Annotated in this window: 98 protein-coding genes, 1 pseudogene and 1 riboswitch (2 of these 100 only partly in view); of the genes and pseudogenes, 64 read left to right on the top strand and 35 right to left on the bottom strand. The window is 66.7% G+C overall.

All coding sequences use genetic code 11. The features are described from left to right. The 6 genes from C4S70_RS04795 to C4S70_RS04770 all read right to left on the bottom strand — a co-directional run. Window positions 1–67, bottom strand: partial view of a DUF983 domain-containing protein gene (locus tag C4S70_RS04795; RefSeq protein ID WP_104006949.1) — the 5' end (the start) only. The gene continues 335 nt to the left of window position 1, outside the view; the window shows 67 of its 402 coding nt (coding positions 1–67); the start codon lies at window positions 65–67; its stop codon lies off the left edge, out of view. A gap of 181 nt (window positions 68–248) precedes the next feature. After that, window positions 249–557: a DUF4387 family protein gene (locus tag C4S70_RS04790; RefSeq protein ID WP_104006948.1), complete on the bottom strand. Its 309-nt coding sequence runs from the start codon at window positions 555–557 to the stop codon at window positions 249–251. Next, a complete protein-coding gene (locus C4S70_RS04785; RefSeq protein ID WP_104006947.1) occupies window positions 550–1,872 on the bottom strand; it encodes an acyclic terpene utilization AtuA family protein in 1,323 nt (440 codons plus the stop codon). Before C4S70_RS04785 ends, C4S70_RS04790 begins: the two co-directional genes overlap by 8 nt. A 1-nt stretch (window position 1,873) precedes the next feature. Continuing rightward, on the bottom strand, window positions 1,874–3,379 hold the full coding sequence (locus C4S70_RS04780; protein ID WP_104006946.1) for a tripartite tricarboxylate transporter permease: 1,506 nt from the start codon (window positions 3,377–3,379) through the stop codon (window positions 1,874–1,876). Between the two features lie 9 nt (window positions 3,380–3,388). Next, on the bottom strand, window positions 3,389–3,829 hold the full coding sequence (locus C4S70_RS04775; protein WP_104006945.1) for a tripartite tricarboxylate transporter TctB family protein: 441 nt from the start codon (window positions 3,827–3,829) through the stop codon (window positions 3,389–3,391). After that, window positions 3,829–4,791 (bottom strand): Bug family tripartite tricarboxylate transporter substrate binding protein, encoded by a 963-nt coding sequence (locus C4S70_RS04770; RefSeq protein ID WP_104006944.1) that lies wholly within the window; start codon window positions 4,789–4,791, stop codon window positions 3,829–3,831. The genes C4S70_RS04775 and C4S70_RS04770 overlap by 1 nt, the downstream gene beginning before the upstream one ends. Before the next feature lie 122 nt (window positions 4,792–4,913). Between C4S70_RS04770 and C4S70_RS04765 the strand changes: the two are divergent. The 9 genes and pseudogenes from C4S70_RS04765 to C4S70_RS04725 all read left to right on the top strand — a co-directional run bounded on the left by C4S70_RS04765 (window position 4,914) and on the right by C4S70_RS04725 (window position 13,448). Next, window positions 4,914–5,584: pseudogene (locus C4S70_RS04765) on the top strand (response regulator transcription factor). Further along, on the top strand, window positions 5,581–6,864 hold the full coding sequence (locus tag C4S70_RS04760; RefSeq protein WP_327314846.1) for a sensor histidine kinase: 1,284 nt from the start codon (window positions 5,581–5,583) through the stop codon (window positions 6,862–6,864). Before C4S70_RS04765 ends, C4S70_RS04760 begins: the two are co-directional and overlap by 4 nt. A gap of 50 nt (window positions 6,865–6,914) precedes the next feature. Continuing rightward, a complete protein-coding gene (locus C4S70_RS04755; RefSeq protein ID WP_104006943.1) occupies window positions 6,915–7,949 on the top strand; it encodes an ABC transporter substrate-binding protein in 1,035 nt (344 codons plus the stop codon). A gap of 75 nt (window positions 7,950–8,024) precedes the next feature. After that, window positions 8,025–8,474, top strand: a complete 450-nt coding sequence (locus C4S70_RS04750) for a c-type cytochrome (protein WP_104006942.1) — start codon at window positions 8,025–8,027, stop codon at window positions 8,472–8,474. A 15-nt stretch (window positions 8,475–8,489) separates the two neighbouring features. Next, entirely contained in the window at window positions 8,490–9,857 is a 1,368-nt protein-coding gene (locus C4S70_RS04745; RefSeq protein ID WP_104006941.1) for a cbb3-type cytochrome c oxidase subunit I, read from the top strand. Window positions 9,858–9,862: 5 nt separating this feature from the next. Further along, a complete protein-coding gene (locus C4S70_RS04740; protein WP_380218674.1) occupies window positions 9,863–10,669 on the top strand; it encodes a CbbQ/NirQ/NorQ/GpvN family protein in 807 nt (268 codons plus the stop codon). Window positions 10,670–10,678: 9 nt separating this feature from the next. Next, entirely contained in the window at window positions 10,679–12,619 is a 1,941-nt protein-coding gene (locus C4S70_RS04735; RefSeq protein WP_104006939.1) for a nitric oxide reductase activation protein NorD, read from the top strand. Next, the gene (locus C4S70_RS04730; RefSeq protein WP_104006938.1) at window positions 12,616–13,173 is read left to right on the top strand and encodes a cytochrome c oxidase subunit 3; all 558 of its coding nucleotides are present in this window, start codon (window positions 12,616–12,618) and stop codon (window positions 13,171–13,173) included. The genes C4S70_RS04735 and C4S70_RS04730 overlap by 4 nt, the downstream gene beginning before the upstream one ends. 11 nt (window positions 13,174–13,184) lie before the next feature. Continuing rightward, window positions 13,185–13,448, top strand: a complete 264-nt coding sequence (locus C4S70_RS04725) for a cytochrome C oxidase subunit IV family protein (RefSeq protein WP_104006937.1) — start codon at window positions 13,185–13,187, stop codon at window positions 13,446–13,448. Between the two features lie 13 nt (window positions 13,449–13,461). On the opposite strand, the gene C4S70_RS04720 is transcribed toward C4S70_RS04725, so the two are convergent. Together C4S70_RS04720 and C4S70_RS04715 are read right to left on the bottom strand one after the other, a co-directional pair. After that, window positions 13,462–14,034 (bottom strand): DUF4202 domain-containing protein, encoded by a 573-nt coding sequence (locus tag C4S70_RS04720; RefSeq protein ID WP_104006936.1) that lies wholly within the window; start codon window positions 14,032–14,034, stop codon window positions 13,462–13,464. Continuing rightward, window positions 14,031–14,735 (bottom strand): Crp/Fnr family transcriptional regulator, encoded by a 705-nt coding sequence (locus C4S70_RS04715; protein ID WP_104006935.1) that lies wholly within the window; start codon window positions 14,733–14,735, stop codon window positions 14,031–14,033. Before C4S70_RS04715 ends, C4S70_RS04720 begins: the two co-directional genes overlap by 4 nt. Window positions 14,736–14,906: 171 nt before the next feature. Between C4S70_RS04715 and hemA the strand changes: the two genes are divergently transcribed. The 6 genes from hemA to C4S70_RS04685 all read left to right on the top strand — a co-directional run bounded on the left by hemA (window position 14,907) and on the right by C4S70_RS04685 (window position 22,713). Continuing rightward, window positions 14,907–16,130: a 5-aminolevulinate synthase gene (gene hemA, locus C4S70_RS04710; protein ID WP_104006934.1), complete on the top strand. Its 1,224-nt coding sequence runs from the start codon at window positions 14,907–14,909 to the stop codon at window positions 16,128–16,130. A gap of 9 nt (window positions 16,131–16,139) precedes the next feature. Beyond that, window positions 16,140–17,030 carry an FAD:protein FMN transferase gene (locus C4S70_RS04705; protein WP_104006933.1) on the top strand — a complete coding sequence of 297 codons (891 nt, stop codon included), beginning with the start codon at window positions 16,140–16,142 and terminating at the stop codon, window positions 17,028–17,030. A 124-nt stretch (window positions 17,031–17,154) separates the two neighbouring features. Further along, the gene (locus tag C4S70_RS04700) at window positions 17,155–18,978 is read left to right on the top strand and encodes an FAD-dependent oxidoreductase (RefSeq protein WP_104006932.1); all 1,824 of its coding nucleotides are present in this window, start codon (window positions 17,155–17,157) and stop codon (window positions 18,976–18,978) included. Further along, the gene (locus C4S70_RS04695; protein ID WP_160114843.1) at window positions 18,978–20,012 is read left to right on the top strand and encodes an NAD(P)/FAD-dependent oxidoreductase; all 1,035 of its coding nucleotides are present in this window, start codon (window positions 18,978–18,980) and stop codon (window positions 20,010–20,012) included. The genes C4S70_RS04700 and C4S70_RS04695 overlap by 1 nt, the downstream gene beginning before the upstream one ends. 13 nt (window positions 20,013–20,025) lie before the next feature. Further along, window positions 20,026–21,828, top strand: coding sequence for a 2-oxoacid:acceptor oxidoreductase subunit alpha (locus C4S70_RS04690; protein ID WP_160114842.1), 1,803 nt, complete (start codon window positions 20,026–20,028; stop codon window positions 21,826–21,828). 3 nt (window positions 21,829–21,831) lie between these two features. Then, window positions 21,832–22,713 (top strand): 2-oxoacid:ferredoxin oxidoreductase subunit beta, encoded by an 882-nt coding sequence (locus C4S70_RS04685; RefSeq protein ID WP_104006929.1) that lies wholly within the window; start codon window positions 21,832–21,834, stop codon window positions 22,711–22,713. A 116-nt stretch (window positions 22,714–22,829) separates the two neighbouring features. Here C4S70_RS04685 and C4S70_RS04680 read toward each other — a convergent pair whose 3' ends face one another. The 5 genes from C4S70_RS04680 to C4S70_RS04660 all read right to left on the bottom strand — a co-directional run bounded on the left by C4S70_RS04680 (window position 22,830) and on the right by C4S70_RS04660 (window position 26,162). Continuing rightward, entirely contained in the window at window positions 22,830–23,255 is a 426-nt protein-coding gene (locus C4S70_RS04680) for a globin domain-containing protein (RefSeq protein WP_160114841.1), read from the bottom strand. A 113-nt stretch (window positions 23,256–23,368) separates the two neighbouring features. Then, window positions 23,369–24,814, bottom strand: a complete 1,446-nt coding sequence (gene cysG, locus C4S70_RS04675) for a siroheme synthase CysG (protein ID WP_104006927.1) — start codon at window positions 24,812–24,814, stop codon at window positions 23,369–23,371. A gap of 11 nt (window positions 24,815–24,825) precedes the next feature. After that, window positions 24,826–25,050 carry a DUF6967 family protein gene (locus C4S70_RS04670; RefSeq protein WP_104006926.1) on the bottom strand — a complete coding sequence of 75 codons (225 nt, stop codon included), beginning with the start codon at window positions 25,048–25,050 and terminating at the stop codon, window positions 24,826–24,828. Then, the gene (locus tag C4S70_RS04665) at window positions 25,043–25,240 is read right to left on the bottom strand and encodes a sulfur relay protein DsrC (RefSeq protein ID WP_104006925.1); all 198 of its coding nucleotides are present in this window, start codon (window positions 25,238–25,240) and stop codon (window positions 25,043–25,045) included. Before C4S70_RS04665 ends, C4S70_RS04670 begins: the two co-directional genes overlap by 8 nt. A gap of 1 nt (window position 25,241) precedes the next feature. After that, window positions 25,242–26,162 (bottom strand): TauD/TfdA family dioxygenase, encoded by a 921-nt coding sequence (locus tag C4S70_RS04660; RefSeq protein WP_104006924.1) that lies wholly within the window; start codon window positions 26,160–26,162, stop codon window positions 25,242–25,244. A gap of 252 nt (window positions 26,163–26,414) precedes the next feature. Between C4S70_RS04660 and dsrA the strand changes: the two genes are divergently transcribed. The 13 genes from dsrA to C4S70_RS04595 all read left to right on the top strand — a co-directional run bounded on the left by dsrA (window position 26,415) and on the right by C4S70_RS04595 (window position 38,637). Continuing rightward, a complete protein-coding gene (gene dsrA / locus C4S70_RS04655) occupies window positions 26,415–27,716 on the top strand; it encodes a dissimilatory-type sulfite reductase subunit alpha (protein ID WP_104006923.1) in 1,302 nt (433 codons plus the stop codon). A gap of 73 nt (window positions 27,717–27,789) precedes the next feature. Next, a complete protein-coding gene (gene dsrB / locus C4S70_RS04650; RefSeq protein WP_104006922.1) occupies window positions 27,790–28,872 on the top strand; it encodes a dissimilatory-type sulfite reductase subunit beta in 1,083 nt (360 codons plus the stop codon). A 12-nt stretch (window positions 28,873–28,884) separates the two neighbouring features. Beyond that, window positions 28,885–29,277, top strand: a complete 393-nt coding sequence (tusD, locus tag C4S70_RS04645; protein WP_104006921.1) for a sulfurtransferase complex subunit TusD — start codon at window positions 28,885–28,887, stop codon at window positions 29,275–29,277. Between the two features lie 10 nt (window positions 29,278–29,287). Further along, a complete protein-coding gene (tusC, locus tag C4S70_RS04640; protein WP_104006920.1) occupies window positions 29,288–29,695 on the top strand; it encodes a sulfurtransferase complex subunit TusC in 408 nt (135 codons plus the stop codon). Between the two features lie 10 nt (window positions 29,696–29,705). Next, window positions 29,706–30,014 carry a sulfurtransferase complex subunit TusB gene (gene tusB / locus C4S70_RS04635; RefSeq protein ID WP_104006919.1) on the top strand — a complete coding sequence of 103 codons (309 nt, stop codon included), beginning with the start codon at window positions 29,706–29,708 and terminating at the stop codon, window positions 30,012–30,014. Between the two features lie 34 nt (window positions 30,015–30,048). Continuing rightward, on the top strand, window positions 30,049–30,381 hold the full coding sequence (locus C4S70_RS04630; RefSeq protein WP_104006918.1) for a TusE/DsrC/DsvC family sulfur relay protein: 333 nt from the start codon (window positions 30,049–30,051) through the stop codon (window positions 30,379–30,381). Between the two features lie 88 nt (window positions 30,382–30,469). Next, window positions 30,470–31,192 (top strand): respiratory nitrate reductase subunit gamma, encoded by a 723-nt coding sequence (locus C4S70_RS04625; RefSeq protein ID WP_200822723.1) that lies wholly within the window; start codon window positions 30,470–30,472, stop codon window positions 31,190–31,192. A gap of 3 nt (window positions 31,193–31,195) precedes the next feature. After that, entirely contained in the window at window positions 31,196–32,725 is a 1,530-nt protein-coding gene (dsrK, locus tag C4S70_RS04620; protein ID WP_104006917.1) for a sulfate reduction electron transfer complex DsrMKJOP subunit DsrK, read from the top strand. Between the two features lie 24 nt (window positions 32,726–32,749). Next, complete coding sequence (locus tag C4S70_RS04615) at window positions 32,750–34,699, top strand: NAD(P)-binding protein (RefSeq protein ID WP_104006916.1); 1,950 nt, start codon at window positions 32,750–32,752, stop codon at window positions 34,697–34,699. A 2-nt stretch (window positions 34,700–34,701) separates the two neighbouring features. Further along, window positions 34,702–35,169: a hypothetical protein gene (locus C4S70_RS04610; RefSeq protein WP_104006915.1), complete on the top strand. Its 468-nt coding sequence runs from the start codon at window positions 34,702–34,704 to the stop codon at window positions 35,167–35,169. Then, complete coding sequence (gene dsrO, locus C4S70_RS04605) at window positions 35,166–35,924, top strand: sulfate reduction electron transfer complex DsrMKJOP subunit DsrO (RefSeq protein WP_104006914.1); 759 nt, start codon at window positions 35,166–35,168, stop codon at window positions 35,922–35,924. The genes C4S70_RS04610 and dsrO overlap by 4 nt, the downstream gene beginning before the upstream one ends. A 13-nt stretch (window positions 35,925–35,937) precedes the next feature. Then, window positions 35,938–37,146 carry an NrfD/PsrC family molybdoenzyme membrane anchor subunit gene (gene nrfD / locus C4S70_RS04600; protein WP_104006913.1) on the top strand — a complete coding sequence of 403 codons (1,209 nt, stop codon included), beginning with the start codon at window positions 35,938–35,940 and terminating at the stop codon, window positions 37,144–37,146. Between the two features lie 114 nt (window positions 37,147–37,260). Beyond that, entirely contained in the window at window positions 37,261–38,637 is a 1,377-nt protein-coding gene (locus tag C4S70_RS04595) for a cobyrinate a,c-diamide synthase (RefSeq protein WP_104006912.1), read from the top strand. Window positions 38,638–38,695: 58 nt separating this feature from the next. On the opposite strand, the gene C4S70_RS04590 is transcribed toward C4S70_RS04595, so the two are convergent. Both C4S70_RS04590 and dsrE2 read right to left on the bottom strand, forming a co-directional pair. Further along, on the bottom strand, window positions 38,696–38,920 hold the full coding sequence (locus C4S70_RS04590) for a sulfurtransferase TusA family protein (RefSeq protein ID WP_104006911.1): 225 nt from the start codon (window positions 38,918–38,920) through the stop codon (window positions 38,696–38,698). A 33-nt stretch (window positions 38,921–38,953) separates the two neighbouring features. Beyond that, entirely contained in the window at window positions 38,954–39,457 is a 504-nt protein-coding gene (gene dsrE2 / locus C4S70_RS04585) for a sulfur carrier protein DsrE2 (RefSeq protein ID WP_104006910.1), read from the bottom strand. A gap of 273 nt (window positions 39,458–39,730) precedes the next feature. Here dsrE2 and C4S70_RS04580 point away from each other — a divergent pair, with 273 nt between their 5' ends. Further along, window positions 39,731–40,819 (top strand): YeeE/YedE family protein, encoded by a 1,089-nt coding sequence (locus C4S70_RS04580; RefSeq protein ID WP_104006909.1) that lies wholly within the window; start codon window positions 39,731–39,733, stop codon window positions 40,817–40,819. A gap of 101 nt (window positions 40,820–40,920) precedes the next feature. Here the strand turns inward: C4S70_RS04580 and C4S70_RS04575 are convergent, their stop codons facing one another. Beyond that, window positions 40,921–42,021 (bottom strand): Mrp/NBP35 family ATP-binding protein, encoded by a 1,101-nt coding sequence (locus C4S70_RS04575; RefSeq protein ID WP_104006908.1) that lies wholly within the window; start codon window positions 42,019–42,021, stop codon window positions 40,921–40,923. Window positions 42,022–42,344: 323 nt separating this feature from the next. Here C4S70_RS04575 and C4S70_RS04570 point away from each other — a divergent pair, with 323 nt between their 5' ends. The 9 genes from C4S70_RS04570 (at window position 42,345) to C4S70_RS04530 (ending at window position 53,189) form a co-directional block, all read left to right on the top strand. After that, window positions 42,345–44,033, top strand: a complete 1,689-nt coding sequence (locus C4S70_RS04570) for an NAD(P)H-dependent oxidoreductase subunit E (protein ID WP_104006994.1) — start codon at window positions 42,345–42,347, stop codon at window positions 44,031–44,033. After that, window positions 44,033–46,810, top strand: coding sequence for a formate dehydrogenase subunit alpha (fdhF, locus tag C4S70_RS04565; RefSeq protein ID WP_104006907.1), 2,778 nt, complete (start codon window positions 44,033–44,035; stop codon window positions 46,808–46,810). Before C4S70_RS04570 ends, fdhF begins: the two co-directional genes overlap by 1 nt. Window positions 46,811–46,998: 188 nt before the next feature. Continuing rightward, a complete protein-coding gene (locus C4S70_RS04560; RefSeq protein WP_104006906.1) occupies window positions 46,999–47,787 on the top strand; it encodes a cyclase family protein in 789 nt (262 codons plus the stop codon). A gap of 3 nt (window positions 47,788–47,790) precedes the next feature. Next, on the top strand, window positions 47,791–48,720 hold the full coding sequence (locus tag C4S70_RS04555) for a fumarylacetoacetate hydrolase family protein (protein ID WP_104006905.1): 930 nt from the start codon (window positions 47,791–47,793) through the stop codon (window positions 48,718–48,720). Window positions 48,721–48,766: 46 nt separating this feature from the next. Beyond that, window positions 48,767–49,474 carry a tRNA (guanine(46)-N(7))-methyltransferase TrmB gene (gene trmB / locus C4S70_RS04550; RefSeq protein ID WP_104006904.1) on the top strand — a complete coding sequence of 236 codons (708 nt, stop codon included), beginning with the start codon at window positions 48,767–48,769 and terminating at the stop codon, window positions 49,472–49,474. Between the two features lie 223 nt (window positions 49,475–49,697). Then, window positions 49,698–51,050 carry a 3-phosphoshikimate 1-carboxyvinyltransferase gene (gene aroA / locus C4S70_RS04545; RefSeq protein WP_104006903.1) on the top strand — a complete coding sequence of 451 codons (1,353 nt, stop codon included), beginning with the start codon at window positions 49,698–49,700 and terminating at the stop codon, window positions 51,048–51,050. Window positions 51,051–51,109: 59 nt separating this feature from the next. Then, complete coding sequence (locus tag C4S70_RS04540; protein WP_104006902.1) at window positions 51,110–51,562, top strand: hypothetical protein; 453 nt, start codon at window positions 51,110–51,112, stop codon at window positions 51,560–51,562. After that, the gene (cmk, locus tag C4S70_RS04535) at window positions 51,562–52,194 is read left to right on the top strand and encodes a (d)CMP kinase (protein WP_104006993.1); all 633 of its coding nucleotides are present in this window, start codon (window positions 51,562–51,564) and stop codon (window positions 52,192–52,194) included. Before C4S70_RS04540 ends, cmk begins: the two co-directional genes overlap by 1 nt. Continuing rightward, complete coding sequence (locus C4S70_RS04530; protein ID WP_104006901.1) at window positions 52,191–53,189, top strand: aldo/keto reductase; 999 nt, start codon at window positions 52,191–52,193, stop codon at window positions 53,187–53,189. The genes cmk and C4S70_RS04530 overlap by 4 nt, the downstream gene beginning before the upstream one ends. 226 nt (window positions 53,190–53,415) lie before the next feature. Here the strand turns inward: C4S70_RS04530 and C4S70_RS04525 are convergent, their stop codons facing one another. Beyond that, window positions 53,416–54,480, bottom strand: coding sequence for a response regulator (locus C4S70_RS04525; RefSeq protein ID WP_160114840.1), 1,065 nt, complete (start codon window positions 54,478–54,480; stop codon window positions 53,416–53,418). Between the two features lie 412 nt (window positions 54,481–54,892). Continuing rightward, a complete protein-coding gene (locus tag C4S70_RS04520; protein ID WP_104006899.1) occupies window positions 54,893–56,125 on the bottom strand; it encodes a LysR family transcriptional regulator in 1,233 nt (410 codons plus the stop codon). 140 nt (window positions 56,126–56,265) lie between these two features. On the opposite strand from C4S70_RS04520, the gene C4S70_RS04515 reads away from it, so the two are divergent. The 6 genes from C4S70_RS04515 to C4S70_RS04490 all read left to right on the top strand — a co-directional run bounded on the left by C4S70_RS04515 (window position 56,266) and on the right by C4S70_RS04490 (window position 63,932). Then, the gene (locus C4S70_RS04515) at window positions 56,266–57,003 is read left to right on the top strand and encodes a PIG-L deacetylase family protein (protein WP_104006898.1); all 738 of its coding nucleotides are present in this window, start codon (window positions 56,266–56,268) and stop codon (window positions 57,001–57,003) included. Then, window positions 57,000–57,695: a 4-carboxy-4-hydroxy-2-oxoadipate aldolase/oxaloacetate decarboxylase gene (locus C4S70_RS04510; RefSeq protein WP_104006897.1), complete on the top strand. Its 696-nt coding sequence runs from the start codon at window positions 57,000–57,002 to the stop codon at window positions 57,693–57,695. Before C4S70_RS04515 ends, C4S70_RS04510 begins: the two co-directional genes overlap by 4 nt. Before the next feature lie 126 nt (window positions 57,696–57,821). Beyond that, window positions 57,822–58,856, top strand: coding sequence for a 4-oxalomesaconate tautomerase (locus C4S70_RS04505; RefSeq protein WP_200822722.1), 1,035 nt, complete (start codon window positions 57,822–57,824; stop codon window positions 58,854–58,856). A 156-nt stretch (window positions 58,857–59,012) separates the two neighbouring features. Then, a complete protein-coding gene (locus C4S70_RS04500) occupies window positions 59,013–60,098 on the top strand; it encodes a TRAP transporter substrate-binding protein (RefSeq protein ID WP_104006896.1) in 1,086 nt (361 codons plus the stop codon). 170 nt (window positions 60,099–60,268) lie between these two features. Continuing rightward, window positions 60,269–61,267, top strand: coding sequence for a TRAP transporter small permease subunit (locus tag C4S70_RS04495; protein WP_104006992.1), 999 nt, complete (start codon window positions 60,269–60,271; stop codon window positions 61,265–61,267). Window positions 61,268–61,277: 10 nt separating this feature from the next. Beyond that, entirely contained in the window at window positions 61,278–63,932 is a 2,655-nt protein-coding gene (locus C4S70_RS04490; RefSeq protein WP_104006895.1) for a TRAP transporter large permease subunit, read from the top strand. A 224-nt stretch (window positions 63,933–64,156) separates the two neighbouring features. On the opposite strand, the gene C4S70_RS04485 is transcribed toward C4S70_RS04490, so the two are convergent. The 4 genes from C4S70_RS04485 to C4S70_RS04470 are packed head-to-tail and all read right to left on the bottom strand — an operon-like array spanning window position 64,157 to window position 69,935. Beyond that, the gene (locus C4S70_RS04485) at window positions 64,157–65,395 is read right to left on the bottom strand and encodes an efflux RND transporter periplasmic adaptor subunit (RefSeq protein ID WP_104006894.1); all 1,239 of its coding nucleotides are present in this window, start codon (window positions 65,393–65,395) and stop codon (window positions 64,157–64,159) included. 5 nt (window positions 65,396–65,400) lie between these two features. After that, window positions 65,401–67,764, bottom strand: a complete 2,364-nt coding sequence (locus tag C4S70_RS04480; RefSeq protein WP_104006893.1) for an ABC transporter permease — start codon at window positions 67,762–67,764, stop codon at window positions 65,401–65,403. Between the two features lie 7 nt (window positions 67,765–67,771). Next, window positions 67,772–68,476, bottom strand: coding sequence for an ABC transporter ATP-binding protein (locus tag C4S70_RS04475; RefSeq protein ID WP_104006892.1), 705 nt, complete (start codon window positions 68,474–68,476; stop codon window positions 67,772–67,774). Between the two features lies 1 nt (window position 68,477). Beyond that, window positions 68,478–69,935, bottom strand: a complete 1,458-nt coding sequence (locus C4S70_RS04470) for an amidase (protein ID WP_104006991.1) — start codon at window positions 69,933–69,935, stop codon at window positions 68,478–68,480. A gap of 120 nt (window positions 69,936–70,055) precedes the next feature. Between C4S70_RS04470 and C4S70_RS04465 the strand changes: the two genes are divergently transcribed. The 5 genes from C4S70_RS04465 to C4S70_RS04445 all read left to right on the top strand — a co-directional run bounded on the left by C4S70_RS04465 (window position 70,056) and on the right by C4S70_RS04445 (window position 75,286). Further along, entirely contained in the window at window positions 70,056–70,571 is a 516-nt protein-coding gene (locus C4S70_RS04465) for a thioesterase family protein (RefSeq protein WP_104006990.1), read from the top strand. A gap of 84 nt (window positions 70,572–70,655) precedes the next feature. Then, window positions 70,656–71,702 carry a hypothetical protein gene (locus C4S70_RS04460; RefSeq protein WP_235003706.1) on the top strand — a complete coding sequence of 349 codons (1,047 nt, stop codon included), beginning with the start codon at window positions 70,656–70,658 and terminating at the stop codon, window positions 71,700–71,702. Window positions 71,703–72,224: 522 nt separating this feature from the next. After that, on the top strand, window positions 72,225–73,001 hold the full coding sequence (locus C4S70_RS04455; RefSeq protein ID WP_104006891.1) for a sugar transferase: 777 nt from the start codon (window positions 72,225–72,227) through the stop codon (window positions 72,999–73,001). Window positions 73,002–73,104: 103 nt separating this feature from the next. Further along, entirely contained in the window at window positions 73,105–73,986 is an 882-nt protein-coding gene (locus C4S70_RS04450) for a CpsD/CapB family tyrosine-protein kinase (RefSeq protein WP_104006890.1), read from the top strand. 49 nt (window positions 73,987–74,035) lie between these two features. Continuing rightward, window positions 74,036–75,286 carry a GumC domain-containing protein gene (locus tag C4S70_RS04445; RefSeq protein WP_104006889.1) on the top strand — a complete coding sequence of 417 codons (1,251 nt, stop codon included), beginning with the start codon at window positions 74,036–74,038 and terminating at the stop codon, window positions 75,284–75,286. Between the two features lie 15 nt (window positions 75,287–75,301). Here C4S70_RS04445 and C4S70_RS04440 read toward each other — a convergent pair whose 3' ends face one another. Beyond that, the gene (locus C4S70_RS04440) at window positions 75,302–76,666 is read right to left on the bottom strand and encodes an oligosaccharide flippase family protein (RefSeq protein WP_104006888.1); all 1,365 of its coding nucleotides are present in this window, start codon (window positions 76,664–76,666) and stop codon (window positions 75,302–75,304) included. Window positions 76,667–76,853: 187 nt separating this feature from the next. Between C4S70_RS04440 and C4S70_RS04435 the strand changes: the two genes are divergently transcribed. After that, a complete protein-coding gene (locus C4S70_RS04435; protein WP_104006887.1) occupies window positions 76,854–78,059 on the top strand; it encodes a glycosyltransferase in 1,206 nt (401 codons plus the stop codon). A gap of 3 nt (window positions 78,060–78,062) precedes the next feature. On the opposite strand, the gene C4S70_RS04430 is transcribed toward C4S70_RS04435, so the two are convergent. From C4S70_RS04430 to C4S70_RS19005, 5 genes are read right to left on the bottom strand one after another with little or no spacing between them, the layout of a single operon-like run. Beyond that, complete coding sequence (locus tag C4S70_RS04430; protein WP_104006886.1) at window positions 78,063–79,208, bottom strand: ABC transporter permease; 1,146 nt, start codon at window positions 79,206–79,208, stop codon at window positions 78,063–78,065. Then, window positions 79,205–80,143: an ABC transporter ATP-binding protein gene (locus C4S70_RS04425; RefSeq protein WP_104006885.1), complete on the bottom strand. Its 939-nt coding sequence runs from the start codon at window positions 80,141–80,143 to the stop codon at window positions 79,205–79,207. The genes C4S70_RS04430 and C4S70_RS04425 overlap by 4 nt, the downstream gene beginning before the upstream one ends. Beyond that, the gene (locus C4S70_RS19015) at window positions 80,140–80,454 is read right to left on the bottom strand and encodes an HlyD family efflux transporter periplasmic adaptor subunit (RefSeq protein WP_235003711.1); all 315 of its coding nucleotides are present in this window, start codon (window positions 80,452–80,454) and stop codon (window positions 80,140–80,142) included. Before C4S70_RS19015 ends, C4S70_RS04425 begins: the two co-directional genes overlap by 4 nt. Before the next feature lie 47 nt (window positions 80,455–80,501). Further along, window positions 80,502–80,747, bottom strand: a complete 246-nt coding sequence (locus C4S70_RS19010) for a hypothetical protein (protein WP_235003705.1) — start codon at window positions 80,745–80,747, stop codon at window positions 80,502–80,504. A gap of 45 nt (window positions 80,748–80,792) precedes the next feature. Continuing rightward, entirely contained in the window at window positions 80,793–81,074 is a 282-nt protein-coding gene (locus C4S70_RS19005; RefSeq protein ID WP_235003703.1) for an efflux RND transporter periplasmic adaptor subunit, read from the bottom strand. A 172-nt stretch (window positions 81,075–81,246) separates the two neighbouring features. Between C4S70_RS19005 and C4S70_RS04415 the strand changes: the two genes are divergently transcribed. After that, on the top strand, window positions 81,247–82,224 hold the full coding sequence (locus tag C4S70_RS04415) for a glycosyltransferase family 2 protein (protein WP_104006884.1): 978 nt from the start codon (window positions 81,247–81,249) through the stop codon (window positions 82,222–82,224). 154 nt (window positions 82,225–82,378) lie between these two features. Here C4S70_RS04415 and C4S70_RS04410 read toward each other — a convergent pair whose 3' ends face one another. Continuing rightward, the gene (locus C4S70_RS04410; RefSeq protein ID WP_104006883.1) at window positions 82,379–83,128 is read right to left on the bottom strand and encodes a WecB/TagA/CpsF family glycosyltransferase; all 750 of its coding nucleotides are present in this window, start codon (window positions 83,126–83,128) and stop codon (window positions 82,379–82,381) included. Window positions 83,129–83,369: 241 nt separating this feature from the next. Here C4S70_RS04410 and C4S70_RS04405 point away from each other — a divergent pair, with 241 nt between their 5' ends. The 7 genes from C4S70_RS04405 to C4S70_RS04380 all read left to right on the top strand — a co-directional run bounded on the left by C4S70_RS04405 (window position 83,370) and on the right by C4S70_RS04380 (window position 100,478). Further along, window positions 83,370–84,794 (top strand): hypothetical protein, encoded by a 1,425-nt coding sequence (locus C4S70_RS04405; RefSeq protein ID WP_104006882.1) that lies wholly within the window; start codon window positions 83,370–83,372, stop codon window positions 84,792–84,794. 215 nt (window positions 84,795–85,009) lie between these two features. Continuing rightward, window positions 85,010–91,486, top strand: a complete 6,477-nt coding sequence (locus tag C4S70_RS04400) for a type I polyketide synthase (protein ID WP_104006881.1) — start codon at window positions 85,010–85,012, stop codon at window positions 91,484–91,486. Window positions 91,487–91,491: 5 nt separating this feature from the next. Beyond that, window positions 91,492–92,502 carry a glycosyltransferase family 2 protein gene (locus C4S70_RS04395; RefSeq protein WP_104006880.1) on the top strand — a complete coding sequence of 337 codons (1,011 nt, stop codon included), beginning with the start codon at window positions 91,492–91,494 and terminating at the stop codon, window positions 92,500–92,502. Next, window positions 92,499–97,103: a MupA/Atu3671 family FMN-dependent luciferase-like monooxygenase gene (locus tag C4S70_RS04390; protein ID WP_104006879.1), complete on the top strand. Its 4,605-nt coding sequence runs from the start codon at window positions 92,499–92,501 to the stop codon at window positions 97,101–97,103. Before C4S70_RS04395 ends, C4S70_RS04390 begins: the two co-directional genes overlap by 4 nt. After that, window positions 97,100–97,807 carry a 4'-phosphopantetheinyl transferase family protein gene (locus C4S70_RS04385; protein WP_104006878.1) on the top strand — a complete coding sequence of 236 codons (708 nt, stop codon included), beginning with the start codon at window positions 97,100–97,102 and terminating at the stop codon, window positions 97,805–97,807. Before C4S70_RS04390 ends, C4S70_RS04385 begins: the two co-directional genes overlap by 4 nt. A gap of 11 nt (window positions 97,808–97,818) precedes the next feature. After that, window positions 97,819–98,787, top strand: a complete 969-nt coding sequence (locus C4S70_RS19000; RefSeq protein WP_235003701.1) for a hypothetical protein — start codon at window positions 97,819–97,821, stop codon at window positions 98,785–98,787. 8 nt (window positions 98,788–98,795) lie between these two features. After that, window positions 98,796–100,478, top strand: a complete 1,683-nt coding sequence (locus C4S70_RS04380) for a hypothetical protein (RefSeq protein ID WP_235003699.1) — start codon at window positions 98,796–98,798, stop codon at window positions 100,476–100,478. 112 nt (window positions 100,479–100,590) lie between these two features. Here the strand turns inward: C4S70_RS04380 and C4S70_RS04375 are convergent, their stop codons facing one another. Beyond that, window positions 100,591–101,517, bottom strand: a complete 927-nt coding sequence (locus C4S70_RS04375; protein ID WP_104006877.1) for a LysR family transcriptional regulator — start codon at window positions 101,515–101,517, stop codon at window positions 100,591–100,593. A gap of 100 nt (window positions 101,518–101,617) precedes the next feature. Here C4S70_RS04375 and C4S70_RS04370 point away from each other — a divergent pair, with 100 nt between their 5' ends. The 3 genes from C4S70_RS04370 to C4S70_RS04360 all read left to right on the top strand — a co-directional run bounded on the left by C4S70_RS04370 (window position 101,618) and on the right by C4S70_RS04360 (window position 108,229). Beyond that, window positions 101,618–102,847: a urate hydroxylase PuuD gene (locus tag C4S70_RS04370; protein ID WP_104006876.1), complete on the top strand. Its 1,230-nt coding sequence runs from the start codon at window positions 101,618–101,620 to the stop codon at window positions 102,845–102,847. Window positions 102,848–103,022: 175 nt separating this feature from the next. Continuing rightward, a complete protein-coding gene (locus C4S70_RS04365) occupies window positions 103,023–104,807 on the top strand; it encodes an autotransporter assembly complex protein TamA (protein ID WP_235003697.1) in 1,785 nt (594 codons plus the stop codon). After that, complete coding sequence (locus C4S70_RS04360; protein ID WP_104006874.1) at window positions 104,807–108,229, top strand: translocation/assembly module TamB domain-containing protein; 3,423 nt, start codon at window positions 104,807–104,809, stop codon at window positions 108,227–108,229. The genes C4S70_RS04365 and C4S70_RS04360 overlap by 1 nt, the downstream gene beginning before the upstream one ends. Before the next feature lie 3 nt (window positions 108,230–108,232). On the opposite strand, the gene C4S70_RS04355 is transcribed toward C4S70_RS04360, so the two are convergent. After that, complete coding sequence (locus tag C4S70_RS04355) at window positions 108,233–109,030, bottom strand: DODA-type extradiol aromatic ring-opening family dioxygenase (protein ID WP_104006873.1); 798 nt, start codon at window positions 109,028–109,030, stop codon at window positions 108,233–108,235. Window positions 109,031–109,122: 92 nt separating this feature from the next. After that, window positions 109,123–109,476: a hydroxyisourate hydrolase gene (gene uraH, locus C4S70_RS04350; protein ID WP_104006988.1), complete on the bottom strand. Its 354-nt coding sequence runs from the start codon at window positions 109,474–109,476 to the stop codon at window positions 109,123–109,125. Between the two features lie 143 nt (window positions 109,477–109,619). Between uraH and puuE the strand changes: the two genes are divergently transcribed. After that, window positions 109,620–111,029: an allantoinase PuuE gene (gene puuE / locus C4S70_RS04345; protein WP_104006987.1), complete on the top strand. Its 1,410-nt coding sequence runs from the start codon at window positions 109,620–109,622 to the stop codon at window positions 111,027–111,029. A gap of 106 nt (window positions 111,030–111,135) precedes the next feature. Then, window positions 111,136–111,621 (top strand): ureidoglycolate lyase, encoded by a 486-nt coding sequence (locus C4S70_RS04340; RefSeq protein WP_104006872.1) that lies wholly within the window; start codon window positions 111,136–111,138, stop codon window positions 111,619–111,621. A gap of 1 nt (window position 111,622) precedes the next feature. Here the strand turns inward: C4S70_RS04340 and C4S70_RS04335 are convergent, their stop codons facing one another. From C4S70_RS04335 to C4S70_RS04325, 3 genes are all read right to left on the bottom strand, one after another. Continuing rightward, window positions 111,623–112,603: a type I glyceraldehyde-3-phosphate dehydrogenase gene (locus C4S70_RS04335; RefSeq protein WP_104006871.1), complete on the bottom strand. Its 981-nt coding sequence runs from the start codon at window positions 112,601–112,603 to the stop codon at window positions 111,623–111,625. A 53-nt stretch (window positions 112,604–112,656) separates the two neighbouring features. Then, window positions 112,657–112,983, bottom strand: a complete 327-nt coding sequence (locus C4S70_RS04330) for a hypothetical protein (RefSeq protein WP_104006870.1) — start codon at window positions 112,981–112,983, stop codon at window positions 112,657–112,659. Between the two features lie 76 nt (window positions 112,984–113,059). Further along, window positions 113,060–113,893: a bifunctional allantoicase/(S)-ureidoglycine aminohydrolase gene (locus tag C4S70_RS04325; RefSeq protein ID WP_104006869.1), complete on the bottom strand. Its 834-nt coding sequence runs from the start codon at window positions 113,891–113,893 to the stop codon at window positions 113,060–113,062. A 153-nt stretch (window positions 113,894–114,046) separates the two neighbouring features. After that, window positions 114,047–114,134, top strand: a riboswitch (glycine riboswitch). 157 nt (window positions 114,135–114,291) lie between these two features. On the opposite strand from C4S70_RS04325, the gene gcvT reads away from it, so the two are divergent. Next, on the top strand, window positions 114,292–115,343 hold the 5' portion of the coding sequence (gene gcvT, locus C4S70_RS04320) for a glycine cleavage system aminomethyltransferase GcvT (RefSeq protein ID WP_104006986.1). 70 nt of this gene lie beyond the right edge of the window; the window shows 1,052 of its 1,122 coding nt (coding positions 1–1,052); it begins with the start codon at window positions 114,292–114,294; the stop codon falls past the right edge of the window.

Genomic DNA, 115,343 nt, shown 5'->3' with positions numbered 1-115,343 from the left:
GGAACACCGAGGTCCACAAGGGGCGTTCGGGCGGCAGGGCGGCGGTGGTCTGAGCGTGGTCGGTCATGGAGCAGATTCCGGAAATGTCGGGCAATCCCGATAGGGCCTTCGCCAAAGTTGGGAAAAGCCGGGGCGCGCTGGTAAAGAAGGGTGAAATTTGCGCATTTCTACCCGTCGTGCAAGGGGGCGGCGACAATTTTCCCGGCCTGGGCAACGGATGGCCCAACGCCCTGCGCGCCGGGCCGGCGCTATGCGTCCTCGATTTCCAGTTCTGCGACGAGATTGGCGAAGGACGCCCCGTGCATGTCGCGGTCGCGGATCGAACCCTGCACCTGAGGCCGCGGCAGGCTGAACTTGATGACCGAGAGCTCCGCGATGTCGAAACGTTTCAGCGCGGCGGGCGCGCATCCCAGCGCCCGTGCCACGCGGTCGTCGCCCAGCGCCCCGCGCAGCCGGTCGAAGGCCTCCGCGCTGCCGCAGAAAATGTCGATGGTCAGCCAGAACGGCCCGGCGTTCTTGGACCGGACCTTGGCCGCGATCTCGGATACCCTAGCCAATGTCGAAAACCTCCAGCCGGAAGGCCTGCATCGGGTCGTCCAGTTCCATGACGTGATGCAGGCAGAATTCGTGGATCCGGCCTCGGTGCATCTCGGCCGGCGAGAAGGGAAAGGCAAAGGTGGGCAGTTCCTCCTGTTCGGTCAGCGGGTGGTGCAGAAGGTAGGGGTTGAGCATCCGCGCCGCCTCGCGCGCCAGCGCCTCGGTCGGTGCGGTGGCGATGGCCAGCACGCCGATCTCGCAAGGCGCCGTACGGGCGGTTTCCAGCGCGCCCAGCGTGGCGTTCAGGCCGATCAGCCGAAGTTCGATCGTGAAATCGTCGCGGCCCAGCCGGGCGCGGGCCTTGGCGGTGCAGCGCCGGGCAAGGTCGTCGGCCCATTGCGCGGCATTCGCCACATAGCGCGGGTCGCGCAGCAGCGCGAGCGTGACGCTCTGATGGCCGGCGACGCGGGCGCCTTCGAGCTTGACCGTGTAGCGATCCGACGGCACCCAGCGCGAGCCGGTCACCCGCACCCGCCGGTCGTCGAGCGCGGCATAACGCGCGCCGGTCACGTCGAGATGCCCGCCCGGTTCATGCAGAATGAACGGGTCCGAATTTTCATAGAGCATGTGGGCCGAGACGGTATGCGGCGTCGCCCGCGCCGTCTCGGCCATCGGGGTGACGGTGAACCCTTCGCCGTCAAAGTCGATCTGGATCACGCCCGTCTGCGGATTGGTGGTGCACAGCGCGCCGCATTCGCCGATCTTGGCCCCGTGCCAGGCCGCGCCCGCGTGACAGCCGCGCATCAGCGGCAGGGCCGAGATGATCGCGGTATCCGTGGTGCGCCCGCAGATGACGATGTCGGCGCCGGTAGCGAGCGCGGCGCCCACCTGTTCGGCCCCGGCCAGCGCCACGATGTTGGTGCAGGCGCGGATCAGGTCTGGTGTGATCGGGCGTTCGGGCGGCAGGGGCCGGATGCGGTCGGCCTCCAGTGCCGTGGCCACCGACTCGGCGCTCTGGCCCGATTTCAGCACCGCGAGCTTCAGCTGCTCGCCGGTTTCGGCGGCGATTTCACGGGTGATCTCCACCATCCAGTCCACCGCCGCGTCCGCTCCGCAGGTGCCGGCCGTGCCGATCACCAGCGGCACGCCCGCCCGGGCACGCGCCGCCATCAGCGCGCGCCATTCCGCCTTGGTCGAAGAGCGCGCGTATTTCGACGTACCGGTGCCCAGATAGTGCGGGCCGGAATCGGTGGACCCGCCGTCGATGGCGATCAGGTCGGGGCGGGCCGCGACCCCGGCGGTCAGCGCCCCGGAGGGAATGAGGATGCGCACCATGTCAGTCGGTGATCCTTTGCGGCCGTTTCAGGACATTGCGCAGGAACATCGGCGCGATGAATCCCACGATTGCGACGGCCCACAGCGCAATGGCAATGGGCGACGAGAACAGGTAGGTCCAGTCGCCGTCCGACAGAACCATCGCCCGGCGCAGGCTGTTCTCCATGTGCCCGCCCAGCAGGATTCCAAGGATGATCGGCACCGTCGGCACGTCGAGCTTGCGTAGCACGAAGCCGAGCACGCCGAAGCCGATCATCAGGAGCAGGTCGAAATAGGAGCTCGACAGCGAATAGATCCCGACGAAGGACACCATCGTCACCCCCGGCAACAGCACCCCCGGCGGCACCGACAGGATCCGCACGAAGATCCGCACCATCGGCACGTTCATCAGCAACAGCACGACATTGGCGATCAGAAGCGAGGCGATGAGGCCCCAGACGACTTCGGGCCGGTCGGAAAAGAGCGTCGGCCCCGGCGTGATGTTGAGCGTCATCAGGAGCGCCAGCAGAACCGCCGTGGTGCCCGATCCCGGCACGCCCAGCGTCAGCATCGGCACCAGCGCGCCCCCGGCGGCGGCGTTGTTGCCGGCCTCGGGCGCGGCCACGCCGCGCGGCGCGCCGGTGCCGAAACCGGCGTTTTCACCGGCGATGGACTTTTCCGACATGTAGGACAGGAACGACCCCAGCGAGGCGCCGGCGCCGGGCAACACGCCCGCGACAAAGCCGACTGCCGATGATCGCAGCATGGTCCAGCCGGACTCGACGATGTCGCGCACCGGGATGGTGACCTTTTCCAGCTTGACCCCGATCGAACTGCCCTTGCCGTGGCTTTCGATGAAGAAAAAGACTTCCGCCACCGCGAACAGCCCGACGATGGCGACCAGAAAATCGACGCCGTCGTAGAGGTGCAGGTTGCCGCCCGTCAGCCGGGGCAGACCGGAATTGTTGTCCACCCCGATCATGGCGATGCCCAGCCCGATGCAGGATGCCAGCGCCGCCTTGGCCTGGTTGTTCGACGCGATCCCGCCCAGCGTGGCAAAGGCCAGCAGGTAGAGCGCGAAATATTCGGCCGGGCCGAACAGAAAGGCGACCCGCGCCAGCAGCGGCGCCAGCCGCATCAGCCCGATCGTGGCCAGGAAGGCCCCGACAAAGGAAGCCACCCCCGACAGCACCAGCGCATCGCCCGCGCGGCCCTGTTTCGCCATCGGGTAGCCGTCCAGCGTGGTCATCAGCGCGGGCTCGTCGCCGGGGATGTTGAGCAGGATCGAACTGATCCGCCCGCCATACATGGCGCCGTAGTAGACGGATGTCATCAGCACCAGCGAGGAGGTCGCGTCCAGCCCCAGAGAAAAGGCGAGCGGAATCAGGATTGCAACGCCGTTCGACGGCCCCAGACCGGGCAGCGCGCCGATGATCGTGCCGATGAAGCACCCGATCACGGCCAGCATCAGGGTAAAGGGCGACAGTGCCACCCCGAAACCCATGGCAAGGTTGGAAAGAAGGTCCATGAGAGATCTCTATCCGGTGAAAGAGGCGGGAAGGGCGACCAGCCCCAGCCCTAGTATGAACTTGAAGATCGCGAACAGGCCCGCGGACAGCCGGATCCCGGTCAGCGCCGCGGGCAGGAGCCGGGGGCGGATCTGGTAGCTCAGCACGCCCGAGGCGATCGCCGTCGGGAGCAGGAATCCGAAGGGGCCGAGCGCATAGGCATAGCCCACCAGCACCGCCACCGCGAAGGCCAGCGCCCCAAGTGTGCGCAGCGACGGCCATTCGGGGTCGTCGTCTGGGCGCAGGATGATGACCAGCGCGCAGAGCGCGGCGACGCATCCCACGAGAATGGGAAAGGTGCGCGGCCCGACCGGGTCGGCCATGAAGCTGGCCTGGATCTGCGTGGCGCTCGCGCCATAGGCGAGCGCCACCATCAACGCGACCAGTCCGAAGATCCGGTCGGACAGCATCACTGGATGACCCCGATGTCCTTGGACATTTGCCGGATCTCGGCAACGAGCTTGTCCACATAGGCCTGGAAGTCGTCACCGACCATGGTGAAGGGGGCCAGCCCGTTGTCGGCCATCGCCTTTTTCCATTCGGCGCTTTCGGCGACGGCGCGCAGCCGATCGGCCCATTTGTGGAAATCGTCGTCTGAAATGCCGCGCGGGACGTAAAGGCCGCGCCAGTTGCCGGCGACCACGTCATAGCCCTGTTCCCGGGCCGTCGGAATGTCTTCGAAGCCCGGCACGCGCTCTTCGGTCAGAACGGCCAGCGCGCGCACGTCGCCGGATTTCAGAAAGCCCACGATCCCGGACAGATCGCCGGTCATGGCCGTGGTAAAACCGCCAACGGTCTGCGTTACCGCATCGGCGCCGCCGTCAACCCCGATATACTTGATCTTGGTGATGTCCTTCAGCCCGGCGCCCTTGAGGATCATCAGCGGCTTGAGGTGGTCGAACCCGCCCACCGCCGAACCGCCCGCGAAAGAGACCGAAGACGGATCGGCCAGCGCCGCGTCCACCAGATCCTTGAGCGACTTGTAGGGGCTGTCCGCGGCCACGGCGATCACGCCGGGGTCGATGCCGATCGCGCCGACGAAACGCACGTCCGACGCCTTGCGCCCGGCATAGGCGTTCTGCGCCAGCCGCGTCGTGGTGGCCGACGAGGCCGCGACGATCAGGTCGGGGTCGTCGTTGCGTTCGGTCACGACATGGTTGAAGGCCAGCCCGCCGCCGGCGCCCGGCATGTTGGTGACCTGCACCGGCTTGTCCACCTGTTTGATGTCGTACAGGATCTTGCCGATCTGCCGGCAGGTGAAATCCCAGCCACCGCCGGGGTTGGCCGGCGCGATGCATTCGGTCGCCGAGACGGCGGTTGCGGCGACGCTCAGCACGGCGCCGGTCAGGGCCGCGCGGACGAGATGTTTCATGGTATGTCCTCCCATCTGAGCCGTTTGACATGGCAGGTCGCCCTGCCCATGCTGGGGATCAGAGGCCCGGAACCTGACAACAACCTGTCATCACCGTCGCATGGGAGCGGAAAGTTCGCCGGATGCGGTTTCTTCTTGTCGAAGACAACGACAACCCGAAACTGTCGCAGGCCATTGCCGACCGATTGCGGCTGGACGGGCACGCGGTGGATCACGCGGGCACGCTGGCCGAGGCCGCCGATTGCGTGGCGGTGGCGGAATACGACCTGATCCTGCTGGACATCATGCTGCCCGACGGTGACGGGCGGCGGTTTCTGGAACGCCACCGGGGGGCGAAAACGACACGCCGGTGATCGTGCTGACGGCGCGGTCCGAGGTGTCGGACCGGGTCGGTTCGCTGGACCTCGGCGCCGACGGCTACATCACCAAGCCGTTTGACTTTGCCGAACTCGAGGCCCGCTGCCGCGCGGTGCTGCGCCGGCGCGGCGGAGCGGCGGGGAACGAACGCGCCTTTGGCGGCGCGGTGCTGGATCCGCTCAGGGCCGAACTGCGGTTCGGGGCGCGCGCCGTGGCGCTGCGCAACCGCGAACTGCGCCTGCTGGAGGTATTCTTTGCCGCGCCCGACCGGGTGCTGTCCAAGGCGCATCTGATGGACCGGCTGTTTTCCTTTTCCGACGAGGTGTCGGAAAACGCGATCGAGGTCCATGTCGCGCGCCTGCGCAAGCGGCTCGAAGGCGCGCCGGTGCGGATCGAGACGGTGCGCGGGCTGGGCTATCGGCTGGTTGCCGCATGAAGCCGCGCGGCTCGATCCGGCGGCGTCTGGTGCTGCAACTGGTGGGCGTGGAGGCGATCCTGTCGGTGGCGCTGTTCGTGGTGGTGCGCGCGGTGGCGCAGCGAGCGGCCGAAGGCACGCAGGACGACATCCTGGCAGCCTCGGCCACGTCGATCGCGGACAGCCTGCGCACCGAAGGCGGGCAGATTCGGCTGGAGCTTCCCTATTCGGCATTGTCGATGCTGGGCACCCTGCACGAAGACCGCGTGTTCTACCGGGTGGAAGCACAGGGCGGGATCCTGACCGGCTATGCGGATCTGCGCCCCGCGCGGGCGCAGGCGGGCAGGCCGGGCTTTTCCACCTACGACTATCGCGGCGAAGACGTGCGCGCGGTGACCGTGCTGCGCAGCCTCGGGGCGGGGACGCAACAAGAGGTCGCCGTCACCGTGGCCCAGACCCGGCAAGGGCTGGAGGCGATTTCGCGCAAGATCACCGCCACGGCCACGGCGGTCGGGGCGGGGTTCTTCCTGCTGGCCACGGCGCTGAGCCTTCTGGCGGCCAACCACGCGCTGGCTCCGATCGCGCGGCGGACCGAGGCGGTAACGCGGCGCGGTCCGTCCGACCTGCGGCCGTTGAGCGTGGCGCCTCCGGCGGAACTGTGGCCGCTGGCGCGGGCGCTGAACGGCTTCATGGCGCGGCTGCGCGGGTCGCTGGCGCGAACCGAGGATTTCATCGCCGAGGCCGCCCATCGCGTGCGCACGCCGCTGGCCACGGTGCGGGCGCAGGCCGAACTGGTGCACCGTCGGCTGAACGACCCCGACAAGCGCCGGGCCGTGCGCGAGATGATCCGGGCCATCGACGAGACGTCGCGCTCGGCCGGGCAGATGCTGGATCACGCGATGGTCGGTTTCCGGTCGGAGAACATGGAACGCCGCCCGGTGGATCTGCGCGACCTGGTGCGCGAAACCTGCAACCGGCTGGCCCCCACAGCGGACCTGCGCGAGATCGTGCTGCGGCAGGATCTGCCCGACGCCCCGGTCACGGTCGAGGGCGACCCGATCCTGTTGCAGGCGGCTTTCCTGAACATCCTCGACAACGCGGTGAAATACGGCCCCCATGACAGCGCCGTCACGGTCAGCGTGACGGACGGCGCGCAGGTGGCGATCACGGTGCGCGATCGGGGTCCAGGCTTTGGCGGCGCCGATCTCAAGGCGCTGACCGGACGCTATGTGCGCGGCGAGAGCACCGCCCATGTGGTGGGATCGGGGCTGGGGCTGACCATCGCGCAGGCGGTGGCCTAGGCGCATGGCGGGCGGCTGGCGATTGCGGACAACGGCAAGGGAGGGGGCGCATGCGTATCGTTGTATCTGCCGCGCGGCTGATGCTGGCGCTGATGGCGGTGGCGCAGGCGGCATTGGCATTCGAGATCGAGGATCACGCGGTGTTTCCGGCCAGTCCGGAGCGGTCGGTGCTGCGCATCATCTCCACCGCCGATCTGGACGTGTTCCGGCCGATTCTTCTGGCCTTTCAGGCGGAAAATCCAGGCGTCACCCTGGATTACACGATCACCGGCACGTCGCAGCTGATGGCGGCTTTGCACGAGGAGGGCGCTTCGTTCGACTTGGCGATTTCCTCGGCGATGGATTTGCAGACCAAACTGGCCAATGACGGCTTTGCCCAGGCCCATGCCTCGCCGGCGGCGGAAACGCTGCCGGATTGGGCGGCCTGGCGGAATGAGGTCTTCGGCTTTACGCAAGAGCCCGCCGTGATCATCGTGTCGCGGGCGTTCTTCGGCGACGACGACGTGCCGCAGAACCGCGAAGAACTGATTCGCCCGTTGCGCGGCAATCCGGACCGGTTCCGGGGGAAGATCGGCACCTATGACGTGCGCCCCTTGGGGTTCGGATATCTCGTCGCCACGCAGGACAGCCGCCGCAGCGAGGCGTTCTGGCGGCTGATGGAGGTGATGGGCAGCCTCGAGGCGCGGCTTTACTGTTGTTCGGGCGAGATGATCCGCGATGTCGCGAAGGGCCGGCTTGCGCTGGCCTACAACGTGCTCGGCAGCTATGCGGCGGCCGAGCTGCGGCGCGTCGGCGGGTTCGAAATCGTCGAGCCGACCGACTTTGTCAACGTGATGCTGCGCAGCGCCCTGATCCCGAAATCGGCGGCCAATCCGGGGGATGCGCGCCGGATGGTGGATTTTCTTCTGACCCTGGCGGCCGCTTCGGGTCTGCCGGCGATCGACCCCGACGCGCTGCGCGCCAACAGCGCCCTGCACCCGATCCGGTTCGGTCCGGGTCTGCTGGTGTTTCTGGACCGGATGACCCGTGACAGTTTCCTGAACAGCTGGGAAAGCTCGCTGTTTCAGGTCCGCGGCCTGCCTTAACCAAAGTCAAGGCTTCTCCTGGCGGCGCGGGTCATAACCGCTGCACCCAAAACACGCCGCGCAAAGGAGAGCGCAATGCGCGAAGTCATGACCAAAAGCATGGCCCGCAATATTTTCTATGGCGGGTCATTGTTCTTCATCATCATCTTTCTGGGCTTGTCGGCCCATTCGGTGGGCTACATCACCTCGCAGCCCACCCATCAGACTCTTGACGCCAGCGTCGTCGCCGGCAAACGGGTGTGGGAGGAAAACGCCTGCATCAATTGCCACACGATCATGGGCGAAGGGGCCTACTACGCGCCCGAAGTCGCCAACGTGATGAAACGCTGGGGCGTCGATGACGATCCCGAGGCCGCCTTCGAGGCGCTCAAGGGCTGGATCGAAAGCCAGCCCACGGGGATCGAGGGCCGCCGGCAGATGCCGCGGTTCGACCTGACCGACGAACAGATCCGCGACCTGGCGAACTTCCTGCTGTGGACCGGCACGGTCGACACGCAGAACTGGCCGCCGAACGACGCGGGCTAAGAGGGGGCATCCGCCATGAAATACGAAACACAGAAAATCGCCCTGGCCTATTTCGCCGTCGCCATGGCGCTGTTCGCGATCCAAGTGTCGGCGGGGCTGCTGGCGGGCTGGGTCTATGTCTCGCCCAACACGTTGTCAGAACTGCTGCCCTTCAACATCATCCGGATGCTGCACTCGAACTCGCTGGTGGTATGGCTGATCACCGGGTTCATGGGCGCGGCCTATTTCCTCATTCCCGAGGAATCCGAACGCGAGATCCACTCGCCGACGCTGGCCTATCTGCAATTGCTGATCCTCGTGGTCGGCACGCTGGGCGCGGTCGTGACCTATGTGTTCGACCTGTTCCACGGCCACTGGCTGCTGGGGATGGAGGGACGCGAGTTCATCGAACAGCCCGTCTGGGTCAAGGTCGGCATCGTCGTCGCCGCGCTGATCTTTCTCTACAACGTCACGATGACGGTGCTGGCCGGCAAGAAGACGGCGATCACCAACATCCTGCTTCTGGGCCTCTGGGGGCTGGCGCTGCTGTTCCTGTTCAGCTTCTACAACCCCGGCAACCTCAGCCTCGACAAGCAGTTCTGGTGGTACATCGTCCACCTCTGGGTCGAAGGCGTGTGGGAGCTGATCATGGCCTCGATCCTGGCCTACCTGATGCTCAAGCTCACGGGTGTTGACCGCGAAGTGGTCGAGAAATGGCTCTATGTCATCGTCGCCCTGGCGCTGTTCTCGGGGATCCTCGGCACCGGCCACCACTACTACTGGATCGGCACGCCGGGCTACTGGCAATGGATCGGCTCGATCTTCTCCAGCCTCGAGGTGGTGCCGTTCTTCGCCATGATGGCCTTTGCCTTCGTCATGGTCTGGAAGGGCCGACGGGACCACCCGAACAAGGCCGCTCTGCTGTGGTCGCTGGGCTGTGCGACGCTGGCCTTCTTCGGCGCGGGGGTCTGGGGCTTTCTGCACACGCTGCACGGGGTGAACTACTATACCCACGGCACGCAGATCACCGCAGCACATGGGCACCTGGCCTTCTACGGCGCCTATGTGTCGCTGAACCTGGCGATCTTCACCTACGCGATGCCGATCCTGCTGAACCGCGATCCCTACAACCAGGTGCTGAACATGGGGTCGTTCTGGCTGATGTCGGGCGGCGTGGTCTTCATGACCTTTGCCCTGACCTTTGCCGGCACCGTGCAGACCCATCTGCAGCGCGTTCTGGGTGAAAACTTCATGGACGTGCAGGATCAGCTGGCCATCTTCTACTGGATGCGCTTCGGGGCGGGCATCGCCGTGGTGCTGGGTGCGTTGCTCTTCATCTACGCGGTCGCCGTGCCGCGCAAGGAGATCATCGAACCCGGCGCGGCCGAGACTCCGGCGGAGTGATGGACATGGATGGATCAACCACCTTCGGGGGGGCGGCAACCGCCCCCTTCTACCTGCCGCAGGCGGATGAATGCGAGGTGTTCGCCGCCGCGCATGAAAACGACCTGCCGGTGCTGCTCAAGGGACCGACGGGCTGCGGCAAGACCCGATTCGTGGCGCACATGGCGCAACGGCTGGGGCGCAAGCTCTACACCGTGGCCTGCCATGACGACCTGGCCGCCGCCGACCTGATCGGGCGCTATCTGCTGAAGGGCGGCGAAACCGTCTGGGTCGATGGCCCCCTGACGCGCGCGGTGCGCGAAGGCGCGATCTGCTATCTCGATGAGGTGGTCGAGGCGCGCAAGGACGTGACCGTGGTGTTGCACCCGCTGACCGACGACCGGCGCATCCTGCCGATCGACCGCACCGGAGAGGAACTGGAAGCCGCGCCCGGCTTCATGCTGGTGGCCTCCTACAACCCGGGCTACCAGAACATCCTCAAGACGCTCAAACCCTCGACCCGGCAACGGTTCATCTCGATCGAGTTCGATTTTCCGCATCCCGACCTTGAGACGGAAGTGGTCGCGCAGGAAAGCGGCCTGCCGCTGGAACGCTGCAAGCCGCTGATCCGGCTGGCGAACAAGCTGCGCGCGCTGAAAGGGCAGGACCTGGAGGAAGGCGTCTCGACCCGGCTGGTGGTCTATGCGGCCACGCTGATCGCGCAAGGCATGAATACCGACCGCGCCATCCGCGCGGCGATGATCGAACCGCTGACGGATGACGAGGACGTCAAACGCGGGCTCCTCGATCTGGTCACGGCTGTCTTTGGGTGAGGCCAGCCAATGGACCGGATCGAATTTGAGCCATGGGAACCCGAAGAAACCGTCGGGAAACTGTGGCACAAATTTGCCAGCCGCCTGGATGCGCCTGAGGCGCATGAAGGAGCCGCGGTCGATCTTTCCGAGATCGGCGGGCGGCTGGCCGTTCTTTTCCGGGGACTGGGCGGGGCGTCGTCGGTGGAGCTGCGCCCGGTTTCCCCCGAAATCTCCCGCCACCGGCTGAGCTGGCGCCGGCGTCTGGGCGCCGAGGCCGAGGCCGTGCCGCGCGCCAGTTTCGACGGCGAGGTGCTGCGCCTGCCCGACCGGCTGGCGGTGTTCCCGTCGCGCGAGGCGAACGGCGCGCTCTATGTCTGGCTGGCGGCCTGTGCAGCGCATGCGTCCGACAGGGTGGATCAGGACGATCCGTTGCGCGCCGATCTCGCTGCGCTGGCCGCGTCGCGGGCGATGGTCGCGGCCACGCTGGAGGATGCCCCGGGCCTGCGCCCTCTCTACGAAGGACTCTGCGCCGCGCTGTTGCACCAGCGCCGGGTGCCCGACCTGCCGCGCGATGAGGCCGCCGTCGAGGCCGTGATCCGAAACATGCTGGGCGACCCCGCCCCTCTGTCCGATCGCGCCGCCGCGTTTCAGGCCGCCTGCGCGGGCGACCCGCTGGACCCCGCGATCACCGCGCCGCGCAAGTATCGCCCGTTCCGCCCCGTCCCGCTATGGCCCGAGCTGCGCCCGGTCGAGTTCAGCGAGGCGGGCGAAGTCGAAACACGCGAAATCGAAGGCACCCCCGAGGAAGCCGGCGAAAAGACCCACCGCGCCCGCCGCCGCAAATCCGATCAGGCCGAGCGCCGCGACAGTCTCATCCTGCACAAGTTCGAGGCGATCCTGAGCTGGGCCGAGTTCCTCAACCTCAATCGCCGGGTCGATGACGACGATCCCGACAACGCCAAGAAGGCCGCCGACGACCAGGAGGAAATCGGGCTGGGCCAGATATCCAAGGCGCCGCCGACGCGGCTGAAGCTGCATCTCGACCTCGCCCCCGAGGACGTGGACCGCGAACGCCTGTCGGGCCGGATCACCTATCCCGAATGGGACACGCGCACCGGCGCCTATCTGCCCGACCACGTCTGCGTCCTGACCAGCGATGTGGAGGCCAAGCCCGAGCAGGAGGCCTATGCCCACGACCCCGCCGCGTCGCGCCGCATCCGCGCCGTGCGCCGCCAGTTCGAGGCGCTGCGCCCCGGTCGCGTGACGACGCGCGGCCATCTCGACGGCGACGATCTGGATATCGAGGCCGCCGTGCGCGCCGAAGTGGACCGTCTGGCCAGCGGCGAGGGCAGTGAACGGATCTGGTTGCGATCCCGGCCCGAGGCCCGCGATCTCGCCGTGTCGATCCTGCTGGACGTGTCGCGCAGCACCGAAAGCGCGGTGTCGGGCCGCGCCGTGATCGACATCGAGCGCGAGGCGCTGGACGCGCTGGCCTGGGGGCTGGACGCCTGCGGCGACGATTTCGCGATCCACGCCTTTTCCTCGCTGAAACGGCACCGGGTCCATGTCCAGCGCTGCAAGGGATTTGACGAGCCCATGGGCCCGGAGGTCGAACGCCGCATCGGCGGGCTGCGCCCCGGTTTCTACACGCGCCTTGGCGCGGCGATCCGGCATGTGTCGGCCGAGCTGTCGCAACAGGCCCGCAAGCGGCGGCTGCTCCTGGTCATTACCGACGGCAAGCCCAATGATCTGGACCATTACGAAGGCCGCCACGGGATCGAGGACACCGCCATGGCCGTGCGCGAGGCGCGACGGGCGGGACATTCGGTATTCGGCATCACCGTGGACGCCAAGGGCAAGGCGTGGTTTTCGCGCATGTTCGGGCAGGGCGGGTTCGCCGTGATCCCGGACCCGGAAAAGCTGATCTTCGCCCTGCCGCAGATCTACCGGCAACTGGTGGGCGCATGAGCGACGCGGCCTCGGGTTCCGCCCTTGACGACCTGCCCGGCGAACTGCTGATGTGGGTGCTGATCGTGTCGGAACTGCTGGTGTTCGGCGCGGGGCTGGTGGCCTTCATGGCCGTGCGCCTGACCGATCCGGCGGGCTTTGCAGCGGCGCAGGATCACCTGTTCCGCGCGGGCGCGGCGCTCAACACGATGGTGCTGGTCTCCAGCGGGTTTCTGGCCGCGCAGGCGCTGCGATGGCGCGAGGCCGGGGCGCGCGGTGCGGCGCGATGGGCGCTGGTCGCGGCGGCGGCGCTGGGAGTGGTGTTCCTGATCATCAAGGGCGCGGAATACGCCGCCAAATCCGCCGATGGGATCGGCTGGGACACTCATGCCTTTTTCACCTTCTACTATTTGTTGACCGGATTTCACGCTGCGCATGTGGTGGCGGGCGTGGTCCTGCTGATGCTGGTGGCGTGGCGCGATGCGGTGGCCAACATTCAGGCCGTGGCCATGTTCTGGCACATGGTCGATCTGGTATGGGTGCTGCTCTACCCGGTGATCTATCTGCTGGCCTGAAGGAGACAACGATGCCCGCGCTGTCCAACCGCCTGATCGCCGCCTGGGCCTGGCTGGCCGGGCTCGGCGGCTTGGCCGCGCTGATCGCCGCCGGCGTGGGGCAGGGCGTGCCGCGCCGGGCGGCGGGGGCGGCGATCCTCGTGCTGGCGGTGCTCAAGGCGCGGGTGATCCTCGCGCGCTACCTCGATCTCGATCGCGCGCGCGCCTGGCTGTCGGGGTTCGGTTGGGCGGTGACGCTTTGGGCGGCGCTGGTGCTGGGGCTCTATCTCGTCTGAAGAACGATCCGGTTCAGACCCGGAAGGCGGCGGCCAGATCCTCGGGCAGGTCGAAATCCTCCAGCACCTTCGCGCGGGCCATCTCCGACATCTTGCGCGCGGTCTTTGCGACAATGTCGCGGATCTTCTCGGCGTCATACTTGCCGCCGTATTTCTCGACGAAGCCGCCGAAATAGTGTTTCACGAAGACATAGCTCGCCACGTCTTCCAGCGCCTGCACCAGCGGGTCGCGCTTGACCCCTTCCTTGCGCAGCATCTTGCTCACCTGGGCGATTTCGTCCGGGCCATAGCCGGCCTCGGCCATGATCTCGCCCACCCGCCGGGCGTGGTGGGCGGCCAGATCGCGGCGCCATTTGTGGTAGCCGGCCTTGCCTTCGGGATAATCGGACCGCGGCAGGATCCAGCGTTCGATATGCTGGCCACGCACCGCGATGCGCAGCAGGTCATCGGCATCGGGATAGAGATGGTCCAGCGCCGCGCTCATCCGCTGGCCATAAAGCAGCGCCTCGGGCTGTCCCTCGTCTTGGCGCGGATCCTTGGCATTGGCCGCGTCGATTGCGGCGATCACGGTGTCAAGCTTGCTCATCCCTTGCTCCATGCATTTGCTGGGTCTTCCTCGGCATAGTCGCGCAGTCGCTCGATGTCGGCAATCTGCGCGTGGTTCTTTCGGATCGTGACACCGGCCGGTTTCAGCCGGGAAAAGGCGCGGCTGAGGCTTTCGGGCTTCATGCCAAGCCGCCCGGCGATCAGCGCCTTGTCATAGGGCAGATCCACGGTGCAGCCGCCGCTGTCCTGCGAACACAGCGACAGCAGGAATTCGGCCACCCGCTGCGCCCCGGTCTGGGCCTTGATCTGCTGGAGCTGTTCGACCAGTCCGTGCAGATGGGTAAAGGTCGCGGCCAGGATCGACACGCAGACGTCGGGATCTTCGTGCATCATCTCGACCAGCACCGAGGCCGGCACCACCATCAGCTCGCTGGCGGTCACTGCCTCGGCCGAGACTGGATAGGGGCCGTTCTTGAGCGCCACCGCCTCGCCGAAGCTTTCGCCCCGGGCAAAGACGCCCACGATCGCCTCGGCCCCGTTGGGCGAGACGCGGTAGAGCTTGACCCAGCCGTCGAGCACCACATGCACGCCTTCGGCCGGTTCGTCCTGCAGAAAGATCGTCTCGCCCCGCTCGTAATGGCGAAAGATCGCTCGTTCCAGCAGCGGTTCCACATGCTGATCCGGCAGGGACCGTATGAACAGCGACGTCCGTGCGATATCCTTGTGCTTTTCGTGCGCCACGCGCCCCGTGTCCCGTCGTTGCGTTTCTTTTGTCCCGGCGCCACCTTAGCCGGATCGGCGCGCGCGTGCATCCCGAAATGCGCCCGCCGACGCCACGGCCTTGACTAATGTCATGGATCGCCCCGCAAAGGGGCGGCAGTCTGGCGCAAACCGAAGCGCACGGAGACCGCCATGAATTACCAGGACTTCTTCCGTCAGAGCCTCGACCGTCTGCGCGACGAAGGCAATTACCGCGTGTTCGTCGATCTCGAGCGCCGCTGCGGGTCGTTCCCCGACGCGACGCAGCATGATGGGGCGGCAACGCGCGACGTGACGGTGTGGTGCTCCAACGACTATCTGGGCATGGGACAGCACCCCAAGGTTCTGGCGGCGATGCACGCGGCGCTGGATCGCGCGGGCGCGGGCGCGGGCGGTACGCGCAACATCTCGGGCACCACCCACGACCATGTTCTGCTGGAACGCGAACTGGCCGACCTGCACGGGAAAGAGGCGGCGCTGCTCTTTACCTCCGGTTATGTGTCGAACTGGGCGGCGCTGGGCACGCTGGCGTCGAAGATCCCCGGCTGCATCGTCTTTTCCGACAGTCTCAACCATGCTTCGATGATCGAAGGCATCCGCCACTCACGGGCCCAGAAGGTGATCTGGGCACACAATGACGTCGCCGATCTCGAAGCGAAGCTCGCCGCCGCTCCGGCCAACGCGCCCAAGCTGATCGCCTTTGAAAGCGTCTATTCGATGGACGGGGACATCGCGCCGATCAGGGAGATCTGCGATCTCGCCGATCGTTACAACGCGATGACCTATCTGGACGAGGTGCATGCGGTGGGGCTCTACGGTCCGCGCGGCGGCGGGATCGCCGAACGCGAGGGGCTGATGGATCGCCTGACCGTGATCGAGGGCACGCTGGGCAAGGCCTTCGGCGTGGTGGGCGGCTATATCGCGGCCTCGGCCGAGCTGGTGGACTTCGTGCGCAGTTTTGCCAGCGGCTTCATCTTCACCACGGCGCTGCCGCCGCATGTGGCGGCCGGGGCGGCGGCCTCGGTGCGGCATCTCAAGGAGTCGTCGGTAGAGCGCGACCTGCAGAAGGCGCGCGTGGCCGAACTGCGCGCGCGGCTGGATGCCGAGGGCATCCCGCATCTGGACAACCCGAGCCATATCATTCCGGTGATGGTGGGCGATCCGGTCAAATGCAAGTTCATCTCGGACACGCTGCTGGAAGAGTTCGGCATCTACATCCAGCCGATCAACTATCCTACCGTGCCCAAGGGGACCGAGCGGCTGCGCATCACGCCCTCGCCGGTGCACAGCCGGGCGGACATGGATCGGCTGGTGGAGGCGCTCAGCACGCTGTGGAGCCGTTGCCTGATGGCCCGGCGGCCGGCGGCGGCGCAATAGAGCGCGGACATGGGCGCGGTCTTGACCCGCCGGCGGTTCCTTGCGATCAGCGCCTGCGCGGTGGCCGTGCCGGCGCGGGCCGGCGAAGTGGCGCGCTGGCGGGGGCGGGCTCTGGGGGCATCGACGTCGATGATCCTGACCGGGCTGACGCCGGCGCAGGCCGCGCCGGTCTTTGCCGCGGTGGAGCGCGAGCTGGACCGGCTGGAGGCGATTTTCAGCCTGTTTCGGGAAGGCTCGGAAATCGCGCGGCTGAACCGGGTGGGGCGGCTGCGGTTCCCTTCGGCCGAGATGGTCGCGGCGCTGGACTTGTCGGGCCGGCTCCACCGCGCCACAGGCGGCGCGTTCGATCCCACGGTGCAGCCGCTGTGGCAGGCGCTGGCCGAGGGGCGCGGGCCGCGCGGCGCAGCGGTCGGGTGGCGGCATGTCCGGCGCGATCGGGAGGAGATCCGCTTTGCCCGGCCCGGCATGGCGATCACGCTGAACGGGCTGGCGCAGGGGATCGTCACCGACCGGCTCGCGGCGCTGCTGCGCGGGCGCGGGCTCACTGATCTTCTCATTGACATGGGCGAAATCGTCGCCTTGGGCCGGCGACCGGATGGCGCCCCCTGGCGGGCCGGGATCGCGGCGGCGGACGGGCGGGTGCTGAAGACGGTCCGTCTGGCCGACCGGGCGGTGGCGACCTCGGCGCCCCTGGGCACCGTGATCGGAGGGCGGGGGCACATCATCGACCCGCGTGCGCCGGGGCGGCCGGCCGTTCACGCCACGGCCGCGGTCAGCGCGCCGCAGGCGGCGGTGGCCGACGGGCTTTCCACGGCGTTCTGCCTGCTGGATGCCCCCGCCGCGCGCGCGGTCGTGGCCGCGTTCCCCGGCGCGCGGATCGAGGCGCTCGAAACCGCCTGATGCCCCGCCGCCGGTTCCGGGACTTCGGGCCACACTGCGACAACCTTGGCCGCAAAGCCACTGGACGCAAAGCTGATTGTTATCTTACGGTCATTTTGCAGGAGTTCGAAGAAAGGCATTCATCATGGGCCGGAATGACTCCATCGCGTCGCCCGTCGAACCGGTGACCGGCGACGCCAACACGGAAGGGAATGGACGCGTCGTCTACTCCCAGGATCCCCGCGATTTCGGATGGATGAAGGAAAACGTCCCCTGCCAGGCGGCCTGCCCGGCGGGAACGGACATTCCATCCTACATCCTGGCGATCCTGCAGGGGCGATACGGCGATTCCTACGAAATCAACCGCGAGGTCAACGTCCTGCCCGGCGTGCTGGGGCGGATCTGTTCGCGGCCCTGCGAAAACGACTGCCGCCACGGCTGGCCCGGCAATGGCGAACCGGTCAGCATCTGCCACCTGAAACGGTCGGCGGCGGACCTGAAACGTCGCGGCCACCGGCTGAACGAAAGCCTCTATGGGCCGTCTGGCAAGAAGGTGGCGATCGTCGGCGCCGGCCCGGCGGGCGTGGCGGCGGCGCATGACCTGTCGCTGATGGGGCACGATGTCACCATCTTCGACCGTGAAACCGAACCGGGCGGCATGCTGGCCTACGGCATCCCCGAGTTCCGCCTGCCGCGCGAGATCCTGCGCGAGGAGATCCACAACGCCCTGCGGCTGGGGGTGGAGCTGCGCACCGGTGTCGCCATCGGCAATGGCGAGGGCGAGCTGCCGCTGTCGAAGCTGCGTGAGGAGTTCGACGCGGTGCTGCTGGCCACGGGCTGCATGGCGGCAACCGAGATCCCGCTGCGCGACGACCCGCTGGGCGCGGCGGTGGCGCGGTTCGAAAACGTGGAATACGGGTTCGACTTTCTTCTGGACATGCACCGGGGCGTGCCCAAGACGGTGGGCCGCCGCGTCGCCGTGCTGGGCGCGGGCTTCACCGCGCTGGACTGCGCCCGCGTGGCGCGGCGGCTGGGCGGGCAGGAGGTCACCATCCACCTGCGCACGACCGAGGAATACATCCCCGTCACCAAGGACGAAATCCAGGAGGCCAAGGCCGAGGGGATCCGGTTCATGGGCCTGCGCACGCCGGTCGCCTTCAAGGGCGAAGGCGGGCGGATGACGGCGGTGGAATTCGTCCAGAACCGGCTGGGCGGATGGCGCGACAACGGCCGGCGCAAGGCGATCCCGATCGAGGGATCCGAGTTCGACTTCGAATGCGACACGGTGCTGATCGCGATCGGCCAGCGCACCGCGCATGAATTTCTCGATACCGATCTGGAGCTGGACCGGTGGAAGAACGCCGCCGTGGACGATCGCGGCATGACCTCGCAGGTCGGCGTGTTCGCGGCGGGCGACTACGTCAAGGGCGCCTCGACCGTGATCGAGGCGGTCGGGCAGGGACGCGAGGTGGCGCGCAGCATCGACACCTGGCTGATGGGCAAGCCGCGCCGCGTTCCGGCGGTCCGGATCGAAAAGGTCGAGGCGCCGCTGCGCAAACGCGCCTGGGACTTCATCCCGCGCACCCACATGCCGACCGAAGACATCGAAGAACGCGTCGCCCATCTGACCGAAGAGGTCGAGCGCGGCTATGACGACGCGCTGGCCCATGAAGAGGCCAAGCGCTGCTATCTGTGCAACCTGCAATACAAGATCGACATCGACAACTGCATCTATTGCCGGGCCTGCATCGAGGTCGCGCCCAAGAACTGCATCAAGCTCGTCGAGGGGGTCGAGATCCGCGAGGACGGCACCTATGGCAAGCTGCTGGAAACGTCCGAGTGGGACCATGTCGGCGCGATCTGGATCGACAATGTGGAATGTATCCGCTGCGGCGCCTGCTACGAGGTCTGCCCGACCAAGTGCATCTCGATCACCCGCAACACGCTGTGCATGCTGGAGGTGGACTGATGGCCGAGCCGCATCATCACGTGATCATCGGCAGCGGCTCGGCGGGCTTCGGTGCCGCCAAGACGCTGCGCGAAGGCGATCCCGACTGCCGGATTACCATGTTCACCATGGACGCGATTCCTTTTTATCACCGCTATCGCCTGCCCGAGGTCTTTCGCGGCCGCACCGACTGGCGCGATCTCCTGGCCAAGCCGCCGTCCTTCTACGAGGAAAACGGCATCACCCTGCGCCGTCGCTGCCGGGTGGTGGACGTGGACGGGTCGGCGCATGTGGTCAGCCTGGCGCATCAGGAAACGGTGCCCTTCGACAGCCTTCTGGTGGCCGCGGGCGGGCGGGCCTACCTGCCGGAAAACCTCTCCGGTCACGCGCATCTGATCCACGGTTTCGGGTCGTTCGAGGCGGCGATGCGTGTCTACAACGACCTGCCCAGGGGCGGCCGCGTCGTCATGATCGGCGGCGACATGATCGGGCTGGATCTGCTGCTGACGCTTCTGGACACGGGCTACCGGGTGACGCTGATCGTCAATGCCCAGACCTTCTGGCCGCATGAACTGACCGCCGAGCAGCGCGCGCCGCTGCTGGAGGCGCTGCGGGGCAAGGGCGTGGATGTCATCGAGAACGCCCGCGCCGTGGGCATTTCGCCGCAGAATGGCGGGGCGCCGGCGCGCAGGGTGGCGCTGGATGACGGCAGGGAGATCGAGGGCGACGTGGTGATGGCCTTCTGCGGGCTGGCCACGTCGGTCGAATTCATGCTGCGGGCCGAGGTGGACATCGAACGCGGCCTTCTGGTCAGCCCCGAGTTGCAGACCACCAACGATGCGATCTGGGCCGCCGGCGACATCTGCCAGATCTGGCACGATGGCGAAAAGGCCTACAAGTTCTACCACGGCTGGAAGAACGTCCGCGTCATGGGCCAGCTCGCCGCGCGCAACATTCTGGGCGCGCACGAGCCGTTCGACGTCGATGTGGAGGACCGGATCTGGGTCGATGAGGATGGCGAGATCCAGTCCACCTTCTGGACCCGCAAGCCATGAGGAGGGCCGCGCGATGAACAAGTCCGGCACCGATATCCAGTTCGCGATCTGCGGTTCGGCCGGGGACGGTACGATCGCCTCGGGCGACATAATGAAGCGGGCGGCGGCGGCGATGGGGTTCCATGTCATCGCCTTTGACGTCTATCCGCCCGAGATCCGGGGCTTCGGCAAGTGCATCTCGCGCATCCGCATCTCCAGCGAGCAGGCCTATTCGCTGAAGGAACAATCGGACGTCTTCGTGTCGCTCAATGACGGGCACGCGATCCCGCATGTGGGCGAGGTGCGCGACTATGGAGCGGTGATCTATGACGACCACCTGATCGCGCCGGTGGCCGAGGGCGGGCATATCAGCGCCCATATCAGGCCCGCGCAGATCCCCTATGGGCTGCCGATCCGGCAGATTTCCGAACAGGCCACCAATGCCGCCCGCAGCCGCAACATCGTGGTGCTGGGCTATGTCGCAGGACTCCTGGACCTGCCGGCCGAGGCGTTCCGCAAGGTGATCGCCCAGAAATTCGCGTCCAAGCCGGCGGTCGTGACCGAAAGCAACATCCGCGCCTTTGACGCGGGGCTGGAGGCCGGCCGCGGCGTGTTCCGCTATGACGACGTCGCGGTGGGCGCGGCACCCACGGCCGCCGACGGCGAGGCGGTGATGATGACCGGCAACGGCGCCATCGTGCGCGGGTTTCTCGAAGGCGGAATCCAGAGCTATTTCGGCTATCCGATCACGCCGGCCACCAGCATCATGGAGCGGCTGGCGGTGGAACTGCCCAAGGCCGGCGGCAGGTTCCTGCAGACCGAGGACGAGATCGCCGCCATTTCCGCCACGATCGGAGCGGGGTTTGCGGGGTCGCGGGCGGCTACGGCGACCTCCGGCCCCGGCCTTGCCCTGATGACCGAGATGATGGGGCTGGGCGTGATGGCCGAGGTGCCGGCGGTGGTGGTGTGCAGCCAGCGCGGCGGCCCGTCCACAGGTCTGCCGACCAAGACCGAACAGTCCGACCTGAACCTTGCGGTGCATGGCGGATCGGGGGATGCGCCGCGTATCGTGATCGCGCCGACCAATGTCGAGGGCTGCTATCGCTGCGCCGGCATGGCCTTCGAGATCGCCGAGAAATACCAGGTTCCGGTGGTGCTGCTGATCGACCTCTACCTGTCGAACCGGTATGAGACCGTGTTCCCGTCGGACAAGAACGTCTTTGCCCCGAAACCGCGCGAAGTGCCGAAGGTGAAGGAGGGCGAGGACTACAAGCGGTTCGTCCTGACCGAGGACGGCATCTCGCCCCGCGCGCTGCCGGGGGATGCGGGGATGATGTATACGGCGACGGGGCTGGAGCACAACGAGCTGGGCAAACCCAGCGACGTTCTGCACATGGAGATGAACGCCAAGCGGCACCACAAGCTGAAATCGGCGGTGAACTATCCCGGCCTGACCACGTCGAAGCGGTTCGGCGACATGGGCAAGGTGGATGTGGGCATTCTTGGCTGGGGTTCGACCTTTGGCGAGATTCTGGAAACCATGTTCGAGGCCCAGGCCGAGGGGATCAGCTGTTCGGCGATGAAGGTGGTGATGCTGTCGCCGCTGCCCGAGGGCGAGCTGCGCGCCTTCTTTGACGACTGCAAGGTCGTGCTGGTGCCCGAGCTGAACTATCAGGGCCAGTTCGCCAATCTGGTTTCCGGCGCGATCGGGCGGCCGGTGGTGCGGCTGAACCGGACCATCGCCACGCCGATGCCGGTGGCCGAGATCCTGTCCGAGGTGCGCCGGCTGGCGGCGGAAGTGAATGAACCGGTGGCGGCGGCCGCCGGGGGAGTGTGAGCCATGAACGAACGCGTGCAACCGGTCTATCTCGAGGACAAGCTGGAAGAGATCCGCGAGGACGGGCACCTGAAATACCGGTCGAAGTCGCTGCCGACCTGGTGTCCGGGCTGCGGCTATTTCAGCATGGCGGATGCGCTGACCGTGGCGCTGAACCGGCTGGGGCTGGACAACAAGGACGTGGTGGTGGTTTCCGGAATCGGCTGCGCCTCGCGCTTTCCGTTTTTCGTGAACACCTACGGGTTCCACACGCTGCACGGTCGGGTGCTGCCGGTGGCCACGGGCGTGAAGATCGGCAATGACGCGCTGACGGTGATCGCGGTGGGGGGCGACGGGGACGCCTTTGCCATCGGCGCGGGGCATCTGCCGCACGCGGCCCGGCGCAACGTGGACATGACCTATCTGGTGTTCGACAACGGCATTTACGGGCTGACCAAGGGGCAGACCTCGCCGACTTCGGCGCTGGGGTTCAAGACGTCATCGACGCCCTACCAGAACGGGGACATGCCGGTGAACCCGCTGTTGATGCTGCTGAGCTATGAGGCGACCTGGGTCGGGCAGGCCTATGCGGGACGACCGCATCATCTGGCGGACATGATCACGCAGGCGATCGAGCACAAGGGGTTTTCCTTCCTGCGGATCCTGTCGCCCTGCGTGACCTTCGACAAGACGAACAACACCTATGTGAATCTCGGCATGAAGGTGCGGGATTTGCCCGAGGGCCATGACCGCTCGGACCGGCTGGCGGCGATGGCGCGGGCGATGGAAGAGGATCATCCGGCGCTGGGCGTCTATTTCGAGGAGCAGCGCCAGACGCTGGGCGAGGTGATGCAGGACGCCATCGACAAGGCGCAGGGCATGAACCTGGCGCCGAAGGGGGTCTAGCGAAAGGGTTTCGGATCGGCTGCGCCGATCCGACCGATGCGGGGGCTCTGCCCCCGCGCCCCCGGAGTATTTGCAGCAAGATGAAGCGGGCGAGGGCACGCCTTGGTTTGCGCGTGTCAGTCTATCTTGCCGGCTTCGATCATCGCGTCGGCGATTTCGCGATATGCCTTGCGCCATGCGGCCTCCATCTCGGGCGTGAAATCGGGGCCGAGCAGTTCCTTGAACGTGTCGATCAGCGCCTCGCCCATGGTTTCGAAGTGCTGGGCGTGGACGCCGAGCGCCCCGTGGGTGCGGGCCAGCGGTTCCAGAACCTCCTGCGCTCCGCCGAGTTGGCGCAGGGCGGTGACGATGGTGCGCAGGGTGCGCATGAAGCGCATCCCCTGGCCGGCGATGTCTTCGCGAAAGAGCGCGCGCAGGTTCGGGTCGCGTTCGAACAGTTTTTCGTAAAACAGCGTTGGCTGGGCGAAAAGCTCTTCGGAACGGGCCATGGTGAAGGCCTGTTCGATGAGGGCGAGTTCCTGGTTTGAAAGAGTGATTGGCATGCCGGTCGGTCTCTCCTCTCCCATCCGCCGCGCGTGGCGGCGACTGTGCGTGGGCATGATAACCGGGAAAGCGCTGCCGCATCTTGAGCAGAGTCAAACTGCGGCAACGGGTCTCAGGCGGTAATGTCCGGAGTGGTCTCGGCCGCCAGCCCCATTGCATGCGCGGTGCGGTCGAGATTCGTCCAGGCGAGTTTCTCGCGCAGGGCCACGACCGAGCCGATGATGATCATGCAGGGGCTTTTCATTCCGGCTTCGGCCACCTCGCCGGCGATGTCCGACAGCGGCGCGGTGACGACGCGCTGATCGGGCCGAGTGCCGTTCTGGATCACCGCCACCGGCGTGGTCATGTCCACGCCGCGATCTGCAAAGCCCTTGACGAGAACGGGCAGATTGCTCAGCCCCATGTAGATCGCCACGGTCTGTTTCGGGCGGATCAGGACGTCCCAGTCCAGATCCAGAACGCCATCCTTTCCATGCGCTGTCACGAACAGGCAGGATTGGGCATGGTCGCGATGGGTCAGCGGGATGCCGGCATAGGTGCCTGCCCCCGAGGCTGCCGTGATCCCCGGCACCACCTGGAAGGCGATGCCGGACGCGGCCAGTTCCTCGATTTCCTCGCCGCCGCGGCCGAAGATGTAGGGGTCGCCCCCCTTGAGGCGCAGCACGCGCCTGCCCTCGCGCGCCAGCCGCACCATCAGTTTGGAGATGTCCTCCTGCTGCATGGTGTGCTCTTTCGAGAGCTTGCCGACATAGATGCGTTCGGCGTCGCGGCGCACCAGCGACATGATCTCGTCCCCCACCAGGCGGTCGTAGAGCACCACGTCGGCGCGCTGCATCAGGCGCAGCGCGCGGAAGGTGAGCAGGTCGGGATCGCCGGGGCCGGCGCCGACCAAGTAGACCTCGCCCACCGGGCGGGCACGGCCCGAGGCCGTGGCCTCGAGATCGTCCTCGATCTGCGCCCTGGCGCGATCGACCGCGCCCGACAGGAAGAAGTCGCCCGCGGGGCCGTCGATCAGCCGTTCCCAGAAATGCCGGCGTTCGCGGCCCGACGCTATCGTCCGGGCGATGTCGGCGCGAAAGCCGCTGGCGAACTCGGCCAGCCGGCCGAAGGCGGCGGGCAGGGTGGCCTCGATCCGGGCGCGCAGGATGCGGGCGATCACCGGCGCGGTGCCCCCCGTCGAGATCGCCACCACGATCGGCGAACGGTCCACGATCGACGGCGTAATGAAGTCGCACAGGTCGGGCCGGTCGGCGATGTTGCAGGGGATGTTGCGGGCGCGGCACCATTCGGAAAGGCGCGTGTCGCGGGCGTCGTCCTCGGAGGCGCCCCAGGCCACGGCGCAGTCGTCCATGTCGGTTTCGTCCGGCACGCGGTGGTGGATCACCAGCCCGTCGCGGTTCTGCAGGGCAAGAACCTCGTCGCCCGGATGCGGGTCGAACAGCACGACCTGCGCGCCGCAGTCCAGCGCCCGTTCGGCCCGGCGCGCGGCCACGGTGGTTCCGCCGTCAACGACCACCCTGCGGTCGCGAATGTTCAGAAATATCGGCAGGTAATCCATGTTGGTTCCTTCTATTGAACCGTGTCGGTCGCCGCCCCGTCCGCAGCCGTGGCGAGAATCGCGGACAGTTGCCGGGCCGTGTCGGGGTCCAGGTCAACCTGCGTTATGCGCTTGCCTTCCATCAGCACCAGCCGCACCATGCGCAATCCGCTTGGATAGGAGACTTCGCGGATGCGGGCGCGGCGGCGAAAGGGAAGCTCAAGCTCGGCGATCTCCTTCAGCGTTTCTTCAGCCATAGCTGGTCCCCCGTGTAAAGGCGGCTTCGAGGATCCATTCCCATTTGCGCGGCGTGTCGCGATAGTCGGGCTTGATGTCGAATTCGATGAACATCTCGCCGGCCTCGCCTGCTTCGGCCACGAGCCGTTCGAGTTCGTCGAAACTCTTTACTTCCGGGTGGGCGATGATCAGATCGCTCAGTTTCGCCATTTCAGCCTCCTCCGATTCGGTTGTGGAACCGGACCCGGTAGAGCAGGCGCGATTGAGCCGCGTCCGGCGCCCTGTCGAATCCGGTCCTGTCGTGCAGGACATTGTTGTTCAGGATCCCTTGTCCCGCGTCCAGCCGCAGCGTGCAGGTCAACGGGTCGCCTCGGACGAGGTGGTCGCGCAGCCAGGCCTCGGCGGCGCGGGTGGTGGGATCGTCGCGCCATTCGATGCTGCGGGTGCGTGCGGTATAGCGCATCTGCAGCCGCCCGGTCCCGGGGTCGGGGTAGAACACCGGCCCGACCGAGGCTGGGCGCAGCCTGCCGTTCGGTTCACGGTTTTCGGGGATGGTCATCGCCTGCGGATGCATCAGGGCGCGCAGGTAATCGGGATGGGCATCGCGCAGGCGGATATAGAGGATTTCGGGATCGAGGATGCGGTTTTCACCGCCCGATCCGGCCGCCCGGACGCAATGCAGGACAAAGGCCGAGATCCGTTCGCCCGGTGCGTTGTAATAGCCGTCCGTGTGCCATTTCAGCGGCTTGGTGGAATAGGGGATGTAGCCGCGCTTGCCCTCTTCCTCGGACGGTTGCAGCGCGACGATGCCTTGATCTCCGGCCGAGCGGTGGGCCTCGGCGATGCGCAGGCCGAACGCTTCGGCGAATCGGCGCAGGGCGGGCGCGACCTGCTCGGGATCGTCGGGGCGGCGGGCGACGTAATGGGCGAAATTGACGGAATCGCAACGCCGGATCAGTTCGCCGCGCTCGGATTCGGTCGGCGCGGCAAGGTCGCGGACCTCGACGGGATCGAGCCCTTGGGCGGTCTCGGCGGCAGCCAGCCGAGCTTCGCGCCAGCGCCGGTAGGGTTGATCCGTCTCCAGATCAGTCCATTCAAATTCGTGGATTTTTTCGGCTGGCTTCGGAATCATGCTTGTTCATCCGTGGTTCGAACTTAACCGCCCCATAACAGAAAATTGCTGAACATTTCCGGCGCGGCGTCGGTTTTGGTTGATTATTACATTCGATTATCACAATGTATAGATATCAGCGATTGGGAGGTCGCGGGCAACATGGGGGCGGACGCGGGGAAGGCGTCCCAGCCGCCGGGAGGACGGCAAGCCTGCAACTTTCGAACCGTGACGGGCCGGCGACGGCGAGGAGATGGAAAAGGGAGACGCGCGATGAAGGACGGCGATCCAAGGGACGACAACAAGACCACGGGCGAAGGCGTGCATCCAACGCCGCTGCTGGACGAGCTCGAGGACGGCCCCTGGCCCAGCTTCGTGACCGGCCTCAAGCGGCTGCGCGACGAGGGCGCGCCCAACAATCGCAAGATGATGAACGACCTTCTGGGCCAGCTGAACCATTCCTATGAAAAGCGGCTTGGCTTCTGGAAGGGCGGCACCGTGTCGGTCTATGGCTATGGCGGCGGGGTGATCCCGCGCTTTTCCGAGGTGGCCGACAAGTTCCCCGAATCGAAGGAGTTCCACACCCTGCGGGTGATGCCGCCGGCGGGCTATCACTACACCACCGACGTGCTGCGCAAGATGTGCGACATCTGGGAACGTCACGGCTCGGGTCTGATCGCGTTCCACGGCCAGTCGGGCGACATCATGTTTCAGGGCACCGACACGGAGGGCGTGCAGAAGGCGTTCGACGAGCTCAACGAACTGGGCTTCGACCTGGGCGGCGCGGGGCCTGCGCTGCGCACCGCGATGAGCTGCGTGGGCCACGCGCGCTGCGAACAGTCCTGCTATGACGAGGTGCGGGCCCATCGCACCATCATCAACACGTTGCTGGACGAAATGCATCGCCCGTCGCTGCCCTACAAGTTCAAGTTCAAGTTCTCGGGCTGCGCCAACGACTGCGTGAACGCCATCCACCGCGCCGATTTCGCGGTGATCGGCACCTGGCGCGACGACATCAAGATCGACCAGGAAAAGGTCAAGGAGCATATCGCCACGGTGGGGCGCAAATACACCATCGACACCGTGGTCAACATGTGCCCGACTCGGGCGATTTCGCTGCATGACGACGACACGCTGGAGATCGACAACAAGTCCTGCGTGCGCTGCATGCACTGCATCAACGTGATGACCAAGGCACTGAGCCCCGGCGACGACCGCGGCGTGTCGATCCTGATCGGGGGCAAGCGGGCGCTGAAGATCGGCGACCTGATGGGGATCAACGTCATCCCCTTCATGAAGCTCGAGACCGACGAGGACTTCGAGAAGCTGACCGAATTCGCCGAGAACGTGGTCGAGTTCTTCGCCGACAACGCGCTGGAGCATGAACGCATCGGCGAAACCATCGACCGGATCGGCCTGCCGGCCTTTCTTGAGGCGATGGAGATCGACCCCGATCCGAACATGGTCAACCACCCGCGCACCTCGTGTTTCGTGCGCACCGACGACTTCGACGAGGAGGCGGCGAAGTGGTTCGAGCGCAAGGCCCGCGAGGCGGGGCTGCGGGTCGCCGAGTGATCGCCAGCAGCCGCCAGACAGACAGGCCCGGCCGGGCGCGACGCCCGGTCCGGGCGCGAGGAGGAGTTTGAACATGAACGAACAGGCCACGACCCCCCGCATGCCCGACGAAGTGGGTGTGCCGGATCCGTTCCAGTACATGCACCCGGTGCTGAAAAAGAACTATGGCAACTGGGACTGGCATGATCGCCCGCGCGCCGGCGTTCTGCGCCATGTGTCGAAATCGGGCGACGTGATCTATACCGTCCGCGCCGGCACGCAGCGGCAGATGGACGTCTTTACCATCCGCAAGCTGTGCGACATCGGCGACAAATATGCCGACGGCCATGTGCGGTTTACCACCCGGTCGAACATCGAATACCTGGTGGCGGATGAGGCCAAGGTCGCCCCGCTGATCGAGGCGCTTCAGGCCGAAGGCTTCCCCGTGGGCGGCACCGGCGCGTCCGTGTCGATGGTCAGCCACACCCAGGGCTGGCTGCATTGCGACATCCCCGGCACCGACGCCTCGGGCGTGGTCAAGGGGCTGATGGACATGCTGCACAAGGAATTCGTGCAGGAAAAGATGCCCAACCGGGTGCGCATCACCACCAGCTGCTGCCAGATCAACTGCGGCGGGCAGGGCGACATCGCGGTGAACGTGCAGTACACCAAGCCGCCCAAGATCAACCACGACCTGGTGGCCAATGTCTGCGAACGCCCCGCGGTGGTGGCGCGCTGCCCGGTGGCGGCGATCCGGCCGGCGATGGTCAATGGCAAGCCCTCGCTGGAAGTGGACGAAAGGAAATGCGTCTGCTGCGGCGCCTGCTATCCGCCGTGCCCGCCGATGCAGATCAACGGCGACGACAGCACCAAGATTGCAATCTGGGTGGGCGGCAAGCATTCCAACGCCCGCTCCAAGCCGACCTTCCACAAGCTGGCCGTGGCGAACCTTCCCAACAACGCCCCGCACTGGCCCGAGGTGAAGGAAGCGGTTGGCAAGATCATCAACGCCTACAAGAGGGACGCCAAGCACTGGGAGCGCATGGGCGAATGGATCGAGCGGATCGGCTGGCCGGCCTTCTTTGAAAAGACCGGACTCGCCTTTACCAAGCATCACCTCGATACCTGGACCGGCGCCCGCTACACCATGAACCATTCGGCACATGTCCGTTTCTGAGGCCAGAGATTCGTGAAGATCGGAGTAGTAGTCAGCGAAGGGCCGTATACGCACGAGGCAGCGGATACCGCCTACAACTTTGTCAGGGCGGCGCTGGCCGCCGGGCACGAGGTGCCGCGCGTGTTCTTCTACCATGACGGTGTGAACGTCGCGACCCGTCTGAGCGTGCCGCCGCAGGACGAGCGGCACATTCAGAACAACTGGACGGCGTTGGCCAAGGAGCACAGCATCGATCTTGTGGTGTGCATCGCCGCGGCGCAGCGGCGCGGCATTCTCGACAAGAACGAGGCCGAGCGGCAGGGCAAGGACACCGACAATATCGCCGAGGGCTTTCGCATCTCGGGGCTGGGTCAGCTGATCGAGATGGGCATCCAGACCGACCGGCTGGTGATGTTCGGGGACTGAGGGGGCGAAGATGTCTGACGTGAAGAAATTTCTCTACGTGAACCGCAAGGCGCCCTATGGCACGATCTACGCGCTGGAAAGCCTCGAAGTCGTTCTGATCGGCGCCGCCTTCGACCAGGACGTGAGCCTTGCCTTTCTCGATGACGGCGTGTTCCAGCTGACCCGCGGGCAGGAGACCGACGAAATCGGGGTCAAGAACTTCTCGCCGACCTTCCGGGCGCTGGGCGATTACGACGTGACCAAGCTCTATGTCGAGCGCGAATCTCTGGAAGAGCGCGGCCTGACCGAGGACGACCTGCAGGAGATCACCTATGAGGACGAGGATGACGACTGGGCCGAAAAGCCGTCGATCCGCGTCGTCAGCCGGGCCGAGATGACCGACATCATGGCCCAGCAAGATGTGATCCTGAGTTTCTGAAGGGAAGACCATGTCAACCTTGCACACAGTGAACAAATCGCCCTTTACCAACCGCTCGCTGGAAAGCTGCCTGAACCACTGCAAGGACGGGGACGCGGTGCTGATGATCGAGGATGGCGTCTATGGCGGGCTGGCCGGCACCGCCCTGGCGGAGATGGTCGCGGCGCGGGCCGGGGCGGTGAAGCTCTATGTCCTGGCGCCCGACGCGCACGCCCGGGGGCTGGGCGAGGACCGGCTTTTGGATGGAGTCAGCCCGGTGGGGTATGACGGGTTCGTCGATCTCGTCACGACCCATGACCGCACCCAGGCCTGGCTTTGAGGAACGCCCGAAGGGCAAAAACGGAGGAACCCCCATGGAATATCATGTCAACGGCAAGACGATCCCGGCCGACGAGGAAGGTTACATCACCAACCTCGCCGACTGGGACAAGGACGTGGCGCTGGAGATCGCCAAGTCCGAAGGCATCGAGATGGACGACGAACGCTGGGAGGTGGTGAACTTCCTGCGCGACTATTACGATGAATACCAGATCGCGCCCGCGGTCCGGGTGCTCATCAAGGCCATCAAGAAGTCGATGGGGCCGGAAAAGGGCAACAACAAGTACCTCTACGAACTGTTCCCCTATGGCCCGGCCAAGCAGGCCTGCAAAATCGCCGGTCTGCCGAAACCGACCGGCTGCGTCTGATCCGGGCCGCATCCGGCCCCGGCCGGGGCCCGATCGCGTAACGTCTTGATCTGAAACGGGTGCGAGCCCGTCAACGGGAGGAGTCCGCGTGCTGTCCGTGATCTACGCCATGTTGTTCTACGTCGCGACTGCCGTTCTGGTGGTCGGAGTGGGCATGAAGATCCGCAGATACGCGCGGACCCCGGCCCCGCTGAAGATCCCGACGACGCCCGCGCCCACAACCGCGTGGGGCGTCGTCCTGCGGATGTTCCGCGAAGTCGTGTTTTTCGAAAGCCTGTTCAAGGCCAACAAGTGGATCTGGCTGTTCGGCTGGACCTTCCACATGGGGATGTGGCTCGTCCTGATCCGGCACGTCCGCTATTTCGTGTTCGACATCCCCTGGTGGCTGTCCTTCGTCCAGCCCTTTGGCGTCTATGCGGGATTTGCCATGCTGGCGGGGCTTCTGGGGCTCTGGGCGCGGCGGGTTCTGGTGGAACGGATCCGCTACATCACCAACCCGTCCGATCACCTGATGCTGGCGCTGTTGGTGCTGATCGTGGCCAGCGGGCTGATGATGAAATTCGTGGCCCATACCGACATCATCGCGGTCAAGGCGTTCATGCTGGGGCTGATGCGGCTGCGCATCGAAACCCTGCCGTCCGATCCGGTGCTGCTGGTGCATCTGACCTCGGTCGCCGCGCTGATGATCGTGTTCCCCATCTCCAAGTTGCTGCATGCGCCGGGCGTGTTCTTTTCGCCCACCCGCAACCAGATCGACAACCCGCGCGAAAAGCGCCACCTCGCCCCTTGGGCGGCCAAGCTGGAGGGCTGACCGATGGCCGATGGCGACGACCTGCCGAAGCTGGACGACCCGCTGGACATTCCCTGTCTGAAACCCGGCGCGATGGAGGGGCTGGAACCCTATATCGCCGCGCCCGAACATCAGGCGAAGCTCGGCTTTCCGGGCGAGCTGGTGCCCGACTGGAAGGAAAGGGCGCTGGCCAAGATGGCCGAACTGGCGGAAAAGGACCGCGCCTTTCAAGTCTATCTGGATGCTTGCGTGAAATGCGGGGCCTGCACGGACAAGTGCCACTATTTCCTGGGCACGGGCGACCCCAAGAACATGCCCGTGGCGCGGCAGGATCTGCTGCGCAGCGTCTATCGGCGCTATTTCACCTTTGCCGGCAAACATTTCCCGAAACTGGTCGGTGCGCGCGACCTCACCGAAGAGGTTCTGCACGAATGGTATTCCTACTATCACCAGTGCAGCGAATGCCGGCGCTGCTCGGTCTTTTGCCCTTACGGGATCGACACGGCGGAAATCACCATGGCCGCACGCGAGATCCTCGACAGCGTGGGCATGGGTCAGAAATACAGCAACGAGATCATCGGCAAGGTCAAGGAGATCGGCAACAACCTCGGCCTGCAGCCCAAGGCGTTGCAGGCGACGCTGGAGGATCTCGAGGAGGACATCGAGGACGAAACCGGCGTGTCGGTGCGGATCCCCCTGGACGAGAAGGGCGCCGACATCCTGCTGGTGACACCCTCGGCCGACTTCTTCGCCGAGCCGCATATCGACGGGCTGATCGGCTATGCCAAGGTGTTCCACGAAGCCGGCGTCAGCTGGACGCTGAGCTCCTACGCCTCGGAGGCCGCGAATTTCGGGCTGTTCATCGGATCCTACGAGAACATGCGCGAAATCGCCCTGCGCATCCGCAAGGCGGCGCAGGATCTGGGCGTGAAACGGATCATCTTCGGCGAATGCGGGCACGCCTGGCGGGTGGCCTACAGCTTTCTCAACACGCTGGCGGGGCCGTGGGATTTCCTTGATCCGAACTACCCGGTGCCGCAGCACATCCTGGAATTCACCTGGAACGAGATCCAGAAGGGCACGCTGAAATTCGACAAGTCGAAGAACGACCACATCCGGCTGACCTATCACGACAGCTGCAATGTGGCACGCGCCTCGCGCATGGGGGACAAGCCCGGCGGCCAGTTCGAGATCCCGCGCAATGTCATCAAGGCGGTCTGCAATCATTACTACGACATGCCCGACGACACGATCCGCGAAAAGACGCTGTGCTGCGGCGGGGGCGGGGGGCTTTTGACCGACGACCTGATGGAGCTGCGCAAGAAGGGCGCGTCCCCGCGGATGACCGCGCTGCAACAGGTGACCGAAGATCACGGCGTGACCCACATGGCCGCGATCTGCGCCATCTGCAAGACGCAGTTTTCCAAGGTCATGCCGGCCTTTGGCTATGAAATGGATTCCATCGTTTCGGTGCACCAGCTGGTGTCGAACGCGATTATCCTGACCGGCCAGGACACCGACGATGAAGAGGACGACGCGGGCGGCGAGGAGTAACGCCCCAATTCCGGGAGGACCGAGATGAACGATCTGAGCACCGAGAAAAAGGCGACGTTCCGCCGCTTCCGCGAGGGCGAAACCGCCGCCGATTGGGATCTGGAGGAAAAGATCTTTCAGGCCGATCATTCCTACAAGTGCCCGACCTATGTGCACAAGACGCCGCCCTGTCAGGGCTCCTGCCCCTCGGGGCATGAAATCCGCGGCTGGCTGGCGATCGCGCGCGGCATGGACAAGCCCCCGCACGAGGACATGCCCTGGCAGGAATACGCGTTCCTGCGCATGGCTGCGGCAAACCCGTTTCCGGCGACCATGGGCCGGGTCTGCCCCGCGCCCTGCGAATCCGGCTGCAACCGCAACGCGGTGGACGACTATGTGGGCATCAACGGGGTCGAACAATATGTTGGCGACTGGGCCAATGAAAACGGCGTCAAGCTGCCCGAACCGGGGCCGGATACCGGCAAGAGGATCGCAATCGTCGGCGGCGGTCCCGCCGGCCTGTCGGCGGCCTATTTCCTGCGGCTCGACGGCCATGCGGTGACGATCTTCGAGTCCCACGAGGAGTTGGGCGGGATGATGCGTTACGGCATCCCCGGCTACCGCACTCCGCGCGAGATGCTGGACAAGGAGATCGGCCGGATCATCGACCTCGGCATCGAGGTGCGCACCAACACCCGCGTCGGCACCGACGTGTCGGTCGAGGATCTCGAGCGCGACTATGACGCGATCTTCTGGGCGATGGGCGCGCAGAAGGGCCGCGACCTGCCGATCCCCGGCTGGGAGGGCACGGAAAACTGCATCAACGGCATCGAGTTTCTGGACGCCTTCAACCAGGGCTATGTGCTGGGCACCGCGCAGAAGGTGGTCGTGGTCGGCGGCGGCGATACATCGATCGACGTGGCTTCGGTTGCGCGCCGGCTGGGGCGGATCAAGGAGGTCAAGCCGACCGAACATTCCAGCGGCACGGGCTTTGGCTTTACCGGCGACGACGTGGCCGGGGCGATCGTGCGCGAAGGCATGAAGGCCACGCTGACCTCGTTGTTCCCGGTCGAGGAAATGACCGCGGCCGAGCGCGAGCGCGAGGATGCCAAGCGCGAAGGGGTGGAGATTCTGGGCGGCGTCATGCCGCTGGAAGTGTTGAAGGACGAACAGGGTCGCGCCCGCGCGCTGAAGATGTGCAAATGCACCATGAACGGCATGACGCCCGAGCCGATCGAAGGCACCGAGTTCGAGATCGAATGCGACATCATCATCTCGGCGATCGGCCAGATGGGCGATTTCGACGGTCTCGAGGATCTCGACAACGGGCGCGGTTTCGTGGACATCGAAAGCGCCTACAAGGTCAAGGGCCGCGACAAGCATTTCGCCGGCGGCGACATCGTGCGGCCGCACCTGCTGACCACCGCGATCGGGCATGGCCGGATCGGGGCCGAGGTGATCTCGGACTATCTTGACGACGGCACGATCGAGCGCCGGCCCAAGGTGGACGTGCATCATTTCAACCTGCTGGAAGAGCTGCACCGGCGCGGAAAGGATCCCGAGCCCTATGATCACATGCAGACGCGCGGCACCTCCGCGGCGCGCTTTGCGATCCACAATTTCGAGGACCGCTCTGACCAGCAGATCATTCCGCATGACGAGCTGTTCCTGGGCCACTTCCAGCTGGTCCCGCGCGAAGTGCGCAAGGAACGGCACATCGAGGGCGACGAGGTTCTGGGCAATTTCGAGGAGCGGATCATCGGCTTCACCGAAGAGCAGGCGCGCAAGGAAGGCGAACGCTGCATGTCCTGCGGCATGTGTTTTGAATGCGACAACTGCGTGATCTTCTGCCCGCAGGACGCGGTGCACCGGGTACCCAAATCCGAACGCACGGTGGGGCGATATGTCTATACCGATTACACCCGCTGCATCGGTTGTCACATCTGCGCCGATGTCTGCCCGACCGGCTATATCAAGATGGGGCTGGGGGAATAGGCATGGGGCGGATCCTGCTGATGCTGACGCTTGCCTTCGGCTGGGTCGGGCCCGGCCTGACCGAAGAGCGGTCGTCGCTCTGGCCGGAGATCCCCAAGGCTACGGGCGACCCGCACCCCGAGGGCAATGCGTATTGGCGCAAATATCACCCGGACATGCTGAGGCACGACCGCGATCTGACCATGCACCAGGGTGACAGACAGGTGCAGGCCAGCCTAAAGGCCTGTTTCGACTGTCATGCGGCGAAGGACCAGGCGGGACAAGTCGTCACCTATGCGGACGAACGGCATTTCTGCCGGACCTGTCACGATTATGCGGCGGTCAAGGTGGATTGTTTCATGTGCCACCGCTCGACCCCCGAGGGCGTGGATGAAACTGCGGTGGAACATGCGGGGCTCGACGGCCGTGCGCGCAGGATCGCCGCGTGGCTGGAGGAAACCACCGGCACCGACAGGGAGGGATCGCGATGAGCTGCGGTTGCGACAAGGGACGCGAAAAGGGCGCCGAGATCAACCGCCGCGACTTTCTGCGCAGCGGCGCGGCGGTGGCGACAGCAACGCTGGCGCCGGGCGTGACCTTGATCGCTTTTGGCGGGTCCGAGGCGCAGGCGCGGGCCGATGCGGGCAAACGTTGGGGCCTCTTGATCGACGTGAACCGCTGCGATCCCGACTGCGACGCCTGCGTGCGCGCCTGCCAGACCGAAAACGGCTGGAAGGATGACGGCAACCCCTCGACCGATGCCCAGTGGATCCGCAAGGTGACGCTGAAGCACAAGGCGACGGGGCGCGAGGTATCCATGCCGGTCATGTGCCAGCATTGCGAGGAGCCGCCCTGCGTCGATGTCTGCCCAACCGGCGCCTCGTTCAAGCGCGCCGACGGCATTGTGCTCGTGGACAAGCATATCTGCATCGGCTGCCGCTATTGCATGATGGCCTGCCCGTTCAAGGCGCGGTCCTTCGTGCATGAACCGCTTGTGAACCAGAGCGAGAACGCCCCGCGCGGCATGGGCACGGTGGAAAGCTGCACCCTGTGCGTGCATCGCGTGGATGCCGGCGGCACGCCGGCCTGCGTAGAGGCCTGCGCCGCCACCGGCAAGGGCGCGATCATCTTTGGCGATCTGAAGGATCCCGACAGCGAGATATCGAAGCGGCTGGCGGACTATCCATCGGTTGCGCTGCGGCCCGATCTCGAACTGAATCCGGGCGTGCGGTATTCGAATATCTGAAGAGGTCCAGCCCATGGAACGGACGATCTATCGCGAACTCAAGACCACGCCGCAGCTGTGGCAGGCGGCCATCCTGCTGGGCGCGTTCATCGCCGCGATGTTGGCCTCGGTCGTCTATGTCGAACATCACGGCCACATCGTCACCGGCATGAACAACCAGATCGTCTGGGGCCTGCCGCATGTATTCGCGATCTTTCTGATCGTCGCCGCCTCGGGGGCGCTGAACGTGGCGTCGATGGCGTCGGTATTCGGCAAGACCCACTGCAAGCCCGTCGCGCGGCTGTCCGGCGTGCTGGCGGTCGCGCTGCTGGCCGGAGGACTGGCGGTTCTGGTGCTGGACCTGGGCCGCCCCGACCGGCTGATCGTGGCGATGACCCGTTACAATTTCAGCTCGATCTTTGCTTGGAACATCTTCCTCTACACCGGGTTCATGGGAGTCGTCATTGCCTATCTCTTCACCCAGATGGCCCGCGGCGCGCCCACGCGATATGTCAGGCACATGGGAATGCTGGCCTTTCTCTGGCGGCTGGCGCTGACCACCGGCACCGGGTCGATCTTTGGCTGGCTGGTGGCGCGACCCGGCTATGATGCCGCAATCATGGCGCCGCTGTTCATCGCCATGTCGTTCAGTTTCGGATTGGCGGTGTTCATCCTCGTGCTGACGGTGTTGTTCCGGCTGGATGGCCGCCCCCTGGGCGAGGCGCTGATGCGCAGGTTCGCGCGGCTTCTGGCGATCTTCTGCGCGGTGGTGCTGTATTTCACCGCCGTCCAGCACATGACCAATCTCTACGCCGCCGAACATGGCGGGTTCGAACGCTTCACCCTGCTGGAAGGTGGCGTCTACACTTGGGCCTTCTGGCTTGGACAGGTGGTCATCGGGGGGCTCTTGCCCATGCTGTTGATCTGGCATCCAGCGACGGCGGGGGCGTCTTCGACCCCGGTGTTGACCTCGATCCTCGTCGTGCTGGGGGGGCTGGCCCAGATCTATGTGATCGTGATCGGGGGCCAGGCCTATCCGTTGCAGATCTTCCCCGGCTACGAGGTGTCGTCCAGCTTCAGCGATGGCGTGGTGAACGCCTATGCGCCGCGCTGGCCCGAGCTGCTGCTGGGGCTGGGCGGGGTCGCGATCGCGCTGTTCGCCACCGGGCTGGGGGCCAAGGTGCTGCGGATTTTGCCGACCAACCTGTCGGATGCGAATATCGGCACGAACTCGGGTTCGTAGGCCGGACATGCGCCACCAAGCCCGATCCTTCGTCCCATGCGTGGTTAACTCTGGCTGCGGCGGGGGCGGCGAACGGCTCGCCGGCAGTGAACTGCCGCCGGCGAAGGGGGCGGTATGACCGCCTTTTCCCGCTTCATGATCGCCGCAGCGCACAAATCGTCGGGCAAGACGGTCGTGTCCACGGGGCTGGCGGCGGCGTTTCGTGCCGCCGGAGACGACATCGGCACCTTCAAGAAGGGCCCCGACTATATAGACCCGATGTGGCTGTCGATGGCCTCTGGCACGCCCTGCTACAGCCTCGACTTCAACACTATGGAGACCGACCGGATCGCGCCTTTCTTCGCCTCGCGGGCGCGGGAGCTGTCGCTGGTCGAAGCGAACAAGGGGCTTTACGACGGGGTTTGCGTCGAGGGGACGGATTCAAACGCCGCGCTGGCCAAGCTGCTGGATTTGCCGGTGGTGCTGGTGATCGACACGCTGGGCATGACGCGCGGGATCGCGCCGCTGCTGGTCGGATACAGGGCCTTTGACACCGAGGTGAACATCGCCGGGTTGATCCTGAACCGCGTGGGCGGGGCGCGGCACGAAGCCAAGCTGCGCGCGGCGGTCGAGACCTATTCCGACATTCCCGTGATCGGCAGCGTCCGGCGTTCGGCGCGGCTCGACATCGGAGAGCGCCACCTTGGCCTGACCACCCCGGCGGAGTCGGCGGGCGTCGAGGCGAAGATCGCCGCCTTCGGCGAGATCATGGCCGAGTCGGTCGATCTTGACCGCTTGCGCAGGATCGCGCGCGCCGCCCCGCCCTTGGACGCATCCCCGTCGAAGCGCACGGAACCGCCGCGCTGGCCGGGGCTCAGGATCGGCGTGCTGCGCGATGCGGCCTTCGGGTTCTACTATCCCGACGATCTCGAGGCGATGGAGGCGGAAGGGGCGCAGATCGTGCCCATCGACGCGCTGCATGACGTGTCCCTTCCCGACATTGACGGGCTGTTCATCGGCGGGGGCTTTCCCGAGATGCGGATGCGCGAGCTGGCCGAGAACGCCCGGATGCGCGGCGCGATCCGCAGCGCGTTGCAGGCGGGGCTGCCGTGCTATGCCGAATGCGGCGGGCTGATGTATCTGTGCGAAACGATCACTTGGAACGGCGAGACCGCGCCGATGGTGGGGCTGGTGCCGGGCCGTGCGGTCATGCACCGCCGACCGCAGGGGCGCGGATATGTCGAATTCGCCGCCACCGAGGCCTGCCCCTGGAAGGGCGACGGTTGCACCGTCAGGGCGCACGAGTTCCACTATGCCAGCATCGAGGGGCTGCCCGAAGACACCGTCTTTGTGCGCAAGATGCAGCGCGGCACCGGCATCGACGGTCGTCATGACGGCGTGCTGATCCACAACACGATCGCGGGCTTCACCCATCTGCGCAACTCGGCCAACATCCCCTGGGTGCCGGGGTTTCTGGATTTCGTGGCTCGCTGCCGGACGGGCCGGACGTGACCCGCGCAATGAAAAGGCACCCGCCGCGCCGGACGGGTGCCGAATGGCGCGCGCGGGTTCAGCCGCGCTTGATCTGGAAGGTATAGACCTCGCCTTCGGAGCCCGAGCTGAGCAATTCGTTGCCGGTCTGGTTGCAGAAGGCGGCAAAGTCGGCGACCGAGCCGGGATCGGTGGCGCGCACGTTCAGTACGTCGCCCGGCGCCATGGTCTTGAGCATCTTCTTGGCCTTGATGATGGGCAGCGGGCAGTTCAGCCCTTCGGCATTGAGCGTCTGTTCAGCCATTCGGTCAGTTCCTTTCAGAGTCGCGATCAGTCGTCAGATGAAAAGGTTGATGTCGGATTTCGAGGCGGTCTCGATATAGGTGGCGGCGCCGCCAAGCTCGATCCCGTCAATCATGTCTTCGGGCGAGTATTCGAACAGGTCCATGGTCATCTGGCAGGCGATCATGCGCACGTCGAGTTCCACGCAGGCCTCGCGCAGGTCCTCCAGCGGAGCGACGCCCTTCTTGGCCATGAGATTCTTCATCATCGTGCCGGCCATGGCGCCCACGCCCGGCAGCACGCCCACGATGTTGGGCATTGCGATATGGGTGCCCATCATCGGCATTTCCATCGCCGCGTTGCCGACGGTCGTGAATTTGGGGTTCATCTCCTTCTTGAGCAGCGGCAGCCCGTAGAAGGTAAAGAACATCGTCACCTCCAGATCCATCGACGCCGCGGTGGACGCCAGGATGAAGGGCGGATAGGCCCAGTCGAGCGACCCCTTGGTCACGATAATCGACATGCTCTTGCTGTTTTCCAGCTGCGCAGCATCCAGCATCGGCTCTCCTCCCATGGTCGCTTCGCTTTGCCATTCATATTAGCATAATTGAATGTTCTGTGACCGGTCAAGCGAGCAATCCCTTCGGGTCCGAGCCGGCGGCGCGGCGCCGGGCGGCTTGACGCGCGATCCTGACGCGCCGGAAAAGATTCGGAAAAGATTCTTGCAGACGAAATACTCAAACATGCTAATAAGTGATTTTGAGACCCCGCGCGATGTGGCCGAGGGAGGAAGCGGGCGTGCCGCGCCTGTGCAACAGGGAACGACAAGAACATGGAAAGCCTGAGGGAAGCCGCTGTCGAGAATGCCTCCACATGGATCCTGTGGGGCGGGCTGGCGATCGGCGCAATATTCGGCTTCATCATCCAGCGCACGAATTTCTGCACGATGGGATCGATCTCGGACATAATGTCCTTTGGCGACTATCGGCGGTTCCGATCCTGGCTCACGTCCTCTGCGGTGGCGATCATCGGCGTCTTTTTTCTGGAACGCGCCGGAATCGCCGATATGAGCTTCAGCATATATGTCTCGCCGACCTTCGCCTGGGGCGGGCATATGCTGGGCGGGCTGATCTTCGGGATTGGCATGGTGTTCTCGGGCGGTTGCGTGTCCAGGAACCTCGTTCGCGCGGGCAGCGGCGACTTGCGGTCGCTGATCGTGCTGTGGCTGATCGGGGGGACTGCCTACATGACCATCGGCGGGCTGTTCGGTCCCGCGCGGGTGGCGGTGGTCGGCGCGATGACCACGGATCTGGGCGAATTCGGTCTGGCCGACCAGCGGGTCGGCAGCGTGCTGGCCAGCCTGACCGGCATCGACGCGGCCACGGCGGGGTTGATCAGCGTGCTTGGGATCGCCGGCGCGATCCTGCTGTGGTGCTTCAAGGACAAGGGATTCCGCAGCTCGGCCCCGCATGTGATCGCGGGCCTCGGTGTCGGGTTGTGCGTGGTCGCGGGCTGGCTGCTGACCGCGATCACCTTCGACGAGTTCGCCGACAACCCGACGCTGGCCTCGCTCAGCTATGTGCGGCCCGCTGGCGATTCCATCGACTACTTCATGCGCTTTACCGCATTCGAGGCGCCCAGCTTTGCCGTCACCACCACGGTCGGTGCGCTGATCGGGGCGTTCATCGGTGCGGTTACGCAGGGCCGGTTCCACCTGGCAACGTTTTCCGACGCGCAGGACACGCTGCGCAACCTTGTCGGCGCGATCCTGATGGGCGTCGGCGGCGTGGTGGCGCTGGGCTGCACGATCGGCCAGGCAGTCACCGGGGTCTCGACATTGGCGATGGGGTCGTTCATCACCTTCGCCTTCATCGTGATCGGCGGGATCATCGGCATGAAGATCATGGAAGCCTGGGTCTGAGCCAGGCCGAAGGGTCAAGGCACAAGACGTCAAATCAGAGGTTCCGAGCGTCGAACCCCGGGCCCCGATGTTCCTGGCGCGTCGATGCCGGCGCGGGGCGCTCAGTCCTCGTCCGCCTCGGGGAACAGTCGCGCAGCCACGTTCATCGCGATCTTGCGATAGGCCTGGGCATGCGGTCCGTCGGGCTGCGACACCACGACCGGCGTGCCGGCGTCCGAGTTCTCGCGGATCGCCATGTCGAGTGGGATCGCGCCAAGAAACGGCACTCCCAGCCGGTGCGCGTCCTGTTCCGCGCCGCCATGGCCGAAGATATGCGATTCCCCGCCGCAATGCGGGCAGACAAAGGTGGACATGTTCTCGATGATGCCAAAGATCGGCACGTCCACGTTCTTGAACATCTTCAACCCCTTGCGGGCGTCGATCAGCGCCAGGTCCTGCGGCGTGGACACGATCACCGCCCCCTGCAGCGGCACCTGCTGGGCCATGGTGAGCTGCGCATCGCCCGTGCCCGGCGGCATGTCCAGCACCATCACGTCCAGTTCGCCCCAGTCCACCTCGCGCGTCATCTGCATCAGCGCCGACACCACCATCGGCCCGCGCCAGATCACCGGGTTGTCCTCTTCCATCAGGAATCCCATGGACATGGTCTTGATCCCGTATTTCTCGATCGGGATCACGCGGTCGTCCTCGATCGCCGGGCGGTCGTGTATGTCCATCAACCGCGGCAGCGACGGTCCGTAGATGTCAGCATCCAGAAGCCCCACCTTCAGCCCAAGCGATGCCAGCGCAAGCGCGAGATTGACGGCGGTGGTGGACTTGCCCACCCCGCCCTTGCCCGAGGCCACGGCGACGATGGTCTTGATCCCCGGCACCGGGGCCGACAGCGGGCGCATGTCGCGACCCGGCGCCTCGGTCGGGCGTTTCTTGAGCTTGGGCGGCTCGGGTGCCTTGGGCGCGGGACGCTCGGCCGTCATCACGACCAGAAGGTTGTCGATGCCGTCCAGCCCGGCCAGCTTGTCCTCGATGGCCTGTTTCAACTCGGCCAGATCGCCCTTGAAACTTTCGGGGATGTTCACCGAGATAACGACCTTGCCGCCGTCGATGGCCACGTCGCGTTCGGTGATCATCCCCGACAGCACGAGATCGGGATGAACCCCGGCCACGGGGATGGTGGAAAGACGGGCGAGAATGACTTTCTTCATGGGCGGTCCGGCCTCCGGTATTGATATTCCAACATCCTAATATGAGCAGTTGGCGAAAGCCAAGAGGTGGCGGGCAGAAAAGATGTTTCTCGACTGCATCGTTTCGTGCCGGATGCGCGACAGGCGGTTCCAATCGGCGCGCCCGACTCTGGACGCGAGGCCGCGGCGGGTTGTCGGACCTGTTGCATGACCAGGTGACGCCTTTGTTGCATGACCAGGTGACGCCTTTAGTGTGGCAAGTGTTCGCTAACGGGCAATTTTCGCGTCGCATTCGGCGGTATCCCGAGGCGGGCGACGGCCACGCGCGAGGCTTGGAGGACAGCATGGCACCATTGGACGAACGGGCGGGGGTCTGGAAATCGGGCCGGGGCAAGGGCCGGCGCACGCCCAAGGGGCGGCAGTATTCCGATGCCGCGATGGCCGACATCCAGCGCCTTCTGGGCGACCGGCCGCGCCGCCGCGACCTGCTGATCGAGTTTCTGCACCTGGTGCAGGACGCATTCGGCCACCTGTCCGCCGATCACATCGCCGCGCTGGCCGCCGAGATGAAACTGTCTCAGGCCGAGGTCTACGAGGTCGCCACCTTCTACGCCCATTTCGACGTGGTGAAAGAGGGCGAGACCCCGCCACCGGCCCTGACCATCCGGGTCTGCGATTCGCTCAGCTGCGAGATGGCCGGGGCCCGGCAGTTGCGCGACGCGCTGGAAAGCGGGCTGGATCCGTCCGAGGTGCGCGTCCTGCGGGCCCCCTGCATGGGCCGCTGCGACACCGCGCCGGTGGCCGAGGTCGGGCATCGCCATGTCGATCACGCCACGCCCGAGAAGGTGCAAGAGGTGATCGCCGCCGGGGATTTCTCGCCCATCATCCCCGATTACGAAGGCTTCGAGGCCTACCGGGCGGCGGGAGGATACGAACAACTGGAACGCCTGCGCCGCGAGGGCGACCCGGAGGCGGTCGCCGAAACCGTCCTGTCTTCGGGCCTGCGGGGTCTGGGCGGGGCCGGTTTCCCGTCGGGCCGCAAGTGGCAGTTCGTCCGGGCCGAGCCGGGGCCGCGCTATCTGGCGGTGAACGGGGACGAGGGCGAGCCGGGCACCTTCAAGGACCGTTACTATCTGGAGCGCACGCCGCATCTGTTTCTCGAAGGCGCGCTGATCGCCGCCTGGGTGATCGAGGCCGAAAAGGTCTTCATCTACATGCGCGACGAATATCCCGCCGTGCTGCATATCCTGCGCGAAGAGATCGCCGCGCTGGAGCGGGCGGGCATCGTCGCGCCCGGCTACATCGACCTGCGGCGCGGCGCCGGGGCCTATATCTGCGGTGAAGAATCCGCGATGATCGAATCGATCGAGGGCAAGCGCGGCCTGCCGCGCCACCGCCCGCCCTTCGTCGCGCAGGTGGGCGTGTTCGGCCGCCCGACGCTGGTGAACAATGTCGAAACGCTCTACTGGGTCGGGCGCATCTGCCGCGAGGGGCCGGAGGTTTTCGGCGGCGTGGTAAAGAACGGCCGCCGGGGCCTGCGCAGCTATTCCGTCTCGGGGCGGGTGGCGAAACCGGGGGTCTATCTGCTGCCGGCGGGGTCCACCATCCGCGATGTGATCGAGGCCGCCGGCGGCATGGCCGAGGGGCACGAATTCCGCGCCTGGCAGCCGGGCGGGCCGTCCTCGGGGATATTGCCCGCGACGCTGGATGACGTGCCGCTCGATTTCGACACGCTGCAACCGCACGGGAGCTTTATCGGTTCGGCCGCGGTGGTGGTGCTGTCGGACAAGGATTCGGTGCGCGAGGCGGCGCTGAACATGCTGCGCTTTTTCGAGGATGAAAGCTGTGGCCAGTGCACCCCCTGCCGGGTGGGCTGCGCCAAGGCGGTGCAGCTGATGCAGGCCGACCGCTGGGATCAGGGCCTGCTGGAGGAACTCTGCCAGGTGATGGCCGATGCCTCGATCTGCGGGCTGGGGCAGGCCGCGCCGAACCCGATCCGGTTGGCCATCAAACATTTCGGGGAGGAGTTGTAATGCTTGACGCCGGAAAAGACACCGTCACCTTCACCCTGAACGGCGAAAAGGTCACCGTGCCCCGGGGCTGGACCGTCTGGGAGGCCGCGAACGGCCGCGGCCTGACCATTCCGCATCTCTGCCACAAGCCGGCGCCGGGTTATCGCCCCGACGGCAACTGCCGTGCCTGCATGGTCGAGGTCGAGGGCGAGCGCACGCTGGTTGCCTCCTGCATCCGGCCGGCCGAGGACGGCATGGTTGTCAGTACCGACAGCGCGCGGGCGGCGAAAGCCCGCGCGATGGTGGTGGAACTGCTGGCCGCCGACCAGCCCGCGCCGCCGCATGATGCCTCGTCGCATTTCGCGGAAATGGCAAAGGCGAACGGCGTCGGCGAAAGCCGCTTTCCCCCGCGCCCCGCGGACCGGGTTCCGCTGCTGGACGACAGCCATGTGGCGATGCGGGTGAATCTGGATGCCTGCATCCACTGCAATCTGTGCGTCCGTGCCTGCCGCGAGGTGCAGTGCAACGACGTGATCGGCATGTCGGGGCGGGGGTTCGATGCGCTCATCGCCTTTGATCAGCGCGACCCGATGGGCGCCTCCACCTGCGTGGCCTGCGGCGAATGCGTGCAGGCCTGTCCCACCGGTGCGCTGATGCCGGCGGCGGTCGTGGATGACGCGCAGGTCGGCGACCGCGCGGATTACGACGAAGAGGTTGCCAGCGTCTGCCCCTTCTGCGGTGTCGGTTGCCAGTTGAGTTTCAAGGTCAAGGACGGGCGCATCCGCTATGTCGAGGGGCTGGATGGCCCGGCCAACGAAAACCGGCTCTGCGTCAAGGGGCGGTTCGGTTTCGACTACATCCACCACCCGCACCGGCTGACGAAACCCCTGATCCGGCGTGAGGACGCACCGCCCAAGGGGCTGAACGTCGATCCGGCAAACCCTCTGACCCATTTCCGCGAGGCGACTTGGGAGGAGGCGCTGGAATACGCGGCCAAGGGGCTGGCGGAGTTGCGCGCGCAGAAGGGCACCTATGTCGCGGGCTTCGGGTCGGCCAAGGGATCGAACGAAGAGGCCTATCTGTTCCAGAAGTTGATCCGGCAGGGGTTCGGTCACAACAACGTGGACCACTGCACGCGGCTTTGTCATGCGTCCTCGGTGGCGGCGCTGCTGGAAAACGTCGGATCCGGCGCGGTGACGGCGACCTTCAACGAGATCGAGAACGCTGACGTGGCGCTTATCATCGGCTCGAACGCGATCGAGAACCACCCTGTCGCGGCCACCTATTTCAAGCAGTTCGCCCGCCGCGGCGGCAAGCTGATCGTGGCCGACCCGCGCGGCGTGGGGCTGGGCAGGTTCGCCGCGCACCGGCTGCAATTCAAGCCCGGCGCGGATGTGGCGCTGCTCAACGCGATGATGCATGTCATCGTCGAGGAAGAGCTTTATGACGCCGATTACATCGCCCGGTTCACCGAGAACTGGGAGGAGATGAAGACGCATCTGAAGGGCTTTCCGCCCGAGAAGATGGCCGAGCATTGCGGCATCCCGGCCGAGGAGATTCGCGCCGCGGCGCGGACCTTTGCCAAGGGCCGTGCCGGCATGATCTTCTGGGGCATGGGTGTGAGCCAGCATGTGCATGGCACCGACAATGCGCGCTGTCTCATCAGCCTGGCGCTGATGACCGGCAATGTGGGGCGTCCCGGCACCGGGCTGCATCCGCTGCGAGGTCAGAACAACGTGCAGGGGGCGTCGGATGCGGGCCTCATTCCGATGTTCCTGCCCGACTACCAGACCGTGACCGATGCCGACATCCGCCGCCGCTTCGTCCAGATCTGGGGCGGCGTCTGGAGCGGCGAGGACTTCAGCGCCGAAAAGGGCCTGACCGTGGTCGAGATCATGGACGCGATCCATGCCGGCGACATCCGCGGCATGTATATCATGGGCGAGAATCCGGCGATGTCCGACCCGGACGTGGATCATGCCCGGGCGGCGCTGGCAAAGCTTGAGCATCTCGTAGTGCAGGACATCTTTTTGACTGAAACGGCGATGTTTGCCGACGTGATCCTGCCCGCCAGTGCCTGGCCGGAAAAGACCGGGACCGTGACCAATACCAACCGGCAGGTGCAGATGGGCCGCCCCGCCGTGCCGCCGCCGGGGCAGGCGCGCGAGGACTGGCGGATCATCACCGATCTTGCGAACCGGCTGGGGCTCGATTGGTCCTACGGCCATCCGCGCGAGATCTTTGCCGAGATGAAGCGCGGAATGGGATCGCTTGACAACATCACCTGGGAGCGGCTCGAGGCCGAGGGGGCGGTGACCTATCCGTCGCTCTCGCCCGAGGATCCGGGGCAGGCTGTGGTGTTTGGCGACGGCTTCCCCCGCGCCGGCGGGCGGGCGCGGTTCACCCCTGCCAACGTGTTGCCGCCGGACGAGACGCCGGATGCGGAATACCCGTTCGTGCTGATCACGGGGCGCCAGCTGGAGCACTGGCATACCGGGACCATGACGCGGCGATCGGCGGTGCTGGACGCGGTGGAGCCCGAGGCGAACTGTTCCATGCATCCCTCGACCCTGCGCAAGCTGGGGGTGGAGCCGGGCGGGATGGTGCGGCTGACCACGCGGCGCGGCAGCGTCGAGGTGATGGCGCGGATGGATCGCGCGGTGGCGCCCGACACGGTGTTCATCCCCTTTGCCTATGTCGAAGCGGCGGCCAACATCCTGACCAATCCCGCGCTGGATCCCTTCGGCAAGATCCCCGAATTCAAGTTTGCCGCGGTGCGGGTGGAAAAGGCGGCGTAGGCGCGGGTTTCGGATCGGCCTAGCCGATCCGACCGATGCGGGGGGCGCTGCCCCCCGCACCCCCCGGAGTATTTGGCGCAAGATGAAGAAGCGGGCCGGTGGCCGGGGTTTTCTGCGGGTTTTTGAATGTGTCTTGCCCCGCGGGCCGGTCGGCGTATGCTCGGGCGCAACCACAAGGGGAGGAGATCATGCCACGCCGTTTCGTCGATCTGTCCGTGCCGCTGGAGACCGGGATCGTGTCCGACCCGCCGGTCATGCTGCCCGAGATCGACTACATGACCCATGACCAGACCGCAGAGCAGGTGATGGCGTTCTTTCCGGGGCTGCGGCGGGAGGATCTGCCGGGCGGCGAAGGCTGGGCGATCGAGCGGTTGCGGATCGCCACCCACAACGGCACTCATCTGGACGCGCCCTGGCATCATCATTCGACCATGAACCGCGCGATCAACGGCGGAGAACGCGCGATCACAATCGACGAAGTGCCGCTGGAATGGTGCTTCAATCCCGGCGTGAAGCTGGATTTCCGACATTTCGAGGACGGTTATGTGGTCTCCGCGGCGGATGTCGAGGCCGAACTGGAGCGGATCGGTCACGAATTGCAGCCGCTGGATATCGTGGTGGTGAACACTTCGGCCGGGGACCGCTATGGGAAAGCGGATTATCTGGTCAAGGGCTGCGGGATGGGGCGCGAGGCGACGCTCTACCTGCTGGAGCGCGGAGTGCGGGTCACCGGCACCGATGCCTGGAGCTGGGATGCGCCGTTTCCATTGACCGCCCAAGAATATGCCAGGACGGGCGAACCGTCGATCATCTGGGAAGGGCACCGCGCCAGCATGGAGATCGGCTATTGCCACATGGAGAAGCTGACCAATCTCGACCAGTTGCCGCCGACCGGGTTCACGATTTCCTGCTTTCCCTACAAGATCAAGGGCGCCAGCGCAGGCTTTACCCGCGCCGTCGCCATTTTCGAGGAGTGATCCATGCGTCTGGGCACGGTTTTCCACGAGGGCAAGGTCAAGGTGGTCGCGGCGCTGGATGACGAGACGCTGATGGATCTCGACCGCGCCGCGGAGCTGGCGCGTTATGAAACCGATACGTTCACATCGATGCAGAAGGTGATCGACCAGGGCGATTACGGGCTGGAGATGGCGACCCACCTGCTGCGCCGGGCCAATCGACGGACGGTGATCCGCGTCGAGGAGGTTACCTTTCTGCCGCCTCTGATGCCGGTGCAGTTCCGCGACTGCCTGGTGTTCGAAGAGCATCTGAAGAACAGCTTTGCCCAGGCCGGGCGCCTGTCGGGCCGCCGCTTCGAGATCCCGCAGGTCTGGTATGACCAGCCGATCTATTACAAGGGCAACCGCATGTCCTTTGTCGGACACGGGGCGGACGTGATCTGGCCGGCCTATTCCGAACATCTGGACATCGAGCTGGAACTGGCTGCGGTGATCGGCCGGCACGGCAAGGACATCCGCCCCGAGGAGGCGGCCGACTACATCTTTGGCTACACGATCCTGAACGATTTCTCGGCGCGCGATGCGCAGATGGCCGAGATGGCCGGGCAGCTCGGCCCCGCCAAGGGCAAGGATTTCGACACCGGCAACGCGCTGGGTCCGTTCATACTGACCGCCGACGAGGTGGGGCACCCGGTGGCGCTGAGGATGGAGGCGCGGGTCAATGGCGAGATCTGGGGTGGCGGCACCAGCGCCGACATGCACCACGATTTTGGCGCGATTCTTGCCCATGTCTCGGCCTCGGAAACGATCTGGCCCGGTGAGGTGATCGGTTCGGGCACGGTGGGCACCGGCTGCGGGCTGGAGACGGGAAGGCGGCTGGCGCCGGGGGACGTGGTGGAGTTGGAGATCGAGAAGATCGGGGTGCTGCGCAACCGCATCGTGCGCCCCGAATGAGGGCGGGGCGTTGCCCAGGGCGGCGGCAGCCGCTAAATGGCGGCTCATGACGCAAGCATCCGAACGCCCGCATCGCAACTTCTATGGCCGCACTCGCGGCAAGACCCTGAAGAAGAGCCAGCGCGCTTATCTGGAGGAAGACCTCGCGAAACTCTCGCCGGGGCCGGTGGAGTGGGACGTGAACCCCGAGCGCAGGCCGCTGGACCTGGAGGCGCTGTTCGGCGGGCGCGAGGTGTGGCTGGAGGTCGGCTTCGGTGGTGGTGAGCACATGGTGTATCAGGCCACGCTGCACCCCGAGGTGGGCATCATCGGGGCCGAACCCTTCATCAACGGGGTGGCGATGCTGCTGGGCAAGATCCGGCGGGCGGGGGTGACCAATGTGCGGGTCCATCCCGGCGACGCGAGGGATCTGATGGACGTTCTGCCCGAGGCATCGATTTCGCGGGCGTTCCTTCTCTATCCCGATCCGTGGCCGAAGAAAAAGCATCACCGCCGCCGCTTCGTCACGCCCGAGCATCTGGAGCCGTTGGCCCGCGCGATGAAGCCCGGCGCGATCTTTCGGGTGGCGACGGACATTCCCGATTACGTCCGTCAGACGCTGGAGGAAGTGCCCAGGGCCGGGTTCGAATGGCTGGCCGAGCGTCCCGCCGACTGGCGCGAGCCTTGGGAGGACTGGATCTCGACCCGCTACGAACAGAAGGCGCTGCGCGAGGGGCGGGTGCCGCATTACCTGACCTTCCGGCGGCTGGGGTGAGATGGAGGCGGGGCCGGTGGCCCATGGCATCGGGCACGAACGGCGATCCGGAACCTTGGCGGTTTGGTGGGCGAGGGGCGCTGCCCGTTGCGCCGCAGACGCACCAAAGGTGCGACGCGCTTCCCTGGGTATTTCGGACCAGAAAAAAGCAGGGGCCTAGCTGCTGGACCGGGGCGGGGCAATTGGGTAAGCCCTGAACGGCGAGAAGAAAAAAGGAATACCGATGTCGTCTCATGGCTCCGTGATCCCGATGCGTTCCACTCCCTGTGGTCCCTTGAGCGGTGTGGCCGAGGTGCCGGGGGACAAGTCGATTTCGCATCGGTCGCTGATCCTGGGGGCACTGGCGGTGGGCGAGACGCGGATCTCGGGGCTGCTCGAGGGGCAGGACGTTCTGGACACGGCTGCCGCGATGCGGGCCTTTGGGGCCGAGGTGGTGGATCATGGCGGCGGCAACTGGTCGGTCCATGGCGTGGGCGTCGGCGGGTTCGCCGAGCCGGATCAGGTGATCGACTGCGGCAATTCGGGCACCGGGGTGCGGCTCATCATGGGGGCGATGGCGACCTCGCCGATCGTGGCGACCTTTACCGGAGATGCGAGCCTGAACAAGCGGCCGATGGCGCGGGTGACCGATCCGCTGGCGCTGTTCGGGGCGCGGGCGGTGGGGCGCTCGGGCGGGCGGTTGCCGATGACGATCGTGGGCGCGGCCGACCCGGTGCCGGTGCGCTATGAGGTGCCGGTGCCATCGGCGCAGGTGAAGTCGGCGGTGCTGCTGGCCGGGCTGAACGCGCCGGGCCGGACGGTGGTGATCGAGCGCGAGGCGACGCGCGATCATACCGAGCGGATGCTGGCCGGTTTCGGCGCCGAGATCGCGGTGGAGGAGACCGGCGAAGGCCGCGTCATCACCCTGACCGGGCAGCCGGAGCTGAAGCCGCAGGTGATCGCCGTTCCGCGCGACCCGTCGAGTGCGGCGTTCCCCGTGTGCGCGGCGCTGATCGTTCCGGGATCGGACGTGCTGGTGCCGGGCATCGGGTTGAACCCGACCCGGGCGGGGCTGTTCACCACGCTGCGCGAGATGGGGGCGGACCTGACCTATGAGAACCAGCGCGAAGAGGGCGGCGAGCCGGTAGCGGATCTGCGTGCGCGCTATTCGCCCGACATGGAGGGGATCGAGGTTCCGCCCGAGCGCGCCGCCAGCATGATCGACGAATACCCGATCCTGTCTGTGGTGGCGGCGAATGCGCGCGGACGGACCATGATGCGGGGCGTCAAGGAGCTGCGCGTGAAGGAAAGCGACCGGATCGACGCCATGGCCACCGGGCTGCGCGCGAACGGGGTGGAGGTCGAGGAGGGCGAGGACTGGTGGGCGGTCACCGGGCGCGGTGCGGGCGGCGTGCCCGGCGGGGCGGTGTGCGCCAGCCATCTGGATCATCGGATCGCGATGTCGTTTCTCGTGCTCGGCATGGCGGCGAAGGCGCCGGTGTCGGTGGATGACGGCGGACCGATCGCCACGTCATTCCCGATTTTCGAGGGGTTGATGGGCGGCCTTGGCGCGCGAATCGAACGGGCCGAGGCGTGAGTCCGGCGCGGGTTGCATATTGGGTTCTCTGCGCGGCGACTCTGGTCGTATATGCTGCAATGGTCCTGTGGACGCTTCCGGCGATTGCCGCAGAGGCGGGCGGTCTGCTGCCCTTTGACCTGCGGCCCACGGGGTATTCGGCGGAGGAGGCGCGCACCTTTCTCGCGGCGCTGAGCGACGAAGGCCGGGCGATCTATGCCGGGCCGCAACGGGCATTGGATGGGGTCTATCCGGCCTTGCTCGCCGCCGTGCTGGCCGGGGCGGTCAAGGCCCTGTTTCGGCGCGGGCCATTGCGGGTCGTGTTAATGCTGGCGGTGCTGGGCGGGATGCTGGCGGACTATGCCGAGAACCTGCGGATTGCCGCGATGCTTGCCGCCGGGCCGGAGGCAACCGATGCGATGATCGAGGCGGCAAGTCGCGCGACGGTCACCAAGTCGGCGCTGACCGGCGCCGTGATGGGGCTTGTGCTGCTGGCGCTGGCGCGGCGCCTGAGGCGGAAATGGAGGGGGTGATGCGGTTTACCGTGGCAATTGACGGGCCGGCTGCGGCAGGCAAGGGCACCGTGTCCCGCGCCATCGCGGAGCGGTTCGGGTTTGCGCATCTCGACACGGGGCTGTTGTATCGCGCGGTGGGTGCGAAGGTTCTTGCCGGCGCCGATCCGGTCGCGGCGGCGCGCGATCTTCGGCCGGAGGATCTTGAGGCCGGCGATCTGCGCACCCAGGCCGTGGCCGAAGCGGCCAGCAAGGTTGCGGCGATTCCCCAGGTGCGCGCGGCGCTGGTGGACTTCCAGCGGTCCTTCGCCCGGCGTGAAGGCGGCGCGGTACTTGACGGGCGCGACATCGGCACGGTGATCTGCCCCGAGGCCGAGGTGAAGCTGTTCATCACCGCCAGCGCAAAGGAACGCGCCCGCCGCCGCTGGCTGGAGCTGCGCGAAAAGGGGGCGGACGTGACGCTGGAACAGGTGCTGGCCGAGGTCGAAGCCCGAGACGCACGCGACCGCGAACGCGCCACGGCGCCCCTGGAAATCGCGCCCGACGCGGTGGTGATCGACACCTCCGAGATGGATATCGAACAGGCGGTCGCGGCAGCGGCGGCGCATGTGGAGCAGCGGTTGAAGGCCACGAAGGAAGGGAGCGAGACATGAAGATGCGGCGCATGGGGGCAGACGGCCCCGAGGTTTCGGCGATCGGCATCGGCGCGATGTCGTTTTCCGATTTCTACGGCCCGACCGACGAGACGCACAGCCACGCCATCCTTGACGCCGCGCTGGAGGCGGGCGTGACCCATGTGGACACGGCGAACGTCTATGGCATGGGCGGGTCCGAACGGGCCATCGGCTCCTACCTCAAGGCCCATCCCGGTGCGCGCGACCGGTTCCATATCGCCACCAAGGCGTCGATCACCCGCGATTCGGACGGCAACCGTTGTTTCGACAACTCGGCCGCACATCTGGAGGCGGAACTGGACAAGTCGCTGGAGCGGCTGGGCATCGACTGCGTGGATCTGTTCTATATCCACCGCCGCGACCCGAACATCCCCGTCGAAGAGGCGACGGAAAACCTCGCCCGGCTGGTGCGCGCGGGCAAGACCCGTGCCATCGGCTTTTCCGAAATCGCCCCCTCCAGCCTGCGGCTGGCGATGGCGGTGCACCCCGTGGCGGCGGTGCAGTCGGAATACTCGCTCTCCACGCGCGCGCCCGAACTGGGGCTGGTGCAGACCTGCGCCGAACTGGGCGTGGCGCTGGTGGCTTTTTCACCGGTGGGGAGGTCGCTTCTGACCGATCATCCGCTGGCGCCCGAGGTGATCCCGACGCTGGGGTGGCTGTCCACCAACCCGCGTTTTCAGGAACCGAACCTGTCGGCGAACCTCAAGATCACCGACGGCTTCCGGGCGTTGGCGGCCGAGATGGGCGAACCGGCCGCGGCGCTGGCGATCGCGTGGCTGTTGCGGCAAGGCGATCACGTCATCCCGATCCCCGGCACGCGGTCGGTCGAACATTTCAGTGAACTGGTGCGGGGCACCGAAATCGAGCTGACCGATGACGACATGGCACGCATCGAACGCGTGCTGCCCGTCGGGTGGGCGCATGGCGACCGCTACAGCGCGGCGCAATGGGTCGGCCCCGAACGCTATTGCTGACCGTCGGAGCCGATCTCTGTCGTCCTGCCGTTTTCCGGGGCAAGGGAAAAGGGTCCGAACTGCTTTCCGCGTCTTCATCTTGCCGAAAATACTCCGGGGAGCGCGAGGGGCAGCGCCCCTCGCATCGGTCGGATCGGCGCAGCCGATCCGAAACGGGTGCCCAAAGCTTCCCCCGGATCGGGGTGCGTGCTGCGCTGGCCGCCGGCCGGCGACATCCTTGGGCAGGCTAAAGCTTGCGCAGCGAGCGTTCCTCGCGCAGCAGCTGGTGCAGCATCACCTCATAGCTTCGCCGTTCCAGATGGGCCTCTTCCGTGGTCAGGGTGCGGCGCTTGAGAACCTTCTTGGACAATTCCGCCGCCTCCCCGAGGCTCTGGTCGCGCAACTGCACGTTCTCGATCGCCCGGTTCAGGGCATAGAGCGCGCCCAGCTTGGTCAGCGACCGCATCGGAAAGCTCTCGCCTACGATGAGTTCCACGTTGGCGTTGATCTGGCGTCGCGCCACCAGGGTCGCCAGCAGCCGGTTCATCTGCTCCTCCATGCCCGCGAACGGCGTCTTCTTCTTGCCGTCGCTGATGCAAAGGAAGGTGCCGTTGCCGCGATAGGACAGGATGTTGCCATTGGCCTTGGTCAGTTTCGCGATCGCATAGGCCACGTCGTGCAGGATATCGCGGAAATGGGTCGAGGGCATGCTCAGGTGCAGATCCTTGGCGCGGGCGATCTTGATTGCCGTCGCCCATGATGTGAATCGGCGACCCTTGGAGAGTTGCAGAACATAGTTTTCGAACTGCGTGTAGCCCAGCACCCGCTCGACGCCTTCGATCCGGATCGGATCCTCCAGGCTGAACTGCAAGGTGGTGTCGAGCTCGTTCTTCAGCTTCCTGGCCTCTTCCCGGCTGGTCGAGGCCTGCATGTTCTGCTGCACCAGTTTTCGGGCGGTGCCCAACCGGCTGCGCAGTTCAAGAAAATCGAATGGCTTGGTCAGATAGTCGGTGGCCCCGGCGGTAAAGGCCTCGTCCACATATTTCTTTTCGGACATCGCCGTGAGCATGACGATCGGCGTGTCGGTATATTCGGGGAACTTGCGGATTTCGCGGCACAGATCAATGCCGTTCATTTCCGGCATCTGGATGTCCAGAAGGAAACAGTCGAAGGGCGGATCCTCCCGGTCGATCCTGCGCAACGCATCCGCGCCTGACGAGGCGATCGCAACGTCATAGGATCCCAGTGCGCTCAAGGCAGTCTTCAACAGTTCGAGGATGCTCGCTTCGTCATCCACGACGAGCAGCTTCATCTTGTCCTTTGCCGACGCCTTGGCGGCCCTTGCTGTGGGGTCGGCGGGCGACCCTGTGATGACACGACCTGACATCGTTTTCCTGCCCCATTACGAACTCTCGGAATTAACCATTAATTGAGGAATCTGCCGGAAAAGCGGCGCAAACTTGACCCGGCCCTGAAAATTGATGTTGGCGCGGTTAAGCCTTCTCTTGCTTTGGGAGGGCGGGAGAATACAATATCACCGAACCTGATCTGCTTCGGCTACCAGATGTTGAGATGTGGCTTGCACGAAATGTGCCAAAATTGTGCGCATCCCGTGGAATGAACATCTGTCGGCGGCGGCAATGTTTCACGATAGCCGCGCCGCCTGCTTGTCCGGTCGGACACGGCAATGCAGAACCAGCGTGCAAGGCCTTCACCGGGGTAGGTCAGGCCGATGCTTCGCGGGTGACCCGGGGGCTGGCCTGCCTCAGCAGCTCCAGCAGAAGCGATTGCGTCGCCGTGGGGCGCCAGTCGGCCCGGGTCGTGATGCCTATGGGGCGCGGGGTGTCGTTCAATGAGACGTCCAACGCGACAAGCTCGCCGCGCTTGAGTTCATGCCGGACCTGATGGGCCGAGATCAACGCCAGCCGGTCGCTGTCCAGCAGCAGCCCGCGCGCGAGAATCAGCGAGGAGGTTTCGACCAGCCGTTCGGGCGGAGCGAGCCCTTCGCACCGGAACAGCGCGTCAAAGCGGGACCGTGTCGGGATTCCGGGGGCGGGGACGACCCAGGCGAACTCTGCCAGATCCTGCGGCGTCAGGTTCCGGCGCTCCGACAGCGGGTGCCCACGCCGCGCGACTATGGTCAGGGCATCGTCCAGAAGCCGTTCCTGCCGGATGTCGTCGGTCGGTGGCGGATCGCGCAGGGCACCGATCAACAGGTCCAGTTCGCCCTGGCGCAGATCGCCCAGAAGATCCGCATAGGCGCCGTCATGGACGCGCACGGTCACATGCGGGCGCTGGCGTTCCAGCGCGTTGATCGCCCTCGGCAGGATGAAGCTGCGCGCCAGCGGCAGGCTGCCGATGCGTATCTGGGCGGTGTCGTGGCCCGCCCATGCGTTGATCTCGGCGATACCCTGCCGGAGTTCGGAGAATGCCAGCCGGGCGTGCCGCTCCAGTTCCCGCGCTGCCGGGGTCAGCACGATCGACCGGGCCTCTCGCTTGAACAGGGTCAGGCCCGCCAGACGCTCCAGATCCCGGGCAACCCGGTGCAGCGAGGGCTGCGAAATGCCGATATTGCGTGCCGCCCAGGAAAAGTTTCCGGTGTCCGACACCGCCAGGAGTGCCCGCAGCTGGGCCGATGTCAGAAGCTGGTCGAAGCTGGTGAATCCCGACTTCCGGCCCTGGTTCCGCGGACGGGCGGCCCTGCGCGCGCCTTCCCGCAAATAGGCCAGCGCCTGATCGACCCGCGTGACGAACATCTGTCCCGGCTCGGTGGGGACCATGCCGGTGCTGGTGCGGATGAACAGCGCGATGCCCAGCGTTCGCTCCAGCCCGGCAATGGCCTGGGTGATCGCCGGCTGCGACAGGAATACCGTCGAGGACGCGGGCGAAATGCTGCCGCAACGCACGACTTCGCTGAAGGCCCTCAGGTGGCGAAGATTCAGTGTTTCATGGGGCATGATGTCGGTTTCGGCGTCTGTCTTGTCGGGTCAGTATAGGCATTTCTTATTGCGCTTCATCCGTTTTGAAGTGGTGTTGCGGGGGAATCCGCGCCTATCTGGTCGGGACATCGAACGAAGGCAGACGGGGATCGCCCGGAATGAGCGAGAAAAGAACCGCGCTGGTCATCAGCGCCCATGCCGCCGATTTCGTCTGGCGCTGTGGCGAGGCGATCGCGCTGCATCAGCAGCTTGGCTATGAGGTGACGGTCGTCTGCCTGTCATTCGGCGAACGCGGTGAAAGCGCGAAGCTGTGGAAACAGGGAGGCATGACGCTGGACAGGGTGAAGGCGGCGCGCCGTCGCGAGGCCGAGGACGCCGCCGCCGAGCTGGGGGCGCATGACATCCGGTTCCTCGACCTTGGCGACTATCCGCTGGAACTGGACCGCGAGGCCAGGTTCCGGCTGGTGGACATCATCCGCGAGGTGCAGCCGGGGTGGATGATGAGCCATTCGAAATGGAATCCCTACAATACCGATCACATGTATGCCACGCAGGTGGCGCTGGAATGCCGGATGATCGCGCAGGCCTGGGGGCACAATCCGGGGCAGAAGGTGCTGGGGGCGCCGCAGCTCTATCTGTTCGAGCCGCACCAGACCGAGCAGATGGGCTGGAAGCCCGACGTGTTTCTGGACATCACGCCGGTCTGGGAGAAAAAGCGCGCTGCGATCGAGTGCATGGAGGGTCAGCAGCACCTGTGGGAGTATTACACGAATCTCGCCCGGAACCGGGCCAACCATTTCCGCCGCAATTCGGGCGGGCAGGCCGGCGGGCGGAATGCGGAATACGCGGAAGGATTCCAGTCGGTCTTTCCGCGGACGGTGGATGAACTGACATGAGCGGATACGGGCTGGGCGCGACCGGCGTGGTCGTTCGGGACATCCCGCGCGCGGGGCGTGACGTGATTGCGCGGCTGGGCGCGGCCGGCGTGGCGACGGTGCACGAGGCGCAGGGGCGTTCGGGGCTGATGGCGGCGCGGATGCGGCCCATCCAGCAGGATGTCGCGGTCGCCGGCCCGGCGGTGACGATCAGCGCGCCGCCGGGGGACAACTGGATGGTGCATGTGGCGATCGAGCAGTTGCGAGAGGGGGACATTCTGGTTCTGGCCCCGACCGCGCCCTGCGACATGGGGTATTTCGGTGATCTGCTGGCGACGAGCGCAATGGCGCGGGGCTGCCGTGCTCTGGTGATCGACGCGGGCGTGCGCGATACGCGGGATCTGCGGGCGATGGGTTTCGCAGTGTGGTCGACGGCGGTGTCGGCGCAGGGGACGGTGAAGGAGACCCTGGGCGCGGTGAACGTGCCGGTGATCTGCGCCGGGACGCTGGTGCATCCCGGCGATGTGATCGTGGCGGATGACGACGGGGTTTGCGTGGTGTCGCGGGCGCGCGCGGCGGAGGTGGCCGGCGAGGCTGAGGCGCGGATGGCAGCCGAAGAGGAAAAGCGGCGTCGGCTGGCCTCGGGAGAGTTGGGGCTGGACATCTACGGGATGCGGGCGCGGCTGGCGGAAAAGGGGTTGAAATACGTCTGATGGGCGGTTTCGGACCGCGGATGCGGTCCGACCGGGGCGAGGGGCTCCGCCCCTCGCGCTCCCCGGGGTATTTGAAACCGGAAAGAAGCAGGGAGGGCCGGGTATGTCCCAGGGGATCCGGGCGATGTGGATGCGGGCGGGGACGTCGAAGGGGGGGTCTTCCTGGCATCGGATCTGCCTGCGGAGACTGGGGCGCGGGACCGGTTGCTGCTGCGGGCGATGGGGGCGCCGGATGCGCGGCAGATCGACGGGATGGGCGGCGGGGATCCGTTGACGTCGAAAGTGGCGGTGGTGAAGCCGTCCGAGTGCCCCGGCGTGGATGTGGACTATCTGTTTCTGCAGGTGTTCGTGGACCGGCCCGTGGTCAGCGACGCGCAGAACTGCGGCAACATGCTGGCCGGTGTCGCGCCCTTTGCGATCGAACGGGGCCTGGTTGCGGCGCGGGATGGAGAGACGCCGGTGACGATCCGGATGGAAAATACCGGACAGGTGGCGGTGGCGCGGGTGTGCACGCCCGGCGGGCGGGTCAGCTATGCCGGGGATGCACGGATCGACGGGGTGCCGGGGACCGCCGCGCCGATACCGATTTCGTTTCGCGACATGGCCGGCTCCAGTTGCGGGGCGCTGTTGCCCACCGGGCGCCCGCTGGACGTGGTGGAGGGCGTCGAGGTCACGATGATCGACAATGGAATGCCCTGCGTCGTGATGCGGGCGGCGGATCTCGGGATCGGCGGGGGCGAGCGGCCGGAGGAGCTGGAGGCCGATGCGGCGCTGCGCGCCCGGCTCGAGGAGATCCGGCTGGCCTGCGGGCCGATGATGAACCTGGGCGATGTGGCGGAAAAGTCCGTGCCGAAGATGACACTGGTCAGTCCGGCGCGGCGGGGCGGGGCGATTTGCACCCGCACCTTCATTCCGCATCGCTGTCACAAGGCGATCGGGGTGCTGGGCGCGGTCAGCGTCGCCACCGCCGGCCTGATTGCGGGCAGCGTCGCCAGGCCCCTGATGGATCGCGGCGACGGGCGGGACCGGAGGCTGTCGATCGAGCACCCCACGGGTGAGATGTCGGTGGTCGCATCGTTGTCCCCGGCCGGTGCCGTGGAGAACGTCGCCGTCCTGCGCACTGCGCGGAAGCTGATGGATGGCGTGGTCTTCGCAGATTGACAGGACGCGGGCGGCGCCTGGGACCATGTGCCGTTTTCAGAGTGCCCGGAATTTGTGCAAACGCCGACAAGGTATTGACATTCCGTCCCCGGTGGTCAGCATGGCGCTGCGAAGTTTTCTGAAATAACTAACGACAACGCGGAGGAGTGAAAGATCATGCATCGTCGTAAGTTCCTTAAGGGGGCCGCCCTTGGCGCCGGCGCAACCGCCCTTGCAGCCCCGGCCATCGCGCAGCAGCGCAAGACCATGACCATCGTGTCGACCTGGCCGCGGGACTTCCCCGGTCTGGGCATCTCGGCGCAGCGTCTGGCCGCACGCATCACGGAACTGTCCGAGGGCCGTCTGACCACCGAGTATTTCGCCGCGGGCGAGCGCGTGGGCGCCTTCGACTCGTTCGACGAAGTGGCTTCGGGCAACAGCCAGGCCTATATCGCCGCTGACTACTATTGGGTCGGCAAGCATCCCGGTTTCGCCTATTTCACCTCGGTGCCGTTCGGCATGACGACGGTGGAATGGAACGCCTGGATCAAGTTCAAGGGCGGTCAGGAGCTTTGGGACGAAATCTCGGGCGAGTTCGGCCTCAAGGCGCTGCCCTGCGGCGCGACCGGCACCCAGGCCGGTGGCTGGTTCAACAAGGAGATCGAGAGTCCCGAGGACCTCAAGGGCCTGAAGATGCGCATTCCGGGACTGGGCGGCAACGTCATGTCCAAGCTGGGCGTGTCCACAGTGTCGCTGCCGGGCGGCCAGATCTATGAAAACCTGGTGTCGGGCGCCATCGACGCGACCGAATGGGTCGGTCCCTACAATGACTACTTCATGAAGTTCTACGAGGCGGCCAAGTACTACTATACCGCCGGCATGCACGAGCCGGGCGGCGGTCTGGCCTTTGGCATGAACAAATCTTGGTGGGAAAGCCTGTCGGATTGGGAAAAGGCCGTGATCGAGGCCGCGTGCATGGAAGAGCATGCCGCCGCCTACGAAGAGAACATGGCCAACAACGGTGAATACATGGCCAAGCTGGTCAATGACCACGGCGTCGAGATCCGCAACTTCAACGACGACATCTGGGATGCCTTCGGCGAAGCGGCCGCGGAAGTGTTCGAGGAAACTCGCGCCCATTCGGCGCTGGCGGCAAAGATCGACGACAGCTTCCAGAAGAACCTGCGCGAGATCGGCGGAACGATGGCGCTGTTCGAGACGACCTTCGTCAACCAGCGCAACCGCGTGCTCGGCCTGGTCTGAGCTTGACCGGAAACCGAAATGAGCGAAGAGCGGGGCTGCGGCCCCGCTCTTTTCATACCGGCGGTTCCGGTGATAAAGGGTCTGTGCCGTGGCCCCGCTCTTTTCATACCGGCGGTTCCGGTGATAAAGGGTCTGTGCCGTTGCAAGAATGAAAAATGGGGGAGGGGCAGATGGCCGATACCAGCGACCTCGACAACATTTCGCCTTTTGGGCCACCCGCGCCGATACCGCGCCTGTTCGCGTGGTCCATGCTGGCGGTTCTGGCTGCGTTTCTCGTCAACAACGTGCTGGTGGTGGGGTATGGCTTCCCCGGCCTGAAGGCGCTGTTTGCAGGAGGTGCAGGCCGGCAGGTCTGGGTTCAGGCCGCGATCTATGCGGGCGCCTTGGCAGTCGCGGCGGGCTATGTCCTGTCCACCGGCGATCGGTCGCTGCGCTGGGATGCGCGCGCGATCCACAAGTTCAACGTGTTCCTGATACGCTGGGCCTTCTGGGCGGTCCTGCTGGTGGGGGTGGTGGATGCCACCATCGCCTTCATGCGGGTGGAGAACCTGTTCGGCCTGTTTCTTGACGGCGACACGGTGCGCAACTTCGGCAAGGCGCGCTGGGTCGGTCCCTATGTCCACATTCCGCTGGTGGGCGCGGCCTTCGTCATCGCCTTGTTTTCGCGCACGCTGGGCTTCCCCTGGTTGGCGCTTCTGATCGTGGTGGCGGAACTGGCCATCGTGATCTCGCGTTTCGTGTTCTCCTACGAACAGGCGCTGATGGGCGATCTGGTGCGCTACTGGTATGCGGCGCTGTTCCTGTTTGCCTCGGCCTATACGCTGTTCGACGACGGTCATGTCCGGGTGGACGTGCTGTATTCGGGTTTCGGTCTGACGAAAAAGGGGTTCTTCAACGCCTTCGGAACCATCACCATGGGGATGACGACCTGCTGGGTGATCCTCGCTGTCGGGTTTGGCGGCAAGCAGTCGATCATCAACAGCCCGGTGATGAATTTCGAAATCACCCAGACCGGCGGTGTGGGCATGTTCATCAAATACCAGATGGCCGCCTTTCTGGGCATTTTCGCCATCACCATGCTGATCCAGTTCGTGTCCTATTTCCTAGAATCGGTCGCCGACATGCGCGGCGAGCCCGGCCACCACGAACCAGCCCCGTCCGCGCACTGAGGTTCGACCCATGGAAATCTATTTTCTGATCCTTCTGATCCTGTCCATGGCCTTTGCGCTGGGCTCGGGTTATCCGGTGGCCTTTGCCTTGCCCGGCGCCGCCATCTTCACCATCGGCACGGCCGCGCTCTGCGGCTATCTGTTCGCCGGCAACGTCGATGCGTTCTTCCACTCGGGCGGGCCGTCGCAATGGCTGACCGCCGGCGTGACCAACCTGCGCGGCGTCTATTGGGAGGTCGAACGGGATACGCTGATCGCCATTCCGCTGTTCATCTTCATGGGCATCATGCTGCAGCGGTCGAAGATCGCCGAAGACCTGCTGGTGACCATGGCGCAGCTGTTTGGACCGGTTCCCGGCGGCCTGGGCATCTCGGTCGTGTTGGTGGGTGCGCTGCTGGCGGCCACCACCGGTATCGTCGGCGCCACCGTGGTGGCGATGGGCCTGATCTCGCTGCCAGCGATGCTGCGCAACAACTATTCGACGCCGCTGGCCACGGGCACGATCGCGGCCTCGGGCACGCTGGGGCAGATCATCCCGCCGTCGATCGTGCTGATCATCCTTGCCGACCAGCTGGCCTCGGCCACCGATCAGGCCTCGACCCTGCGCAAGGCGCTCTACAAGGACGCCACCGGCGAAGTGAGCATGCCGTCGGTGTTCGACGTGACCTCGACCAGCGCGGGCGAGATGTTCCTGGGCGCTTTCGTGCCGGGCCTCGTTCTGGTCGGGCTGTACATGGCCTATATCCTGATCTTTGCGCTTCTGCGCCCGAGCGCCGCCCCCGCCGTGCCCTACGACGGCAAGTTCGACCGGCAGTTCTGGAGCCGCGTGTTCCTGATCCTGGTGCCGCCGCTGACGCTGATCTTCCTGGTTCTGGGGTCGATCATCGCCGGTGTCGCCACGGTGAACCAGGCCGGTGCGATCGGTGCGGCCGGTGCGCTCATCATGGCCGGCTATCGCTTGCCGAAGAAAACCAAGTGGACATATGCCCCGGCCCTGCTGGCGTTGGCGGCGCTTGTGGCGATCGCCGTGGCGCTGCAGCGGTTCAACATGAACGTCAAGGCGATCGCCAGTTCCGAGGATATCCTCGGCATCTGGATCGGCTCGATCGCGGCGGCCGTTCTGCTGATCGCGCTGATCTGGTCCGGCTGGCGCGTGTTCAAGCTCGAGGACACGCTGCGCGGCGTGATGCTCGAGACCGCCAAGACCACGTCGCTGGTTTTCGTCATCCTGATGGGCGCGGCGATGCTGACTGCGGCGTTCCGCGCCTTCGGCGGCGAGGACCTGGTGCGCGAGTTCCTCAATTCGCTGCCCGGCGGATTCTGGAGCCAGTTCATCATCGTCATGGCGGTGATCTTCATCCTCGGCTTCTTTCTCGACTTCATCGAGATCGCGGTGGTCGTGGTGCCGATCGTGGCGCCGATCCTGCTGGCCGATCCGGGGGCGAACGTCACCGCGGTCTGGCTGGGCGTGATGATCGGTCTGAACATCCAGACCTCGTTCCTGACGCCGCCCTTCGGTTTCGCCCTGTTCTATCTGCGCGGGGTGGCGCCGGCGGTGGTGCGCACGGTGCAGATGTACAAGGGCGTGATCGCCTTCATCCTGCTGCAGCTTCTGGCGCTGGGCGTCGTCGGCAAATTCCCCGAACTGGTGAACTACCTGCCGAACCGGGTGAGCTATCTTTCGGATACCGCCCCACCGCCGCGCAATCCCAAGTTGCAGCTCTGCCTTGAGGAATATGTCGGCGAGAAGCTGACCGAAGGGGACGAACTGGAAACCGCGATCGCGCGGGCCAAGGGGCTGGATCTCTCGGTTCTGCCCAAGGACCTGGCCAAGGACTTCTCCAAGGCGGTGACCAGCGCGGAGACGGCGATTGCCAAGCTGGACGAGGCCTTTGCGGTCGAGCGCACCGTGGCGGAGGCCGCGATCGGCTACCGGCCGCTCCAGCGGACCGTGCGTCAGATCGAAAAGGATATCCGTCGGCTCGAGGATGAGTTGAAGGACGTCCGGACCCGGCTTTCGCGGCTCCATGGCGACGATCAGCAGGCCGCAAAATCCAGGCTGGAAGGCCGGCAGGCGGAACTGGAAGCCGAGATCGCGCGGATGAAGGCCGAGATCCCTGCCGAGTGGGACAGCGTCCATGCCGAGTTTGCCAAGCTGGTCCAGGCCGAGATGAAGGCGCGGCAAGCCTATCGGCGCAGCGCGGACGACGCCTATGAAGGGGCGGTCGAGACGGCGGCGATCCTGAAGGCCAACCGGGCATTCACCGAACTCGAGCAACCCCTGCGCGACCTTCGGGCGGTGATCGAAGGCAAACCCGAAGCGGAGGCCGAAGCCGTGGTCAACGATCTGTCGAAGCGGTTCGGCAAGGTCGAGGGGGCGGATGACGTGAAGAAGCTTCTGTCCAAGGCGCGTCGCGCGTTGAAGAGCAAGACGCCGGACAAGCAAAAGGCACTGGCCCTTTACGACGAAGCGGTGGCTGCCTACGAGGCGCAGAAGGCCTGGCGCGGGGACGCGGCCGAGCGGCTGGGTCCGGAGCTGGAGGCTTATGTGGCAGTCCTGTCCAAGACGCTGGGTCTGCGTCAACAGCCGCGGATGCCCCGTGAACTGGCGCTTTACATGGCGTCCTGTATGGCCAGCCACAGGGACATTTCGCTCAACTTCTGAGCGGGTGCGTGGCAAGGCGGGGGGCCTGCAGGCTGGGAAGGATTGGTCGGATCGGCACAGCCGATCCGACCGGCCGGGGGCTCTGCCCCCGGACCCCCGGGGTATTTGAAACCAGAAAGAAGCAGATCGGGACGGGGCGATAGCGCAGCCGCAGAACTTTCAGGCGCTCGCGGGTGGCGTCGCCATGCGCGAGGGGCCGGGAGGGCGGCCCGAATGGCGGCGGATCATTCGATCCGGCGTTGCCGGATGCGCTGGCCGTCGGTCAGGCGGGCCGAGGGGAACAGAACCACCTGATCGCCCGGTTCGAGCCCGTCCAGCAGTTCGGCCCAGTTGCCGTTGTTGTGGCCGATGCGCACCCGTTGCCGCACCGCGCGGCCGTCGCGGATGGCGAAGACGGCCCAGTTCCCCTGATGGCGGAAGAGGGCGGAGGATGGAACCATAACCGCGTCGTCCCGCTCCCAGATGACGATATGGGCCTCGACACGGTAGCCATGGCCCAGCCGGCTGCGGTGTCCGTTCGGATCGGCGAAGGCGATCGTGGTTTCGACCCGTTGCTCCTCGACCCCGAGGGCGGAATGTTTGGTATGGCCGTAAGGCGCGATGCGGCTGACGACGCCTTCGAGGTCGCTGTCGCCGCCCCAGTTGGTGATGATCACCCGGTCGCCCCGTTCGACCTTGACCGCGTCCGAAGAGAGCAGGTCGGCGACGATCTCGAGATCATGGGCGACATCGCCGATTTCGAGGATCGGCTCGCCGGCGGGCAGGGTCGTGGCGCTTTCGTGAAAGACCTTGAGCACCGTTCCGTCGATTGGCGCCCTGATCGGGACGGTGGGGATCTTCACGGCGTCCTTGGCCACGGCCTCGGCCAGGCCGGTATCGTCAAAGCTGATGAGGCGGGCCAGGGCGTTGTTCACCTCGGCTTCGCGTCGGGCGATTTCAGCCCTGACGGTTTCGAGCTGGGCGTCAGCGACCTGTGCCTCCTGCTCGGCGCGTTCCAGCTGGACACGGCTGACGATGCCGCGTTCGACCAGCCGGGAAATGCGGTCGAGTTCGCTGTGGGCGAACCGGCTGCGGGCCTCTGCCGCCTTGAGGTCCGAGCGTGCGACCCGGAGCGCGGCCTCGGCGGCGTCCACCGCGGCCCGCGCCTGTTCACGGGTGCGGATGTCCAGTGCCGCCGGGGCGGCCGGAGCCATGCGGGCGACCACGTCGCCGGCCTTGACCCGGTCCCCCGGTTCCAGTTCGACCCGCTGCAGGTCGCCGGCGATGGGCGATGAGATCACATAGGGATCCCGCACGCGGGTGCGCGCCTCTTCGTCCACCGTCACGATCATCCGTCCGCGCGTGACCGTGCCGATATCGACCAGCATCGCCCGCGGCCAGAAGGCGGCCGCCAGCGCGGCGGCGGCGATCAAAGCGGCCGTGGCGGTCAGGATCTGACGGGACCGTCTGCGTCTGGGCGCCATGCGTTCTACTCCCTCGTTTTCAGGGCGGCGACCAGATCCGCCCGGTCGATGTCGCGTTTCACCAGCGCCCCCGAGACCAGCGCCGCCAGCAGAACCACCAGCATCGCCCAGCCGTAACTTTCGGCGGAGAAGAGCGGCGGGATCTGGTAGATGTCGGTGCTGTAGCCGCGCGAGATCACGAAGGACAGGCCCCAGCCCATCAGCCCGCCCAGAGGCAGCGCCAGCAGCGTGACCACGGCGAGTTCGCCCAGAAGGACATAGGCGACCTCGGCGCGGGTAAAGCCCAGAACGCGCAGGCTGGCGAGGTCGCGGGCGCGTTCGGCCTGGGCCACGCGAGCGGCGTTGTAGATCACGCCAAAGGTGATGACGGCGGCGATCAGCGCCATGACATAGCGGGTGCCGCCCGCGCCCTGGTCCATTACGCGGGCCAATGACGCGCGCGCCTGGGCCTTCAGGCTGACGCCGGCCACCATCGGCATGTCCTTGAGCCGCGCGTGGATCCGGTCGGCCCGCGCGGGATCGACCCGCAGATAGGCGCCCGAGACGCGCAGAGGTTCTTTCAACGCGCGATTGAGCGCGTCCAGTTCCATGTAGGCGGGCGAACCGAGCAGCGTTTCGGCGACGGCGATCACGGGGATGTCCACGCGCGGGCGTCGGCCTTCGCGCACCTCCAAGGTCAGCACCTGGCCGGCGCGGACGCCCAGTTCATTTGCCAGCCCGCGCGACAAGGTGATCCCGTCGCCGCGCAGGTAGAGCGGGCGCTGAGCCTTGTCCACGGCGCGGTAGAGGCGCGGCTCGGCCCGAAGGCCGTGGATCGCGCCGCGATAGCTGTCGCGCCCATGGCGCAGGATGGCGGGGACCATGCGCACGGGTTCGACCTCGATCACGCCGTCGATCGCGGCCAGGTCAAGGACGCTGCGGGCCTCGATCGGCTGCGTGAAGGTAACGGACATGTCCGACCGGTCCATGACGCCAAAGGTCAGGTCCATCATCTCGTCGAAACTGTCGAGAATGGACGCCATTGCCGCCGAAAGCGCGATACCCGAGGCGATCCCCACGACCGCCCCGGCCATGCGCAGGGGCTGCCGCGTCAGGCGGCGCAGGACCATGCGCGTGGGCTGGTCGAGAAACCGCGCCGCCAGCCCCCGGAACCGGCCCGAACGGCTGTAGTCGGGCGGCGCGGGCGGGCGCATTGCCACGGCCGGCGTCAGGGCAAAGACCCGGCGCAGCACAAGCGCGCCGCCTGCCGAGGCCGACAGGATGCTGACCACGAAGCCGGTCAGAAAGGACGACGGGTCCAGCCGGAACACGAGAAAGGGGAATTTGTAGAAGTAAAGGTAGAGATCCACCATCGCCCGCCCGGCGACGATCCCCAGCACGCAGCCGGCCAATGCGCCGCCGGTGGCGATGGTCAGGATCATGCGGAAATAATGGCCGCCGACCTCCCAGTCGGTATAGCCGAACGCCTTGAGCAGCCCGATCTGTTCGCGTTCCGCCTGCACCATGCGCGAGATCACGATATGCAGCAGGAACGCCGCCACGGCGAGGAATACCGGCGGCACGATCGCGGTCGAGGTTTTCAGGCCGTTGATCTCTTCGCTGATGAAGCGGTTGGAGCCCAGGTCGTGCAGCGGATAGGCCCCCAGTCCGCCATGACGGTCGAGCAGCCGGTCGGCGGCGGCGATCACCTCTGCGCGGCGGGCATCGCGGGTCAGCGACAGCAGCGCCTCGTTGAAAGCGCCTTCCATGTCGAACACGGCCTCCAGCGCGCTCTGGTTCAGCCAGAGCACGGCAAAGCGGGCATCGTCAGGCACCAGTTCGCCGGGGGGCGTGGTGTAGAGGAATTCGGGTGCCTGGGCGAGGCCGACGATGCGAAGCTCTCGGCGAAAGCCGTTCATGGTGGCGGTCAGGCGGTCGCCTGGGTGCAGGCCGACGGCGCGGGCAAAGCTGTTGAGGACCACCACCTCGTCGTTGCGCCCGCCCTGCAGCATCCGTCCGTCGGTCAGGTGGATCGCATTGAGCCGGGGCGCGCGCAGGTCGGGCAGGGACACGGCCCGGGCCTGTATGGGCAGGCGGTCGCGGCCAAGGTCGATCAGCGCCGCGCCGGTGATCCGGGTTTCGACCGCCGCCACGCCGGGGAGCCGGCCCAGATCCTCTGCCCGATGGCCTGGCGCGCGGGTCACGGGGGCGAACACGTCCGCCAGGCGGTAGCGTTCGTAATAGGCGCGGCGGGTTTCCTCGAGCGAGGCGACCAGCCCGGTCATCATCACCAGCATGAGCACGCCCACCGCGATCACTGCGCCAATGGCGATGGCCTGTCCCTTGATCCGCCACAGGTCGCGCAGCAGTTTGCGGGTCAGCGGGGACATGGGGCGCCTACCATTCGATCTCTTCCGGGCTGGCCGGGGTTTCGTTGACCGTCACGCTTTGCACTGCGCCATCGGCGAACCGGATCACCCGATGCGCGATCGCGGCCTGCGCGGCGGCATGGGTGACGATCATCACCGTCGCGCCCAGTTTTCGGTTCACGTCGCGCAGCACATGCAGAACCGCGCGCCCCGTCACGCTGTCAAGCGCCCCGGTCGGTTCGTCGCAGAACAGCACGTCGGGCTGTTTGGCCACGGCGCGGGCGATGGCGACGCGCTGCTGTTCGCCGCCCGACAATTGCGCGGGAAAATGATCCGCGCGCGCCTCCAGCCCCACCAGGGCCAGCGCCTCTTCGGGGGACAGCGGATTGCGGGCGATCTCTGTCACCAGTTCCACGTTCTCCTGCGCGGTCAGGCTGGGCATCAGGTTGTAGAACTGAAAGACAAAGCCCACGTGATCGCGCCGGTAGCGGGTCAGTTCCGCATCCGACATGGCGGAAAGTTCGCTGTCGCGGAAGAATACCTGGCCGTCGGTCGCACGGTCCAGCCCGCCAAGGATGTTGAGCAGCGTGGACTTGCCGCTGCCCGACGGTCCCAGCAGAACGACGATTTCGCCTTCGGGGATCTCCAGATCCACCCCGCGCAGCGCGTGGACGGCCGCCGGGCCTTCGCCATAGACCTTGCGCAGATCGCGCGTGGTGAAGGCGTTGCCCATCTCAGCCCTCCCGCGGGCCTTGGTCGATGATCTCCTGCTGCTTGTCGGCCCAGGACGCGGCGCGTTCGATCTGCGCGGCCAGCGACATCAGCCGTTCGTCCTGTCCGAAGGCCATCGCCAGATGCACGCCCACCGGCAGGTCGTCGGCGCTCCAGTGCAGCGGCAGGGACACCGCCGGCTGGCCGCTGGCGTTGAAAATCGCGGTGAAGGGCGAGTATTCGAACACCCCGCCCGGCCCGTTGCGGTAGGCCACGAAATCCTCGTTGTCGGGTTTGAGTTGCCCAACCCGCGCCGGCGGCGTGGCCAGCGTGGGCGTCACCAGAACGTCGCAGTTCAGAAACACCCGCGCCATGCGCCGGCCGAAGGCGTGGATGCGGTTCACGGCCTCAAGGTAATCCGCTCCCGAGAGTGTGTCAGCCAGCGCGATCGCTCCGCGTGTGACTCCTTCGACCATCGCCGGATCCAGCGGGCGCCCCTTCAGCGCACTACGCACGCTCAGCGCGGTGCCGCAGGCCACGATCCGGGTCCAGGCCTGCATCATGTCCTCGACATCCAGCCCTTCGGGGATGGCGAAGGGTTCGACCTCGTGACCCAGATCCTCCAGCAGGCGGGCGGTCCGTTCGACGGCGGCCACGCATTCGGGGTGCAGCGCGTCGCCCGACAGCGTGGTGGTGGCAAAGCGCACCCGCAGCCGCCCCGGTTCGGCCCGCATCGCCTGCGCAAAGCTGCATTGCATCGGCGGCGGCCAGTAGGGGGCGCCCAGATCGGGGCCCCGGGTCGCGTCGAGCAGGGCGGCGGTGTCGCGCAGGCTGCGGGTCAGGAAACCGTCGATCGCCATGCCGGCCCAGCCCTCGCCCACTGCCGGGCCGTCGGGCAGGCGCGCGCGGGTCGGCTTGAACCCCACCAGCCCGCAGGACGAGGCCGGGATGCGCACCGATCCGCCCCCGTCCGAGCCATGCGCCGCCGGCACGATCCCCGCCGCCACCGCCGCCCCCGCGCCCCCCGACGACCCGCCCGACGTGTGGCCGGTTTTCCAGGGGTTGCGGGTGGGACCGCCATAGACCTGCGCCTCGGTCACCGGGCCGATGCCCAGTTCGGGCGAACAGGTCCGGCCAAAGGAGTTGAGCCCCGCCGCCCGCATCCGCAGGAAGATCTCGGAATCGTAGCTCCACCGCATCCCCGCCATCAGGCGCGAGCCGTTGTTGGTGGGAAAGTCCACCGCCTCGGCGCCCAGATCCTTGAGCAGGAAGGGCACGCCCCGGAACGGCCCCGCCGGCAGGCGCGCGCGGATCGCGGCGCGGGCGGTGCCCTCCTGCAGCATCACCACCGCGTTCAGGGCCGGGTTGCGTTCCTCCACCAGCGCAAGCGCGACGTCCAGCAACTCGTCCGGCGTGGCATCGCCCCTGGCGACCAGTTCCGCCAGCGCGGTCGCGTCGTGTTTCAGGTAGTCGCTCTTCATGGCTCGGCCCTCCCGTCCCGCGCCCAGCATCTGCCCGGGCCGGGGAAATTTCAACCGCCGGTCTTGGCGCGGCTGTGCTTTCCCGCCAAAGTGGCGGCACAGGCAATGTATGAGGACTCCATGACCGACCAGCCGCTCACCGGCCATGACGGCCCCTATCCGGCGCCCGTGGTGGTGCCCGACCGCGTCGTTCAGCCGGAGTGGATCGACTACAACGGCCACATGAACGTGGGCTATTACGGTATCGCCTTCGACAATGCGCTGGACGTGTTGCTGAGCGAGCATCTGGGCGTCGGCGTCGAGCATGTCGAGGCCGCGGGGCAGGGCCCTTATGTGGTGCAGTCGCACATGCACTTTCTTGCCGAGATGCTGGAGGGGCAAAGATTTTCGGTCCGGTTCCGCCTGCTGGATCACGACGCCAAGCGCCTGCATTTCTTTGCGGAGATGGTGGACGATGCAAGCGGTGAGCTGTGCGCCACCCAAGAGGTGATGGTGGTCAATGTCGATCTCGGCACGCGGCGTTCGGCCCCCTATCCGGACTGGGCGCAGCGGCGGTTCGCGCGGATGAAGGCGGATCACGCCGGCCTGCCCCCGGCGCCCCAGATCGGTGCGCCGCTGGGGATCCGGCGCAAGTGATGGCGCGGCCGTCCTGAAATGGCCAGGATTGCGCGGTAGAACTGCCGGGAATCGCGACTGCGGACAGACGGAGGAAAGGCATTCGTGACAGAGGTCGTGCACGATCTGCATCAGGCCCGGATCCTGGCGGCGGCCGAGGCGCATTTCGGCCGGCCGGTCCGTGGCGTGACGGCACCCGGCGGACGGGGACGGTCCAGCCTGCGTCTGCATTTCGACGACGTCACCGTGATAGGCACGATGCGGCCAGAGCCGCGCCGGACCCGACACGAGGCGCGTATCCTGCAACGGCTGGACGGGCGCAGCGACGACCTGCCGGGATTTCTGGGCATGCATACCGACGTGCTGTTCCAGTCCGACGTGGGCGACCGGCGACTGAACCAGCAGGTTGCGCTGGGCGACGGTCCGGGAGCGGTGGATCTTGCAGCCGGGGCGGTGGGGGCGCTGTTCCGTTTGCAACGGGCGGCGCGGGGGGCGGGGTTGGTCTGGACGCTTCCGCGCCTCGGCGCAGGGCGGGACTGGATCCGGCATCTGGTCGATGGCGTGGACGTGCTGCGGGACTGGGCCGGCCCGGCACCGCGCAGCTTTGACCGCGCGGCGGCTTGCGAGGCTTTGGCCCGGCGGGCGCGTCACTTCGTCAAATGGGATTCGCGCTCGGGCAACGCCGCGCTGGGCGACGATGGTCGGGTGCGCTGGTTCGATTTCGAGTATTCCGGCGCGCGCCATGGCGCCGAAGACCTGGCCTGGCTGATCGGCGACGAAACCTGGCCCGTTGCGCCGGGCGATATGGTCGATGTGGTGATTGACGCCTACGATCATGGCAGCGGGCGCGATATCGCGGATTACCTGGAGTATCTGTCGATCTACGTTACCTTCCATGTGTTGCAGCGCCTGCGCCTGATCCGCGATGAAGCGTGTCAGAGAGGATGGCTGACCCTCGACCGGGTGCGGCAGCTGGACGATGCCGGGCTGCATCCCGACTGTCAGCGTCAACTGTTGCGGGTCGGCCGGTATTTTTCGGCGCAGGCAAAGGTGACGTCGCCGTTGACGGGGCTTTTCGATACGGCGGTGCAGGCGTTGGCGGCCGAGCGCGACTTGGCGGCGGACCGCGACTTGGGGCACGCCGCAGGCTGAAGACAAGGGATCGAGATCGACCGGGCCGCTCTTGGGATGCGTGCACGGGAAGACAGGGCCGCCCGCCGCGGCCAACCGTCTGGTCAGGATCGGAACACCGTTCCTGCCACATTCTTGCCACGAAAATCGCTTTTCCGAATCCGATTGGCCCAATTCATTCCGAAAGCGCGAATCAACTCGATAATTGTTAATTAATTTGAAACAATGAAGCAAATTTGCAGGCATTGTTTAGGCTTTTGCCTGTTCATGTTTCAAATTTTGGTCAACAACCAAGCATTGGCGGGCTGGGGCGCTGCAAATCCTTAATTTTACATGAACCTGTGATAATCTTGATTGTGGCCTTTTTGCGGCGATGTCTTGCCGGGAATTGGCCGGCGGAAAAATCGGGCCAGACCGGGGGGTGGCCTGGTTTTCCGCTTCGCTTTTCCGGGGGCTGCCGGCACCGGAACATGGGGTTGAATTTTGCATGGCGCGCGGGCGCCGAGTTGGGGGCCGGTCCGTTCGGGCCGGGGGTGCATTGTGATGAAGGTTTTCATTTCCGACGCCGTCGGGGGCGCGGCGACAGATCATGCCTTGGAACGGATCGAGCCTGTCGGCACCATTCAATGCAAGCGGGGGCTTGTTCTGCCGGTGCCGGCGAACCGAAATCTTCCCGTCGTATCAAGAGGCAAGACGCCGGCAAGGCCCTGCAATTGGCACCAGAGCCTCGGCAAGCGGTTGTTCGACCTTGCGGTCGCGGTGGCCGTTGCTCCGGTGGTGGTACCGGTTCTGTGCCTGGCAATCATGGCCCTGCTGCTCGAAGGGGGAAATCCGTTCTTCATCCAGGAGCGTCTAGGCAAGGGCGGCCGCATCTTCCGGATGTGGAAGCTGCGGACGATGGTCCCGGATGCCGAAAGGAAACTGCAGTTCTATCTGGACAATGATTCCGAAATGAGCCGCGAGTGGGAGACGACGCAAAAGTTGAAAAATGATCCCAGGGTGACGCGGGTGGGCGCGTTCCTGCGCAAGACGTCCATTGATGAACTGCCGCAGTTCTGGAACGTGCTCAAGGGCGACATGAGCATTGTCGGTCCGCGCCCCATGATGCCCGACCAGCTCCGCCATTACGGCGATGCCTCGGCCTATCTGGCCCAGCTGCCGGGCATCACCGGCCCCTGGCAGGTGGGGGTCCGCAACGACAGCGATTTCGCCCACCGGGCCAGGATGGATGCGGCTTATCTGAGGACGGCGTCCTTCGCCGAGGATATCCGCTATCTGATGCGCACGGTCGGAGCCGTGGTCCGGGCGACGGGATGTTGAAAGGGAGTGAGGCAATGTTGACACAGGGAACCCTGCGACGCTTTGCGGTTGCGCGGCGCAACCTGCGGGGGCACCTTGAAACGGTGGAATGTGGAGAACCGGCATGAGGGATTTCGGGATCGCGGATGAGCCCCATGCCGGCGGCAAGGGCGCGTCACATGGCGGGGCGGTCGATGATGGATCGGACATGAAAGGTCCGCAGTTCAAGCACTTTCGCCGCGGCGTGGCGGCGGGGCGAGTGCGCGACGGGTCTGCCTCTGTGCCGGCACTGCGCAATCTGCCCGCCACGATCGACGACGATTGGACCGGTCTGCAGCAAACGCCGGCGGCAGGACGGCGGCGGTTCTGGTCGCGCAGGCCTCTGGTCAACCTGCATCGCGACGATCCGGCCGCCCGGTCTTTCGATCTGCTGCGAACCCGCCTTTTGCAGGTGCTGCGCGAAAACGGCTGGCGGCGCATGGCGGTGACGGCGCCCCGCAGCGGCAACGGGGCGACCTTCACGGCGGTCAACCTGGCGCTCAGCCTCGCGCGCATCCCGCGCAGCCGGACCCTTCTGATCGATCTCAATCTCAGGGCACCGGGCATTGCGTCAATTCTGGGCGTTGCGCCAACAGGGGACATGCCCAAGTTCCTGGCGGGCGAGCTGACGGTCCGGGATCAGTTCCTGCGCATGGGCGACACGCTTGCCCTGGCGTTGGCGTCCGGCCCCGACCGGGACGCGGCCGAACGGTTGCACGACCGGCGCAGCGTGGCCTCGGTGGACCGCGCCGTCGCGGCGTTGCGTCCCGACGTGACGGTGATCGATCTACCGCCGATGCTGGAACATGATGACGCCACGGCCTTCATGCCTCAGGTCGATGGCGTGCTGCTGGTGGCGGACGCCACGCAGACAACGGCCGAAGACATCGCGTCCTGCGAACGGCTGATCGATGGACAGGCGGCACTGCTGGGCGTGGTTCTGAACCGCGCCCGCCGCAGCGAATGACGGCAAACGGGAACGGGCGGACGGGCTTCGCCGGACAAGGACATTGCAAATGGGACCGATCGCTTCTGTCGATGACTTTTTCGACCTGATCCGCCGCCGGGCCGCGCTGATCGCCTTGGTCACCTTTGCGGGCTGCGCGGTGTCGTTGTTCGCGGCGCTGTCGGTTCAGCACCAGTACCAGGCGGTGGAACTCATCCAGGTGGACCAGCCGAACGTTCCGGGTGAACTCGCGGGCACTCCCGCCGACGATTCGGTGGCGCGCAGATTGCAGCTGATCGAACAACGCCTGATGGCGCGCGACAATGTTCTGGATGTCATCACCAGATACGGCCTGTTTGCCGATCTTCCCGATGTCTCGGATATCGAGAAGGTCGCGCTGTTGCGCAAGGCGGTGAAGCTCAGGACCATCGCCGGTGCCCGGCAGGGATATCAGGACGACGGGTCGGTGTCGGTGGTGTCCGTCACGGCCGAGCTACCGTCGCCGGAACAGGCTCAGGCGGTCGCCCATGAATTCGCGCAGCGCATCATGCAACTCAGCCGCGACAGCCGCATGGCACGGGCACGCACGACGCTGGACTTTCTGGTCGAACAGGAAAAATCCCTGACCGCCGAGGTTTCGGCGCTCCAGCAGGAGATCGCCGACTTCCGCGAGGCGAACGAACTGGCCCTGCCCGGCAGCGTCGAGGCCCGCCGGGCCGAGATCTCGGCGCTGAACGAGGCGCTTCTGGAGATCGGGCGCGAACGGATCCAAATCGAGCGCGCGGCCGCGCAGGTGGACGAGACCCGGCGCCAGGCCACGGCCAGGCGGCTGAAGGCGGATTATGCCGAACAGATCGCCACGCTGGAGGCGCAAAGCAAACTGCTGTTGGACCGCAAGACGGAACTGGAGCAGTCGATCGCTACGGCGCCCGAGATCGAACGGCAACTGGCCGAGTTCGACCGCCGCCTGCGCAACCTGCAGGAGCAGCTTGACGCCGTCGCGCAACGCCGGTCCGAGGCCGAGATCGGCTATCGCCTCGAAGCGGAGCGGCTGTCCGAGCAGATGCTGGTACTCGAGCCGGCCGTTGTGCCTGAAAAACCGGTGTCGAGCGGCCGCAAGAAGATTGCCATTCTCGGCGCCGGGGCCAGCCTGGCGTTTGCATTGGCGCTTGCCTTCCTGCTGGATCTGCGGCGGCCCGTTCTGCGTTCGGCCGCGCAGATGGAGCGCGAACTGGGCTTCCGTCCGGTGGTTTCGGTTCCGGTGATGAAGCCACGCCGCCGGTTCCGGCCGTTCTCGCGCAAGGACGGATCGCTGGTCTGATGCACGGGTTCGGGGTCAGGACAGCGCCTGCACCGTCTCGGCGACCCGGTCCCAGTGCAGCCGCAGGGCGGTGGCGATCAGCGCCGCGGCCACCAGGGCAAAGCCCACGTCATGCAGCCAGTCCCAGACCCGGTGTTTGACGGCAAGCCAGACCAGCACCGGGTAGGCGGCGATCTGGGCCAGTCCGATTGCCGCGATGGCGCCGTTCAGGCCGAAATGCGTGACGCCCAGAACCAGCAGCGCAACCTGCGCAAACGCGCGCGTGGCGGAATAGATCGCAAAGCTGCGGCTGTCGCCTGCGGTCAGCGCCGCGGCATCGTAGGTCATGACGATCACTGCGGGCATCAGCGCGCAGGCCACCAGAACCAGGATCGCGCCCGACGCGCGATAGCGGTCGTCATAAAGCACGTCGATGAGCCATGGCCCGGCCATGGCCATGAGCCCCAACGCCGCGAGGAACCCGGCGGTCATGGCGCTGCGCAGCTGTCTTTGCCGCCGGAAATTGTGCCGCGATGCCGCTGCCGGCTTGTCGCGATAGACCGGCATCATCAGCTTGTGGTTGAGCGACAGGGCCAGCATATAGGGAAAGCTGGCCAGGAAATAGCCGATATTGTAGAGTCCCAGGGTTTTCATCGTCAGGAACTTGCCCAGGATTGCACGATCGCTCTGGCTGGTGATGAACCAGAACGCCGTGCTGAGAAAGATCCACTTGCCGAATTGCAGCAGCTCCCGCGCGATGCCGGGCTCCCATCGCAGGCGGTTCGAACGGCCGGGCAGCAAGAGGTTGGTCAGCACCAGATGCGCGACCCCGTAGAACGTGCCGCCCAGCGCCAGGGCAACGACCGAGCGGGTGACATAGGCGGTTGCGACCACACAGCACAGTCCGATCGCCTGACTGACAAGCTCCAGCACCGTCAGGCGGCCGATCCTGAGATGCCGGTTGGCAGTTTCGATCTTGGTCGGGGCGAAACCGGCAATCACCGAGGCGAACCCGGCAATCGGCAGATAGAGCGCCAGATCGGGTTCGCCGTAGAATCGGGACACGGGCCAGGCCAGGGCGATGGTCGCCAGGAACAGGATCACGCCGCGCGCGATGGCGATGGTCCATGCGGTGTCCAGAAAATCCGGGTCGTCGCCGCGCGGGTTCTGGGTGATTGCCGCGCGCAGCCCCACATCGGAAAACATCTGCAACCCGACGACCACCACGTTGACCAGAGCCATCAGGCCAAAGGCCTCGGGGAACAGGATCCGGGTCAGGATCAGGTTCGATGCCAGCCGCAGCGCCTGACCGCCGCCATAACCGACCATCAGCCACGAAGCGCTGCGCAGCACGCGCGCGGTCAGCCCGTCTCCGCGGAAGGCTTTGGTGAGTCTGTTCATCGGCGGCGGTCTGTCCGATCTGTGCGTGTGGCTGGGCCCACGCTAGAAAGCGCGGCGGGCCGGGTCAATCGGGCGCCCCGGCCGGGGCGGCCATCGGGTCGGGCCTGTGGCCTTTGCGCGGCGCGCTTTGCAACGGGGGCGGTGGCGGCTAGGGTGGCGGCATACCGGGATTTCGCAGGGGCCGTTCGTGAAAGTCGCTTATGTCCTGAATACTTACCCGCTGCCATCGCACAGCTTCATTCGACGTGAGATCGCGGCGCTGGAGCGGCGCGGGGTCGAGGTGCTGCGGCTGGCGATGCGCCGCCCGCCGGGCGATCCACCCGACCCGCAGGACCGGGCAGAGGCGGCGCGCACCGAATATGTGCTCGACCGTGGCGCATCGGGGCTGGCGCTGGATCTGTTGCGCGCGGCGACCGCGGCGCCGGGGCGGTTTCTCGCCGCGCTGCGGTTGGCCCTGCGCTGCGGGCGGGCGTCGCCGCGCGGGGTGCTGCGTCATCTGGTCTATCTGGCCGAGGCCGCCCATGTCGCCCGCCGCTGCGCGCAACAGGGCGTGCGGCACATGCACGCCCATTTCGGCACCAACTCGGCCACGGTGGCGATGCTGGCGAACGTGCTGGGCGGGCTATCCTACAGTTTCACCGTGCATGGGCCGGAAGAGTTTGACGCACCCGCGGCACTGTCGCTGGGCGAAAAGCTCGACCGTGCCGCCTTTGCCGTCGGCGTCAGCCAGTTCGGCCGGTCGCAGCTGCGTCGATGGGCCGCCTTCGAGACGTGGCCGCGGCTGCATGTCGTGCATTGCGCCATCGAACCCGGCGCATTTTCCGATCCGGCGCCGCTGCCCGAGGGTCCGCTGCGGCTGGTGTCGATCGGCCGGTTCCACGAACAGAAGGGCCAGATGCTGCTGGTCGAAGCGATGGCGCGGCTGCGCGCGACGCATCCCGAGGCGCACCTCACGCTTGTCGGGGATGGCGAGATGCGCCCGATGATCGAGGCAGAGATCGCCGCGCAGGGGCTGAAGGACGCGGTCACGCTGACCGGCTGGCTGCCGGAACGGGGCGTTCTGGCCGAACTGAACGCCGCGCATGTGCTGGTCCTGCCCAGTTTCGCCGAAGGCCTGCCGATGGTGATCATGGAGGCGATGGCAGCCGCGCGCCCTGTGATCTCGACCTATGTCGCGGGCATTCCGGAACTGGTGCAGCCGGGGCGCACGGGCTGGCTGGTGCCGGCAGGGGATGCGGCGGCGCTGGCCGATGCGGTGGCCGAGGCCGCCGAGGCCCCGCGCGCGGCACTGGCCGCGATGGGGCAGGCGGGGCGCGACCGGGTTCTGGCGCGGCATGATGCGGATACCGAGGCGGCGAAACTTGCCGCGCTGTTCAAGGCGGCGATCGGCTGAGGCTCAGTCCAGCCGTTTGCGGAACCGCAACGTCGCGACCAGCAGCCCCAGCGCCGCAAAGCCCCCCATCCAGATCATGCCGCCGGCCAGATCCTCGATCCATGCATCCCGCAGCACCACGCCCCGGATCATGGTCATCAAATGCGTCGCCGGCAGAACATTGGCGATCCACTGCGCCGGTTTCGGCATCCCGTCATAGGGAAACATGAACCCCGACAGCAGGATCGACGGCAGTAGCACGAACACGGTCAGCTGCATCGCCTGAAGCTGGCTTTTGGCGAAGGTCGAGAACACCAGCCCCAGCGACAGGCTGGCCAGGATGAACAGCAGCGTGATCGCCAGCAGCACCCACAGGCTGCCGGCGACGGGGACGTTGAACAGAACGTGGCCCAGGGACAGGATGATGGCCATCTGCACCAACCCGATCCCCATGTAGGGCACGATCTTGCCCAGCATCAGTTCGATCGGCCTGACGGGGGTGTTGATCAGCATCTCCATGTTGCCGCGTTCGCGTTCGCGCACGATCGCGGCGGAGGTGAACATGATCATGGTCATGGTCAGGATGATGCCGACCAGGCCGGGCACCACGTTGACTTCGGTGCGCTGTTCGGGGTTGGAGAACAACGCCACCTCGCAGGTCGGCACCTGCCGGTTGGGCGGCTGGCGGAAGAGTTCGGCCAGAGGCATCAGGCGCAACCCCTTGATCGCGCCGGCGACCATCGTGTCCGAGGCATCCACGATCCACTGGCCCACGGGGCGGGCGCTTGCGAACTCGGTCGAGTCGGGCTGGCCCATGTTCGCAGCAGGACTGCGCGCCACCCGCGCGTCCAGATCGGGCGGCAGGATCAGCACTGCCCGCACCCTTGACGCCCGTACCGCGCGCCGGGCCTCTTGCACGGTCGGCAGACGCAGGGTCACGTCCACGACCTGCGTCGCCTCGACCATCTGGATCAGGGCACGGCTCAGGCCGGTCCGGCTCTGATCCACCACGGCGACGGGGATGTGCCGGACATTGGTGTTGATGGCATAGCCGAACAGGATCAGCTGGATCTGTGGAATCATCAGAATCAGCGCCGCCGTCGTGCGGTCGCGGCGCAGCTGAACCAGTTCCTTGCGCAGGATCGCCCAGATGCGGCGCAGAGAGGTCATGCCGCGCCCTCCCGCACTGCGCGACGGGTGGCGGACACGAATACGTCCTCAAGATTGGGCCGCACCACCTCGCAGCGGACGTTCAGGGCCAGCTTTCCGGCCTTGCGCACATGCGCGGCCGGGTCGCCGATCGACTTTTCCACCAGCACGCGCAGGCGTTCACCGATCTGGGCCGTGGACATGATGCCGGGCCTGCCGTCCAGATCCCTTTTGAACAGTCGAAGGTTGCCGCCCTCGACCTCGACCACGTTGGCGTCGAGATCCCGCATCAACCGCGGCGGCGGTCCGTCCGCGCGCTTGCGCCCGTGATCGAGGATCGCGATCCGGTGGCAACGTTCGGCCTCGTCCATGAAATGGGTGGACACGATGATGCTGGCGCCGTCGTCCACGAGATCAAAGAGCTGTTCCCAGAAGGCGCGGCGGCTTTCGGGATCCACGGCCGAGGTCGGTTCGTCCAGGAACAGCAGCCGGGGCCTGTGCAACACCGCCGCCGCCAGCGCCAGCCGCTGCCGCTGCCCGCCGCTCAGGCTGCCGGCCATCTGGTGCGCCTGTTCGGTCAGGTCGTGGATCTGCAGCAGCTCGTCCAGCCGCGCGCGCCGTTCGCGGGCCGTCAGCCCGTAGATATCCGCGCAGAATCGCAGGTTCTCCAGCACCGTCATGTCGCGGTAATGCGAAAAGGTCTGGGTCATGTAACCGATCTGTTGCTTGAGCGGTTCGGCATTGCCCGGCAGACGCACGCCCAGCACCAGGGCCTCGCCCTCCGAGGGACGCAGGATGCCCGTAAGCATCCGCATCAGCGTGGTCTTGCCCGACCCGTTCGGCCCCAGAAACCCGTAGATCTGGCCGCGCTCGATCCGCAGGTCCACGGTATCGACCGCCGTCTTGGGGCCGAAGCGGCGGGTAATGCCACGGGCAACGACGACCGGCTCCGTCACGGCATGTCCACCTGCACCGGGATCCCGACGGGCAGGTCCGCCGCTGCCTCCGGCAAATCGATCTCGGCCCGATACATCAGCCGGCTGCGGTCCTCCTGGTTGAGCGCGTAGTAGGGCGAAAACGCCGGGTCCGAGCTGATCCAGCGAACGGTGCCCTGAAACGGCGTCTCGATCCCGTCCACATGCACGGTCAGGCTGTCGCCCACCCGGACATTCGCGCGCGCGGGTTCGGGGACATAGACGCGGGCAAAGGGGATCTCCCCGGTCAGCAGCACCGCCACCGGGCTGCCCATCGTGACCCTTTCGCCCAGATTCCACGGCAGGCTGTCCAGAACCCAATCGCGCGAGGCGCGGATGGTCAGCTCTTCAAGCCGATGCCGGGCGACATTGACCGCGCCAGGGCCGAGGCGACCGCCGCCTCGGCCATGTCGATCTCTTCGGGGCGGGCGCCGTTTCGCAACTCCTCCAGATACTGTTCGGCCGCGTCCAGTTCCGCCTGCGCCGCGTCCCGCCGGGCTCGCGCGCTGTCCACGGCGGCCTGCGAGCGCGCGTTGCTTTGCATCAGCGCCAGGTCGCGTTCATAGGTGGCCTGCGCGTCCTGCAACGCGGCGCGGGCCTTGGCGACCTGCGCCTCGGCGATGGCGAGTTCTTACTTGCGGGCGCCGGCGCGCAACTTGGCAAGGCTGGCCTGCGCGCTGGCCAGTTGAGCAGTGGCAAGCGCGAGATCCGCGCGCTCGATCCGGTCGTCGAGCTGGACCAGAATATCGCCCTCCTTCACTGGCCGGCCTTCGCGGACGGGCGCTGCGACGACGATCTTGCTGGCGGTCGCGGTCAGGGCGACGCGCTCGCGCGCGGTGACCCCCAGCGCCACGCCGTCGTGGTTGGAAGAGCAGCTTTCCAGCGCGGCGGGCAGGCCGATCGCCAGCGTCAAAAGCAGAGATGGGACAAACCTTGCATGCGAACGCTCCCTTGTCCGGCTGGACCGGATCTTAGCGGGTGATGCCGCGCTGTCCATGGGACCGCCCATGATTGACGACCCAAGCTGCGGTCGCGCTTGATGGAGGGCCGCTCGGTCACTACGCTTGCGCCCGAGGGAGGCAGGCATGGGCGATGGGACAGCTGCGATCGACGCGGTGGTGATCGGCCGCAATGAAGGCGACCGGCTGGTGGCCTGCCTTGCCTCGTTGCGCGGCTGCGTCCGCAGGGTGATCTATGTCGATTCCGGTTCGACCGACGGCAGCGTTCAGGCCGCCCGCGCTGCCGGGGCCGAGGTGGTGGAGTTGGACCTTTCCCGCCCCTTCACCGCGGCGCGGGCCCGCAATGCCGGGCTTGCACGCATCTACGGCAGCGGCGCGGCCTATGTGCAATTGATCGATGGCGACTGCACGGTGGATCCGGACTGGATTGCCACGGCCGGGGCCTTTCTCGAGGCCCGCCCCGACGTCGCGGTTGCCTGCGGGCGCCGGCGCGAACGACATCCCGAGGCGTCGGTCTACAACCGCCTCTGCGACCGCGAATGGAACACGCCGCCGGGCGAGGCGCTGGCCTGCGGCGGGGACGCGCTGATGCGGCTGCGGGCACTGGAACTGGTTGGCGGTTTCGACCCCGCGCTGATTGCCGGCGAGGAACCGGAGCTGTGCCAGCGCCTGCGCCGGGCCGGCTGGACGATCTGGCGGCTCGATGCCGAGATGACGTGCCATGACGCGGACATGCACCGGTTCGGCCAGTGGTGGCGACGCAGCCGTCGGGCAGGCTACGCATTTGCCGAGGGCGCGCAGCTGCACGGGCGTGGCCCGGACCGGTTCTGGCGGCGCGAAACCCTCCGGGCGCTGTCCTGGGGAGCCGCCCTGCCGCTGCTCACGCTTGGCCTTGCGCTTTTCATCAGTCCCTGGGCGCTGTTGCTGCTGCTTGCTTACCCGGCCCAGGTTGTCCGCCTCGCCCTGCGCGATGGCGGTGGGCGCGAAGCATGGGAGGCGGCATTTTTCACTGTGCTGGGCAGGTTCCCCGAGGCGCAGGGCGCGCTGGAATACCACATCCGCAGACTGATCGGGCACCGCCGCGGCATCTTGGAATACAAATGACCGCTCCCGCCCCGGAAAACCCGCGCCGGTGCGGACGACATCCGGCTTCTTCATCTTGCGCGAAATACTCCGGGGGGCGCGGGGGGCAGCGCCCCCCGCATCGGTCGGACCGCGCAAGCGGTCCGAAACCGCCACCCAGGACCGCAACCTTTCGTCACCCTCGCTGACGCAGGGCCTTGACGATCTGCGAAGGTAGAATGGTGAAGGCGCGCGCATAGCGCGGTGCCAGCCGCCGCGGGCTGGTCAGTGCCCGCCACAGCCATTCCAGCCCGATCCGGCGCATCCACAGCGGCGCGCGAAACTGATGCCCCCCCAGAAAATCCAGCCCCGCGCCGATCGACGCAAACCCCACGCGCGGCGCCGCCTGCCGACCGCGCAGCGCGAATGTCTCCTGTTTCGGCGCGCCCAGCGCGAGCAGGCAAAGCCGCACATCCGCCTCGGACAATTGCGCGAATATTGCATCCGCCTCGGGGCCGTCGGGGTCGAACGGCACCGAAGGCGAGATGCGCAAGACGATCCGAAGATCCGGCACTTCAGTCACAAGCACCCTTGCCGCATCGTCCAGCGCAACAGCCGTGCTCCCGACAAGTGCGACGCGCGCGCCCTCTTCGGCGGCAATCCGGCAGAGCGGCACCACCAGGTCCGAGCCGGGCAGCAGTTCTACCGGTGATCCGGCCAGCCGCGACAGCCAGACGATCGGCCGGCCGTCCGCCACCACAAGATCCTGCGCGGCATAGGTCCGGGCAAAACCCGGCATGTCCGCCATCTTGACCAGATGGTCCAGGTTGACCGTCGCCAGGGCAAAGCCGCGCCCGGTCCGAAGCCGGTGCCGGATCTCGCGGTCCAGCGTCGCGAAATCGGGCATGTTGACCGTGATGGTCTGATCGCCGAACTGGAACTTCATGGGTGGGCCCTGCTGGTTTCTTCCCGATCCGCTCCCTGATAGGCCGCCATCGGTTCACCCGCCAGCCGCCCGGCGCAACGCCGGTGCCGGCGTTGTATCCGTGCCATGGTCGCGCCGCGCGTGGCACTGTAGGGCCGAGCGCCGCGCGACATGTCTGAGCGCCCCTGCTAGACTGGATCCAACGAAGGATGCCAGGTCGCCGAAGACCGAGCGGCGCAGGGCGGCAGGACGAACGGGACGGATGCCGAACACAATCGCCTATCTTGCCTTGCTGGGCTGGCCGGTGGTCTGCCTGTTTCTGTTCCTGCGCCTTCCATTCGAACGCGCCATCGTCTGGAGCATACTCGGCGGCTATCTGCTGCTGCCCGAGAGAACGGCGTTCGACGCGCCGCTCGTTCCGCCGCTGGACAAGGACGTCATCCCGGCGCTCGCTGTCTTTCTCATCTGCCTGTTCTGGATGGGCCGAAGGGTTTCGCTCTGGCCCGTCTCGCCAACCGGTCGGGTGTTGATGGCATTGTTTGTGTTCGGCGTAATTCCAACCGTTCTGACCAATGGCGAAACGCTCGTCTTCGACGATACCGTCCTGCCGGCGTTGTCCGGCCACGACCTGTTGTCCGTCGTCGTCAACCAGTTTCTGTTCCTGCTGCCGTTCCTGATCGCGCGGCAACATCTGGCGTCGGAAACCGGTCTGCGCGAACTGCTTCTGGGGCTGGCCGTGGGGGGGCTGGTCTATTCCCTGCCCGCGCTGTTCGAAGTCCGCATGAGCCCGCAGCTGCACACATGGGTCTATGGCTTTTTCCAGCACCGTTTCGACCAGATGATGCGGGGGGACGGCTTTCGGCCGATCGTGTTCCTGCCGCATGCGCTGTGGCTGGCGATGTTTTTCGTCGCCGCACTGCTGGCCAGCGCCACGATGTTGCGCCGAACCGACGGCGTGGAGCGCGTCCGATGGCTGGCGGCAACGCTCTATCTGGCGGGGGTTCTGGTGCTGAGCAAGAGCCTCGCATCACAGCTCTATGCGCTGGCCTTTACCCCGTTTCTGTTGTTCTCCGGGTCCAGAACCCAGATCCGCGTCGCGCTCCTGCTGGCTGTCGTCGCGACCTGCTATCCAGTGCTTCGCAACGCCGGGCTGGTTCCGGTGGACATGATACTGGAAAAGGCGCGGGCCATCGACCCGACCAGGGCGAGCTCTCTGGGGTTCCGGTTGAACAACGAAAACTTGCTGCTTGATCGGGCCTGGGAAAAGCCGCTGTTCGGCTGGGGCACCTTTGGCCGGAACCTGGTTTACGACCCCGAAACCGGTCGGCTTCTCACCATTCCCGACGGGCGATGGATCATCGTGTTCGGCACATTCGGCTGGGTCGGCTATATTGCCGAAATGGGTCTTCTGGCGCTGCCGGTCCTTCTGGCCGCGCGGGCCGGGCGCGTGGCCGGACAAAGGGTGGCCTTGCACTGGATCGCGCCAGCGGTCCTCATCCTGACCGTCAACATGATCGACATGCTGCTGAACGCAACCTTGGTGCCGTTCACCTGGATGCTGGCTGGGGCGGTGCTTGGCAGCTGCGAACGCGCGCGCGCCGCGCGAAGAAATAAGCGGCGCGGCCTCCGAACGGGCCGAACGCCGGTGATCGGACGCAAGCCCAAGACCGAACGCCCCATCCTTTGACGGAATTGGAAACGATCCGGGGCTATCGGGCACATTGCCACATGACAGGACACAGTCCGACGGCTAAGCTGACGGAAAATCGCCCCGTTTTTCAGGATCTTGCCCGGGCGGCCGGTTGTAGGGGGCGAGATTGGATTTGTTGGCAGGCCGGGTCGGGCGGTATCAAGATCCTGTCGGGCCCCGCGCGGTAATGGCCCGAAGCATTGGGTTGGGGTATGGTAGCAAGTTCGGGAATTTCGGAGACGGATATCGCCATCGTCGGCATGGCGGTTCGCGTGCCGGGCGCATCCACGCTGACGGAATTCTGGGAAAATCTGCGTGGCGGCGTGGAATCGATCCGCCGGCTGGACGAAGAGGAGCTTCTGGCCGCGGGCGAGAACCCCGAGCGCATGGCCGATCCCAACTATGTTCCGGCCGCCGCCCCCCTGCAGGGCTATGCCGATTTCGATGCCGAGTTCTTCGGTTTCAGCCCCAAGGAAGCCGCGATCCTGGACCCGCAGCACCGCAAGTTCCTCGAGGTTGCCTGGGAGGCGATGGAAAACGCCGGCCACTCGCCCGGGGCGGCGGGGCGTGTCGGCGTCTATGCCGGCTGCGGGATGGGCAGCTATTTCTATTTCAACATCTGCTCCAACCCGGGCCTGGTGGACGAAGTGGGCATGTTCCTGCTGCGCCATACCGGCAACGACAAGGACTTCCTGTCCACGCGGGCCAGCCATGTCTTTGACCTGCACGGCCCCTCGGTGAACGTCCAGACGGCGTGCTCCACCTCGCTGGTGGCGGTGCATTACGCCTGCAAGGCGCTGCGCGACGGCGATTGCGACATGGCGCTGGCGGGCGGCGCCACGATCGAGCTGCCGCAGGGGCGGGGCTATCTCTACAAGGAAAACGAAATCCTCAGCCCGGACGGGCATTGCTACGCCTTCGACCACCGCGCGCAGGGCACGGTGTTCGGCTCCGGCGCGGGGGTGGTGGCGCTGAAACGGCTGAAGGATGCCATCGCCGATGGCGACCACGTCTGGGCGGTCATCAAGGGCAGCGCGATCAACAATGACGGCGCGGCCAAGGCGGGCTATCTGGCGCCGTCGGTCGATGGCCAAGCCGAGGCCGTGGCCGCCGCCCTGCGCGCGGCGGACGTGCCGGCCGATACGGTGGATTACGTCGAATGCCACGGCACGGGCACCTATCTGGGCGACCCGATCGAGGTCTCCGCCCTGACCCAGGCCTTTCGCGAAACGACGGAGGAGACGGGGTTTTGCCGGATCGGATCGGTCAAGACGAATATCGGGCATCTCGACACCGCCGCCGGTGTGGCGAGTCTCATCAAGACCGCGCTGGCGCTGCATCACCGGCAGATCCCGCCCAGTCTGGGCTACGAGGCGCCGAACCCGGCGATCGATTTCGACCACAGCCCGTTCCTTGTGGCCGACCGGTTGACGGACTGGGTGCCGCACAAGGGGCCGCGCCGGGCCGGGGTGAACTCGCTGGGCGTGGGGGGAACCAACGCGCATGTGGTGCTGGAAGAGGCTCCCGCGCGGCCGCCCTCCGAAGAGTCGGATTTCCCGTTTCAGATCCTGTGCATCTCGGGGCGTGGCAAGGCGGCGCTGGAGGCCAATTCGCAGGCGCTGGCGGCGCATCTGCGCGCTCATCCCGGCCTGCCGCTGGCGGACGTGGCCTTTACCCTTGAAGAGGGCCGGCGCGGGTTCGAGAAACGCCGCGTGCTGGTGGCCGAGACAACCGAAGAGGCCGCCGAGCTGCTGGAAACCGGCGATCCGCTGCGGGTCTTCACCCATGACGTGCTGGGCGATGCGCCCGAAGTCGTGTTCATGTTCCCCGGCGGGGGGGCGCAATATGCCGGGATGGCGCGCGATCTCTATGAGACCGAGCCGGTCTTTGCCGAGTGGATGGATCGCGGGCTCGAACATCTTCAGAAACGGCTGGACTATGACATCCGCGCGATCTGGCTGCCCGAAGACGGCGCAAGGACCGAGGCGGAGGCGCGGCTGCGGCAACCCTCGGTGCAGCTGCCGCTCATCATGATCGTGGAATACGCGCTGGCGCAGCTCTGGATCAGCTGGGGGGTGCGGCCGGCGGCGATGGTGGGCCATTCGATGGGCGAGAACACCGCCGCCTGTCTGGCCGGGGTGCTGTCCTTCGAGGACTGCATCGACCTTGTGCTGCTGCGCGGGCGGCTCTTTGACACGGTGCCGGCGGGGGGGATGCTGAGCGTCTCGTTGCCGGTGGACGAACTGCGCGCGCTGATTGGCGACCATCTGGACATCGCCAGCGTCAATGCGCCGGACCTGACCGCCGTGTCCGGGCCCCAGGCCGCGCTGGACCGGCTGGCGGCGGATCTTGAGGCGCGCGGGGTGGATCACCAGCGCATCCAGATCGATATCGCCGCGCATTCGCGGATGCTGGACCCGATCCTTGACGACTTCCGCGCCTTTCTGCGCGGGCTGGAGTTGCGCCCGCCGAAGCTTCCGGTCATCTCCAACCGCACCGGCCGGCCGCTTGCGCCCGAACAGGCGACCAGCCCCGATTACTGGGCGGACCAACTGCGCAACACCGTGCTGTTCGCCGACTGCATCGACCATCTGGCCGCCGAACCCGGCCGCGTGTTTCTCGAGGTCGGCCCCGGCAAGGCGCTGAGTTCGCTGGCGCAGATGAACCCGGGCGTCAAGGCCGGGCAGGTGCTGAGTTCCCTGCGTCACCCGGATCAGGAGATGCCGGACGATGCGTATTTCCTGGGCGTGATCGGGCGGCTCTGGGCCTGCGGGGTCGAGGCCGACTGGACCCAGATCTGGGGCGAGGCGAGGCGCAACCGCGTGCCCTTGCCAACCTATGCCTTTCAGACGCGCCGCTATTTCATCGAACCGGGCAAGGCCGCAGATCGGGCCGAGGCGCCCGCGCCGGTGCGCGATGACAATATCGACGGCTGGGGCTGGCGGCCCGTCTGGCGGCCGCGGCACGCGGATTGCGCGCTGGACGTGGACAGCGAACTGGGCGATCAGCCGCTGAACTGGCTGCTGTTCGAAGACGAAACCGGGCTGGGCGCGGCGGTGGCCACGCGGCTGGAACAGGCCGGACACTTCGTGGCGCGGGTGCGCTCGGGCGATATCTTCGCGCGGCTGGCCGAGGGGCGCTATACGCTCGCCCCAGAACAGGGGCGGGAGGGGTATGACGCGCTGCTGGCGGATCTGGCGGCGCAGGGGCGCCTGCCCGACCGGATCGCGCATCTCTGGCTGGTGACCGACCGCGAGACCTTCCGCCCCGGCAGCAGTCTGGAACAGTCGCATATCGAACACGGGTTCCACAGCCTGACCGCGCTGGGTCAGGCGCTGGGCGGGGTGGATCTGCCGGGGCCGGTCCATGTCGTCGCCGCGACCACCGGCGCGGCTGCGCGCGGGGACGAGGCGCTGCGCTATCCCGAAAAGGCGATGATCGCGGGCCCGCTGGGGGTCATGCCGCGCGAATTGCCGGGCGTGACCTGCGCTTGGCTGGATCTGCATCTGCCGATGCGGGCCAGGGGCGGGTTTCTGGCCCGAAGGCGCCGGGCGGACGGCGCGGCCATTGCGCCCCTGGTCCGGCCGCTGCTCGAAGAGCTTGTGGCCGAGCCCGGCAACACCGTCGCGCTTTGGCGCGATGGCCGCCGGTTTGCGCAGGAGTATCGGCCGGTGAAGCTGGACGCGGCGGATGCGCCGGCGGAGGGGGGCACATGGCTCATCACCGGCGGGTTCGGGGGGATCGGGCTGACCGTGGCGGCCGACCTGATCCGCCGGGGCGGAAAGATTGCGCTGGTGTCGCGCCGCGCGCTGCCGCCGCGAGAGGACTGGGCGCGGCATCTGCGGATGCACGCCCCCGCCGACCGCGTCTCGCGCATGATCCGCGCAATGCGGGAACTGGACTCGCTGGCCGAGGGGTCGGTCATGGCGCTGGCTGCGGACGTCACGAACATCGAGGCCATGCGCGCCGCCGTGGCGCAGGCCGAACAGCGGTTGGGCAAGATCACCGGCGTGATCCACGCCGCCGGCCATATCGAGGACGCGCCGCTTCTGGCCAAGACCGACGACTCGATCGCGCGGGTGCTGGCGCCCAAGGTCGCCGGGCTTCGGGTGCTGGATCAGCTGTTCCCCGACGGCGCGCTGGACATGATGGTGCTGTTCTCGTCCTCTTCGACGGCGACGCGCCCGGCGGGGCAGGTGGACTACATCGCCGCGAATGCCTTTCTGGATGCCTGGGCGCAGGCGCGGCGGGGCGGGTGGACCCGCGTGGTGACGGTGAACTGGGGCGTCTGGGCCGAAACCGGCATGGCGGCCGAGGCGATGGCCGGGCGCGCCCGCGCCCAGTCCGCCCCGCCCGAGCCGGCCTCGGCGCCGATGCTGGACGAAACCGGGTTCGACCTGGCCGGTTGCCGGCTGTTCGTGTCGCGGCTTTCGACCGACCTTTGGGTGCTGGACCAGCACCGGACCGCCGATGGCGTGGCGCTGATGCCGGGCACCGGGTTCGTAGAACTGGCGGCCGAGGCGCTGGTGGAACACGGCGAAACCAGCCCGTTCGAGATCCGCGACCTCTATTTCTTCCGCCCGCTGAACGTGGACGACCGAACCCCGCGCGAGGTGGTGGTCCGGCTGGAGCCGCGCGACGGCGGGTATGACCTGACCGTGCACGGGCAGCTGCCGGGCGGGGGCTATGCCCTGCACGCGCAGGCCCGCATCGTCACGCGCGAGGATGCCGCACACCCCGACCCGATCGACCTGGGTGCGGTCGCCGAACGCTGCGGCGACGCGCGTCGCGCCGCGCCGGGGGGGCACCTGCGCTCACCGCAAGAGGCGCATCTGCATTTCGGTCCGCGCTGGCACGTCCTCCGCGCGGCCGCGCTGGGGCAGGGAGAGGGACTGGCCCGCCTGCACCTGCCGCAAGAGGCGCTACAGGATCCGGGAGACGGCTACCGCCTGCATCCGGGGCTTCTGGATCTGGCGACCGGCTGGGCCATCGAATTGGCGCCCTCTTATGAGCCGTCGCATCTGTGGGTGCCGGTCTCCTATGGATCGGTCCGGGTTCACGCGCCCCTGCCGGCAGAGATCAGCAGCTGGGTGCGGCTGGCCGAGGGGCGGGAGGACGGCACTGCGACCTTCCATGTGACCCTGACCGATGGCGATGGCCGCATACTGGTCGAGATCCGCGACTTTCGGATGCAGCGGCTCGCAGCAGGGCTGGATTTCGCCCCGCCCGCGCAGCCCGACGCCGATGCCGCCGCGCTGGGGCTGGTCGCGCCCGAGCCGGCACCGCTTTCGCCGGCCGAAAAGCGCCTGCACCACCAGATCCGGCAGGGCATCCGCCCCGACGAAGGCCCGCAGGCCCTGCGCCGGGCGCTGGCGACCGGCCTGCCGCGGGTCGTGGTGTCGTCGCTGCCGCTGCCCGATCTGATCGCGCAGGCCGACATTCCCGCCGAACCCGAAAGCGGGCCGCCGCAAAGCTTTGACCGCCCCGATCTGGAGACCGACTATGCTGCCCCGCGAACCGAACTGGAACGCGCGCTGGCGGCGCAGTTCGAAACCCTTCTGGGCGTGTCGCGTGTGGGCATCGACGACAGTTTCTTCGACCTTGGCGGGCATTCCCTGATCGCGGTTCGGCTGTTTGCCCAGATCAAGCGCGACTTTGGCGCCGATTTCCCGATTTCAATGTTGTTCGAGGCACCGACCGTTGCGGCGCTGGCCGAACGGATCGCCGCCGCGACCGGGGGCGGCGCCGAGCCTGCGACTGGTGACGCCCCCGCGACCGACGCCGACGGAGCAGGGGAGCAGGTCTTCCGTCACGCGGTCAGGCTTCATACCGGAAGCGAGGCCCGGAAAACGCCGTTTTTCATCGTCGCCGGCATGTATGGCAACGTGCTGAACCTGCGCCACCTGGCGCTGCTTCTGGGCGAGGAACGCCCGGTCTACGGGCTGCAGGCGCGCGGGCTGATCGGCGACGAGGCCCCGCACGCGACCATCGCCGAGGCGGCCGCGGACTATATCGACGAAATCCGCCGGATCCAGCCGCAGGGCCCCTATGTCCTTGGCGGTTTCTCGGGCGGCGGGATCACCGCATACGAGATGGCGCGGCAACTGACAGATGCCGGCGAAGAGGTCGCCACGGTGGTCATGCTGGACACGCTTCTGCCAGTGCGGCCGGGGCTTACCCTGCGCGACAAGCTGATGATCCGGATGCAGGATTTCCATAGCAAGGGGCCGCGGTTCCTGCTGGACTGGGCGCGGGACAAAATCGACTGGCGGATGCAGCAACGCGCGCTGGCCCGCGCTGCCGGCGCGCCCTCCGAGGCGAGGTTCAACGACCGGCGGGTCGGCGATGCCTTTGTCGCCGCCAGCGAAGCCTATGACCTGAAGCCCTGGAACGGGGTGATACACCTGTTCCGCCCCCCGCTCGAGCGGCACCGGAAGATCACTGGTGGGCGTTGGGTGAATTCCAAGCGCGACGTGGTATTCGAAGACAACGGCTGGGGCGACTGGGCCGGTCGGGTCGAAGTCACCGAAGTGCCCGGCGATCACGACAGCATGGTTCTGGAACCCAATGTCCGCGTTCTGGCGGCACGGTTGCGGGACTGTCTTGCGCGTGCCGAAACCCGCGCCGAGGCCCCGACCGCGCAGCCGCCGAAGGGCGGCAATCCCGAAGAACCCCTGGCAGCCGAGTGAGCGACATGACCGATCCCGCAATCCTGACCATCATCGTGAACTGGCGGACGCCGGGCATGACGCTGAAGGCGGCGGAACTCGCCCTGCGGGCGATGAAGGGATTGCGCGGCGGGATCGTGATCGTGGACAACAACTCCGGCGACGGGTCGTTTGAACATCTGTCTCGGGCCGTCGCCGAACGCGGCTGGGACGCGGAAGCGCGCGTTCGCGTGGTGCAGTCGGGCCGCAACGGCGGGTTTGGGGCAGGGGTCAACTTCGGGATCCGCACGGGGCTGGCCTCGGGCGAGGAGCCGGATTTCTACTATCTCCTCAACTCGGACGCCTTCCCGGAACGGGATGCGATACGGGTGCTTTGCGATTTCCTGCTGGCCACGCCAGAGGCCGGCTTCGCCGGCAGCTTCGTGCGCGGCGCGGATGGCGAACCGCACCGCACCGCGTTCCGCTTTCCGTCCATCGCCAGCGAATTCGAAAACGGCGCGATGACGGGGGCGATTTCGCGGATGCTGGAGCGATCGGTCGTGGCCATGCCGATTCCGCAGGGGCGGGGACGGGTTGACTGGACCGCCGGCGCCAGCCTGATGATCCGGCGCGAGGTTCTGGATCAGGTGGGCACGTTCGACGAAGCCTATTTCCTTTATTTCGAGGAAACCGACCTGTGCCTGCGCGCCGCGCGCGCGGGCTGGAGTTGCTACTATGTGCCCGAAAGTCGGGTGGTCCATGTCGGCTCGGTCTCGACCGGGCTGAAATCGGCCGAGCGCACCCCGCAATACTGGTTCGATTCCCGCCTTTACTATTTCATCAAGAATCACGGCCGCCTTTACGCAACGGCGGCCACGCTGGCCTGGATCGCCGGGGCGGGGATCTGGACCGTCAACCGCACCCTGACGCGCAAACCCGACCGGCATCGCAAGGGGCATATGGCCGATCTCGTGTCCCATGCGCTGCGCCAAGTGATCGGCCGGCGCGGCGACGGGCGCGGTCCGGCGCGCGGAGCATTGGTGGAGGACAGGAAATGAGCCGCTTCAGTTGCGTTCTGATTGGTGGAGAATCCCTGCTGATCGGCTGCGGCGACATGCTGCTCGATCGCGGGCACGAGATCCGCGCCGTGGTGTCGCGCGATGCCGCCATCGGCGACTGGGCGCGTGACAAGGGGCTGGAACTGCTCGAATCCATCCCCCGGCTTGTCGAGCGGTTTCAGCCCGGCGACTTCGACTGGCTTCTGTCCATCGCCAACCTGTCGGTGATCCCCGCGCCCGTGCTGGCGCTGCCGGCCGGGGGGGCGGTGAATTTCCACGACGGCCCGCTGCCGCGGCACGCGGGGCTGAACGCGCCGGCCTGGGCGCTGATGGCGGGCGAGACGCGGTTCGGCGTGACCTGGCACATGATCGAGGGCGGCATCGACGAAGGCGACATCCTCGCCCAGCGCATGTTCGACATCGCGCCTGACGACACCGCCTTTTCGCTGAATTCGCGCTGTTACGCGGCGGGGCTGGAGAGTTTCGCCGATGTGGTCGAAGGGCTCGAGTCCGGCGCGCCCGCGCGCATGCCGCAGGATCTGGCGCTGCGCAGCTATCACGCCCGCGACGACCGGCCCCCGGCGGCGGGGCGGCTGAATTTCGGGCGCATGGCGCAGGCGCTGGCGGCCCAGATCCGCGCGCTGGATTTCGGCGACTACTGGAACCCGCTGTGCCTGCCCAAGATCGAGCTGGGCGGGCAGGTTCTGTTGGTGCGGAAGGCCGCGCTTGCCGAGGTGCCGGTGGGGACCGCCCCCGGCACGGTGGTCGAACGCGATCTGAGCGGCGTTCTGGTGGCCACGGGCGATGGCGGGCTGCGGCTCGGCGGGTTTTCGGATGTCCGCGGCAACCCTGTGGACGTGACCGAACTGGTGCAGCCGAGCGATGTGCTGGCCTCGCCCGATGCGCGCATGACTGAGCGGTTGAACGCGGCCATGGCGCGCTGTGCGCGGGCCGAGGCGCATTGGCGGCGCGCTTTGCAGAGGATGCAGCCGGTGGCGGTGCCGCTGGCCTCGGCCAAGGCGGACGCGGCGGATTGGCAGGCGGTCGAGCTGGGCACATCGGCGGCGGACGACGCGGCCGCGATTGCGGCGGTGCTGGCCTTTGCGCTGGCCGGCTGCGGCGAAGAGGGCGGCGACATCGCGCTGACCGATGCCGCGACCATGGCGGCGGCGCAGGCGGCCCCCGGGTATGTCGCGCCCTGGGTGCCGATGCATGGCCGCCTTGGCGACGGCGTGGCTGAAACCCGCGCCCGGATCGAGTCAGAGCTGGCGCGGGTGGCGAAATCGGGCGGTTTCGCCTGGGATCTGATGGCGCGCGACCCGGCGATCACTCGGCGCGAGACGCCGCAGATCGCCGTGGCGCTGGACGGCGGCGGGCCGGTCGAGGGCACATGCCTGACGGTGTCGCTGTCGAGAGGCAAGGCCACGCTCTGGGCGGATCGGTCCCGGCTGGACCAGGCCGCCATCGACCTGCTCAAGGCGCGGCTGGAGGCGGCGCTGGACGCCCCAGCGTCCGACATGCTGGCCGATCTGGCGCCGCTGCCGGAGGCCGAACGCCGGCTCATGCTGGCCGACTGGAACCGCACCGCGCGACCCTTTGACCGCGACCAGACCATCCATCGCGCCTTCGAGTCGCAGGTGGCCCGGACGCCCGATGCGGTGGCGCTGGTATTCGAGGACGAAACGCTCACCTATGCGGAGTTGAACGCCCGCGCCAACGCCATCGCGGCGCGGCTGCGGGCCATGGGCGTTGGACCCGGCGCGCGCGTGGGCCTGTTCCTGCGTCGCTCGCCCGATCTTCTGACCGGCGCGCTGGGGATCCTCAAGGCCGGCGGCGCCTATGTGCCGTTGGACCCGGCCTATCCCGCCGACCGGCTGGCCTATTACGTTCACGACAGCGGCGCGGAGGTCATCGTCACGCAGCCCGATCTGGCCGGCAGCCTGCCGCGGACGGGGGCGCAGATCCTTCAGCTGGACGGCGCGATCGCGCCACAGCCCGACAACGTGGATGGAGGCGCGGGGCCGGGCGATCTGGCCTACCTGATCTACACCTCGGGATCGACTGGGCGGCCCAAGGGCGTGATGGTCGAACACCGCAATGTTGCCAATTTCTTCGCCGGGATGGACGACCGGATCGACCATGCGTCGGGCAGCGTCTGGCTGGCCGTCACCAGCCTGAATTTCGACATCTCGGTGCTGGAACTGTTCTGGACGCTGGCGCGCGGCTTCATGGTCGTGCTCTGGGGCGACGAGACGCGCGCGGCGGTGTCGAACGGTCCCTTGGGCGGCTCCGTGGTCGGCTCGGCCCGGCGGATGGATTTCAACCTCATGTATTGGGGCAATGACGACGGGCCGGGACCGAAGAAATACGAACTGCTGCTGGAAGGCGCGAAATTCGCCGACGCGCACGGCTTCAACGCGGTCTGGACGCCGGAGCGCCATTTCCACGCCTTCGGCGGCCCCTATCCGAACCCGGCGGTGACGGGGGCTGCGGTCGCGGCGGTCACGCGGAACCTCGCCGTGCGGTCGGGCAGTTGCGTCGCGCCGCTGCACCACCCCGCCCGGATCGCCGAGGAATGGGCGGTGATCGACAATCTGACGGACGGGCGCGCGGCGCTGGGCATTGCCTCGGGCTGGCAGCCGGACGATTTCATCCTGCGCCCCGAAAACGCCCCGCCCCGCAACAAGCCGGCGATGTTCGAGACCATCGAGATCCTGCGCCGGCTCTGGCGTGGCGAGGCGGTGGAATTTCCGCGCGCCGACGGCTCCATGCACGCGGTCGTCACCCAGCCGCGCCCGGTGTCGAAGGAGCTGCCGATCTGGGTTACCACCGCCGGCAACCCCGACACCTGGCGCGAGGCCGGGCAGATCGGGGCGAACGTGCTGACCCACCTTCTGGGCCAGTCGATCGACGAGGTCGCCGGCAAGATCCGCATCTACCACGCCGCCCTGCGCGAGGCCGGCCACGATCCGGCCGATTTCACCGTGACGCTGATGTTGCACACCTTCCTCGCCGACAGCCGCGAGCAGGCCGAGCGGATCGCGCGCGAGCCGATGAAGGATTACCTGCGCAGCGCGGCGGGGCTCATCAAGCAATATGCCTGGGCCTTTCCGGCCTTCAAGAAGCCCAAGGGCGTGAACAACCCGTTCGAGATGGATCTGGGCGTGCTGAGCGAGGACGAGCTGGAGGCGATCCTCGACTTCGCGTTCGAGCGCTATTTCGAGGACTCGGGGTTGTTCGGCACGGTCGAGGACGCTCTGGCCCGTGTCGAGCAGCTCAAACGCATCGGCGTCGATGAAATCGCCTGCCTGATCGATTATGGCATTGATCCGGCCGTGGTGCTGGAGGGGCTCAAACCTCTGGCCGAGGTGGTGCGCCGCGCCAATGCGCCCGCGGAACTGGCCGAGGACGATTTTTCGCTGGCCGCGCAGATCCTGCGCCACGGCGTGACCCATCTGCAATGCACCCCGTCGATGGCCCGCCTCATCGCAATGAACGACGAGGCGCGCATGGCGCTGGGGCGGATCAAGCATCTTCTGCTGGGCGGAGAGGCGCTGCCCGGCGATCTGGTCGATGATCTGCGCGAATGCACCGGCGCGGTGATCCACAACATGTATGGGCCGACCGAAACCACGATCTGGTCCACCTCGGAACGGGTGGGCGCGGTCGGGGCCGGGGTCGTCCCGATCGGCACGCCGATCGCGAACACATCCGTCTATGTGCTTGGCGCGGATGGCAACCCCGTTCCCGTCGGCGTGCCCGGAGAGCTGCATATCGGCGGCGAAGGAGTCACGCGCGGCTACTGGCAGCGCCCCGACCTGACTGCGGAGCGTTTCCCGCCCGATCCTTTCGCGGTCGAGGCGGGGATCGACAGCCCGCGCATGTATCGCACCGGCGATCTGGTGCGCTGGCGCGCCGACGGGCGGCTGGAGTTCCTGGGCCGCACCGATCACCAGGTCAAGATTCGTGGTCAGCGGATCGAACTGGGCGAGATCGAGGCCGCGATGGCCGGGTTCGACGACGTGCGCGCCGCCGTGGTCGTGCCGCGCGAGATCGTGGGCGACATGCGGCTGGTGGGCTATGTGACGACATCGGCGCCGGTGGCCGAAGATGCGCTGCGCCGCCATCTGGCGCGGCAGTTGCCCGAGGCGATGGTGCCCGCCCATATCGTCACGCTTGCATCCTTCCCGCTCACGCCCAACGGCAAGATCGACCGCAAGGCGCTGCCCGATCCCGCGACTCGCAGGACCGATCCAGAACCGGCGCAGGAGCCCGCCAATGACGTGGAACGGCAGATCGCCGAGATCTGGACCCGTATCCTGGGGGTTCAGGGGATCGGCCCGCGGGACAACTTCTTCGAACTGGGCGGGCACTCTCTGCTGGCGGTGCAGGCGCACCGGGAAATCCGTGAAAAGCTGAACCTGCCGACGCTGTCGATCACCGACATCTTCCGCTTTCCGGTGCTGGGCAAGCTCGCGGCGCATGTCGGCGGCGGTGACGACGCGCCGCCTGACCCCGACGGTCCCGACGCCCAGGCGCGGGCCGACACCATGTCGCGCCGCCGAGCCATGCGGGCCGCGCGCCGGGCGCGGGCGGGATGACCGTGGCGCTGGACGGCACCGCTGCGGCCCTTGCAGGGGCGCGGTCGCTCTTTCCGCCCGAGGTCGCCGTCGCAGCCACCGACCCGCGCGCCGCCCATCCCGCGCCTCTGCCGGAAGAGGCGGACGCGGCGGGGCGTTGGGCCCTCGTCCGGCTGCGCGAGTTCGCCGCCGGACGCGCGGCGGTGCGGATCGCCATGGCCGAACTGGGCGTTCCTCCCTGTCCGGTGCCGATGGGCGCGGACCGGGCGCCGGTCTGGCCCGAGGGGCTTGTCGGCAGCATTTCCCATTCGCGCACCGCCTGCCTTGCCGCGCTGACGCGGGCGGGGGACATCCGGGCGCTGGGCGTCGATGTCGAGGAGGACACGCCGCTCGAGCCGACGCTGGAGGAAACGATTCTGACCGCGGCCGAGCGTGACCGGCTGCGGAACCTGCCGCCCATGCAGCGCGGCCGTCGTGCCAAGCTGATCTTCAGCGCCAAGGAAAGCGCCTACAAGTGCCAGTATCCGGTCAGCCGGACCCTGCTGGACTTTGATGCGTTCGAGATCCTATTCGATGCCGCAAATGGCGGCTTTTCTGCGATTTTCCGACGCGCGGTGGGGCCTTTCCCGCGCGGTGCGGCGCTGACGGGGCGCCATGCCGTTGCGGGCGGGTTGATCATCACCAGCGTGACCTTGAGGCGTGAAACCGGCGGGCCCACGGGGTAAAACAGTTCGCGATGACAGATTCGGTCCAGTCCTCCCGCCTTTTGCTGCTGCTGTTGCCGCTGGCCCTTGCCGCCTTTGGGCTGGGCGGCTGGTGGCTGGGGGCCAGATTGTCGGACGCTGCCTCGGCCCGCGTGGTGCAGGCCGTCGCCGTCCCGCCGCTGCCCGTGCCGGAGCGGCCGTTGACGGTGTTTCACCTGGGCCATTCGCTGGTCGGCCGCGACATGCCGGCCATGCTGGCGCAGCTCGCGCCCGAGGGGCACCGGTATCACAGCCAGCTGGGCTGGGGCGTTTCGCTGAAGGAACACTGGGAGCCCGATCTGCCGATACGAGGTTTCGAGCAGGAGAACCGCCATCGGCAATATCGCGATGCGAAAGAGGCTCTGGCATCGGGGGATTACGACGCCGTTGTCCTGACCGAGATGGTCGAGATCCGCGACGCGATCCGTTACCACGACAGCGCCGAATACCTTGCGCGCTGGGCGAAGTATGCGTGGTCCGGCAACCCCGACGCACGGGTTTACCTCTATGAGACATGGCACAATCTGGACGACCCGCAGGGATGGTTGCAGCGGCTGGACGGCGACCGCGCGCGATATTGGGAAGGCAGGATTCTGCGCCCGGCGATCGCGCGCACCGGGCGGCCGATCTACATGATCCCGGCCGGTCAGGTGATGGCGCGGTTCGTCCGTGCGGTCGAAGAGCGGGGCGGCGTCGGCAATATCCCGGACCGCACGGCGCTGTTTCGGCGCAATCCGGACGGCACGCAGGACACGATCCATGTCAACGATCTGGGCGCCTATCTGGTGGCGCTGACCCATTACGCGGTTCTGTATCACAGATCGCCGGTCGGCCTTCCGTTCAGCCTGCGTCGCGCCGATGGACAACGGGCGGATGCGCCGTCCGGCGATGCGGCCAGATTGATGCAGGAGATCGTGTGGGAGGTGGTCCGATCGGACCCGTTGACGGGCGTCGGGCAGTGATGATCCGGGTGCTTCTTCTTCTCTTCGCCCTGCTGGGCGGGGCGGTGCACGCCGCGGACGGGGACAACCCGCCGATGGCGATCAACCTGTCGGGGGTGAACGATTATGCCACCCAGCAGCCGTTCATCGACGTGTTCAAGTCGGCCCGGTCCTGGATCGGCCACAAGCCCGGCCAATGGGGCGGGGCCACGCATGAGGATCTCGAGGCGGCGGGATATCTGGACGAAAACGGCTGGCCGCTGGAAATCCCGCCGGAGCTGTCTTCGATCGGCACGGTGATCCTGACCGACTTGCCAAAAGAGGCGGTTTCGCTGGCCGGACGCTATCGGCTGACATTCGATGGCGACGGCATCGTCGAGGTCGGGGGCCGCGCCCGCAATGTCCGTTACGGGCGCAACGAGGTCTGGTTCGACTTTGCGCCCGGTCCGGGGTCGGTTGACATCCGCATCCAGCGAACCGACCGCAAGCGCACGGGCGACCATGTGCGAAACATCCGCGTGGTCAAGCAGGAAAACATCCGCGCATACGAGGCCGGCGCGATGTTCAACCCGCTTTTCCTGGACCGATTGCAGGGGTTCGAGGTTCTGCGTTTCATGGACTGGATGCGCACCAACAACTCGACCCAGTCGCGTTGGCAGGACCGGCCGAAGCCCGACGATTATACCTATTCGCGCAAGGGCGTTCCGGTCGAGATCATGGTGGAACTGGCAAATCGCACCGGGGCGGATGCGTGGTTCTGCATGCCGCATCTGGCCGATGACGACTATGTGCGCCGGTTCGCGTCGCTGGTGCGCGACCGGCTGTGGCACGAGCAGAAGGCCTGGGTGGAGTTGTCCAACGAGGTCTGGAACTGGCAGTTCGATCAGGCCCGCTGGGCCCGGCAGGGCGGGATCGACCGATGGGGCAACGACAAGGCGTGGATGCAGTATTACGGGATGCGCGCCAGCGAGATCGCGGATATCTGGCAGGAGGTCTTCGGCGCGGCGACCGAGACGCGGCTGGTGCGGGTGGTGGCGAGTCAGGCCGGCTGGCTGGGGCTGGAGCGCGATATCCTGGAGGCGCCGCTGTGGATGGCCGAGCCGGACGCAGCGGGGCGCAAGCCGCCTTATGCGCATTTCGATGCCTATGCGGTGACTGGCTATTTCGGGTACAATCTGGGGCGCGAGGACCGGGTGGACATCGTGCGCGCCTGGCTGGACGAGAGCCGCCGCGCCGCCGAGGCGGTGGCGGACGAGGAGGGGCTTTCCGGCGCGGCGCGGGCGGACTTCGTGGAGGCGCATCGGTTCGACGTGGCCTTTGCGCTGGCCGCGGCCGAAGCGCGCGACGGGCTGGCGAGCGATGACCCCGAAGGCACTCTGTCGGATCTGCTGACGCGGATTTTCCCCTATCACGCCCAGGTGGCGGAGCGGCACGGGCTGGATCTTGTGATGTATGAGGGCGGCACCCATGTCGTCGGGCTGGGGGCCGTGGTGGAGGACAAGGAACTGACCGAGTTCTTCATTGGCTTAAACTACAGCGCCGAGATGGGGGAGCTTTACCGCGAACTGATCGCGGGGTGGTATGCGGCCGGTGGCGTGTTGTTCAACGTCTTTGCCGATGTCGCCAAGCCCGGCAAGTGGGGCAGCTGGGGGGCGTTAAGGTACCTTTCCGACGAGAACCCGCGCTGGGCAGCGATTTCGGCGTTTCGCTGAACGGCATGCGGTTTCGGGTCGCTGGCGCGACCCGACCGATGCGAGGGGGCGCTGCCCCCTCGCGCTCCCCCGGAGTATTTTGCGCAAGATGAAGGGAATGGGGACGCGGATTTCAGCGGGCGGCGGCGGCCTCGGCAGTCCTGACTACGGCGGCGAGGCGTTCGCAGATGAAGTCCATGAACAGCCGCGTCTTTGGATCCTGATGGCGGCGGTGGGTGTAAAGGCAGGCCATCTGCACCGGCTCGGGCGGGGTGTCTGTGGCGACCGGGACGAGCGCGCCCGAGGTCAGGTGTTCTGCCACCTCGAACACCGGTTTGAGCGCGATGCCGCGCCCCGCGAGCGCCCAGCCGGTCAGGACGTCTCCGTCATCGCATTCGTAGCGGCCCGAGACGGTGAACTTGCGCGGGCCGTCGGGGGTGACGAGCTGCCAGCGGAATTCGGTGGCGCCGGGATAGCGCAGGTTCAGGCAGTCATGGCCGTCGCGGACGAGGTCATCGCCGCTCTGCGGCATGCCGCGGCGCTCGACATAGGACGGGGAGGCGCAGAGTATTCGGCGGCAGTCGGCGATCTTGCGGATGCGCAGGGTGCTGTCCTGAGGCTGTCCCAGGAAGAAGGCGAGGTCGAGCCCCTCGCCGGGCAGGTCCACGTTGCGGTCGGTGAGCCGCAGGCGCAGGGTGATTTCGGGATAGGTGTCCAGAAACTCCGGAACCTGCGGCGCCAGCAGTCGGCGCCCCAGCCCCAGCGGCGCCGCGACGAAGAGCGTGCCGCGCGGGTTTTCGGTGAGGTCCATCACGCGCGCCTCGGCCGCTTCGACCGAGTGCAGCACCTCGACGGCCCCCTCGTAGAAGGCCCGCCCCTGTTCGGTGGGGGTCAGGCTGCGCGTGGTGCGCTGAAACAGCCGTACGCCCAGGTGATCCTCGAGCTGCGAGATTCGCGCCGAGGTGACGGCGGGCGATATCCGCAGGTCGCGCCCGGCGGCGGACATGCTGCCCAGTTCATAGACGCGGACAAAGGTGCGGATGTTGTCAAGATAGGACATTTTTCCGGAAAACTTGATACAGCTTGGCAATATCCGGCAATACCGAACAATCGCGGATTTGCCTAGCCTGTGCGCAGCCTTGCAAGGAGTCGTCTGTCCGATGATCGAAACCGCCATCCTGTGGGACTGGGCCGCCTTCGCGGTGCGCTGGCTGCATGTGGTCACCGCGATCGCCTGGATCGGGTCGTCCTTCTATTTCATCGCCCTGGACCTAGGGTTGCGCAAGGCGGCCGACCTGCCGCCCGGCGCCCATGGCGAGGAATGGCAGGTGCATGGCGGCGGGTTCTACCACATCCGAAAATACCTGGTCGCGCCCGAACAGATGCCCGAGCATCTGACCTGGTTCAAATGGGAAAGCTATTCCACGTGGTTGTCCGGTGCGGCGCTGCTGGCGATCGTCTACTGGGCCGGGGGCGAGCTGTTCCTGATCGACCCGGCCAAGGCGGATCTGGCGCTGTGGCAGGCGATCGCGATCTCGGCAGCCTCGCTTGGGGTTGGCTGGTTGGTCTATGACCGGCTGTGCAAGTCCGGGCTGGCCGAGCGGCCGACGGTGCTGATGTTGCTCTTGTTCGTGCTTCTGGTGGCGATGGGCTGGGGCTACAACCAGGTGTTCACGGGGCGCGCCGTGATGCTGCATCTGGGCGCGTTCACCGCGACGATCATGACCGCCAACGTGTTTTTTGTCATCATTCCCAACCAAAAGTTGGTGGTGGCCGACCTGATCGCGGGGCGCACGCCGGATGCGAAATACGGAAAGATCGCCAAGCTGCGCAGCACCCACAACAACTATCTGACCCTGCCGGTGGTGTTTCTGATGCTGTCGAACCACTACCCGCTAGCCTTTGCCTCGCCCTGGAACTGGGTGATCGCGGCACTGGTGTTCCTGATGGGGGTGACGATCCGGCACTGGTTCAATACCCGTCACGCCCGCGCCGGCAGCCCGTGGTGGACCTGGGGCGCGACCGCGGCGCTGTTTGCGGCGATCGTGTGGCTCTCGACCCTGCCGGGGGCCGAGACGATCGAAGAGGCCGAGGCGCGCCCGATGACGCCCGCCGAGGCGCGGCTGGCCTCGGCCCCGGGATTCGATGAGGTGTTCGACGTGGTGCAGGGGCGCTGTGCGATGTGCCATTCGCGCGAGCCGGCCTGGGACGGGATCGCGCGCGCGCCCAAGGGCGTCGCCTTCGACACACCGGCGGATGTCGCCCGTCATGCGCGCGAAATCTACCTGCAGGCGGGGCGGACCAATGCCATGCCCCCGGCGAATGTCTCCTTCATGGAGTCCGAGGAGCGCGCGGCAATCCGGCGATGGGTCGGGGCCGCGGGGCTGTGACGCGGCGCGATCGGCGAGGTCTTGCGCTAAACGCCTGTGGTCGGACGGTCGCCTGCATTGATCCTTTCCCCGGCTGAGGGGCGCGGTATAACTTCGACCCGTGGCGGTCCGAGCAGGATCGGGCCGCATGCGGTGCGAGGGCGGTGGAGTGGCTGGTTTGCCCGGACGGAAACGATTGCGCAGGCTGATCGGCGCGGGCTGTCTGTTCCTGATGCTCGGGGGCGTTCCCGCTGCGGCGTTCGAGGCCACGCTTGTCGCACCGGGGGCGTCTGATGAGCTGAAAGAACGGCTGTCCAACGCCTCTGCCGTGCTGGCGGCGCAGTCGCTGGGGCGGGTGAGCGTTCACGAGTTGCTGGCGGCTGCCCGGTCCGATTACCGGACGCTGGTGCAGGTTCTCTATGACCAGGGCCATTTCTCCCCCGTCGTGCACGTTCTTCTGGACGGGCGCGAGGCGGCCTATGTCAAGCCGCTGGATCTGCCGTCCAGCATCAACCGGATCGAGATCAGGGTCGAACCCGGTCCGCCGTTCCGTTTCGGACAGGCCCGGATGGCGCCGCTGGCGCCGGGCACCGAGCTGCCCGAGGATTTTGCCCCCGGTCGCCCGGCTTCGACGGCGGTTCTGGAGGAAGCGGGGATTGCCGGTATCCGGGGATGGCGGTTCCAGGGACACCCCAAGGCCCGGCTGGGCCGGCAACGCATCGTCGCCCACCACAGCGAGGCGAAACTGGACGCCGACATCGAACTGCTGCCGGGGCCGCAGTTGCGGTTCGGCCAGATGCATGTCGGTGGCCAGACGGCGGTGCGCGAAGGGTCGATCCGGCGCATTGCCGGGTTTCCGACGGGGGAAATCTATCACCCGGACACGGTGCAGAAGGTCGGCACGCGCCTGCGTCGCACCGGCACGTTTTCGTCAGTCACCCTGCGCGAACGGGACGCACCCAACCCCGACGGCAGCCTGGATTTCGACGCCGAATTCCAGGATCTGCCGCCGCGCAGGATTTCGTTCGGGGGATCGCTGTCGTCGCGCACGGGGCTGGAACTGAGCGTCTCATGGATGCATCGCAACCTGTGGCACGGGGCCGAGCGGTTGCAGCTGGACGCACGCATCCGCAACATCGGCGGGCAGGAGGATCTGGAGGGCCGGATCGGGTTCCGGCTGGAGCGCCCCGATCGGTTCGGGCCGGATGACAGCCAGTTCTACACCGGCGAGCTGGAAACCCGTGACCGCACGAATTACCAGGTGCAGCGCGGCGTTCTCGGGGTCGGCGTGCGGCGGTATTTCTCGGACCGGGTGCGTGGCGATGCATCCATCGGGCTGGCCTATTCCAACTCGGACGACGCCTATGGCAGCAACCGCAAGTTCCGCTATCTCGTCTTTCCGATCCGCATGGAGTGGGATCGCCGCGACAACAAGGTTTCCGCATCCGGCGGCACATATCTGGCGGGCGGCCTGATCCCCTTCATTGGCTTTTCGGGCAGCGATTCGGGCGGGCAGGTGACGGCGGACGCCCGCGCCTACTTGAGTCCGGGGGGGTCGGACCGGTTCGTTCTGGCGGGGCGCGTGCAGCTCGGTTCCGTTCTGGGGGCACCGGTTCGCAACGTGACGCCGGAACTTCTGTTCTTTTCGGGCGGGGCGGGTACGGTGCGCGGCCAGCCTTATGAATCGCTGGGGTTGCCGGTCGGCACGGCGGTCGGCGGCGGTCGGTCCTTCCTGGGCCTCTCGGCCGAGTTGCGCGCCAAGGTGACCGAGAAGATCTCGGTCGTCGGGTTCTATGATTCCGGGGCCGTCGACGACAAGGTGTTCGTCACATCGCTGGCCGAACGTCATTCCGGCGCGGGGCTGGGCCTGCGCTATGACGTGGGCGGGCTGGGACCGGTTCGGCTGGATCTGGCCTGGCCGGTCGGCGGGACGACAGGCAAAGGCGTGCAGTTCTATCTGGGCATAGGGCAGGCGTTCTGATGCGGGTTCTGGGATATGCGGTTCTGCTTGTGCTCGCGATCGCCGGGATGGCGCGGGCGGAGGACGACAAGACCCTGCTGGAGAGCTTTCTCGAGGATACCCTGTCGGGCGACAATCGCACAATCACGGTGCGGGGACTGTCCGGGGCGCTCAGCGCGCGCGCCACGATAGAGGAGTTGACGATATCGGACGATGCGGGCGTGTGGCTGACCATGAGGGGCGCGGTGCTGGACTGGAACCGGCTTGCGCTGCTGCGCGGACGGTTTTCGGTCAATACGCTGGGCGCCAAAGAGATCATCATCGCCCGCCCGCCCGGCAAGACCACGCAGCCGACCGAACTGCCCACGCCCGAGGCGCAGCCTTTCCGGCTGCCCGAGCTGCCGGTTTCGATCGAGCTTGGTGAAATCTCGGTGGATCATCTGGTGCTGGCAGAGCCGGTTCTGGGGGTGGCGGCGGATCTGAACGTGGGCGGCGCGCTCAGGCTGGAAGCGGGTGTTCTGGACGCCACCCTTGCCATGACCCGGCTGGACCGGGCGGGCGACGGGGCAAGGCTGGTGGCGCAGTTTTCCAACGAAACCCGCATCATCAATCTTGACCTGGCGGTGCGCGAAGACGCGGGCGGGCTGATTTCGGCCGCGCTGCGAATGCCGGACCGGCCGTCGCTGAGCCTGACCGCCAAAGGGCAGGGGCCGATCGAGGACTTCACCGCCGACATCGCGCTGGCCAGCGCCGGGGTTGACCGGGTGACAGGCCGGGTCCGCCTGCGGGGCATTGCGCCGACCGAAGGCGGTGGCGCGGCCGGGCGCGGGATCGGGTTCGACGCGCGGCTCGAGGGCGATGTGACCCCGTTCCTGCAGGCGGATTATCGCCCCTTCTTCGGCGACGACGCACGGTTCGTGCTGTCCGGCTGGCAGGCGGGTGACGGACGGCTCGAGATCAGCGCGTTGTCGGTCGACTCGGATGCGCTGCGGCTGGACGGGGCGTTGGCAATGGCGGCAGGCGGTCGGTTGGAGCGCGCGGACCTGCGCGGACGGATCGTTCCGCCGGGCGGGGAAGCGGTGGTGCTGCCGATGCCGGGGCCGCGAACCGAACTGCGCCGCGCCACGGTCGAGCTGCGCTTTGACCGGGCGGCGGGCGCGGACTGGATGGCGACGGCCGAGGCTCTGGGGCTGGCGCGGCCGGGGGTGCGCATCGACCGGGCGGTGCTGGCGGCGTATGGTCCCATCGACGCCGACCCTGGCGAAGTTTTGCGCGGAAAGCTGCGCGGCGCGCTGGAGGGCATCGCGCTGGACGACCCGGCGCTGGCGGGTGCGGTGGGGGACGGTCTGCGGCTGACCGGCGGGTTTGCCCTGAAGGATGCGCAGGGGCTGCGGTTTGAGCGGCTGGAACTGACCGGCGTGGATTACCGGGCAACCGTCGATGGCGCGGTGCAGGGACTCGAAACCGGCTTTGCGGTCGAGGGCACCGCCGCGGTGGCCGCGGCGGATCTGTCGCGGTTCTCGGCTCTGGCGGGACGCGATCTGGGCGGGGCGATGGAGGCACGCCTCACCGGGCGCGGCGCGCCGCTGTCGGGCCGTTTCGACCTCGTGCTCGAGGGTGCTGCGCAGGATCTGCGGGCCGGTGTGGACCGGCTGAACCCGCTGACGGCCGGTGCCACGACGCTGCGGCTGGACGCGAAGCGGGACGAAACCGGGCTGACCATCCGCGATTTTCGCATCAATGGCACGCAGATATCGGCCTCGGGTCAGGGGCGCCTGCGGTCGGGCGACAGTGCGTTGCGCCTTGAGGCGCGGCTGGCCGATCTGGCCCTGCTCGATCCGCGCCTGGAGGGACCGTTGACTTTGCAGGGCGACCTCGCGCGGGGGACACGCGGATGGACCGGGCAGGTTTCGCTCCGCGGTCCGCACGGGTCGCGCGCGGATCTGGACCTTGACGCGCAGGACGAGAGCCGGGCGGAGCTGCGTTTTGACGCCGAGCTCAGGCGGCTGGAGCGGCTGGTGCCGGAACTGACCGGCGCGCTGACGGCCAGCGGGCGGGCGCAGCGCGGGGCGAAGGGGCTGTGGACCATTGTCGGGCAGGCGCAGGGGCCCAGCGGGATTGCCGCGCGGGTTTCGGGTACCTGGTCCGAACCGACGGGAGAGGCCGATTTGACCATCAACGGCAAGCTGCGGCTGGATATCGCGAATCTGTTCATCGCGCCCAACTTCGTCAAAGGGGACGCGACCTTCGACCTGACCCTGAAGGGTGCGCCCGCGCTGGACAACGTGACCGGCACGATTGCCACCAGCGGCACGACGCTTGCGATCCCCGCCGCAGCGCAGACAGTCCGGCATATCGACGCACGGATCGCCGTCGCCCGGTCGCAGGCGGAGCTGGCCCTGAGCGGCGATCTGGGCGCGGGGGGCAGCTTTCGTGTGTCCGGTCCGGTGGCGCTGACCCCTCCCTTCGACAGCCGGATCGCGGTGGATCTGCTGGCGCTGGGGCTGACGGACAATCTCAGCGTCACCACCTCGGCGACCGGGCAGGTGGTCTATGCCGGCCCCTTGGGCGGCGACGGGTCGCTGTCCGGCCGGATCGATTTCGGCGACACCGACATCAACCTGAATGCGATCGGCGGGTCGGTTGGGGCAGCGCCGATTCCCCCCATCGTCCATGTGGGCGAACCGGCCGCCGTGCGGGCGACCCGCGCCCGCGCCGGGCTGATCGAAACGGAAAAGGCCGGCAAGGGGCCGGTGATCGCGCTTGACGTGACGCTGGCGGCGCTGAACCGGGTCTATGTGCACGGTTTCGGGCTTCAGGCCGAAATGGGTGGCCTGATCCGCGTCACAGGTTCCACGAAAAAGGTCGAACCCGTGGGGCAAATCGAGCTGATCCGGGGCACGCTCAGCCTGCTGAGCCGGCGGATGCGGCTGACCAAGGGGGTGATCTCGCTGCAAGGCGGGCTGAACCCCTATGTCGAATTCGCCAGTTCCACCAGCACCGACGAAGGCACCGCCACGATCGAGATCTCGGGTCCGATGAACGCGCCCGAAGTCAAGGTGTTTGCCGAACCCGAACGCCCGGCGGAAGAGGCGCTGGCCATGCTGCTCTTTGGCAACCGGTTTTCGCAGATGTCGCCGCTGGTGATCGCGCAGATGGCGGCGTCGCTGGCGCGGTTGGGCAGCGGTGACGCGGCGACCCAGGGCGTCAAGAAGGCCACCGGCGTCGATACGATCAGCGTGGGCGAGGACGAAACCGGCGCGCCGAGCGTCACGGTCGGCGGCTACCTGTCCGAAAACATCTATACCGACGTGACCGTGAACACCCAGGGCGAAACCGAGTTGAACCTCAATTTGGACCTGAATGAAAACCTCAGGGCCAGGGGCACGGTGGACAATGCCGGTGACACCGCCCTTGGCCTGTTCTTCCAGCGCGACTACTGAGCCTCAACCGAACCGATAGTTCGAGGCCGTCACGCCGCCGAACAGCCCCCTGTCGTGATAGGTGCGCCTGGCCGGTTCGTCCTCGGCCGCGCCGAGTGCCACGAACAGCGGCACGAGGTGATCCGCGCGCGGATGGCAGGTGCGGGCGTGCGGGGCGCTCTCCCAGTCCAGCACGGCGGCCAGCCGTTCGGCCGCGGGCAGGGCCATCGTCTGGGCCAGCCAGGCGTCAAAAGCCTCGGACGGCTCGCGCGCGGCCGGCCCCATGAGGGCCAGATTGTGATAGCTCAGCCCCGAGCCGAGGATCAGCACGCCCCTGTCGCGCAAGGGCGCCAGCGCGCGCCCCAGTTCCACATGCGTGGCCGGGTCATGGTCGCGCCGGATCGAGACCTGAAAGACGGGAATGTCGGCATTGGGATACATCACCGCAAGCGGCGCAAAGGTGCCGTGGTCGAACCCCTGTTCGTCATCCAGCCGCACCTTCAGCCCCGCGTCCCGGATAAGGGCGGCGGTTTCCTCGGCCAGTTCGGGCGCGCCGGGGGCGGGATAGACGATTTCATACGTCTCCGGGGGAAAGCCGTAATAGTCGTAGACCATTGGCGGGCGTTCGGCGTGCATCACCGCGAACGCGTCGTCGGTTTCCCAATGCCCCGAAACCGAAAGGACCGCCAGCGGCGCGGGGATTTCGCGCGCCATCGCGGCCAGCGCGGTTTCGAGCTCCGCCAGCTGCGCCCGCAGTTGCGGCAGCCAGGGCCACGGTCCTCCGCCATGCGAGATGAAATAGGTGGGTAGCCGGTCGGTCATGGGGGATCCTGCGTATTTCATTCCCCCTCAAGATACGGTCGGGTCCGCCCGTTTCACAGACGCATCGGCGAACAGCCGCTGTGCAGAGGCGATCAGCTGCCGCGATAGGTGGAATAGCCGTAGGGCGACAGAAGCAGCGGCACATGATAATGGGCGGCCTGCGCCATGCCGAACCGGATCGGGATCAGGCCCAGGAAGCGCGGCTCTTCCGTCGGGGTGCCGACGGCATCCAGATAGGCGCCGGCGTGGAACACCAGTTCGTATATCCCGATGACGAATTCACGGGCAGGCAGGATCGGCTCGTCCGTGCGCCCGTCGTCATTGGTCACCAGCGTGCGCAGATGGTGCCGGTGATCCCCGTCGATCCGATAAAGGTCGATCGTCATCCCCGCCGCCGGCCGTCCCCGCGCGGTGTCCAGAACATGGGTGGTCAGATATCCGCTCATGGTGTTCTCCCTGTCTCCGAGTCCCACCTGCCGCACGACCGAGATTTGCGCAAACCCGCGCGGTTTAACAGTGTTTTCGCGAGAATTTGAAAAACGGCCGCGACAGGGCGGGGTATCACCCGACCATGACCCCGGAGGACAGCATGAACAGATACCCGCGCGACATGATCGGCTACGGCGCCACCCCGCCCGATCCGCTATGGCCCAACGGCGCGAAGATTGCCGTTCAGATCGTCCTGAACTACGAAGAGGGCGGCGAAAACTGCATCCTTCACGGCGATGCCGCGTCCGAGGCCTTCCTGTCCGAGATCGTCGGCGCCCAGCCCTGGCCCGGCCAGCGCCACTGGAACATGGAATCGATCTACGAATACGGGGCGCGGGCCGGGTTCTGGCGGCTCCACCGGCTGCTGAAGGATCTGCCGATCACGGTCTATGGCGTTGCCACCGCGCTGGCGCGGTCCCCCGAGCAGGTGGCGGCCATGAAACAGGCCGGATGGGAGATCGCCAGCCACGGGCTGAAATGGATTGAATACAAGGACTTCTCTCCCGAGGACGAACGCGCTCACATGGCCGAAGCGATCCGCCTGCATACAGAGGTCGTCGGCGAACGCCCGCGCGGCTGGTATACGGGGCGTTGTTCGGACAACACCGTGCGGCTCGCGGCCGAAGAGGGCGGCTTTGCCTATGTCGCGGATTCCTATGCTGATGATCTGCCCTACTGGATGCGCGTCGGCGACCGCGACCAGCTGATCGTGCCCTATACGCTCGATGCCAACGACATGCGCTTTGCCACGCCGCAGGGGTTCAATTCGGGCGATCAGTTCTTCGCCTATCTGCGCGACAGCTTCGACGCGCTTTATGCCGAGGGGCAGGCCGGCGCGCCGAAAATGATGTCGGTTGGCCTCCATTGCCGGCTGATCGGGCGACCGGGACGGATCATGGCCCTAAAACGCTTTCTGGACCACGCGCGCGGCCATGACGACGTCTGGTTCGCCACGCGCCTCCAGATCGCCGAACACTGGGCCGCCACACACCCGCCGAGGCACCGTCCGCGCCCGTCGCGGATGTCACGCGAGGACTTCGTCAAACGCTTTGGCGGCGTATTCGAACACTCCGCATGGGTGGCCGAACGCGCTTTCGACCTCGAACTCGGCCCCGCCCATGACACCGCTGCGGGGCTGCACAACGCGCTGGCCCGCGCCTTCCGCTCGGCCAGCGAATCCGAACGCCTCGGCGTGCTGCTCGCCCACCCCGATCTCGCCGGCAAGCTGGCGCAGGCCAAACGCCTCACGCCCGACTCCACCGCCGAACAGGCCAGCGCCGGGCTGAATGCGCTCACCGACGCCGAACGGGTCACCTTCACCGAACTGAACGCCGCCTACCGCGCGAAATTCGGCTTCCCCTTCATCATCGCCGTGCGCGACCACGACAAGGCATCCATCCTCGCCGCCTTCCAACGCCGCCTCGACCACGACCGCGACACGGAATTCGCCGAAGCCTGCGCACAGGTCGAACGTATCGCCGAACTGCGCTTGCGCGAGATGCTGCCATGACCTGCTGCTTCTTTCTGGTCGAAAATACCCCGGGGGGAGTCCTCGAAGCCCGCTTCGAGGACGGGGGGCTGGCCCCCCTCACCCTCCGTGCCACAAGGCCTGCCGAATGAAAACGATCCGCCCCCGCCCCCTCACGCCCGCCGAATTCGCCCCCTTCGGCGATGTGATCGACACGCGCGGCCAACCGGACATGGTCATCAATCAGGGCCAGTGCGGGCGCTACCATGATCGCGCGCAACTCGACTTCGCGGACGGCCGCGCCGGGATCAGCCTGTTCGTCGCCACCCCCCGCAGCCTGCCCTACCGGCTGGAGATGGTCGAACGCCACCCGCTGGGCAGCCAGACCTTCATTCCCATGACGCACCAGCCGTTTCTCGTCATCGTGGCGCCGGATGAGGCCGGCACCCCCGGCGCGCCGCGGGCCTTTCTCACCGAACCGGGGCAGGCGGTGAGCTACCATCGCGGCACTTGGCACGGGGTGCTGACCCCGCTGCACGCGCCCGGTCTCTTCGCCGTGGTGGACCGAATCGGGCCGGGCGAAAACCTTCAGGAATACTGGTTCGACACCCCCTGGATCGTCGAAGCGCCCTGACTCACGCCATCAGCCGCGCCACGTCCAGCATCCGGGCGGAAAAGCCCCATTCATTGTCATACCAGCCGAACACGCGGGCCTGCCGGTCGCCCACCATGCGCAGCTCGGGCTCCGCGATCACCAGCGATTCAGGCCGTCCGCGCAGGTCCGACGATACCAGCGGCTCGTCGATCCAGCCCAGCACCGGCGAGGCCCCGGTCGCCGCGCGCAGGGCGTTGGCAAAGTCTGCTTCGCCCATCGGACGGGCCAACTGAACCACCAGATCGACCGAGGACACGCTGGCCGTGGGCACACGCACCGCCGCGCCGCTGATCCGGCCGGCCAGTTCGGGCAGCACCTCGGTCACCAGATGCGTGGCGCTGGTGGTGGTCGGCACCATCGACAGAGCCCCGGCCCGGCTGCGGGCGAAGTCGCCACGCGGGGCGTCCACCATCGGCTGGCTGTTGGTGTAGCAGTGGATCGTTGTCATATGTGCCCGCTCCACCCCGGCAACCCGGTCGATCACGCGCAACAGCGGCGCCAGCGCATTCGTCGTGCACGAGGCATTGGACACGATCCGCGCATTGCCCAGCCGGTCTTCGTTGGCGCCCAGCACCACCGTTACCTCGGCCGCCGGCGAGGGGCCGGAAATCAGCACCTTGCCCGCGCCTGCCGTCAGCCCTCGGGCCGCCACGTCCGAACTGCGCGCAACGCCGGTGCAGTCCAGCAGCACGTCCACGCCCGTCAGATCCACCTGCGACAGGTCTTCGGCATGGGACACCGGGATTACGCGCCCGTCCACCTCCAGCGCCGCCGCGCCGGTTCGCACCTCGCCCGGATAGGGGCCAAAGGTGCTGTCGTAACGGAACAGATAGGCCAGCATCTCCAGCGGCGCGATGTCGTTGATCAGCACCACCTCCACCGGCCCCGGCTGCGGCCGGGTCAGGATCTGCCTCAGAACCGTGCGGCCGATCCGGCCGAATCCGTTGATTGCGATCTTCATGGATGCGGAATGTCAGGGGCGGCGGACGGTCTCAATACCCGCGCCCTGCGCCATCAGTTGCAGGCGACCTGGACGTAGAACGCGCCCGTGTCGGTCTGATACATGGTGGACCGGACCACCCGGCAGCCGGTGGCGGCGTTGATCGCGCGGGTCGCCTGCAGCGTCCGTGACGCCGCCGGCCGCCCGAACGGGTTGAGGCCATTGTTGTCGCGGACGGCCTTCCATGTGGCCGGTTCCTCGCCGACCTGCACCACGGCCCATTCGCGGCCCATCACCGTCACCGTCTTCGTCGGCTGTTCGTTCGCGACCGGCAGCGCATCGCAGGCGTTCAGAAAACTGGCGCTCAGCAGCAGGAGGGCGGCAAGGGCAGGGCTTGTCATGGTGTTCTCCGGTCGTACGACTCCACGGCCCGGACTGTTCCACATCCCCGCGCCGCTGTGAAGCCCGCGCCGCCGCTCAGCGCCGCGACAGTTTCAGCGGCATGTGCCGGTTCACGTCCTTGTAGAGCAGATAGCGGAACGGTCCCGGCCCGCCGGCATAGCAGGCCTGCGGGCAAAACGCGCGCAGCCACATATAATCGCCGGCCTCGACCTCGACCCAGTCCTGGTTCAGGCGATAGACGGCCTTGCCCTCCAGCACATACAGACCGTGCTCCATCACATGTGTTTCGGCAAAGGGGATCACCGCGCCGGGCTGAAAGGTGACGATGGTCACATGCATGTCATGGCGCATGTCGGCGGGATCGACGAACCGGGTGGTGGCCCAGCGGCCTTCGGTTCCCGGCATCGGTGTGGGCGCTATGTCGCGTTCGTTGGTGACGAAGGGATCGGGCGCGGGGATATCCGGGGCGGGCTCATAGGCCTTGCGGATCCAGTGGAACCGGGCGGCGGGGCCGGCGTGGTTGTGCAGGGTCCAGTTGCATCCCGGCGGCAGATAGGCATAGCCGCCGGGTTCCATCACATGCGGCGCATCGCCGATGGTCAGCGTCACCGCGCCATCCACCACGAACAGCACCGCCTCGGCCTGCGGATCGGTTTCTGGCCGGTCGCTTCCGCCGCCGGGCTGCACCTCCATGATGTAATGCGAAAAGGTTTCGGCAAATCCGGTCATGGGCCGCGCGATCACCCAGGCCCGCATGTCGGCCCAATGCGGCAGAAAGCTGGTGACGATGTCGCGCATGGTGCCGCGCGGAATCACGGCATAGGCATCGGTGAACACGGCCCGGTCGGTCAGGAGCTGTTCCTGCCCCGGATGGCCGCCGGTGGGGGCGAAATAGGTTCGGTCCGTCATCGTGCTGGTCCTGCCGCTGTGGTCGCCGACGATTTGATCGCGCCCCGCGCCACGACGCCAGAGCGCGCCGCAAGACAGGTCTGTTCCGGTTTTTTGAAACTGTGCGCGGGCAGAATCGGGGTTGAGGCCGGGGCGGGCGACCGCTATTGTATGCGCGAGCATGCGGGAGAACCGGCAACAGCCGGTGCCGAAGGAGCAACCGCCCCGGAAACTCTCAGGCCGCAGGGACCGTGTGTTCGAAACAGCACTCTGGAGAGAGGCGCGAAAGCGTCCGCCGAAGGGATAACGATCTCAGGCAAAAGGACAGAGGGGGCATCGGTTGGCGCATTCCGCGCCATGTCATTCGATGCCGCATGATTTTCCGTGAAATCGTGTCGGTCGGGGAAGAGGACGGGCACATGACGGATCTGCTCAGGACGCCACTTTATGACCTGAACGTGGAACTCGGGGGCAAGATGGTCCCCTTTGCCGGCTACGAGATGCCAGTGCAATTCGCCGGCATCATGGCCGAGCATACGCACACCCGCGAAAAGGCCGGTCTGTTCGACGTCAGCCACATGGGGCAGGTGATCCTGTCCGGTGCGCCGATGGCGCAGATCGCCGCCGCGTTCGAGCGGCTGGTGCCGATGGACGTCGTCGGCCTGGCCGAGGGGCGGCAGCGCTATGGGCTGTTTCTGAACGACGCGGGCGGGATACTTGACGATCTGATGTTCTCCAACCGGGGCGATCACCTGTTCGTCGTGGTCAACGCCGCCTGCAAGCAGGCCGACGTGGCGCGTATGAAGGCCGCGCTGGAGCCGGCCGTCACCGTCACCCATGTCGAGGACCGCGCGCTGCTGGCGTTGCAGGGGCCGGAGGCCGAGCGCGTGCTGGCCGCGATGAACCCGGCGGCGGCCGAGATGCGGTTCATGGATGTGGCGACGCTGGAACTGAACGGCGTTGAATGCTGGGTGTCGCGGTCGGGCTATACCGGCGAGGACGGCTATGAAATCTCGGTGCCCGGCGATCAGGCCGAGGCGCTGGCGCGGGCGCTGCTCGCGCATGAGGACGTGGCGCCGATCGGGCTGGGGGCGCGGGATTCGCTGCGGCTGGAGGCGGGGCTGTGCCTCTATGGCCACGACATTGACGAAACCACCACGCCGGTCGAGGCCGCTCTGACCTGGGCGATCCAGAAGGCTCGCCGCGCCGGGGGCGCGCGCGAGGGTGGCTTTCCGGGCTCGGACGTGGTGCTGAGGCAGATGGCAGAAGGCGCGCCGCGCCGCCGGGTCGGCCTGCGCCCGCAGGGGCGCGCGCCGATGCGCGAAGGGGTCGAGATCTTTGCCGCGCCCGAAGGGGGCGAACCGGTGGGCCGGATCACGTCCGGCGGCTTCGGCCCGACCGTCGGCGGGCCGGTGGCGATGGGCTATGTGCCCACCGAACTGGCCGCGCCCGGCACGGAACTGTTCGGAGA

Origin of the sequence: Jhaorihella thermophila (assembly GCF_900108275.1) — a bacterium.
Lineage (GTDB): Bacteria > Pseudomonadota > Alphaproteobacteria > Rhodobacterales > Rhodobacteraceae > Jhaorihella > Jhaorihella thermophila.
The sequence above is the reverse complement of the archived record's forward strand: the minus strand, read 5'-3'. Positions and strand labels throughout refer to the sequence as shown.

Bases quoted from the DNA above. Each gene is read 5' to 3' on its own strand.
- C4S70_RS04445 (WP_104006889.1), top strand. From the start codon at position 74,036: ATGGGACCGATCGCTTCTGTCGATGACTTTTTCGACCTGATCCGCCGC.
- C4S70_RS04475 (WP_104006892.1), bottom strand. From the start codon at position 68,476: ATGGGCAACGCCTTCACCACGCGCGATCTGCGCAAGGTCTATGGCGAA.
- C4S70_RS04430 (WP_104006886.1), bottom strand. From the start codon at position 79,208: ATGACCTCTCTGCGCCGCATCTGGGCGATCCTGCGCAAGGAACTGGTT.
- hemA (WP_104006934.1), top strand. From the start codon at position 14,907: ATGAATTACCAGGACTTCTTCCGTCAGAGCCTCGACCGTCTGCGCGAC.
- C4S70_RS04485 (WP_104006894.1), bottom strand. From the start codon at position 65,395: ATGGCGCCCAGACGCAGACGGTCCCGTCAGATCCTGACCGCCACGGCC.
- C4S70_RS04665 (WP_104006925.1), bottom strand. From the start codon at position 25,240: ATGGCGAAACTGAGCGATCTGATCATCGCCCACCCGGAAGTAAAGAGT.
- C4S70_RS04390 (WP_104006879.1), top strand. From the start codon at position 92,499: ATGAGCCGCTTCAGTTGCGTTCTGATTGGTGGAGAATCCCTGCTGATC.
- C4S70_RS04685 (WP_104006929.1), top strand. From the start codon at position 21,832: ATGAACGAACGCGTGCAACCGGTCTATCTCGAGGACAAGCTGGAAGAG.
- C4S70_RS04730 (WP_104006938.1), top strand. From the start codon at position 12,616: ATGAGCGACGCGGCCTCGGGTTCCGCCCTTGACGACCTGCCCGGCGAA.
- C4S70_RS04785 (WP_104006947.1), bottom strand. From the start codon at position 1,872: ATGGTGCGCATCCTCATTCCCTCCGGGGCGCTGACCGCCGGGGTCGCG.
- C4S70_RS19000 (WP_235003701.1), top strand. From the start codon at position 97,819: ATGACAGATTCGGTCCAGTCCTCCCGCCTTTTGCTGCTGCTGTTGCCG.
- C4S70_RS04385 (WP_104006878.1), top strand. From the start codon at position 97,100: ATGACCGTGGCGCTGGACGGCACCGCTGCGGCCCTTGCAGGGGCGCGG.
- C4S70_RS04760 (WP_327314846.1), top strand. From the start codon at position 5,581: ATGAAGCCGCGCGGCTCGATCCGGCGGCGTCTGGTGCTGCAACTGGTG.
- C4S70_RS04440 (WP_104006888.1), bottom strand. From the start codon at position 76,666: ATGAACAGACTCACCAAAGCCTTCCGCGGAGACGGGCTGACCGCGCGC.
- C4S70_RS04560 (WP_104006906.1), top strand. From the start codon at position 46,999: ATGCCACGCCGTTTCGTCGATCTGTCCGTGCCGCTGGAGACCGGGATC.
- C4S70_RS04570 (WP_104006994.1), top strand. From the start codon at position 42,345: ATGGCACCATTGGACGAACGGGCGGGGGTCTGGAAATCGGGCCGGGGC.
- C4S70_RS04615 (WP_104006916.1), top strand. From the start codon at position 32,750: ATGAACGATCTGAGCACCGAGAAAAAGGCGACGTTCCGCCGCTTCCGC.
- C4S70_RS04755 (WP_104006943.1), top strand. From the start codon at position 6,915: ATGCGTATCGTTGTATCTGCCGCGCGGCTGATGCTGGCGCTGATGGCG.
- C4S70_RS04670 (WP_104006926.1), bottom strand. From the start codon at position 25,050: ATGGCTGAAGAAACGCTGAAGGAGATCGCCGAGCTTGAGCTTCCCTTT.
- C4S70_RS04575 (WP_104006908.1), bottom strand. From the start codon at position 42,021: ATGAAGAAAGTCATTCTCGCCCGTCTTTCCACCATCCCCGTGGCCGGG.
- C4S70_RS04450 (WP_104006890.1), top strand. From the start codon at position 73,105: ATGAGGGATTTCGGGATCGCGGATGAGCCCCATGCCGGCGGCAAGGGC.
- C4S70_RS04500 (WP_104006896.1), top strand. From the start codon at position 59,013: ATGCATCGTCGTAAGTTCCTTAAGGGGGCCGCCCTTGGCGCCGGCGCA.
- C4S70_RS04630 (WP_104006918.1), top strand. From the start codon at position 30,049: ATGGAATATCATGTCAACGGCAAGACGATCCCGGCCGACGAGGAAGGT.
- C4S70_RS04510 (WP_104006897.1), top strand. From the start codon at position 57,000: ATGAGCGGATACGGGCTGGGCGCGACCGGCGTGGTCGTTCGGGACATC.
- uraH (WP_104006988.1), bottom strand. From the start codon at position 109,476: ATGAGCGGATATCTGACCACCCATGTTCTGGACACCGCGCGGGGACGG.
- C4S70_RS04700 (WP_104006932.1), top strand. From the start codon at position 17,155: ATGGGCCGGAATGACTCCATCGCGTCGCCCGTCGAACCGGTGACCGGC.
- C4S70_RS04465 (WP_104006990.1), top strand. From the start codon at position 70,056: ATGACCGACCAGCCGCTCACCGGCCATGACGGCCCCTATCCGGCGCCC.
- dsrA (WP_104006923.1), top strand. From the start codon at position 26,415: ATGAAGGACGGCGATCCAAGGGACGACAACAAGACCACGGGCGAAGGC.
- C4S70_RS04355 (WP_104006873.1), bottom strand. From the start codon at position 109,030: ATGACCGACCGGCTACCCACCTATTTCATCTCGCATGGCGGAGGACCG.
- C4S70_RS04495 (WP_104006992.1), top strand. From the start codon at position 60,269: ATGGCCGATACCAGCGACCTCGACAACATTTCGCCTTTTGGGCCACCC.
- C4S70_RS04410 (WP_104006883.1), bottom strand. From the start codon at position 83,128: ATGAAGTTCCAGTTCGGCGATCAGACCATCACGGTCAACATGCCCGAT.
- C4S70_RS04470 (WP_104006991.1), bottom strand. From the start codon at position 69,935: ATGAAGAGCGACTACCTGAAACACGACGCGACCGCGCTGGCGGAACTG.
- C4S70_RS04335 (WP_104006871.1), bottom strand. From the start codon at position 112,603: ATGAAGATCGCAATCAACGGATTCGGCCGGATCGGCCGCACGGTTCTG.
- C4S70_RS04735 (WP_104006939.1), top strand. From the start codon at position 10,679: ATGGACCGGATCGAATTTGAGCCATGGGAACCCGAAGAAACCGTCGGG.
- C4S70_RS04745 (WP_104006941.1), top strand. From the start codon at position 8,490: ATGAAATACGAAACACAGAAAATCGCCCTGGCCTATTTCGCCGTCGCC.
- puuE (WP_104006987.1), top strand. From the start codon at position 109,620: ATGAACAGATACCCGCGCGACATGATCGGCTACGGCGCCACCCCGCCC.
- C4S70_RS04480 (WP_104006893.1), bottom strand. From the start codon at position 67,764: ATGTCCCCGCTGACCCGCAAACTGCTGCGCGACCTGTGGCGGATCAAG.
- C4S70_RS04775 (WP_104006945.1), bottom strand. From the start codon at position 3,829: ATGCTGTCCGACCGGATCTTCGGACTGGTCGCGTTGATGGTGGCGCTC.
- nrfD (WP_104006913.1), top strand. From the start codon at position 35,938: ATGGAACGGACGATCTATCGCGAACTCAAGACCACGCCGCAGCTGTGG.
- trmB (WP_104006904.1), top strand. From the start codon at position 48,767: ATGACGCAAGCATCCGAACGCCCGCATCGCAACTTCTATGGCCGCACT.
- cysG (WP_104006927.1), bottom strand. From the start codon at position 24,814: ATGGATTACCTGCCGATATTTCTGAACATTCGCGACCGCAGGGTGGTC.
- C4S70_RS04725 (WP_104006937.1), top strand. From the start codon at position 13,185: ATGCCCGCGCTGTCCAACCGCCTGATCGCCGCCTGGGCCTGGCTGGCC.
- cmk (WP_104006993.1), top strand. From the start codon at position 51,562: ATGCGGTTTACCGTGGCAATTGACGGGCCGGCTGCGGCAGGCAAGGGC.
- tusC (WP_104006920.1), top strand. From the start codon at position 29,288: ATGTCTGACGTGAAGAAATTTCTCTACGTGAACCGCAAGGCGCCCTAT.
- C4S70_RS04330 (WP_104006870.1), bottom strand. From the start codon at position 112,983: ATGACAAGCCCTGCCCTTGCCGCCCTCCTGCTGCTGAGCGCCAGTTTT.
- C4S70_RS04340 (WP_104006872.1), top strand. From the start codon at position 111,136: ATGAAAACGATCCGCCCCCGCCCCCTCACGCCCGCCGAATTCGCCCCC.
- C4S70_RS04770 (WP_104006944.1), bottom strand. From the start codon at position 4,791: ATGAAACATCTCGTCCGCGCGGCCCTGACCGGCGCCGTGCTGAGCGTC.
- C4S70_RS04490 (WP_104006895.1), top strand. From the start codon at position 61,278: ATGGAAATCTATTTTCTGATCCTTCTGATCCTGTCCATGGCCTTTGCG.
- C4S70_RS04740 (WP_380218674.1), top strand. From the start codon at position 9,863: ATGGATGGATCAACCACCTTCGGGGGGGCGGCAACCGCCCCCTTCTAC.
- C4S70_RS04690 (WP_160114842.1), top strand. From the start codon at position 20,026: ATGAACAAGTCCGGCACCGATATCCAGTTCGCGATCTGCGGTTCGGCC.
- dsrE2 (WP_104006910.1), bottom strand. From the start codon at position 39,457: ATGCTGGATGCTGCGCAGCTGGAAAACAGCAAGAGCATGTCGATTATC.
- C4S70_RS04750 (WP_104006942.1), top strand. From the start codon at position 8,025: ATGCGCGAAGTCATGACCAAAAGCATGGCCCGCAATATTTTCTATGGC.
- C4S70_RS04395 (WP_104006880.1), top strand. From the start codon at position 91,492: ATGACCGATCCCGCAATCCTGACCATCATCGTGAACTGGCGGACGCCG.
- C4S70_RS04590 (WP_104006911.1), bottom strand. From the start codon at position 38,920: ATGGCTGAACAGACGCTCAATGCCGAAGGGCTGAACTGCCCGCTGCCC.
- C4S70_RS04515 (WP_104006898.1), top strand. From the start codon at position 56,266: ATGAGCGAGAAAAGAACCGCGCTGGTCATCAGCGCCCATGCCGCCGAT.
- C4S70_RS04540 (WP_104006902.1), top strand. From the start codon at position 51,110: ATGGTCCTGTGGACGCTTCCGGCGATTGCCGCAGAGGCGGGCGGTCTG.
- C4S70_RS04525 (WP_160114840.1), bottom strand. From the start codon at position 54,480: ATGAAGCTGCTCGTCGTGGATGACGAAGCGAGCATCCTCGAACTGTTG.
- C4S70_RS04455 (WP_104006891.1), top strand. From the start codon at position 72,225: ATGAAGGTTTTCATTTCCGACGCCGTCGGGGGCGCGGCGACAGATCAT.
- C4S70_RS04520 (WP_104006899.1), bottom strand. From the start codon at position 56,125: ATGCCCCATGAAACACTGAATCTTCGCCACCTGAGGGCCTTCAGCGAA.
- C4S70_RS04530 (WP_104006901.1), top strand. From the start codon at position 52,191: ATGAAGATGCGGCGCATGGGGGCAGACGGCCCCGAGGTTTCGGCGATC.
- C4S70_RS04370 (WP_104006876.1), top strand. From the start codon at position 101,618: ATGATCGAAACCGCCATCCTGTGGGACTGGGCCGCCTTCGCGGTGCGC.
- C4S70_RS04720 (WP_104006936.1), bottom strand. From the start codon at position 14,034: ATGAGCAAGCTTGACACCGTGATCGCCGCAATCGACGCGGCCAATGCC.
- C4S70_RS04375 (WP_104006877.1), bottom strand. From the start codon at position 101,517: ATGTCCTATCTTGACAACATCCGCACCTTTGTCCGCGTCTATGAACTG.
- C4S70_RS04555 (WP_104006905.1), top strand. From the start codon at position 47,791: ATGCGTCTGGGCACGGTTTTCCACGAGGGCAAGGTCAAGGTGGTCGCG.
- C4S70_RS04695 (WP_160114843.1), top strand. From the start codon at position 18,978: ATGGCCGAGCCGCATCATCACGTGATCATCGGCAGCGGCTCGGCGGGC.
- dsrO (WP_104006914.1), top strand. From the start codon at position 35,166: ATGAGCTGCGGTTGCGACAAGGGACGCGAAAAGGGCGCCGAGATCAAC.
- dsrK (WP_104006917.1), top strand. From the start codon at position 31,196: ATGGCCGATGGCGACGACCTGCCGAAGCTGGACGACCCGCTGGACATT.
- dsrB (WP_104006922.1), top strand. From the start codon at position 27,790: ATGAACGAACAGGCCACGACCCCCCGCATGCCCGACGAAGTGGGTGTG.
- C4S70_RS04705 (WP_104006933.1), top strand. From the start codon at position 16,140: ATGGGCGCGGTCTTGACCCGCCGGCGGTTCCTTGCGATCAGCGCCTGC.
- fdhF (WP_104006907.1), top strand. From the start codon at position 44,033: ATGCTTGACGCCGGAAAAGACACCGTCACCTTCACCCTGAACGGCGAA.
- C4S70_RS04610 (WP_104006915.1), top strand. From the start codon at position 34,702: ATGGGGCGGATCCTGCTGATGCTGACGCTTGCCTTCGGCTGGGTCGGG.
- C4S70_RS04780 (WP_104006946.1), bottom strand. From the start codon at position 3,379: ATGGACCTTCTTTCCAACCTTGCCATGGGTTTCGGGGTGGCACTGTCG.
- C4S70_RS04660 (WP_104006924.1), bottom strand. From the start codon at position 26,162: ATGATTCCGAAGCCAGCCGAAAAAATCCACGAATTTGAATGGACTGAT.
- C4S70_RS04360 (WP_104006874.1), top strand. From the start codon at position 104,807: ATGCGGGTTCTGGGATATGCGGTTCTGCTTGTGCTCGCGATCGCCGGG.
- C4S70_RS04325 (WP_104006869.1), bottom strand. From the start codon at position 113,893: ATGACGGACCGAACCTATTTCGCCCCCACCGGCGGCCATCCGGGGCAG.
- C4S70_RS04415 (WP_104006884.1), top strand. From the start codon at position 81,247: ATGGGCGATGGGACAGCTGCGATCGACGCGGTGGTGATCGGCCGCAAT.
- C4S70_RS04580 (WP_104006909.1), top strand. From the start codon at position 39,731: ATGGAAAGCCTGAGGGAAGCCGCTGTCGAGAATGCCTCCACATGGATC.
- C4S70_RS04680 (WP_160114841.1), bottom strand. From the start codon at position 23,255: ATGCCAATCACTCTTTCAAACCAGGAACTCGCCCTCATCGAACAGGCC.
- C4S70_RS04405 (WP_104006882.1), top strand. From the start codon at position 83,370: ATGCCGAACACAATCGCCTATCTTGCCTTGCTGGGCTGGCCGGTGGTC.
- C4S70_RS04595 (WP_104006912.1), top strand. From the start codon at position 37,261: ATGACCGCCTTTTCCCGCTTCATGATCGCCGCAGCGCACAAATCGTCG.
- C4S70_RS04400 (WP_104006881.1), top strand. From the start codon at position 85,010: ATGGTAGCAAGTTCGGGAATTTCGGAGACGGATATCGCCATCGTCGGC.
- tusB (WP_104006919.1), top strand. From the start codon at position 29,706: ATGTCAACCTTGCACACAGTGAACAAATCGCCCTTTACCAACCGCTCG.
- aroA (WP_104006903.1), top strand. From the start codon at position 49,698: ATGTCGTCTCATGGCTCCGTGATCCCGATGCGTTCCACTCCCTGTGGT.